The sequence below is a fragment of the Leptolyngbya sp. KIOST-1 genome, assembly GCF_000763385.1.
GTDB lineage: Bacteria > Cyanobacteriota > Cyanobacteriia > Phormidesmidales > Phormidesmidaceae > Nodosilinea.
The window spans coordinates 2,686,673-2,802,015 of the sequence record NZ_JQFA01000002.1 but is presented as its reverse complement, the minus strand read 5'-3'; the positions used below and the strand labels follow the sequence as shown (position 1 = coordinate 2,802,015).

Annotated in this window: 97 protein-coding genes, 1 tRNA gene and 2 pseudogenes (2 of these 100 running past the window's edge); 37 read left to right on the top strand and 63 right to left on the bottom strand. The window is 59.7% G+C overall.

Features of this window, described 5'->3' with window-relative positions; translation table 11 throughout:
* On the bottom strand, positions 1-650 hold the beginning of the coding sequence (locus NF78_RS12470) for an iron uptake porin (RefSeq protein ID WP_035986790.1). 820 nt of this gene lie to the left of the window's left edge; only the first 650 of its 1,470 coding nucleotides appear in the window; the start codon lies at positions 648-650; the stop codon falls past the left edge of the window.
* A gap of 280 nt (positions 651-930) precedes the next feature.
* Entirely contained in the window at positions 931-1,212 is a 282-nt protein-coding gene (locus NF78_RS12465; RefSeq protein WP_035986788.1) for a 4a-hydroxytetrahydrobiopterin dehydratase, read from the bottom strand.
* Between the two features lie 516 nt (positions 1,213-1,728).
* Between NF78_RS12465 and nadC the strand changes: the two genes are divergently transcribed.
* Both nadC and NF78_RS12455 read left to right on the top strand, forming a co-directional pair.
* Positions 1,729-2,613, top strand: a complete 885-nt coding sequence (nadC, locus tag NF78_RS12460; RefSeq protein WP_035986786.1) for a carboxylating nicotinate-nucleotide diphosphorylase — start codon at positions 1,729-1,731, stop codon at positions 2,611-2,613.
* Between the two features lie 10 nt (positions 2,614-2,623).
* The gene (locus tag NF78_RS12455; RefSeq protein ID WP_035986784.1) at positions 2,624-2,950 is read left to right on the top strand and encodes a heavy metal-binding domain-containing protein; all 327 of its coding nucleotides are present in this window, start codon (positions 2,624-2,626) and stop codon (positions 2,948-2,950) included.
* Between the two features lie 147 nt (positions 2,951-3,097).
* Here the strand turns inward: NF78_RS12455 and NF78_RS12450 are convergent, their stop codons facing one another.
* Together NF78_RS12450 and NF78_RS12445 are read right to left on the bottom strand one after the other, a co-directional pair.
* Positions 3,098-8,179 (bottom strand): translocation/assembly module TamB domain-containing protein, encoded by a 5,082-nt coding sequence (locus NF78_RS12450; RefSeq protein WP_035986780.1) that lies wholly within the window; start codon positions 8,177-8,179, stop codon positions 3,098-3,100.
* Between the two features lie 210 nt (positions 8,180-8,389).
* On the bottom strand, positions 8,390-8,761 hold the full coding sequence (locus tag NF78_RS12445; protein WP_035986777.1) for a DUF2237 family protein: 372 nt from the start codon (positions 8,759-8,761) through the stop codon (positions 8,390-8,392).
* 132 nt (positions 8,762-8,893) lie between these two features.
* Between NF78_RS12445 and dusA the strand changes: the two genes are divergently transcribed.
* Positions 8,894-9,952, top strand: coding sequence for a tRNA dihydrouridine(20/20a) synthase DusA (dusA, locus tag NF78_RS12440; protein WP_052050655.1), 1,059 nt, complete (start codon positions 8,894-8,896; stop codon positions 9,950-9,952).
* Here dusA and NF78_RS12435 read toward each other — a convergent pair.
* Positions 9,914-11,122 (bottom strand): PD40 domain-containing protein, encoded by a 1,209-nt coding sequence (locus NF78_RS12435; RefSeq protein WP_197064822.1) that lies wholly within the window; start codon positions 11,120-11,122, stop codon positions 9,914-9,916. The genes dusA and NF78_RS12435 overlap by 39 nt on opposite strands.
* Before the next feature lie 221 nt (positions 11,123-11,343).
* Here NF78_RS12435 and NF78_RS12430 point away from each other — a divergent pair, with 221 nt between their 5' ends.
* Positions 11,344-12,207 carry an SDH family Clp fold serine proteinase gene (locus NF78_RS12430; protein WP_035986773.1) on the top strand — a complete coding sequence of 288 codons (864 nt, stop codon included), beginning with the start codon at positions 11,344-11,346 and terminating at the stop codon, positions 12,205-12,207.
* Positions 12,208-12,541: 334 nt separating this feature from the next.
* Here the strand turns inward: NF78_RS12430 and NF78_RS12425 are convergent, their stop codons facing one another.
* The 3 genes from NF78_RS12425 to gltX form a co-directional block, all read right to left on the bottom strand.
* A complete protein-coding gene (locus NF78_RS12425; RefSeq protein ID WP_035986770.1) occupies positions 12,542-13,627 on the bottom strand; it encodes a glycosyl transferase in 1,086 nt (361 codons plus the stop codon).
* A gap of 72 nt (positions 13,628-13,699) precedes the next feature.
* Positions 13,700-15,586, bottom strand: a complete 1,887-nt coding sequence (ftsH2, locus tag NF78_RS12420) for an ATP-dependent zinc metalloprotease FtsH2 (protein WP_035986767.1) — start codon at positions 15,584-15,586, stop codon at positions 13,700-13,702.
* Positions 15,587-16,033: 447 nt separating this feature from the next.
* On the bottom strand, positions 16,034-17,473 hold the full coding sequence (gene gltX / locus NF78_RS12415; RefSeq protein ID WP_035986765.1) for a glutamate--tRNA ligase: 1,440 nt from the start codon (positions 17,471-17,473) through the stop codon (positions 16,034-16,036).
* 610 nt (positions 17,474-18,083) lie between these two features.
* Between gltX and NF78_RS12405 the strand changes: the two genes are divergently transcribed.
* Entirely contained in the window at positions 18,084-19,469 is a 1,386-nt protein-coding gene (locus NF78_RS12405; protein ID WP_035986760.1) for a hypothetical protein, read from the top strand.
* Here the strand turns inward: NF78_RS12405 and NF78_RS12400 are convergent.
* From NF78_RS12400 to NF78_RS12390, 3 genes are all read right to left on the bottom strand, one after another.
* Positions 19,466-19,738 (bottom strand): acylphosphatase, encoded by a 273-nt coding sequence (locus NF78_RS12400; RefSeq protein ID WP_035986757.1) that lies wholly within the window; start codon positions 19,736-19,738, stop codon positions 19,466-19,468. The two genes, NF78_RS12405 and NF78_RS12400, sit on opposite strands and share 4 nt — an antisense overlap.
* Before the next feature lie 84 nt (positions 19,739-19,822).
* Positions 19,823-20,737 carry a peptide chain release factor N(5)-glutamine methyltransferase gene (gene prmC / locus NF78_RS12395; protein WP_035986755.1) on the bottom strand — a complete coding sequence of 305 codons (915 nt, stop codon included), beginning with the start codon at positions 20,735-20,737 and terminating at the stop codon, positions 19,823-19,825.
* A 313-nt stretch (positions 20,738-21,050) separates the two neighbouring features.
* On the bottom strand, positions 21,051-22,712 hold the full coding sequence (locus NF78_RS12390) for a D-Ala-D-Ala carboxypeptidase family metallohydrolase (RefSeq protein ID WP_035986753.1): 1,662 nt from the start codon (positions 22,710-22,712) through the stop codon (positions 21,051-21,053).
* A gap of 154 nt (positions 22,713-22,866) precedes the next feature.
* Between NF78_RS12390 and NF78_RS12385 the strand changes: the two genes are divergently transcribed.
* The 5 genes from NF78_RS12385 to purU all read left to right on the top strand — a co-directional run bounded on the left by NF78_RS12385 (position 22,867) and on the right by purU (position 29,375).
* Positions 22,867-23,634 carry an HAD family hydrolase gene (locus NF78_RS12385; protein WP_035986751.1) on the top strand — a complete coding sequence of 256 codons (768 nt, stop codon included), beginning with the start codon at positions 22,867-22,869 and terminating at the stop codon, positions 23,632-23,634.
* A gap of 738 nt (positions 23,635-24,372) precedes the next feature.
* The gene (gene pntA / locus NF78_RS12380) at positions 24,373-25,986 is read left to right on the top strand and encodes a Re/Si-specific NAD(P)(+) transhydrogenase subunit alpha (RefSeq protein WP_035986749.1); all 1,614 of its coding nucleotides are present in this window, start codon (positions 24,373-24,375) and stop codon (positions 25,984-25,986) included.
* Between the two features lie 132 nt (positions 25,987-26,118).
* Positions 26,119-27,537, top strand: a complete 1,419-nt coding sequence (locus NF78_RS12375; RefSeq protein WP_035986746.1) for an NAD(P)(+) transhydrogenase (Re/Si-specific) subunit beta — start codon at positions 26,119-26,121, stop codon at positions 27,535-27,537.
* A gap of 129 nt (positions 27,538-27,666) precedes the next feature.
* Positions 27,667-28,377 carry a DUF4340 domain-containing protein gene (locus NF78_RS28225; protein WP_052050269.1) on the top strand — a complete coding sequence of 237 codons (711 nt, stop codon included), beginning with the start codon at positions 27,667-27,669 and terminating at the stop codon, positions 28,375-28,377.
* Between the two features lie 143 nt (positions 28,378-28,520).
* Positions 28,521-29,375, top strand: coding sequence for a formyltetrahydrofolate deformylase (gene purU / locus NF78_RS12365; protein ID WP_035986744.1), 855 nt, complete (start codon positions 28,521-28,523; stop codon positions 29,373-29,375).
* A gap of 62 nt (positions 29,376-29,437) precedes the next feature.
* Here purU and NF78_RS12360 read toward each other — a convergent pair whose 3' ends face one another.
* The 6 genes from NF78_RS12360 to NF78_RS12335 form a co-directional block, all read right to left on the bottom strand.
* Positions 29,438-29,749, bottom strand: coding sequence for a hypothetical protein (locus NF78_RS12360; protein WP_035986742.1), 312 nt, complete (start codon positions 29,747-29,749; stop codon positions 29,438-29,440).
* 300 nt (positions 29,750-30,049) lie between these two features.
* A complete protein-coding gene (locus NF78_RS12355; RefSeq protein ID WP_035986740.1) occupies positions 30,050-30,991 on the bottom strand; it encodes a glycosyltransferase family 2 protein in 942 nt (313 codons plus the stop codon).
* A 79-nt stretch (positions 30,992-31,070) separates the two neighbouring features.
* Positions 31,071-31,877 (bottom strand): hypothetical protein, encoded by an 807-nt coding sequence (locus NF78_RS28220; RefSeq protein WP_052050266.1) that lies wholly within the window; start codon positions 31,875-31,877, stop codon positions 31,071-31,073.
* 127 nt (positions 31,878-32,004) lie between these two features.
* Positions 32,005-34,209: a DUF3769 domain-containing protein gene (locus NF78_RS12345; RefSeq protein ID WP_052050263.1), complete on the bottom strand. Its 2,205-nt coding sequence runs from the start codon at positions 34,207-34,209 to the stop codon at positions 32,005-32,007.
* Positions 34,210-34,494: 285 nt separating this feature from the next.
* Positions 34,495-34,611, bottom strand: coding sequence for a photosystem II reaction center protein I (locus NF78_RS12340; protein WP_035986739.1), 117 nt, complete (start codon positions 34,609-34,611; stop codon positions 34,495-34,497).
* A gap of 147 nt (positions 34,612-34,758) precedes the next feature.
* Positions 34,759-36,042 carry a hypothetical protein gene (locus NF78_RS12335; RefSeq protein WP_035986737.1) on the bottom strand — a complete coding sequence of 428 codons (1,284 nt, stop codon included), beginning with the start codon at positions 36,040-36,042 and terminating at the stop codon, positions 34,759-34,761.
* A 57-nt stretch (positions 36,043-36,099) separates the two neighbouring features.
* Here NF78_RS12335 and NF78_RS12330 point away from each other — a divergent pair, with 57 nt between their 5' ends.
* The gene (locus tag NF78_RS12330; protein WP_035986735.1) at positions 36,100-39,465 is read left to right on the top strand and encodes an alpha-mannosidase; all 3,366 of its coding nucleotides are present in this window, start codon (positions 36,100-36,102) and stop codon (positions 39,463-39,465) included.
* Between the two features lie 3 nt (positions 39,466-39,468).
* Here the strand turns inward: NF78_RS12330 and NF78_RS12325 are convergent, their stop codons facing one another.
* Entirely contained in the window at positions 39,469-39,672 is a 204-nt protein-coding gene (locus tag NF78_RS12325) for a hypothetical protein (protein ID WP_035986733.1), read from the bottom strand.
* Between the two features lie 5 nt (positions 39,673-39,677).
* On the bottom strand, positions 39,678-40,871 hold the full coding sequence (gene dxr / locus NF78_RS12320) for a 1-deoxy-D-xylulose-5-phosphate reductoisomerase (protein ID WP_035986731.1): 1,194 nt from the start codon (positions 40,869-40,871) through the stop codon (positions 39,678-39,680).
* A gap of 246 nt (positions 40,872-41,117) precedes the next feature.
* Between dxr and NF78_RS32955 the strand changes: the two are divergent.
* Together NF78_RS32955 and NF78_RS33460 are read left to right on the top strand one after the other, a co-directional pair.
* Positions 41,118-41,372, top strand: a pseudogene (locus NF78_RS32955) (ArsR/SmtB family transcription factor); the annotation flags it as partial.
* Positions 41,333-41,446, top strand: a pseudogene (locus tag NF78_RS33460) (hypothetical protein); the annotation flags it as partial. The pseudogenes NF78_RS32955 and NF78_RS33460, both read left to right, overlap by 40 nt.
* 148 nt (positions 41,447-41,594) lie before the next feature.
* Here NF78_RS33460 and mrdA read toward each other — a convergent pair.
* The 4 genes from mrdA to NF78_RS12295 all read right to left on the bottom strand — a co-directional run bounded on the left by mrdA (position 41,595) and on the right by NF78_RS12295 (position 47,934).
* Positions 41,595-43,385, bottom strand: a complete 1,791-nt coding sequence (gene mrdA, locus NF78_RS12310; RefSeq protein ID WP_035986730.1) for a penicillin-binding protein 2 — start codon at positions 43,383-43,385, stop codon at positions 41,595-41,597.
* 311 nt (positions 43,386-43,696) lie between these two features.
* Complete coding sequence (locus NF78_RS12305) at positions 43,697-45,844, bottom strand: hypothetical protein (protein ID WP_035986728.1); 2,148 nt, start codon at positions 45,842-45,844, stop codon at positions 43,697-43,699.
* Between the two features lie 139 nt (positions 45,845-45,983).
* A complete protein-coding gene (locus tag NF78_RS12300; protein ID WP_035986725.1) occupies positions 45,984-46,199 on the bottom strand; it encodes a DUF2839 domain-containing protein in 216 nt (71 codons plus the stop codon).
* A 172-nt stretch (positions 46,200-46,371) separates the two neighbouring features.
* A complete protein-coding gene (locus NF78_RS12295) occupies positions 46,372-47,934 on the bottom strand; it encodes a helicase C-terminal domain-containing protein (protein WP_035986722.1) in 1,563 nt (520 codons plus the stop codon).
* A gap of 174 nt (positions 47,935-48,108) precedes the next feature.
* On the opposite strand from NF78_RS12295, the gene NF78_RS12290 reads away from it, so the two are divergent.
* Positions 48,109-48,957, top strand: coding sequence for a prephenate/arogenate dehydrogenase (locus NF78_RS12290; RefSeq protein ID WP_035986720.1), 849 nt, complete (start codon positions 48,109-48,111; stop codon positions 48,955-48,957).
* A gap of 263 nt (positions 48,958-49,220) precedes the next feature.
* On the opposite strand, the gene NF78_RS28215 is transcribed toward NF78_RS12290, so the two are convergent.
* The 4 genes from NF78_RS28215 to NF78_RS12270 all read right to left on the bottom strand — a co-directional run bounded on the left by NF78_RS28215 (position 49,221) and on the right by NF78_RS12270 (position 54,386).
* Positions 49,221-50,828, bottom strand: coding sequence for a tetratricopeptide repeat protein (locus NF78_RS28215; protein WP_052050258.1), 1,608 nt, complete (start codon positions 50,826-50,828; stop codon positions 49,221-49,223).
* Positions 50,797-52,137, bottom strand: a complete 1,341-nt coding sequence (locus NF78_RS12280; protein WP_052050253.1) for an AAA family ATPase — start codon at positions 52,135-52,137, stop codon at positions 50,797-50,799. The genes NF78_RS28215 and NF78_RS12280 overlap by 32 nt, the downstream gene beginning before the upstream one ends.
* A gap of 59 nt (positions 52,138-52,196) precedes the next feature.
* On the bottom strand, positions 52,197-53,972 hold the full coding sequence (locus NF78_RS12275; protein ID WP_263970587.1) for an ATP-binding protein: 1,776 nt from the start codon (positions 53,970-53,972) through the stop codon (positions 52,197-52,199).
* A 180-nt stretch (positions 53,973-54,152) separates the two neighbouring features.
* Complete coding sequence (locus NF78_RS12270) at positions 54,153-54,386, bottom strand: hypothetical protein (RefSeq protein ID WP_035986713.1); 234 nt, start codon at positions 54,384-54,386, stop codon at positions 54,153-54,155.
* A 320-nt stretch (positions 54,387-54,706) separates the two neighbouring features.
* Between NF78_RS12270 and lepA the strand changes: the two genes are divergently transcribed.
* A complete protein-coding gene (lepA, locus tag NF78_RS12265) occupies positions 54,707-56,512 on the top strand; it encodes a translation elongation factor 4 (protein ID WP_035986712.1) in 1,806 nt (601 codons plus the stop codon).
* Between the two features lie 180 nt (positions 56,513-56,692).
* The gene (locus NF78_RS12260; protein ID WP_318655465.1) at positions 56,693-57,175 is read left to right on the top strand and encodes a hypothetical protein; all 483 of its coding nucleotides are present in this window, start codon (positions 56,693-56,695) and stop codon (positions 57,173-57,175) included.
* 581 nt (positions 57,176-57,756) lie between these two features.
* Here NF78_RS12260 and NF78_RS12255 read toward each other — a convergent pair.
* Together NF78_RS12255 and NF78_RS12250 are read right to left on the bottom strand one after the other, a co-directional pair.
* Entirely contained in the window at positions 57,757-59,076 is a 1,320-nt protein-coding gene (locus NF78_RS12255) for a glutamate-5-semialdehyde dehydrogenase (protein ID WP_035986711.1), read from the bottom strand.
* Between the two features lie 50 nt (positions 59,077-59,126).
* A complete protein-coding gene (locus NF78_RS12250; protein ID WP_225885350.1) occupies positions 59,127-59,396 on the bottom strand; it encodes an ArsR/SmtB family transcription factor in 270 nt (89 codons plus the stop codon).
* Positions 59,397-59,680: 284 nt separating this feature from the next.
* On the opposite strand from NF78_RS12250, the gene NF78_RS29380 reads away from it, so the two are divergent.
* Positions 59,681-59,851, top strand: a complete 171-nt coding sequence (locus tag NF78_RS29380; RefSeq protein ID WP_072016059.1) for a metallothionein — start codon at positions 59,681-59,683, stop codon at positions 59,849-59,851.
* A gap of 205 nt (positions 59,852-60,056) precedes the next feature.
* Positions 60,057-60,731 (top strand): cofactor assembly of complex C subunit B, encoded by a 675-nt coding sequence (locus NF78_RS12245; RefSeq protein WP_035986707.1) that lies wholly within the window; start codon positions 60,057-60,059, stop codon positions 60,729-60,731.
* Here NF78_RS12245 and NF78_RS12240 read toward each other — a convergent pair.
* The gene (locus tag NF78_RS12240; RefSeq protein ID WP_035986706.1) at positions 60,712-61,836 is read right to left on the bottom strand and encodes a THUMP domain-containing class I SAM-dependent RNA methyltransferase; all 1,125 of its coding nucleotides are present in this window, start codon (positions 61,834-61,836) and stop codon (positions 60,712-60,714) included. The two genes, NF78_RS12245 and NF78_RS12240, sit on opposite strands and share 20 nt — an antisense overlap.
* 290 nt (positions 61,837-62,126) lie before the next feature.
* Between NF78_RS12240 and infC the strand changes: the two genes are divergently transcribed.
* Complete coding sequence (gene infC / locus NF78_RS12235) at positions 62,127-62,612, top strand: translation initiation factor IF-3 (protein WP_081972597.1); 486 nt, start codon at positions 62,127-62,129, stop codon at positions 62,610-62,612.
* Between the two features lie 69 nt (positions 62,613-62,681).
* Here the strand turns inward: infC and NF78_RS12230 are convergent, their stop codons facing one another.
* From NF78_RS12230 to NF78_RS12210, 5 genes are all read right to left on the bottom strand, one after another.
* A complete protein-coding gene (locus NF78_RS12230; RefSeq protein ID WP_035986702.1) occupies positions 62,682-63,059 on the bottom strand; it encodes a response regulator in 378 nt (125 codons plus the stop codon).
* Positions 63,056-64,672: an ATP-binding protein gene (locus NF78_RS12225; RefSeq protein ID WP_052050250.1), complete on the bottom strand. Its 1,617-nt coding sequence runs from the start codon at positions 64,670-64,672 to the stop codon at positions 63,056-63,058. Before NF78_RS12225 ends, NF78_RS12230 begins: the two co-directional genes overlap by 4 nt.
* Before the next feature lie 63 nt (positions 64,673-64,735).
* Positions 64,736-65,860 carry a cache domain-containing protein gene (locus tag NF78_RS12220; RefSeq protein ID WP_035986700.1) on the bottom strand — a complete coding sequence of 375 codons (1,125 nt, stop codon included), beginning with the start codon at positions 65,858-65,860 and terminating at the stop codon, positions 64,736-64,738.
* A gap of 14 nt (positions 65,861-65,874) precedes the next feature.
* The gene (locus NF78_RS12215; protein ID WP_035989541.1) at positions 65,875-68,361 is read right to left on the bottom strand and encodes a response regulator; all 2,487 of its coding nucleotides are present in this window, start codon (positions 68,359-68,361) and stop codon (positions 65,875-65,877) included.
* Between the two features lie 191 nt (positions 68,362-68,552).
* Positions 68,553-69,728 carry a site-specific integrase gene (locus tag NF78_RS12210; protein WP_035986697.1) on the bottom strand — a complete coding sequence of 392 codons (1,176 nt, stop codon included), beginning with the start codon at positions 69,726-69,728 and terminating at the stop codon, positions 68,553-68,555.
* A 76-nt stretch (positions 69,729-69,804) separates the two neighbouring features.
* Here NF78_RS12210 and hemH point away from each other — a divergent pair, with 76 nt between their 5' ends.
* On the top strand, positions 69,805-70,968 hold the full coding sequence (gene hemH, locus NF78_RS12205; RefSeq protein WP_035986695.1) for a ferrochelatase: 1,164 nt from the start codon (positions 69,805-69,807) through the stop codon (positions 70,966-70,968).
* Positions 70,969-70,985: 17 nt separating this feature from the next.
* Here hemH and NF78_RS12200 read toward each other — a convergent pair whose 3' ends face one another.
* The 4 genes from NF78_RS12200 to NF78_RS12185 all read right to left on the bottom strand — a co-directional run bounded on the left by NF78_RS12200 (position 70,986) and on the right by NF78_RS12185 (position 74,120).
* The gene (locus NF78_RS12200) at positions 70,986-71,549 is read right to left on the bottom strand and encodes a DUF4126 domain-containing protein (RefSeq protein ID WP_156119745.1); all 564 of its coding nucleotides are present in this window, start codon (positions 71,547-71,549) and stop codon (positions 70,986-70,988) included.
* 40 nt (positions 71,550-71,589) lie between these two features.
* Positions 71,590-72,684, bottom strand: a complete 1,095-nt coding sequence (gene hrcA, locus NF78_RS12195) for a heat-inducible transcriptional repressor HrcA (RefSeq protein WP_035986693.1) — start codon at positions 72,682-72,684, stop codon at positions 71,590-71,592.
* 80 nt (positions 72,685-72,764) lie between these two features.
* Complete coding sequence (locus NF78_RS12190; RefSeq protein WP_035986691.1) at positions 72,765-73,250, bottom strand: 2Fe-2S iron-sulfur cluster-binding protein; 486 nt, start codon at positions 73,248-73,250, stop codon at positions 72,765-72,767.
* Positions 73,251-73,331: 81 nt separating this feature from the next.
* Positions 73,332-74,120 (bottom strand): hypothetical protein, encoded by a 789-nt coding sequence (locus NF78_RS12185; protein ID WP_035986689.1) that lies wholly within the window; start codon positions 74,118-74,120, stop codon positions 73,332-73,334.
* 214 nt (positions 74,121-74,334) lie between these two features.
* Between NF78_RS12185 and NF78_RS12180 the strand changes: the two genes are divergently transcribed.
* On the top strand, positions 74,335-75,357 hold the full coding sequence (locus NF78_RS12180) for a LysR family transcriptional regulator (RefSeq protein WP_035989538.1): 1,023 nt from the start codon (positions 74,335-74,337) through the stop codon (positions 75,355-75,357).
* A gap of 9 nt (positions 75,358-75,366) precedes the next feature.
* Here the strand turns inward: NF78_RS12180 and NF78_RS12175 are convergent, their stop codons facing one another.
* From NF78_RS12175 to NF78_RS12165, 3 genes are all read right to left on the bottom strand, one after another.
* Complete coding sequence (locus NF78_RS12175) at positions 75,367-76,101, bottom strand: Crp/Fnr family transcriptional regulator (RefSeq protein ID WP_035986687.1); 735 nt, start codon at positions 76,099-76,101, stop codon at positions 75,367-75,369.
* Positions 76,102-76,796: 695 nt separating this feature from the next.
* Complete coding sequence (locus NF78_RS12170) at positions 76,797-77,720, bottom strand: alpha/beta fold hydrolase (RefSeq protein WP_052050654.1); 924 nt, start codon at positions 77,718-77,720, stop codon at positions 76,797-76,799.
* A 37-nt stretch (positions 77,721-77,757) separates the two neighbouring features.
* Positions 77,758-78,474 (bottom strand): hypothetical protein, encoded by a 717-nt coding sequence (locus NF78_RS12165; RefSeq protein WP_035986686.1) that lies wholly within the window; start codon positions 78,472-78,474, stop codon positions 77,758-77,760.
* A gap of 484 nt (positions 78,475-78,958) precedes the next feature.
* Between NF78_RS12165 and NF78_RS12160 the strand changes: the two genes are divergently transcribed.
* The gene (locus NF78_RS12160) at positions 78,959-79,408 is read left to right on the top strand and encodes a GNAT family N-acetyltransferase (protein WP_318655464.1); all 450 of its coding nucleotides are present in this window, start codon (positions 78,959-78,961) and stop codon (positions 79,406-79,408) included.
* Between the two features lie 96 nt (positions 79,409-79,504).
* Here NF78_RS12160 and NF78_RS12155 read toward each other — a convergent pair whose 3' ends face one another.
* Positions 79,505-79,918: a DUF4332 domain-containing protein gene (locus NF78_RS12155; protein ID WP_035986682.1), complete on the bottom strand. Its 414-nt coding sequence runs from the start codon at positions 79,916-79,918 to the stop codon at positions 79,505-79,507.
* Between the two features lie 97 nt (positions 79,919-80,015).
* Here NF78_RS12155 and NF78_RS12150 point away from each other — a divergent pair.
* Positions 80,016-80,089, top strand: a tRNA-Pro gene (locus NF78_RS12150).
* Between the two features lie 145 nt (positions 80,090-80,234).
* Positions 80,235-80,969, top strand: a complete 735-nt coding sequence (locus tag NF78_RS12145) for a Tic22 family protein (protein ID WP_035986680.1) — start codon at positions 80,235-80,237, stop codon at positions 80,967-80,969.
* Positions 80,970-81,207: 238 nt separating this feature from the next.
* Here NF78_RS12145 and NF78_RS12140 read toward each other — a convergent pair whose 3' ends face one another.
* From NF78_RS12140 to NF78_RS12130, 3 genes are all read right to left on the bottom strand, one after another.
* Complete coding sequence (locus tag NF78_RS12140; protein WP_035986678.1) at positions 81,208-83,412, bottom strand: transketolase; 2,205 nt, start codon at positions 83,410-83,412, stop codon at positions 81,208-81,210.
* A gap of 206 nt (positions 83,413-83,618) precedes the next feature.
* On the bottom strand, positions 83,619-84,077 hold the full coding sequence (locus tag NF78_RS12135; RefSeq protein ID WP_035986676.1) for a hypothetical protein: 459 nt from the start codon (positions 84,075-84,077) through the stop codon (positions 83,619-83,621).
* 22 nt (positions 84,078-84,099) lie between these two features.
* Positions 84,100-84,504, bottom strand: coding sequence for an NIL domain-containing protein (locus NF78_RS12130; protein ID WP_035986674.1), 405 nt, complete (start codon positions 84,502-84,504; stop codon positions 84,100-84,102).
* Positions 84,505-84,635: 131 nt separating this feature from the next.
* Between NF78_RS12130 and NF78_RS12125 the strand changes: the two genes are divergently transcribed.
* Positions 84,636-85,217, top strand: coding sequence for a thioredoxin family protein (locus NF78_RS12125; protein ID WP_035986672.1), 582 nt, complete (start codon positions 84,636-84,638; stop codon positions 85,215-85,217).
* A 229-nt stretch (positions 85,218-85,446) separates the two neighbouring features.
* On the opposite strand, the gene ald is transcribed toward NF78_RS12125, so the two are convergent.
* From ald to NF78_RS12105, 4 genes are all read right to left on the bottom strand, one after another.
* Positions 85,447-86,559: an alanine dehydrogenase gene (gene ald, locus NF78_RS12120; protein ID WP_035986670.1), complete on the bottom strand. Its 1,113-nt coding sequence runs from the start codon at positions 86,557-86,559 to the stop codon at positions 85,447-85,449.
* A 148-nt stretch (positions 86,560-86,707) separates the two neighbouring features.
* Positions 86,708-87,976, bottom strand: coding sequence for a hybrid sensor histidine kinase/response regulator (locus tag NF78_RS12115; protein ID WP_035986668.1), 1,269 nt, complete (start codon positions 87,974-87,976; stop codon positions 86,708-86,710).
* A gap of 219 nt (positions 87,977-88,195) precedes the next feature.
* Positions 88,196-89,446, bottom strand: coding sequence for an adenylate/guanylate cyclase domain-containing protein (locus NF78_RS12110; protein WP_035986666.1), 1,251 nt, complete (start codon positions 89,444-89,446; stop codon positions 88,196-88,198).
* Between the two features lie 224 nt (positions 89,447-89,670).
* On the bottom strand, positions 89,671-90,486 hold the full coding sequence (locus tag NF78_RS12105) for a TIGR01548 family HAD-type hydrolase (RefSeq protein WP_035986663.1): 816 nt from the start codon (positions 90,484-90,486) through the stop codon (positions 89,671-89,673).
* Positions 90,487-90,585: 99 nt separating this feature from the next.
* Here NF78_RS12105 and NF78_RS12100 point away from each other — a divergent pair, with 99 nt between their 5' ends.
* Positions 90,586-90,885: a 30S ribosomal protein PSRP-3 gene (locus NF78_RS12100; RefSeq protein ID WP_017300043.1), complete on the top strand. Its 300-nt coding sequence runs from the start codon at positions 90,586-90,588 to the stop codon at positions 90,883-90,885.
* Between the two features lie 188 nt (positions 90,886-91,073).
* On the opposite strand, the gene atpC is transcribed toward NF78_RS12100, so the two are convergent.
* Positions 91,074-91,481 (bottom strand): ATP synthase F1 subunit epsilon, encoded by a 408-nt coding sequence (atpC, locus tag NF78_RS12095; protein ID WP_035986659.1) that lies wholly within the window; start codon positions 91,479-91,481, stop codon positions 91,074-91,076.
* A 70-nt stretch (positions 91,482-91,551) separates the two neighbouring features.
* Positions 91,552-93,006, bottom strand: coding sequence for a F0F1 ATP synthase subunit beta (atpD, locus tag NF78_RS12090; protein ID WP_035986657.1), 1,455 nt, complete (start codon positions 93,004-93,006; stop codon positions 91,552-91,554).
* Between the two features lie 245 nt (positions 93,007-93,251).
* Between atpD and ppk1 the strand changes: the two genes are divergently transcribed.
* Complete coding sequence (ppk1, locus tag NF78_RS12085; RefSeq protein ID WP_035986655.1) at positions 93,252-95,411, top strand: polyphosphate kinase 1; 2,160 nt, start codon at positions 93,252-93,254, stop codon at positions 95,409-95,411.
* 51 nt (positions 95,412-95,462) lie between these two features.
* Here the strand turns inward: ppk1 and NF78_RS12080 are convergent, their stop codons facing one another.
* Entirely contained in the window at positions 95,463-96,725 is a 1,263-nt protein-coding gene (locus tag NF78_RS12080) for a DEAD/DEAH box helicase (RefSeq protein ID WP_035986653.1), read from the bottom strand.
* Between the two features lie 263 nt (positions 96,726-96,988).
* On the opposite strand from NF78_RS12080, the gene NF78_RS12075 reads away from it, so the two are divergent.
* Complete coding sequence (locus tag NF78_RS12075; protein ID WP_035986651.1) at positions 96,989-97,441, top strand: DUF29 domain-containing protein; 453 nt, start codon at positions 96,989-96,991, stop codon at positions 97,439-97,441.
* 119 nt (positions 97,442-97,560) lie between these two features.
* Here NF78_RS12075 and NF78_RS28210 read toward each other — a convergent pair whose 3' ends face one another.
* Positions 97,561-98,076 carry a GNAT family N-acetyltransferase gene (locus NF78_RS28210; protein WP_052050245.1) on the bottom strand — a complete coding sequence of 172 codons (516 nt, stop codon included), beginning with the start codon at positions 98,074-98,076 and terminating at the stop codon, positions 97,561-97,563.
* 67 nt (positions 98,077-98,143) lie between these two features.
* On the bottom strand, positions 98,144-98,593 hold the full coding sequence (locus NF78_RS12065) for an SRPBCC domain-containing protein (protein ID WP_035986649.1): 450 nt from the start codon (positions 98,591-98,593) through the stop codon (positions 98,144-98,146).
* Positions 98,594-98,790: 197 nt separating this feature from the next.
* Between NF78_RS12065 and NF78_RS12060 the strand changes: the two genes are divergently transcribed.
* The 3 genes from NF78_RS12060 (at position 98,791) to NF78_RS12050 (ending at position 102,810) form a co-directional block, all read left to right on the top strand.
* Positions 98,791-100,182, top strand: a complete 1,392-nt coding sequence (locus tag NF78_RS12060; RefSeq protein WP_035986647.1) for an NAD-dependent malic enzyme — start codon at positions 98,791-98,793, stop codon at positions 100,180-100,182.
* A gap of 199 nt (positions 100,183-100,381) precedes the next feature.
* Positions 100,382-101,275, top strand: coding sequence for a hypothetical protein (locus tag NF78_RS12055; RefSeq protein ID WP_156119744.1), 894 nt, complete (start codon positions 100,382-100,384; stop codon positions 101,273-101,275).
* A gap of 518 nt (positions 101,276-101,793) precedes the next feature.
* The gene (locus tag NF78_RS12050) at positions 101,794-102,810 is read left to right on the top strand and encodes a hypothetical protein (protein WP_035986642.1); all 1,017 of its coding nucleotides are present in this window, start codon (positions 101,794-101,796) and stop codon (positions 102,808-102,810) included.
* A 130-nt stretch (positions 102,811-102,940) separates the two neighbouring features.
* Here the strand turns inward: NF78_RS12050 and NF78_RS29375 are convergent, their stop codons facing one another.
* Positions 102,941-103,576, bottom strand: a complete 636-nt coding sequence (locus NF78_RS29375; protein WP_081972596.1) for a helix-turn-helix domain-containing protein — start codon at positions 103,574-103,576, stop codon at positions 102,941-102,943.
* Positions 103,551-103,799 carry a helix-turn-helix domain-containing protein gene (locus tag NF78_RS12040; RefSeq protein WP_052050242.1) on the bottom strand — a complete coding sequence of 83 codons (249 nt, stop codon included), beginning with the start codon at positions 103,797-103,799 and terminating at the stop codon, positions 103,551-103,553. The genes NF78_RS29375 and NF78_RS12040 overlap by 26 nt, the downstream gene beginning before the upstream one ends.
* Before the next feature lie 178 nt (positions 103,800-103,977).
* On the opposite strand from NF78_RS12040, the gene NF78_RS31120 reads away from it, so the two are divergent.
* Genes NF78_RS31120 through NF78_RS12015 form a run of 6 tightly spaced genes read left to right on the top strand, consistent with a single transcriptional unit; the run spans position 103,978 to position 109,355 of the window.
* The gene (locus NF78_RS31120) at positions 103,978-104,538 is read left to right on the top strand and encodes a hypothetical protein (RefSeq protein ID WP_156119743.1); all 561 of its coding nucleotides are present in this window, start codon (positions 103,978-103,980) and stop codon (positions 104,536-104,538) included.
* Positions 104,539-104,564: 26 nt separating this feature from the next.
* Entirely contained in the window at positions 104,565-105,047 is a 483-nt protein-coding gene (locus tag NF78_RS28205) for a hypothetical protein (protein WP_052050240.1), read from the top strand.
* Positions 105,048-105,083: 36 nt separating this feature from the next.
* Positions 105,084-105,536 (top strand): cell division protein SepF, encoded by a 453-nt coding sequence (locus tag NF78_RS29365; protein WP_072016056.1) that lies wholly within the window; start codon positions 105,084-105,086, stop codon positions 105,534-105,536.
* A gap of 33 nt (positions 105,537-105,569) precedes the next feature.
* Positions 105,570-107,711, top strand: coding sequence for an NACHT domain-containing protein (locus tag NF78_RS12025; protein WP_035986640.1), 2,142 nt, complete (start codon positions 105,570-105,572; stop codon positions 107,709-107,711).
* A gap of 11 nt (positions 107,712-107,722) precedes the next feature.
* Positions 107,723-108,457: a hypothetical protein gene (locus tag NF78_RS12020; RefSeq protein ID WP_035986638.1), complete on the top strand. Its 735-nt coding sequence runs from the start codon at positions 107,723-107,725 to the stop codon at positions 108,455-108,457.
* Positions 108,414-109,355 (top strand): RNA polymerase sigma factor RpoD/SigA, encoded by a 942-nt coding sequence (locus tag NF78_RS12015; RefSeq protein ID WP_156119742.1) that lies wholly within the window; start codon positions 108,414-108,416, stop codon positions 109,353-109,355. Before NF78_RS12020 ends, NF78_RS12015 begins: the two co-directional genes overlap by 44 nt.
* 351 nt (positions 109,356-109,706) lie before the next feature.
* Here the strand turns inward: NF78_RS12015 and hetR are convergent, their stop codons facing one another.
* The 6 genes from hetR to NF78_RS11985 all read right to left on the bottom strand — a co-directional run.
* Entirely contained in the window at positions 109,707-110,633 is a 927-nt protein-coding gene (gene hetR, locus NF78_RS12010; RefSeq protein WP_035986634.1) for a hypothetical protein, read from the bottom strand.
* A 917-nt stretch (positions 110,634-111,550) separates the two neighbouring features.
* A complete protein-coding gene (locus tag NF78_RS12005) occupies positions 111,551-112,018 on the bottom strand; it encodes a GNAT family N-acetyltransferase (RefSeq protein WP_035986632.1) in 468 nt (155 codons plus the stop codon).
* An 85-nt stretch (positions 112,019-112,103) separates the two neighbouring features.
* Positions 112,104-112,589, bottom strand: coding sequence for a hypothetical protein (locus NF78_RS12000; protein WP_035986630.1), 486 nt, complete (start codon positions 112,587-112,589; stop codon positions 112,104-112,106).
* 252 nt (positions 112,590-112,841) lie between these two features.
* Positions 112,842-114,065, bottom strand: a complete 1,224-nt coding sequence (locus NF78_RS11995) for an ABC transporter permease (protein WP_035986629.1) — start codon at positions 114,063-114,065, stop codon at positions 112,842-112,844.
* A gap of 6 nt (positions 114,066-114,071) precedes the next feature.
* Positions 114,072-114,575 (bottom strand): DUF29 domain-containing protein, encoded by a 504-nt coding sequence (locus NF78_RS11990; RefSeq protein ID WP_035989524.1) that lies wholly within the window; start codon positions 114,573-114,575, stop codon positions 114,072-114,074.
* Between the two features lie 32 nt (positions 114,576-114,607).
* On the bottom strand, positions 114,608-115,343 hold the 3' portion of the coding sequence (locus NF78_RS11985) for an efflux RND transporter periplasmic adaptor subunit (RefSeq protein WP_035986627.1). 608 nt of this gene lie beyond the right edge of the window; 736 of the gene's 1,344 nt are visible here — the last part of the coding sequence; its start codon lies off the right edge, out of view; its stop codon occupies positions 114,608-114,610.

Genomic DNA, 115,343 nt, shown 5'->3' with positions numbered 1-115,343 from the left:
ATGGCGTTGCCATCGGCAGACTGCAAACGAATGCGCAGGCGATCGCGGCCCGTGAAGCTGGAGTCGAAGTTCAGGCGGGCGCGGCTGGCCACGCTGGTGCTGGTTTGGCCAGGGATGGTGTCGAAGGGGGTCACCAGGTGGAAGTCAGCCTGACCCCGCAGTTTGGTGGTAGTGGAGAACTGTTGAGCCCGCAGGGTAGCAGTCTCAGCTTCCAGGGCGTCGACGCGACCGCGCAGGGTAGCCAATTCAGCCTGGAACTCTTGCTGCAGACGGCGGATGGCGGCCAGGTCGTCGGGGTTGATGCCGGACTGGGCAATCAGGGTAGCGATCACGTCCAGACAGGCATTTAGACCAGCAGCGAACTCGAAGCGGGTGAGGCTGCGCTGACCGCGGAAGGTGCGATCGGGGTAACCCTGAATACAGCCATAGTTCTCAACCAGACTTTGCAGCGCCTGGAAAGCCCAGTCGGAGGGCAGCACATCGGTCAGTTCCGAGACGCTGGTGATTTGAGCGAGTTGAACAGAATTTTGGTCGAAGTTGCTGACCTGGGAGGTAACAGCGGATTCAGCCGCGATCGCAGCGCCAGAGACGGCGGTAGCGCCCAGAGCAACGGGTACAGCTAGCAAAGATTGCCAGACTAGCTTAGTCATACGAAATGTCTCCTCACACCAATTGAGCAAGCCAGGGTTTCGCTGCTTCTGCTTCAAAACACCTGGCCTTTAAACGGTATGGGATCTTGCTGGCCCTAAAATGAGAGCCTATTTAAGCGTGAATAGTATTCTGACCAAACTTTGATTAACCAAGTTAATCCCCCATTAAGGCGGCTATGATCCTTTGATGATAGGGCTTGTAGGGGCTGCATCTACCCCAGGGTAGAGATAGATAAAATTCTATTGGTATAGATATTGGGCGCTGGGGCAAAAGGTTGGGCTAGCCTAAAGCGGAGATGGTCTTGGCCATGGCAAAATCTTTTTCGGTGAGCCCGCCAGCATCGTGGGTGGAGAGGTTGATCACCACACGGTTGTAGGAAATTTGTAGGTCAGGGTGATGCCCGGCGGTCTCTGCGGGTTCCACCAGCTGGTTAACAAAGTCAATGGCGGTCACGAAGTCTTTGAAGGTGCGCGTGCAGGTAATGGCTTTGCCGTCCAGGTTCCAGTCGGGGAGTTGGCTGAGCTGAGTCTGGATGTCGCGATCGCTGAGTAGAGTGGCCATGGATTTTACCGGTAGGCTACTGCTTCATGGTAAGAGCGACGACGAAAACACTCAACCGCATTTAAGCTCTGCGTAAGCCCCTTCTATGCGTATCCCCCCTTAAAAACTATTTAAAAGAACTATTTAAAAGCTATCCGCCCCTGCCAGGGGAAGACAAGCTTCCGAAGCAGGGGCGGTCTAGTGGGATCTTAGGCTGAACCTGACTGCCGGGAGGAACCCTACTCAGCCAGCTTCGAGAGCTTAGCTAGTTGCCAAGGGCAACCAACACTGAAGCTAGAGTACAGCCCCGGCGCACAGCCGGCTGATCTCAACCTGAAGACCCATACGTTTACTACTCTCTTGCATGGGCATCACCTCCTGAGTGCTAAACGGTAAAATCTTTGGAGCTAGCTGCCGTAACAGCGGCATTAATCGTAAGGTAACACAATAGCCAATGGCTGTGGCAGAACTTGCCAGCTTTATCGGGGTCTATGCCGGGTGCGCTAGCCCTCCAGTGCCCTTCTAGCGTCATTCCCTATGTCCTCAGATACTGCTTTTTCCCTACTCGACTTTGCTCTCGATGACCAGTTGCGGGCCTGGCTGCAAGAAGACGTAGGCCGTGGCGACTGGACCACCAATGGTTTAGGAGCCCTGGCCCAGCGCTCGGGTGAAGCCATCTGGGTTACCCGTGCCGGAGGGGTGGTGGCGGGGCTACCCCTGGCCCAACACCTGTTTCAGCAGCTGGATGCTGACCTCAGCTTTGAGCCCTTGGTCAGCGAGGGGGAAGCCTGTACCCCGAACACCACCCTGGCCAAAATCAGTGGCTCTCTGGCCGCCCTGCTGACTGGCGAACGGGTGGCGCTCAACCTGGTCATGCGACTGAGCGGCATTGCCACCGCCACTCGCCAGTACGTGGACCAACTGGCCAACAGCCCTACCCAGTTTGTCGATACCCGCAAGACCACCCCAGGCCTACGTCAGCTCGAAAAGTATGCCAGTCGGGTTGGCGGTGCCATCAACCACCGCATGGGTCTCGACGACGCGGTGATGATTAAGGACAACCACATTGCTGCCGCTGGGGGCATTCGGGCAGCGGTGGCTCAGATTCGACCCGCCGTTCCATACCCCATCACCATCGAGGTCGAAACCAGTTCTCTGGAGCAGGTGGATGAGGCGATCGCCTGCGCGGTGGACATCATTATGCTCGACAACATGCCGCCAGCGATCATGCAGGTCGCGGTGGAGCGGATCCGGGCCGCAAAACCAGCGGTTAAAATCGAGGCCTCTGGTAACGTTTCCCTGGAGACCCTGGGCCCCATTGCCGCAACGGGGGTAGATTTTATCTCCAGCAGCGCCCCCATTACCCGATCGCCGTGGCTAGATATCAGTATGCAGGTTTTGAACGCTCACGCTGTTTCCTGAGGCAATCCCTATGATCGTAACCACAGGCCCTAACGTTGACGGGCGCCAGGTGATTCAGTACTGCGGCATTGTGAATGGCGAGGCTATTTTGGGGGCCAATATTTTCAAGGACTTCTTTGCCGGGATTCGGGATGTGGTGGGCGGGCGATCGGGGGCCTACGAGCACTCGCTGCGCCAGGCCCGCAACACTGCGATCAAAGAAATGATGCAGGCCGCCAAGGAGCTGGGGGCCGATGCCATCATCGCCGTGGACATCGACTACGAGTCGATTGAAATCAACAACGGCGGCAACATGTTGATGGTGGCGGCCAGCGGTACGGCGGTGCGGCTGGCCTAGCTACAGCTATGACCACCGCTATTCCTACCAGCCTCCTAAATCAAGTTCCCGTAGGTTGGGTGAAACGAAGTGAAACCCAACGGCAGTCAGCCTGGTTGGGTTCTGCTAGCGCGCTATCCAACCTACAAACTTAGGTTTGACAAAGTACTAGAACCTGACCTCGTACTCAACGGTGACGGTTTCATTGCCCGAAAAATTGGTGGAGCCTCGGGCGCGCAGCTGATTGCTGAACCGGTAAGACACCCCCACCTCCGGTGGGTTGCCGCTGTTGAGGATCTCTAGGGCATCAACGCTGATGCGATCGCCAATATCAAAGGCGGCCTCGACCCCAATGCCGATACCCACGGCGCTGTCGGCGGCGGTGTCGGTGGTCGGAAAGACGCTGAAGGATCGCAGGCCGATGGTGTCGGCGATGCGATCGCCAAACCCCGCCAGGACACCGGAGCCAAAGAAACCAGCCACCTGCCCCAGCGAAGCCCCGGCGACATTTGTCAGCACGCTACGCCCCAGCAGGCCAACCAAATCTTCTTGGCTGCGGGCCGGGCGACTGGTGAGGGCAATTAGCTCGGTGGCCTGCCCCGGCGAGTCGGCATTCTGAAGTTCGCTGGCGAAGCCGAAGGCGGTGGCAAACACGCTAATAAACTCCACCTGGCCCTGGGTCAGGCCGGAGGTATCGGCTACCTCGGCGCTGAAAAAGGGCGTGGCAGCGGCCTGCCGGACCTGCTGATCTTGCAGCCGAGCCCGCATGCGCACATTCAAGAAGGGATCGAGCCCGTGGGCTGGGGTAAAGGTGGCGGTGTTGGTCTCGCCCGGAATCAGGCGAAACTGGGTGGAGAAAATATTGATCCACCCGGTTTCGAGGGTGATCACGCCCTCGGGCTGGAGGTCGGCCACGGTGCCGTTGACCGCAAGGTTGCCCGAAGCCGCCAGATTGTAAAACGGCTGTCCGGCAATCAGCAGCTGATCGGCCAGGACCAGATTCAAATTGCTGAGGCTGACCCGCTCCATCAGCTGGTTGGGCAGGGTTTGGGGTGGGGTTTGGGGCGGGGCAAACCCGCCCCGTTCGGCCCGGTAGGCCGCCACGTAGTCGGGCAGGGGCGAGGGAATGTTGGGGTCAGCATCAACACTGGCCAGGTCGTCAGCGGGCAGTGCCCCGATCTGCCCCAGCAGGTTGTTGGCTCTAATCAGCCCCCGGCTCACCTGCACCACCCCTGATACAACCGGATTGAGCACGGCCCCGCCGACCAGTACCTGGCCATCGACCTGGGCCGCCATCAGGTTAGCGTAGTCGACGTTGATCTCAGTGAGGGCGATCGCAATGCCCGCTGGGCTCTCTGGGTTTTCGGTAGCGCCGGTGGGCGCTGGAGCCTGCTTGGTCTGGGCCAGCGCGGCCACCGGCTCGGCTTGCAGGGGCAGCCGACCATTGGCCGCCAGGGTGCCGCCGCCGTAGACCGCCTGGAGCTGGTTGACCTGCACCTGCTCCAGGTCGAACAACACCGTGCCGTTCAGATTTGTCATCGGTGCAGCTAGGGCGCTGCTCGACAGCTGCGCCTCTCGGAACTGAGCCCGACCGGCCACGAGCGGCTCGGCCAGGGTGCCCCCCACCCGCACGGTAATGTCGCCCTGGCCCCCGTCCCAGCGCAGCTGTTCTTCGGTCAGCAGGTTGAGCAATTCTAAACTCTCGTTTTGCAGGCTGACCAGCACATCGATTTGGTCGCTGGGGGGCTGCACCGCCATAAATGGCAGGGCATAGGGCACCGTGCCCTGGAGGGTGATCTGGGCCGGGTCGGTCACTACTGCCGCTCCGTCAAACCGCAGCAGGGCGTTGTCGTAGGTGAAATCGATGGCTACCGAGTCCAGCGGCTGCTGGTTGAGGCGAGGATCGACCACCACCACCTGCCCCACCACCAGCGGATTGCTGAGGCTGCCCCCCAGCTGGGCGGTGGTGGCAATATCGCCCTCGACCTTTGCCGGGAGAGTGACAAACAGCTCGGCCAGCTCCGCCGGAATGCCGCTGGCGGTGAGCTGCCCGTCGAGATCGTTGAGGGTGCCGCTGCCCACAAAGCTGACCTGGGTATCGGGGGAGCGAAAGTCTAGGGGGCTGACCACAAACTCGCCCTGGTCGTAGCGGGCGGTCAGCTGAAACTGGTTGCAGGCACCGGGGGCGATCGCTGGGGGGGCGATCGCTGGGCGATTGAAGTCTAAAGACTCAGCCCTCTCCCTAGGGCCGCAGGGCAGCAGCCGACCCCAGCTCCAGTCTTGGCCTCGCACCTCGGCGGTGGCCTGCACGGTGTCGGCAGTCAGCCCTTCTCCCTGCACGGTGATGACGCCGCTAAACTCGCCCTGCAGGGCATTTAGGGGGGGCAGGGCCAATTGAGTACCGTTGCTCCGCGGCTCGTAGAGGGCCAGGAAATTGGCAAAGGCCTGTACCTGCTCCAAAAACGGAGCGGCGGGCAGGCTGGCCGGGACGGTAGCTACATCGGCGGCGGTGCCGGTGACCTCTGCCGGCGGGCTAAAGCCAATGTCGGCAAAGTCAGCCCAGCCCAGGGTGTCCAGCAGGTCTTCAAAATTGCCAGCGATGATGTCGATCTGGCCGCTGTAGGCGAGGGTGGCTAGCTCCGCCTGGCCGGTGAGGCGATACTGGCTGTTGGCAAAGCGCAGCTCGCCGTCGGCCAGGGCGACTACGCCATCGCCGTAGCTGTACCGGCCCACAAAGCTTTCAGCCACGATATTGCCCAGGGCCGGATTGGCGATCGCGGCGAAACCCTGGGCGGCGGGGTTGGCCAAATCCCTCAGGTCGGCGCTGAGGGTGGCGTCGAGGGTGCCCGCCAGGCGGCCCAGGTCGGGGGCGGGGGCTAGGTTGAGCGCCTCGACCGGAAAGTTTTGCAGGGTGGCGGTGAGCTGGCGATTGACCATCTGGCCCGCGGCGGTGGTGGCACCCCGACGCAGGGCAAACTGGCTGGGCAACAGATCGCGGTCGAGGGTGGCGGTGATGCGATCGCCCCCACCCCGCAGATCTACCTCGCCCCCCTCGGCCAGGGCCAGATTCACCGGCCCTGCCAGGCGCGGCTCAAAGGCCAGGGCGTTGACCGCCAGGTTGTCGAGTTGGGCATTGCCCTGCAGCCGCAGGTTGGCCAGCGGCCCGGTGATTTGCCCCTCGAAGCTGGTCAGCCCCGCCAGGGCGACTTCTGAACGAACTGGCTCGGGGATCAGCGGAGCCAGCCGTTCCAGGTTGTAGGCGCGGAGCTGTACGTCTAAATCCACGCTATCGATCGGCAGTCTGCCGACTACATGGTTGGCAAAATTGGTGGCGATAAAGCCCGCCGCGGTCACCCCCGGCGCGTTAAACCGTTCCACCTCGACCCCGCTGCCCGCCCAGCGAAGGGCGGTAGTCCAGTCGCCGCGCTCGAGCAGCGAGGGGGAGCCGGGGGTTAGGGCGACCTCGGCCTCGGCAATCAGGGCGGTGCCGCTGGCCTCAATCGCCGCCAGATTCAGGGTCTGCAAATTTCCTGAGGCATTGACCACGGCACTGAGCCGCCCCTGCGCCTGGTCGGTGAAGCGCTCTAGGGGCACATCGGCGGTGGTCACCTCCGCTGACCAGTCGCCTTGATCAAGGCGGGCCAGGGCGGTGGCGTCGACCTGGCCCCCTTCGACCTGAAACTGGGTTTGGTCGACTACCAGCACATTGTCGCGCAGAGTGGCCCGACCACCCCCCCGATAGGTCGACTCGGGCAGCTGAAACTGCACCACCCCCTCAGGATTGGTCAGGCTGCCCCCCATCTGGCCCACCGCCTGCACCGAACCAATCACCGCCTGGTTGGGCAGCGCCACCCCGTAGAGGGCGGCCAGGGCATCGCCGGGCAGGTCGGCCTCTAGGTCCAGGGTAAAGCTGAGGTTGGCCAGGTCGACCAAGGCAACCTGGCCCCGGCCATTGATGAACCCACCCGTGGCGGGAATCACCCGCAGCGCCTGGAGGGTGAGCTGCTCTAGGCTGGCGGCAACGTTGGCCGATAGAGACTCTACCGTCACCTGGTCGGCCTGCACCGGGCCTAGATTGGCAATGCTGCCCACCAGGGTAGGCTGCCCCAGGGGGCCAGACACCACCCCCTCAAACTGAAAGAGGCCAGCGGCCTGGACGGGCAGATCGACATCGAGCAGCGCCGTCACGTGGGCCAGGCTGACGGCGGGAACTGCGGTCGTCAGGTCGTAGCCGGTCTGAAAGTTAACGGTGCCCGCCGCCGTCAGGGGAATAGTCCCCAGGGAGAGGGCAGTTTCTTCGAGCAAAACGCGATCGCCCTGGAGCCGCAGGGTCGTATTCAGGTCGCGAATCGGCTCAGGTAGCTGGCTGAGCAGCACCTCCCCATCGCGGAAATGGGCCGTGCCCCGAGCCGAGACCGGCTGCACCTCGTCCTGCCGGCGCAGCTCGGCGGTGAAATTGCTGTCCAGGGTGCCGCCCCGGAGACCCAGCTCGGGCGGCAGAAACATGTTTACCCCCACCGTGGGCAAATTGTTGGTCTGTACGCTGACGTTGAGCTGCTCCTGCTCTAGCAGGCCGTTGCCCCGAGCCCGAAACTGGCCCTCGCCGAGGGTACCCGCCACATCAAAGACCACATGCTCAACGTCGGGTTCTTCTAGGGCCGTGAGGTAGACTTCGCCGTTGACCGCCTGAATCAAAATCGTCTCAGCCACCACGATCGCATCGGGGCGCGGCACCAGGCTAGTCACCGACACCTGGGCATTTTCGACCCGCAGCTCGCCCAGCTTGAAGGAAATAAAGCCCTCGTCCTCGTCGTCGGGCTCCGGCAGGGTGAGGTCGACCCAGCGGCCATCGGCGGCCTGCACCACGATCAGATTGGCATCGATCAGGGTGAGGGAGGGGCGCACAATGCGCTGAAATACCAGGTCGCGCCAGCTGATGGTGACATCAATGGCCTCCACGGTGGCCTCGGTTTGCACCGCCGCCGTAGGCGGCAGGTAAGACGGGCCAATGCGAAAACCGTTGAAGGTAAAGCGCTCTAACTGACCAATTTGAACCGGGCGCTCAAAGGTTTCTTCAAGTCCCGCCTCCAGGCGCGGAATCACCTGCTGATTGACCACAGCTCGGCCCCAGATCGCGGTGGCCGCGCCGCCGACCAAGACCAGGCCACCTAGACCGATCCCCACCTTTAGGGCTAGCGGCCAGTGGTACCCCTCGTCCTGAATGGGGGGCAGATCGCCAGGCTGAGTCATGAGCTTGCCAGGGTAGGAGGCAGGGGCGCGGCCTAGGAGAACGGGCCTGAACAGTCCAAAACTTAGGGCAACTCTACAAACAATCCGCTGTCTAGGCAAGGGGCCAGAGACTTTGTGCTGGGTTTCAGCCCGATGATGTCCAAGGCCAGGGCTAGCTTGGATGGTTCACGCCAGGTTAAGGCCTGGCTGAGCGGTGGTTTGACTGTTTGCTTAATTTTTGGCGATCGCATGGTGTTTGAGATCGGTCAGAGAGACATGCTCGACGGCGGCGGCGTGGGTGGCCTCCAGAATCACCGGGGGAGCAACGCCCGCTTCCAGGGCCTCCTGCCAGCGGGCGGCGCACAGACACCAGCGATCGCCCGGTTTGAGCCCCGGGAACTGAAAGGCCGGTACAGGGGTAGACAGGTCATTGCCCTGGGCTTTGGTGAAGGCTAGAAATTCTGCTGTCATCTCGGCGCACACCACGTGAACCCCCATGTCCCCGGCGCCGGTACTGCAGTAGCCGTCGCGGTAGAAGCCGGTCATGGGTGCGGTGCAGCAGGGAGCCAGGGCGGTGCCCAGGACATTGGTGGCGGTCGTCATCGGGGAAATCCTTTGGGAACGGGGCCAGACTGTCTTCAATCTACCGCAAGGGCCAAAATGCTAAACTGCGGGGGCAGAGATGACCGCAGCGAACCGCACCCCCGGTTCTTTCACCGCACCGATATCGCATCGATGAAACTTAACCCAGGCCAATCTGAAGCGGCAGCGGCGATCGAGGTGCCCATCAGTATTGCGCCGATGATGGATCGCACCGATCGCCACTACCGCTACGCGATGCGGCAGATCACCCGGCACACCCTGCTCTACACGGAGATGGTGACGGCCCAGGCCATTGTGCACGGCGATCGCGACCACCTGCTGGGCTTTACCTCCGCCGAAAAACCGCTGGTGCTGCAGGTGGGTGGCGACGACCCGCAGATGCTAGCCACCTGCGCCCGGGCGGCCGCCGACTTTGGCTACGACGCCATCAATTTGAATGTGGGCTGCCCCAGCGATCGCGTCCGCAGCGGCAACTTTGGGGCCTGCTTGATGGCTCAACCGGAGCGGGTGGCCGACGGGGTGGCGGCGATGATGGCGGCTAGCCCCCTGCCGGTCAGCGTCAAGCACCGAATTGGGATAGACGATCGCGATCGCTACGAGGACATGGTGCACTTCGTCGATGTCGTGGCTCAGACCGGCTGTCGGCACTTCACGGTTCACGCCCGTAAGGCATGGCTCCAAGGGCTCAGCCCCAAGGACAACCGCACCGTGCCCCCCCTGCGCTATGGCGATGTCCACCGCCTGAAGCAGGCGTTTCCTCACCTGTGGGTTGAAATTAACGGCGGTTTCACCACCCTTGACCAGGTGGCTGCCCAGTTGGGTTCGGTGGATGGCGTCATGGTTGGGCGAGCCGCCTACGACCATCCCTACCTGTTTGCAGCGGTTGATCAGCGCTTTTTTGCCGCTGGCGAGCCTCCCCTGAGCCGTCAGCAGGTGGTGGAAGCCCTACTGCCCTACATCGACCACTGGGTGGGCCGGGGCCTCAAGCTGAACAAAATTACTCGCCACCTGCTGATGTTGTTTGCCGGACAGCCCGGCAGCCGCCTGTGGAAGCAGATTTTAACCGAGCAGTCCTGTAAGCCGGGGGCCGGGGTGGAGGTGGTGCAGCGGGCCCTGGCGGCGGTACAGCGGCAGGGCGAGATTCAAACTCAGCTAGGGAGCCTCACTCAGCCCTTGGGTTCCTGGGGCTAGGGACACAGGAACCCAGGCAAAGGGGTAGACGTATTCATCGATGCGGGTGAGGGACCGGAGGTCGGTGCCGTCGGGGCGCACCTGGTGCAGCACCAGGGTACCGAGGGCATCGTCGGGCGGGGTAGCGGTAAACGCAATCCAGTCCCCAGTCGACGACCACTGGCTGTCCAGAATGTTCTGCAAGGGCTGGGTAGTGAGGGGGGTAAACTCCTGATCGACTAGATCGAGGCGAAACAAGATCTGCGCTCCGGTCTGCGCCCCGGAGGCCAGCACCAGCTGCTGACTGTTGGGGGCCCAGCTGAGGGCATCGTAAAAACCAGGCCGGGTCAGCACCTGGGTTTCGGCGGTGTTGACATTGACCAGGGCGACCACTTCCTGGTTGCTAAAGGGCGGATTAACCGGTTGGAAAAAGGCGATGTAGCGGCCATCGGGCGACCACAGCACCCGACTGCGATAGATTTGAAAGTTGGGCGCAGGGGTCAGCACCCGGCGATCGCTCCCGTCTATCCGTACCACATTGAGCCGCTGGAAGGGGTAGTTGCCCTCGTAAAAGGCTAGCCGAGTCCCATCCGGCGACCAGGCCAGGGGGCTGCCCGCCGCGCCGTAGGTGCCGGGGGTTTGGGTAATCCGGCGTGGTCGGCTGCCGTCCAGGGCCGCAACAAAGATATGTTGTCCGGCCACGTAGGCCACCTGACGCCCATCGGGGGCTAGGTACATATCGGACTCCAGGGTTGCAGGGGCGACATCCAAGGGGGTGAGCCCTCCGCTGGCCGGGCTGAGGAAAAGCTTGACCTGGCCCAGTTCTCCAGCGATCGGGGAAGGGCAACGCTGAAGAATGACTAGATCACCACCGCTTTGCCAGGCCAGATCGAGGGTGGGCGGCCGCTGGCAATCGCTGGTAAAGACCAGTTGCGGGGCATCGCCCCCCGGCTCCAGGCGATAGACGTCGCCATAGTTTTGCACCACCGCCAGCCGCTCCCCATCCCGCGACCAGGCCAGGGCATTGACCAGGCGATCGCCCTCGGGCAGCAGAGTTTGGCGATCGCCCCCTTCCGTTCCCAGGCGAAACAGCCCCTCGGGGGTGACAAACGACAGATCGGCCGCCTGGGCTGTCGTCAGGCTAAAGGCCATTAGCCCAGTGGTAAACACCGCCACGGAGGGTCGCATCACAGTTCCTATATCCTTGAGCATTCTATTGGGTGATCATAGCCAGGGTTAGCGCCGCTATGGCTAACGATTGAGCCATCGGGTTAATCAGCCCACTGTTCACAGCTATCCGGTTTCTGGGATGCTAGAAGCAGACCCTCGAGTAACCAAGTCTCTAGCCCTGAGGCGGCAGGCCAAGGCTACGCCGGGAGGTTGGCAACGATGTTGTATCTATTCTCCAGTCCATGAACATCATCAGCCTGTTTTTTATATTTCTAATTGTCTCCTCCCTGCAGCCTGCTATTCAGCGGCGGCTGGTGGAGTCACGACGCATCAACGCCATTCGCAGTTTGGAACAGCAGCGGGGCAGTCGGGTGATTTTGCTAATTCATCGCCAGGAGTCGATCAGTCTGCTGGGGATTCCCATCTCTCGATTTATCAATATCGAAGATTCTGAGCAAATCTTGCGGGCCATTCGCCTCACCCCAGCTAACGTGCCCATCGACCTGATCCTGCACACCCCTGGCGGTCTGGTGCTGGCCACCGAGCAGATTGCCCGAGCGCTGATTCGCCACAGCGCTAAAGTGACGGTATTTGTACCCCACTACGCCATGAGCGGTGGCACCATGCTGGCGATGGCCGCCGACGAGATTGTCATGGACGAAAATGCTGTGCTGGGGCCAGTGGATCCGCAGCTGGGCAATGTGGCCGCCGCCAGCATTCTCAGGGTGCTGGAAGACAAGCCGCCCGACAAAATCGACGACCAGACCCTGGTGACCGCCGACCTGGCCCGCAAAGCCATCAGCCAGGTGCAGCGGTTTGTGCGCACCCTGCTGGAGGATGCCGTTCCCCAGCAAAAGGTGGACCCGGCCAACATCGACAAAATTATCGATCGCCTCACCACCGGCCAGGTCACCCACGACTACCCGATCGCCGTGGAAGAAGCCACGGATATGGGTCTGCCGGTGACGGTGGGCCTACCGCTCGAGATCTACAGCTTGATGGATCTCTACCCCCAGCCGATGATGGGACGGCCCACCGTGCAGTACATTCCGCTGCCGTACCAAAATCCGCCGTCGCTGCCGGTGAGTAAGGGGCGAGCGGGCTGAGGTGATGGCGTTGCTGAATGCAGGTATGAAACGCCCCCCCAGCCCCCCAATTCTGATACCAATGGCGAAATCCACATTCGTTAACAAACTTGCGGGGAAGTTGCTTGCGAAGGCCCCCCAACCCCCAATTCTGGGGGAGTAAGAGCTTCAAAGTCCCCCCGGATGGGGGGATTTAGAGGGCCATCATCGGGAAATTGGATTGCGACATATTTCGCCAGCGGTATCAATTCTGGGGGGAGGCGAAATCTCAAAGTCCCCCAGCATTGGGAGATTTAGGGGGCGATGAAAGGATGTTTAGTTTACAGATTCATTACTCAATTCACCAACGCCGGTTCTACGTATCGCGGGCCAAATAATCCACGATCGCGTTCGCAATCTGTTCGTTGCCGTCTTTGGCGATCGCCTCGGTGGTGCGGGGCGGGTGCAGCGGCTGGGTCATAAACTCCCATTCGCCGTGGAAAAACTCCTCTGGGGTCAACACCCGATGCCAGCTGTGGTTCTGCAGGCCGTTGACCAGCACCGGGCCTTCGGCAAAGTCATCGCGGGTAATTGTAATGATCGGCACCTCCAGGCGGCAGGCCTCGGCAAAGGTGCTAAACCCCGGTTTTGACACCACCCGGCTACACAGGGGCATGACATCCACCGGGCGAAACCCCTGCCGGGGCACTTTAAACAGGTTGGGCAACTCAGGCGCACCGTGGTCAAAGGTGAGAAACTGCCAGTCTGGGAACCGAGCCAGGTGGTGGTAGGGAATGCTCTGCAAGCCCAGCCCGCCAAACGTTAGCAGCACCGTCTGCCCTTGAGGGACCTGGAGGTTCCACTGGCTGCTGAGCGCCTCTGGCCGGTAGCGGGGCGTACCGCCAGGGAGACCCACGTCTTCGACCACCGGGAAAGCGGCCATTGCCTCGTGGAAGGGCAGCCGAAACAGGCGATCGCACTGGCGGAAGCAGTCGCCAATCCAGTCGGCAACAGTGTCGAACTCAGGGCCCAGGCGGCGGTAAATGAAATCCCAGCCGAAGTTGCTCATCATCCAGCAGGGGATATCGGCGGCCTGGGCGATCGCCGTGGCCAGAGGCGGAATGTCGGCCAGTACCAGATCCACACCGCGCTGCCTCAGATAGGTGGCCTCGGCGGCCACAGTCGTCTGCTGCTGAGCCTGAATTTCCTCCAGCTTGGCCAGGGTGGCGGGCAAATCCATCCTCAAGCTGTCGGGTTGGACAATACCGATATCGAGGGCGACCGGGCGATACTCGTATTCGACCGCCAGGTACTCATCCAGCAGCCACTGGGGGGCGGTGGTGGCCATCACCAGATCCACCTCGGGCCACAGGGCCTTCACCGCAGCTGCTACGGCCGCCGATCGGGTCGCGTGGCCAAAACCGTGGTTGGTCACAGACAGGTACAGGGTGGGACGGGACATCACAGACCTCTCTCAACTTAAAAAGGCCCGCCTCGGGAGGAGACGAGCCTTCGCTGCGGTCAGGGCAAAACCCTACAGCTGGGGTACAAACTGCTGCTTATCGGGCACTGAGGTGTATTCCGACACGATCTGGCGGAACTCATCGCCGTCGATGGTTTCGCGCTCCACCAGCAGATCGACTAAGCGATCGATCAGGGCGCGGTTTTCCTCCATGATGCGCTTGGCGTTGGCGTAGCAGTGATCGACAATGCTGCGCACCTGACCATCAATGCGCGACGACACCTCTTCGGAATACTCCGAGCGCGAGAGCCAGTCGCGGCCCAGGAACACTTCGCCCTGGGAGCTTTCCAGGGACAATGGACCCAGGTCGGACATGCCAAACCGGGTCACCATCTGGCGGGCCATGTTGCTCACCTGCTGGAGGTCGTTGCCAGCCCCCGTGGTCACTTCCGCGTCGCCAAAAATGACATCTTCAGCGGCGCGTCCGCCCAGGGCACCGGTAATGCGGGCCAGGATTTGAGCGCGGGAGATCAGCATCTGCTCTTCGCTGGGGGTAAACCAGGTGAGGCCCTGGGCCTGCCCGCGAGGAATCAGCGTCACCTTTTGCACCGGGTCGTGGTCTTTGACCAGGGTGCCAATGATGGCGTGGCCGATTTCGTGGTAGGCAATCAGCCGCTTGCTCTTGCTGTCCACCAGGGGGGTGCCCTCCATCCCCGCGATCACGCGGTCTACGGCGTCGTCCACTTCGGCCATAGTCATGGCGTCCTTGCGGCGGCGGGCGGTGAGAATGGCGGCCTCATTCAGCAGGTTGGCCAGGTCAGCCCCAGTAAAGCCGGGGGTGCGGCGGGCGATCGCCTCGAGGGAAATATCCTCGGAGAGCTTTTTGTTGCGGGCGTGGACTTCGAGAATTTCGATCCGACCCTTGATGTCGGGGGGATCGACCATCACCTGGCGATCGAAGCGGCCGGGACGCAGCAGGGCCGAGTCGAGCACGTCCACCCGGTTGGTAGCAGCAATAATGATGATGCCGGTGTTGCCCTCAAAGCCATCCATCTCGGTGAGCAGCTGGTTGAGGGTCTGCTCCCGCTCGTCGTTACCACCACCAATGCCTGCACCCCGCTGACGACCCACCGCGTCAATCTCATCGATAAAGATGATACAGGGGGCGTTTTCCTTGGCCTTTTTGAACAGGTCGCGGACGCGGGAGGCCCCTACACCCACAAACATTTCCACAAACTCCGAGCCAGAGATGCTGAAGAAGGGCACACCTGCTTCACCGGCGATCGCCTTGGCCAGCAGAGTTTTACCCGTTCCGGGAGGACCGACCAGCAGCACACCCTTGGGAATGCGGGCACCAATGGCGGTAAAGCGCTCTGGCTTCTTCAAAAAGGTGACAACCTCTTGCAGCTCTTCCTTGGCTTCGTCAATGCCAGCCACATCGTCGAACATGACGCCGGTCTTGGCCTCCATCATGAAGCGGGCCTTGGACTTGCCAAAGTTCATTGCCTGGCCAGGGCCACCCATCCCACCATTGGAGCGGCGGAACAAAAAGAACAGTCCACCAATCAACAGCAGCGGAAACAGCAGGTTGCCCAAGGCTCCGACCAGCGCTCCGTCGTTACGCGGCGGGTGGGAGTCGAGGCTGATATTGGCGGTGCGAAGACGGCTAACCAGGTCAGGGGAGTTGCCCGGCAGGTCTACCCGCCAGCGCATCACCCGGTTGTCCAGGTCGGGGTCTACGGCTTCGACAATGGCGGTGCGGCCACCGTCGTACAGATCTACCGCCGTCACGCGGCCCGCGTCCAGGTAGTCTAGAAAGCGACCATAGGTAAGGCGGGTGTTGGCCGCATTGAGCCCCATGTCAGCGGGGGCCGAGGAAAACGCTCCTTGCCACAAGAAAAACCCTATCACCAGCAGCGGCAGGGTCCACAGTAAGGCTACTCGCCACGAAAATTTCATACCTATGGCCTCTATTGATTAACGTGCACAGTGTTAACAACTCTTCTGTTAACAGATCTTCAGCAAACAAACATTGACCAAGCCTGGCCCTACATCCATGATGCCTGGAACAAGATGTTTCCGGGTTTAAGGAGCAAAGCCATAAATTTGCAAGGAATTATGAGATAAATCTTTACTTAATGTAACGTAAGCGGCGGGCCTCGGGCAAACCTTCCGTATTAATTACTTTAGCGGGTTACCGAGGGCAAGCGTTCTAGCTCCCCAGGCTGTGATCCCAGGGAAGCCATCAACCTCGTACCTCAGCCCCAATTGACAGCCCCCTAGGGGCTGACATCAATTAGCTGCTAAACGCCCAGAAATTAAGCGTTACAGCCCCTAGCCTGTCGTTTGGGTCGGGTGTGGCAAAGCTTGATATACCGAGCTTTTGACCACACTTGATGCCCTGCCCTAAACCAAGGCCAGGGCTGTCTGCAAACGGGCGACATCAAACCCGCGCTGCCGCAGAATCAGCCACGATTCCATCAGGTCTGGCCCCTGCAAGGCACCCATCAGCGCCGCCCGCAGCGATTTCATTACCAGCCCTTTCTTAACTCCCTGGGCCTTGGTCACCTCGTTTACCAGAGCCTTCAGGTCGTCTAGGGTTTGGGGAGATGTCTCTGTCAGCCCGGCCACGATGCTTTCCAGTACCGCTGGCACACCGTCAAGCTGCACCTGGGCCCTGGCGTCGTCAGTAAAGGGCACCGTTTCGCTGACGAAAAAGCGGCTTTGCTCCACCACATCTGTCAGTCGGGTAAGGCTGGGGCCGAGCAGGCCCATCACCGGCAGTAACCAGAGCTGGTCGGCATCGCTGAGACGATGCCCTGCCGCCTCCAAAAAAGGCTGAGCTAGGGCCAGCAATTCCGCCGCTTCCAGGTTGTGGAGGTACTGGCTGTTGAGCCAGTCGAGCTTGTCCCAGTCGAACTTGGCCCCGGCTTTGTTGACGCGATCGAAGCTGAACTGTTTGGCGGCTTCCTCGAGGGTGAACTGCTCGGCAGCGTCGGGGGCGGACCAGCCCAGCAGGGTCATGTAGTTGGCCAGGGCGGGGGCGACAAAGCCCATTTTTTGGAAATCGCCGATGGAGGTGACGCCATCGCGCTTGGAGAGCTTTTGGCCGCTCTGGTTGAGAATCAGCGGCGTGTGGGCAAACTCGGGCACCGCCGCTCCCAGGGCTTCGTAAAGCAAAATTTGCTTGGCGGTGTTGGCGATGTGGTCTTCGCCGCGAATGACGTGGCTGATCGCCATATCGATGTCATCGACAACGACGGCCAGGTTGTAGAGGGGTTGACCGATGGTGGTTGCCGAGGAGGCGCGGGCCACGACCATGTCGCCGCCCAGGTCGCTGGCCTGCCAGGTGACGGGGCCGCGCACCATGTCGTTCCAGGTGATGGTGCGGCTGTCGTCAATTTTAAAGCGAATGACGGCGGGACGACCCTCGGCCTCAAAGGCGGCCTGCTGGTCGAGGGTGAGGTCGCGATGGCGGTTGTCGTAGCGGGGCGCCTGGTTTTTGGCCTTTTGGGCTTCGCGCATGGCCTCGAGTTCGTCGGGGGTGTCATAGGCGCGGTAGGCCAGGCCCTGATCCAGCAGGGTCTGGATGGCCTGGCGGTAGAGGTCGAGTCGCTGGGACTGAAACGATGGCCCCTCATCCCAATCGAGCCCCAACCACTTGAGGCCGGAGAGAATGCTTTCGGTGAATTCTGGCTTGGAGCGCTCTTCGTCGGTGTCTTCGATGCGAAGGATGAATTGGCCCCCCTCGTGGCGGGCGAACAGCCAGTTAAAGACCCCCGTGCGGGCGGTCCCAATGTGCAGATTCCCGGTGGGGCTGGGAGCAAGGCGAACGCGAACGGTCATGGGGATTCCTGCACTCTCGACAACTGTTTCTGGACAGTCTCTTATTTTAGGGGGTGGGGCGACGGCCTTGGGCATCGACGCACCAAAATCGGCGTTGCTGAATGCAGGTATGAATCAGGTTATGAATCAAAAAAACCGCGACTCTCGTGGGGACAAAAGTGGGGACAAAAGTGGGGACAAAAGGCCGTTGGGTGCATCTCACTTTTGCAAGGTTGCTGCCCTCATCCCCCAACCCCTTCTCCCCAGGGAGAAGGGGAGCCGAATTTCAAAGTCCCTCTCCCTGAGGGAGAGGGACTTAGGGTAAGGGTGACATAACTGGGATGCACCACGGCCGTTTTCCCCTGCCGAAACAACCGATATTCAGAAAGTTCACTAAGGCCATCAAGCTCCGGGGCAACAGCTCTGCGAACCCTCCGTAGCTGACCAAATTGGGGAAAGTGTCTCGCCGGTTAGCCAGGACTGTTTGCTGGTAGCAATCCTTGAAGGTCCGATAGCTCGACCGATGGAAAGCAATTTGGGGGTGAGAGAGTTTCAGTTTTCGTAACCATCCTGGCCACAGCCTATCTTGCCCGTAGGTTAGAGGCATAGATTTGGGAGGAGCCTGAGGACGATGTGCAGACTGAGATTTTGCTTGCCCCTGGGTGCGATCGCCCTGGGCAGCGCCATCCCACTGGCGCTTATCCCTACCAGCCTGCGGGCCGCAGAGCTAACTATCCCTGAGTTGTCGCCGGTGCCGCCTATTGTGCAGCGTCAGCAGTACAACCGCGATCGCCAGGTGATCGAACGCACCCAGGCAATGGTCTCCGACCCTATCGCTCGTCGGTTGGCCGAGTCCTTCAATCTCAACGTGCTGAATGTCACCTGGGAAGATACCGGGCGCTTTTACGGGTCGGCGGTGGGGCCAAACATCAGCGACATGACTATTCAGGTACAGCAGCAGGACCCAGGCACCGGGCGCTACCAGCTTCACCTGATGCCGGTGATTCGTCACCCCAACTTTGAGGACATCAGCGCCGATATTCCCCTCGACAAATTCTTTGTGCAGGTGGGCAATGAAAAGGCCGAAGGCCTGCGCCGGGTACCCCTGGCTGAGGTGCTGGGCGATTTGCGCCGCTACCTGCACAATCCAGACTCCTGGGCGGGGCGGCGACAGTCTTTGCTGGCCCCCCGGCGCGACAGTCACGTCCTGGTCAGTGCTCAGGCCTGCTTTTTGCCCATTCCCCAATCGGGACTGGCTACCTTCAATCCGGTGCTGTTTAACTATCAGTCGCGACCCGGCGACCCGGCGGTGCTGACTATTCTCGCCACCCGCGAGGGCACCAGCATAACGGTGATCGATAACCAGCGGGACGGGTTTGAAGCGGGGCATACCTGGGGACAGCGGTTATTCTTCAACAAAAACGGCGAACGGGCCAGCTTTACGGGCCAGCGCCTGAGCGATTTTCAGGTAGCCCAGCCCGGCGATCCCAACAGCCTGCGCCCGGGCAGTGACGTGATTGAGGATCATACCGAGGGCCTGAACATGGTGCTGCTGATTCAGGTGCCGCTCAAGCAGCGGACCCCGATGCAGCAGTCCTTTGACGGCATTGCGCCCCTGGCCCCTTCCCCGGCTATGGAGATGAGTCGTGCCCCCAGCGATGTGGAGGCGGCCGTGATTGGCCACGGCGCTGTGGAAGGTCCATTCACCGAAATTGACAACCTCGCCATTGAGCGCGACCCCGATTACCCGATCCGGGTCACGGTGCAGTTTTACAAAGCCACCAGCAATGGCGTGGTCTCGGAGGCCGACATAGCCGAGATTCGCCAGCAGATCGATCGCGTCTATGCCGATGCCGACTACGTGGGCAGCCTGGTGGTGGATGGCCCTAGCGATGGTCAAGGACCGGCCAGAGGCCAACGCCCCACGGAGCACGACGGCCCCAAGGATGAGCCGGCTGACTGGTGGCAGCGGTTCTGGCGGTTCCAGCGCGGCGGCGCCAGGGATAACACGCCCTAGCGCTCAATGGTGAACCCATTAAAATGAGCTGCTCCAGGGTAGGGTTCAGCCTCTACCTGGGTCACTTGAGCCCCTGCGGGTCCCCGGCTGGCCCAATCTAGCAGGGAGTTGAGCTGCTCGCTGGTACCCACGGCCACAATCTCAACGGTGCCATCGGGCCGGTTGCGCACAAACCCTTTCACGCCCAACCGTTGGGCTGTTTGGCAGGTGTGGTAGCGAAATCCAACGCCCTGCACGACTCCGGACACGATGGCTCGAACCTGTTCCATTGGCTTCTGCTGGGTAGGTTGATGGGAGAATGCCTTGGGTTGATGGGCACCACCTCCCCTGCCCAGTCTAATCGGGAAACCAGTCTAATCGGGGAACCAGGTAGCCTGCACAAAGCGATCGCGCCCAGCCAGATCGAGCCATACCTGAATGTCGCGGTAGTGGCCCTGGGCCTCCAGCATTGACTTCACCGCCTCGCCCTGGCCTGCCATGGTTTCGACCAGCCACAGCCCCCCTGCTACCAGGTAGTCGGGGGCCTGGGCAACCAGCAGGCGCAGGGCCGTCAGGCCGTCGTCCCCGCCGTCCAGGGCGGCGGCGGGTTCGTGGTTGACCACCTCTGGATCGAGGCTGGGCAGTAGCGCCGAGGGAATGTAGGGCGGGTTGGAGACCAGGGCGCTGAGCTGACCCCGGTAGGCCGCCAGCGGCTCAAACCAGGATCCGTGGCAGAAGGTGATGCGGTGGCTTAAGCCGGTGGCGGCGGCGTTTTGCTGGGCCAGCGCCAGGGCCTCGGCGCTGAAATCGACGGCCAGAATGGTGGCGGCAGAAAAGGTTTGGGCTAGCCCCAGGGCGATCGCCCCGCTGCCGGTACCCATGTCCACCCAAACCCCTGCGGCGAGCTGATCCCCCATCGGGCTATTGGCGATCGCTGCCGCCGCCAGGTCAATAATTAGTTCGGTCTCGGGCCGGGGGATCAGTACCGCTGGGGAGACGGCCAGGGTGAGGTCGCGCCAGGGGGTTTCACCAACTAGGTACTGCACCGGCACCCGCTGGGTCAGCCGCTGCTGCCAGCGCTGCTCTAGCTCGGCGAGGGGATAGCGTAGGGTGATCTGCGATCGCGTCTGTACGGTGCCGAGTTTTAGCGCCAGCCCGTCTACATCGGCTACTGCCATCAGCAGCCAGTCAACTTCCCGTGCCTCGACTCCCGCCGCCTTTGCGGCTTGGCGAGCCGTTTCTCGCCAAGTCCAGAGGTCATGGCCGGTGATTGAGCGATCGTCTGTCATAGCTCTGATCGATTGGTAGGGGCGTGGGCTGTGAGGTGCGGAGATTGAGGTTGCAAGCCAGGCCTGCCGCTGGGGGCTTTTCGATCGCCCCCAGACCCCCTCGACCAGGGACCGTCACTCCAAAGGAGTGCCAACAAAAGCTTTGCCGCCCTGGACCCAACGGAAAGGGGTAATCGATCATCGGTTTAAACCTCTGTTCTGCAAACGTGTCTACAGGCAACAAAGACCCCTCACCCCCTCACCTTCCTCACCCCCTCACCGTCGGAAAACCACTCCGCACCCACCCACCCATCCACCCGCCTACCCATCCACCCTAATGCCTCCACCTCGCCTTCACCCCCCGCGCATCAATATGCACCAGGGCTGGGAACTGGCTATAGCGGCCCAGACCGCCGGGCCACCAGGGGTCGAGGGCCCAGTAGACCTGGTTGCCGGTGAGGCCAACGCAGTAAAAGTCGATCGCGTCGCCGACGATGTGACGGCTCTGGGAGGCTCCGCCAACGCGGCGGTTGATCTCCGCTGGGCGGTACCAGCTGGTGACCAGAAAGGGCCGACCAATGCGATCGCGGGCCTGCTGGGCCAGGGTGGCAATTCGCACGATGGCATCGACGGTAGCCTGGTTAGGGGGCAGGCGGGAGCCGCCTCGGGTGGCCTCGGCCCAGGTAAAGTTGCCGTTGGGCACAATGCTGGCATCGAGCTGGAGGTTGGTGGGGGTCCAGCGGGCCGGTCGGGGTGGGGCCGGGGCCGGGATGGGGGCGGGCATGGCTTCGGGGACGGCGGGGGCGGCTCGTTCCAGCCGCCGCACATCCTCAAACAGCGACTGAATGGTGGGGATGCGGCCCTCCAGTCGCCGCCAGATCTGCACCAGGCGAATCAGGGCCTCCCGCTGCTGCTCCGTCGGGGTGTAGGCGGTGGGAATGCGGTTGGCAAAATCGATCAGGGCGCGGTCCAGGGTGCGGGCCACCGCCACCAGAGCGGCCTGGTTTTCGGGATTTTGAGCCAGGTCGTCGGGGTCGATCCCCAGCCGCTGAATGGCGGTGCTGCGCGAGTCGAGGCCAAACCAGCGGCGGTAGCCCTCGGTCAGGGCAAAGCGCCAGTCGCCCTGGCCGCTGTAGAGGTCCGGAATTTTTTGCACAAAGGCGATCAGGGCTGGATCGACAATCTCCAGGTTGGTTTCGTGGGCAAAGGGATCGTTGGTGAGCAGCCAGGCGATCGCCTCTTCGCGGGTATCCATCTGCCGCCAGATCTGCACCAGGCGAATCAGGGCCTCCCGCTGGTTGGGGTAGCCCGAGTAGTAGCGCACCGCCGACTGTACAAAGGCGACCAGGGCGTTGTCCAGGGCCGCTTCATCGGGCACCTGATCGATCGCGGGCACGCCCAGGGCGTCGTAGGCGGCCTCGGCGGTATCGAGCTGTCGCCACAGGCGCACGGCCTCCACCAGGGCCTGGCGCTGAAAGTCGAGCCGGCTGTAGCTGGGCGGCAGGCGCTCGGCGAAGGCCAGCAGGGCCGGGTCTAGCTTGGCCAGGTTTTGAGGCAGTTGAGCCCCGCTGTAGTCGGTGCTGATGTCTTCTAAATAGGCCTGGAGCAGGGCCGCCGGGTCGCTGGGCTCCAGCTGGGCGGCTCCGGTATCGCCAAGGGCGGGGGTAAATCCCTTGGCCACGGCCTGCAAAAAGCGATCGCTGTAGCGGTCCACGCTGGCATCCCAAATGTCGGCTCCGCTCCAGCCCTGCTCCACCAGGCTGTTGGTGAGGCTGCGAAGGGTGTTGGCCCCGTACTGGACCTGGGCCGCAAAGCTGTCGACCTCGGCCATCTCAATCTGGTGGATGGGCGCAATCCCCAGACCGGTTTCGCCATCGGCCAGCTGGGGCTGATTTTGCACCGCGTAGAGCGCCGCCAGCAGGGGCTTGTGCACCCCCGCCCGCGCGCCTTCCAAAAGATAGTAGTAGTTGCGCTGATCCGGTGCTAACGTGCTCATAACAGAAAGTCAGAATTGGCTGGTAGTAGGGGCTGGCGTTCGCGTTACCAGGGTGCGGATCGCAGCGATCGCACGGCCCTGGTCACAGCGGCATGCTCAGGACAACCACCCTGTTCACAGTCACCACTCACCGTAACCACAAAGTGTAGACCCGATGGGCGAAGTTCAACCATTACCCAGCCATGGGTTTTCCCAGGCCGTCAAGCTGCTGGCTACCGACGTGGATGGCACCCTGACGCACCAGGGCAAGTTTACCGCCGCTCTGCTCACCGGGCTAGAGCAGCTCCAGGGGGCAGGCATTCCCACCCTGCTGGTCACCGGCCGATCGGCGGGGTGGGTCAACGGTCTGGCCCACTACCTGCCCGTTACCGGAGCCATGGCCGAAAACGGTGGGGTGTACTTTCCCCCCCATGGGTCTCCAGAACTGCTGGTCGATATTCCTGACCTGGTGGTCCATCGCCAGCAGCTCAGTGAGGCTTTTCAGCAACTCCGCTGGCGCTGGCCCCAGCTGCAAGAATCCGATGACAACCGTTTCCGGCTCACCGACTGGACCTTTGATCTCCAGGGGTTTTCAACCGCCGATCTGGAGGCCATGGCCAAGCTGTGCCAGGCCCTGGGCTGGGGTTTTACCTACAGTACGGTGCAGTGCCACCTGTTCAAACTGGGCCAGTCCAAGGCCACCGGGCTGCTCAAGGTATTGCAGCGGTACTTTGCACCCATTGCCTCAAGCGAAGTCATCACCCTGGGCGACAGCCCCAACGACGTGAGCCTGTTTGATCCCAGCGTTTTTCCCCAGTCCGTGGGGGTCGCCAACGTAAAAGACTACTGGCAGCACCTCACCTATCACCCCGCTTACATCGCCCACGCCGAGGAAGTGGAGGGATTTTTGGAGTTGGTCAACGCTTTGACGACAAACGATTGAGCGCAAGATCGCGAGGCTGCGTCTTTACAAAAGAATATTTTGTTTTTTATCGTTGACACTCGCCTGGGAGGGGGAGCAAAACTTATAAAACATTCTTAAAATTTGCCCCCTCTGCTTTGGCATCACCCTTAACATGCCAGAAAGCGCTCGTTGGGTAGTCTGTCAGAGTTTGAGCCAGGACTTCGCAGTTTAGCGTCGAAACTGGCCCTTGCGGATCTGCTTCAACGCTGCGCCGTCGTCCCCACCGCTCCCCTTTGTCCATTCTGAAAAACTCTATTGCGATCCCCCGGTTGAGTTTCGTTGAAATCAAAAAACAATCTGGATATCTCAGCTGTTCAGCTCGCTAGCGAGGATGGTAATAATCAGTTAGCCAGGGCCAAGGTCGGCAAGTTGAGTCAAATTAAGCATTATGAGTAGGCTCCAGGGCGGCGTTCAGTCCCGTCGGGTTGAACTCAGAGTTTCAAATTTTGGGTTTCCAAAACTTTGGTTTTTAGAGCCCCTAACAGTTACCCGTACCGCTGCTAAGTGATTAATCACAAAGTGTTTAATCACAGGGTGTTTAAACACAGGGCTTAACCGCAGGTTGTAGGGTTGGGGGAACGGTCCGTTAGCCACGCGGTGCGTGATGCTTGCCCCTCAAACGTTTTGGTAAATGCTTCAGTAGTCAATTCGCCCGGTTCTCGCGCCTGATTCCGCTGGATTTCCGCTGTTTAAGACCACTTCTTTTAATCATCACCCATGACCATTGCTGCTCCCCAAGAAAACTCCGTGGCCCCTGTGGCAGATGCCATCCCGACGGCCCTCAAGATTGGTATTCCTAAGGAAATTTTTGCTGGTGAACAGCGGGTAGCCGCCACCCCGGAGACCGCCAAAAAACTTCAAAAGCTGGGCTTTGAGGTGCTGGTCGAAACCCAGGCCGGGGCCGGGGCCAGCTTTACTGATAGCGCCTACGAAGCCGCTGGCTGCACCATCGTCACGGATGCTGCCAGCCTGTGGGAGACGGCTGATGTGGTGCTCAAGGTGCGATCGCCCCAGCACCACCCCACCCTCGATCGCCACGAGGCCACCCTGCTGCGGCCTGAACAAACCCTGATTAGCTTCATCTGGCCGGCCCAAAACCCTGAACTGCTAGAGCAGTTGGCCGACCGGGGCGGCACGGTGCTGGCGATGGATTCGGTGCCCCGCATCTCCCGCGCCCAAAAGCTTGACGCCCTCAGCTCTATGGCCAACATCGGCGGTTACCGGGCGGTGATCGAGGCCGCCAGCCACTTTGGCCGCTGCTTCACCGGCCAGATTACCGCTGCGGGCAAAATGCCCCCCGCCAAGGTGATGGTGATTGGGGTAGGGGTGGCGGGGCTGGCGGCGATCGGCGCGGCCAAGAGCCTGGGGGCGATCGTCAAAGCCTTTGACACTCGCCTGGTGGTCAAAGAGCAGGTGCAGAGTCTCGGGGCCGAGTTTTTGGAGCTGCACTTCGATGAAGACGGCAGCGGCGAAGGCGGCTACGCCAAGGTGATGAGCCCCGCCTTCATTGCCGCTGAGATGGCCTTGTTCGCTCAGCAGGCCAGGGACGTGGATATCATCATCACCACGGCACTGATCCCCGGCAAACCTGCCCCCCTGCTGATCACCCAGGAGATGGTCGAGAGCATGAAACCCGGCTCGGTGGTGGTGGACCTGGCCGCTGAGCAGGGGGGCAACTGCGAAGTCACTCAGCCCGGCGAAATTAGCAGCCACAATGGCGTCACCATCATCGGCCTCACCGATCTGCCCAGCCGGATGGCCGCCCAGGCCAGCCAGCTCTATGGCAACAACCTGGTGCACTTGCTCAGTGACCTGGGCGGCGCCAAGGCGTTCGACGTTGATATGGACGACCAGGTGATTCGCGCCACCACCGTGATTCACAACGGGCAGGTGACCTGGCCGCCGCCCAAGGTCGAGGCCCCAGCCCCGGCCCCCAGCACCCCAACTGCCGCTCCGGCTGGCGAAGCCTCGGCCCCGACGTCCAAACCCTGGTACACCCAGCTGCTGTGGCCCGTGCTCATCGGTCTGGCCTGCGTCGCCATCGGCCTCTGGGCTCCAGCCTCGTTTATGACCCACCTGACCGTCTTTGTGTTGGCCAGCTTTTTGGGCTGGAAGGTGATCTGGGATGTATCCCCCAGCCTCCATACCCCCCTGATGAGCGTCACCAATGCCATTAGCGGCATCATCATCATCGGCGGCATGCTCCAGATCTCAGGCAACATTGCCTCACCGATCACAATCCTGGGGGCGATCGCCCTCTTCCTCGGCACCGTCAACATCGCAGGGGGCTTCATGGTCTCCCAGCGGATGCTGAACATGTTTCACAAGTAGAGATGGTGAGGAGTGAGGAAGGTAAGGAAGTAACGACAACCTCCCCATCCCCCCATCTTCCCCATCCCCTCATCTTCCCTATTCCCCATCCCCCCATCTTCCCCACCCCTCCGTCCCCTCATTTCCCCAGATATGGAAAATAACCTCGTAACCACCGCCTACATCGTCGCCAGCGCCCTGTTTATTCTCAGTCTGGCGGGGCTGTCGCAGCCTGAAACCGCCAAACGAGGAAACTTGCTGGGCATTCTTGGAATGGCGATCGCCTTTGCCGCCACTGCCGCCATCAGCCAGGGCTACCCAATTCAACTTGGCTCCATTGGCCTGGGGGTGCTGGTGGGGGTGCTGGCCGCCTCCCGCGTAGCCATGACCGACATGCCTGAGATGGTGGCTCTGCTCAATAGCTTTGTGGGCTTAGCCGCCGTGCTGGTGGGCTTTGCCGAGTATCTCCAGCCCAGCACCGCCCTGAGCGGCGGGGATGTGATCGTTCACCGAGTGGAAATCTACGTGGGGGTGTTTATCGGCATCGTCACCTTTACCGGGTCGATGATTGCGGTGGCCAAGCTGCGGGGCTGGGTGCCCAGCCGGGCGGTGCTGCTGCCCGCTCGTCACGTGATCACGCTGGGAATGCTGGGGGCGATCGCCGTTCTCGGAGCGCCCTTCCTCACTGCCACGGGCAGCAGTCCTTTGCTGGCGCTGGGGGCGATGACGGCGATCGCAGGCATCTTTGGCATTGTGATCGTGATGGCGATCGGCGGGGCCGATATGGCCGTAGTGATCTCCCTGCTGAATAGCTATTCCGGTCTAGCCTCGGCGGCGGCGGGCTTCATGCTCAACAACGACCTGCTGATCATTACCGGGGCACTGGTGGGCAGCAGCGGGGCCATTCTCAGCTACATCATGTGCAAAGGCATGAATCGTTCCTTTTTGAATGTGGTGCTGGGGGGCTTTGGTGAAACCGCCAGCGGCACCAGCAAAACCGCCCTTCAGGGCAGCGCCACCAGCACCAGCACCAGTGAGGTGAACGACCTGCTGGCCAACGCCCAGAGCGTAGTCATTGTGCCCGGCTACGGGATGGCCGTGGCCCAGGCCCAGCACGCCGTCGCTGAAATCACTCGCCTGCTGCGTAACCAGGGTAAGCAGGTGCGCTTTGGCATTCACCCCGTGGCGGGACGCATGCCCGGCCACATGAACGTGCTGCTGGCTGAGGCCAACGTGCCCTACGACATTGTGCTGGAGATGGACGAAATCAACGACGACTTTCCCCACACCGACCTGGTGCTGGTGATTGGGGCCAACGACACGGTGAACCCCAGCGCCAAATACGACCCCAGCAGCGCGATCGCCGGCATGCCGGTGATGGAAGTGTGGGAGGCGGGTACCGTAGTTGTGCTCAAGCGCAGCCTGTCGTCGGGCTACGCCGGGGTTGAAAACCCCCTCTTCTTCAACGACAACACGCTGATGCTGTTTGGTGACGCCAAAGCCAACGTCAACGGCATTTTGGCCCAGCTCTCGGCCACAAACGCACCCGCCCCGGCTCTATCCGCCGCTTAAGCCGTTGTCAGGCTGCGCTCGGCCTCGCTGAGCGCATTCGATGACTAACACTACAATCTGCCCCTCAGGTCGTAGGATGGATCAGCACATCACGATTTCGCTGATTCTGAGCGTCGCGGTTTGAGGGCTATGAAATTTCAGCGCAGTACATTGATTCTGGTTGGGGCTGCCTTTTTGCTGGGGGCGGGGGTGCTGATTGCCGAGTCGCAGCGATCGCAGTTTCCCACCGCCACCACCCAAACTGCCACCGGTCCCATCCTCACCTTTGAAGAAGCCGACGTCGCTACTCTCACCGTCGATCGCGGCGACGAAACCCTGGTGTTTGAGCAGGACGACGACGGCAACTGGCAGATGACAGCCCCTGAAAACGCGGTGGCCGAACCGGGGGCGGTGGCTTTCCTGCTCAGCCGCCTCAACACCGACTCGCCGCTGCAAACCGTGACCATGACAGCGGACCAGGCCACCGACTTTGGTTTTAACGCCCCAGTCGGCATCGTCACCGTCACCCTCAACGACGGTACCGAGCACGAACTGGTTTTGGGTGGTCCTGACTTCAGCGGCAACGCCAACTACGCTGTCATTGACCCCGATCCCTGGCCCCCACAGGAAGGAACAGAATATTCAGTACTCGTCGTCACCCGCGACGTGGCCAACGGCATCAACCGCCCTCTAGAAGAGTGGCTAATGCCCGTCGAGACGCCGGATGCTGAAGCTGGGGAAGAGGATGCGGCCATTCCCAACGGTAGCCAAACTCCAGAGGATGCAGCCGAACCGAACGATTCTCCCGCCACCCCCGCTGCTCCAGAGGCCACAGAAAACGACGCAGAAACCACCAATTGATCTCAATCAGGGGTGCTAATCTAGGCCAATTCGTCTGTTTGTGCTGTCCTCATTCAATGGTTGAGTAGCGCAGAGGAGTTGGTGGGCAGTGCCCACCCTACCTGCCTATCCACCCATCCACCCTCCCACCCATCCACTCCCCCATGGCCTCTCCCACCGCCATTCTGCTGTTCTCCTGCCCCGATCAGAAGGGGCTGGTGGCCAAAATTGCCAACTTTATCTACGCCAACGGCGGCAACATTCTCCACGCCGACCAGCACCGCGACCCAGAGGCGGGGCTGTTTTTGTCGCGGTTGGAGTGGGAGCTGGAGGGGTTTAACCTGCCCAGGGAGATCATTGGAGCAGCCTTTGGGGCGATCGCGCAACCCCTGGGGGCCACCTGGCAGCTTCACTTTTCCGACGCGGTGCCCCGGCTGTCGATCTGGGTTAGCCATCAAGACCACTGCCTGCTCGACCTGCTCTGGCGGCACAAGGCGGGGGAGTTCAAGGCCGAAATTCCGCTGATTGTCAGCAACCACCCCCACCTCAAGCCGATTGCCGATCAGTTTGGCATCGCCTTTGAGCACCTGCCCATCACCAAGGACACCAAGCCCGAGCAGGAGCAAAAGCAGCTTGAGTTATTAGAGAAGTACAACATCGACCTGGTGGTGCTGGCCAAGTACATGCAGGTGCTCAGCCCCAATTTTTTGGAGCAGTACGATCGCGTCATCAACATTCACCACTCGTTTTTGCCCGCCTTCATGGGCGCCAACCCCTACCACCGCGCCTTCCAGCGGGGGGTGAAGATCATTGGGGCCACCGCCCACTACGTCACCTCTGACCTGGACGAAGGCCCAATCATCGAGCAGGATGTGGTGCGCATCAGCCACCGCGACGATGTAAAGGAGCTAATTCGCAAAGGCAAAGATGTCGAGCGCATTGTGCTGGCCCGCGCCGTGCGCCTGCACCTGCAAAACCGCACCCTGGTCTACGGCAACCGCACCGTGGTCTTCGCCTGATGCAGGATTCCCACGGGTAAAATCACTAATCTAAAATCACCAATCCAAAGTCCAAAACCGTATCAGCTGTTCCCCGCCGCTACCCCGGTAACCAGAGCGCTGATGGCCGGGGTAATCGCCTGCAAAACCGGCGACAGAATCACCACCGAGGCGGCGGCAATCACAATGGTGGTGGCCAGCCGCATCACCTGATCCGAGGCATTCTGGTAAGTGTCAAACTTGAAATTGAGCTTTTCAACATCGACTTCTACCCGGCCAAGATCGGCCTTGACATTGCCGATGTCAGTTTCTACCCGGTCAAGCCGCTGGTTAATTTGCCGCAGCTCCGACAGGACCTGCTGCTGAAATCCCTCTGACGAGTCACTGGCCTGCATCACCTGATCCTACGCGCGGGTGCTTCTATCATATCTAACTCTCTAGAGCACCGGCTCAGTATGGCTGCGATCTCGAATTTGCCCCCGCAGGGTCTACAGAGTCCTACCGGTTTCTTGGCAGAACAGAGGTTTAAACCGATGATCGATCCTTCCTTTCCGTCGGGTCCAGGGCGGCGGAACGCCCCTGGTCGACGGGGGTCTGGGGCCAGCGACATGGCCCCAGTAGCAGCTTGGGCTTAGCACGGCAGTTGTGGCTCGCGTGCCCCGATCTCGCTGCAAAACAAATTCTGTACCGACGCTCTAGGGCACCAAGACCGTGCGCGGAACTAAGCTATCGACTGCCAGGGCAGAGCGCAGTTGGCGGGCCTGGGTCAGCAGCCGCCAGGCCTGGGGTGACAGCAGGCCTGGGGCGAGGAGAGATAGCCCGGTGCCGAACTGGCGCTGCCGCAGGGCTACCAGCCCCCAGTGCAGGTGCAGGTACCGATCGATGGCGGCCAGGGTTGGGATGCGATCGCGGTACCCCTCATCCACGCGCCCGTAGATGCGCTCTTTGATGGTCAAGTTGAGCGCCATCCGACGGCTGAGCGACATTTTTTGGTCGTAGCCGCCATCCCAGACCATGCGGTAGGCCAGACAGTCATTGATAAAGATGGCATCGCCAAAGTCAGCCAGCCTCACCCAAGCATTGATATCGTCGTAGTTCATTATCACCGTTGTATCCCAGCCGCCCGCCTGCAAAAAGGCGTCGCGGCGGCAGGCCACCTGGGCCGGGGTGCCAAAGGGCACCTGGTCCATCAGCATGCCGTAGTGGATGGCGCTCTGGGGAATGTAGAACACCTGGCCGGGGCCAGTGGCGGGGGTGCGGCGAATTTCGCTACCGTGCTCGTCCACCTGGATGGCCTGGCAGGAGCAGAGCACGGCCTGGGGATGCTGGGCGATCGCCGCCGTCATTTTCTCAATGCAGTCGGGGGCCAAATAGTCGTCGTCGTCGAGAAACTTGACCCAGTCGCCGCTGGCGGCGGCCACCCCGTGGTTCACCGTGGCGGCGTGGTTCAGGTTCTGGGCGTTGCGGTGGTAGACGACGCGATCGCCTAAACTTCGCACGTACGCCTCGGTGCCGTCCGTGGAGGCATCGTCAGCTACCACGACTTCGCAGGGAACGGTTTGGTTGAGTCCGCAGGCGATCGCCCGCTTCAGCAGCTCCAGCCGATTGTAGGTAGTAATGACCAGGCTAAATTTCATCGCCCTTTGCTCCTTAGCTAGCGCATTCTTTGGCTACGTCTAAGGTTTCCCAGGGCTCAGCAGGATGCTGCAAAAGGCGCTACTCCCGCATTCCCCCCTGCACTACGGCCCGCAAACGCTCGTGCAGCTCTGAAGCATCCCGGCGGGGGACAAAGGGCTGAATGACCTCAACCTGTGCTCCAGAGGAACCCTCGTCGAGGGCCACAGGCCGAAAATCGGCAACGACTTGGGGGTTAGCGGTGGGATGAGGGGCCGGTTCAGCGACAGTCTCGCTGGTCAAGGGGTGGGGTTCAAGCTCCGGGGGCGTGGCTGACGTCGCAGAGGCTGTCAGGTTACTGCGGTCAGGGTCGCTGGTGTCTGGGCTGTCAGCGTTCTGCTCGGCTGCGTCGGCACCAGCCGGGGAGATGGTCGTGGGGGGCTCCCCAGGATCGAGCCACTGTTCCGGTGCCGCCACCAGGTCAACGGGGGCAGGGACGGGCTCAGGTTGGTCAAGGGTGGGGGGTTGGAGTGGGGCTGCCTTCGGTGAGGTTGGTCGCCCAGCTCGGCGGGTGGTGGCCGAGGCGGCTCCGTCGCCATAGGTGGTGGAGAACAGCAGCGTCTGGCCCAGAATAATGGACTCGAACTCGCGGTTAAAGTGGCGAATGGGCTGACCTCGCCGCTGCCAGAGCCTAAGGATTTGGTCGATAGAAATCAGCTTGTAGCGCCCCTGGTAGAGGGCCTCGGTAATGGCGTGACTGACCCAAACAGGGCCAAACTCATTCAGCCAGTCGACGATCAGGGCTTTGGTGGAATAGGACTTGGCCCCAAGGCTGTCGGCATCAAAGCTGTAGCTGGTCAGCAGTTGGTGGACAGCCTCAATATCGGCAAGATTGCTGGGTTGAGTCATGGTGGATGCCTACGCGTTAACCCCCATCGGCCACAGTGCTGCAGTTTTGGGCAAAGTGTCATCTTTTAGCTTAACCATAAGCTATGGCAACGACTAGCATCGTAAGGTTTATTACCGTTGACAGCCGCTACTGTACGACAACATCGCTGGGGGTGTCGGGGTCGGCATCGAAGGGGGCCGTGCGGCCAACCCAGTTAAAACCGCTGAGGCGAAATCCGACAAAGCCTGTCTCCTGGGTGGGGCTATAGGTAAAGAGCAGGCCGTAGGCTCGGCGCCGATACTCAAAGATCAAGTTGGAATCGACAGTGCGGCCGGTATCGAGGTTGATGGCAGTTTGAAAGCCGGCCAGAAAGGGACCATAGATCTGTTGGAGAATGCCCCCACTCAAAACCCTTTGGTCGACGGAGCGATCGAAAAGGAAGGGAGACGTGTCGCCGCCCAGTACGCTGCGGCTAAAGCCAATGTTGAACTGGGTGTAGTCGAAGGTGTTGCGCTGCAGACGACCGAACTGACCGCCGATCCCAACTCTGCCCTCAATGGACTCCTGCAGGTCGTTGCTGGTGTAGTAGGTGGCGACGCCGCGCAGCCCAACGCTCAAGACCAGGTTGGGTATCAGGGGACGAGGTGAATAGCGCAGCCCCTCGGTTTGCGTGGCGGGCAGGGGCTGTCCCTGCCACAGTAGGAAGCTGCGGCTGAGGTCGGCGGAACCCTGAAACCGAAACAGGTTGGTGAGTCCGACAGGTACCCCAGGGTTGAGCAGATCGGGGCGATCGGTGTTGGCGGTGACGTACTGCCCAGACACCTGATAGGTGAGGTTGAGGCCGGTGTCGCCCAGGGCAATATTGGGGGATTCGAGCAGCAGGCCCAGGCTGTTTTGTACGTCCTGAAAACCCAGGGAGCCGTTGAAGAGGCGATCGCGGTAGCTGTACTCCAGGTTGAGCCGATGGGTGCCCACCAGCCGCTGAGTTCGAAAACTAGCCCGCAGGCGATCGCTTAGGTTGTCGAAATCGAAGCCCGCCAGATTGAAGCTGCCGGAAGCCACCGTGCGAGGCCCAAGCGAACCGTTGACACTGGCGACCAGGCCAAAGTTGGCCGGATCGGCGATGTTGTAATTGGAGCTGCCCAGCCAGCGGGAGACGAGAAACTGAGGGGCGATTGTGACGTTGAGGGGACCAAGGTTACCGATGGGCAACGGGGCTTCAAAAAAGAGACCGTCGCGATCGCGCCCATCGATACCGATGCTGGCAGGCAGAGGGTTCAAGGCATCGGCCGGCAGCTGTCCCTGGGTCAACAGAAGGCGATTTCTAAATAGAGGAATGCTCAGCCCCTGGTTGAACACCAGACGCGGATTTTCAAATACCAGCTCTTCCTGATTTTCGTCGAGGGGAGTCAGCCTGGCGGTGGTGGCCCTAAACTCCAGGTCGGGCGGTGAAAAGGGATCGTTGGTGAGGCGAACCCCCTCGGCGTACCAGCCGTCGGCATCAAAGGAAACCCGGTCAGCTTCAAACCGCAGGCGCTCAATGGAACCCTCCTCGCCGTTGAGCAGCCCATTGGCAGCGCTGGTGGCCAGGGCAACACCGCCAGGGCTGGTGACCTGGGAGATGGAGGGTTGGGTGCGAAGACGGTAGTCGAGGGGTACTCCGGCAACGGGTCTGGGGGGTAGCGTCGAAAAGTCATCCTCTAACGTCGATAGCTGTAGCTCTCCGCGACTTTCAGTAATTTCGCCTGCCCCCTGCAGCAGGTTGTAGGTAACCGTTTCGCCTTCAATGATCTGGTTGTTGCGGTTGAAAAAGACATTGCCCTCGGCCCGCAGGTGTCGGTTGGCCAGGTTGGCCCACAGGCGATCGGCGGCCAGCTGACCGGTGCCAAACTGTACCAGGACACCGCCGCTGGCGGTAACAATTTGCCGAATGGGTTCAAAGACCTGTCGGTCAGCCCGCAGCAGAATCTCACTGGCAGTCTCTTCCGGGAGCGCAGGTGGCGGTGGCTCGGCTGCGGGGCCAGGGGTGGGTGGAACGTCTGGATCGTCTGTGGGCGACTCCGGAGCAGGAGCCAGGGAGCCCGGAGGCGCTGGAGCGGCGGGTTCTGGATTGAGCGGTGCGGTTTCACCCGGCACAGCCTGGGCCTGGGGCCGCAGCAGTTCGGCCTGGGTGAAGTAGCTGGGAGCGGGGGGTAGGGCCTGCGTCGAGGCGATCGCCCCTGGGGACAGAGGTTCAATCGATGCTGATCCAGGTTCTGCAGGCTGAATCGTTTGGCTTGGAGCTGACACCAACACCACTTCAGCCAGCTGCGGGGGCGGAGGCACAGAGGGCAGAAGGATCGGCAGAGGCATGGGCTGGTGTTACCAAAGCAAAAACAAAGCCCGGCATGCGGGCTTAACTAGGCATTGGTTAACCATCGATGTCAGCATGAGCTGATACCAGCGTGAACCAGGTGCCTATGGAGGGCTGAAGGCAACATCTGGCTATTGCCAATCAACAGTTGCCAACTTACAGACCCAGAGAGCAAGTTAAAGTTCCGGGGGGTAGCCTCCACTGACCTGCCTCAGAGACCGAGGCCTGGACCTGGCTCGAGTAGGGCTAGCCGGGGCAGGCACCCCCCGCCTGCGAGGTAAACCCTAGTCCAAATCTTGCCGACCGGGGTTGCGGGAGGGGTCACCGCTCAAAAAGCCAAACACAAACAGGGCCACAAAAAAGGTGACCACGAGGTAAACCACAATCTTGAGGGTCAGCATGAGTTAGGTCTCCAAACCGCTAGCAGAGTAGGCCCCAGACCTGCCCCAAACAGCATCAGCGTTCCATATATTGGAAACGGCCCCGGTGCAGGACTAAGCTTGAACTATCATATCGTCAAACGTTCGCCTGTCTAAAGGCCCCGAAGATTACCACTGCTTTTGCAGCCAGGCCCACACGCCGCGCAGCCAAGTTTCAATCACGTAGAGCACCCAATCTAAACCGCGCAGCACAGCTACCAGCGGCGCGTCGATGTAATCGACCTGGGTGATATGGGCTTCTATAGCGTTGGCTGGAAAAAGCTGGTGCTGGACTGTAGCGGATATATCTAGGGCGGTGGAATGCTCTGCTACAGCGGTGATGCTCCCTGGGGCGATAGCTGTTCGCAGCGCCGTCTGCCGCCCCCCCTGCACCTCAGCCATGCCCAATGGGGATGACAGGTGCTGTGCCACTGCCCGAGCAGGAGCCACGGTCAGGGCGCTAGACTCAGCCTCCGGCAGGGTGGCGGCAAGGCGCTTAATTGCGAGTTTGCCGTTGAATTGAGGCGGCCTGTAGCCCCAGTTAGCCCTGAGCTCTATTCTCTTCGCCTCAGCTATGAGAGGGGACGTTGTAGCGCTCCCGAGGCGGTAAATTTGCCTAGCGTTCAAAACCTGACTGGGAACGAGTGTTCGTTCCGGAACCGCCTGAGTCTGTTGAACTTCGCCAAACAGGCTGGTGGCGGCAGCCAGGGGGCTAGTTTGCAGCCAGCGCAGGGCCGATGGCAGCCAGCGCAGGGGCGGCAGAGTCGCGGCGTTGGATTTGGGTAGGGGTAGCCAGGGCTGTTGCAGCGTGTGGTCCAGGGTATGGCGACGGCGGAGGCGACTGTACTCCGCCAGCATGAGGACCATAGCCCTCTGCAACCGCTGCTGTTGATCGTTGTTCAGGCCCGTAAAAATGTCGTTATCGACGGTGACCAGCACCACCTGTCGCGTTGTCAAATCGGTGGCAATTCCGCGAATGGGGGCTTGAAACGGGATCAGGTGCCACCGCTCTGGGGTCAGCACCGCCCCAGCCCGCGACTGCCGGAGCCACTGACCGTATCGGTTGACCAGACTCAGCCCCTTGGGAGTATCGCTTGGGGGCTGGGCGACTGGCGGCTGAAGGATGGAGAGCAGCGCCCGAATTGGGGTGTCTGCCTCTACCAGTTCTAGGGTTTGTGTGCCGCCGAGTTTGGCCCACAGCGGCTGCCAGGGCCGTGCCGCCCGCAGTCGGCGATGGCCCAATCGGATCCCCTGTATGCCCAGGTAGAGGGGGTACAGGGCCACCTGCAGCCCCCACACCGCCGCCGTGCGCCCCCACCGCAGCCACCGTTCAGCCCCGTGGGTGGCCTGCCGATAGCCTGCAACCAGGCGAGCGACAGTCTGGCTTTGGAATGGGCGGGACGAAGTGGCCATAACTCTGCCTGCACTTCTGCCTAAACTGGGGGGACTGCTTTTGATCATACCGGAGCCATGCCCCCCGCCACCGTTTGCCCCACCCCTCCCCAGGCGATCTTAACCATCCTCGATCGCCTGCGTACCCTGAGCCAAAAGGATGTGCGATCGACCTGGCACGGTTCCCTGGGGGCCTCAGCAGGACCGTCAAGCCCCTCGGCGGATCACTGGTCAACCTGGCCCCTGGCCGCCCTTGACGATCGCGGCTACGTCGTATGGCCAAAAGGTCAGGTGCCCCTGTGGCTGCACCAGCGCTTGACCTGGCCCACCGACCTCAATGGTTACCCCCTGGAGGGGCTGACGGCACGCCTGGCGCTGCGCTGGTGGGCTCACCAGGCCGATATTTTTATTAACGGTGAGCTGGTGCAGTCGGGGGATATTTTCAACTGCTGGACCCGCATTGTGCTAACTGACTGTGTTGTGCCAGGGGAGGGGGTGGATGTCTCCCTCCGGCTGCTCAGCCCTGGCCATGACCAGGGGGCACTGGTGCAGGCACAGCTGGTGTTTGAAACGGTGGAGGGCACCTGTCCGGAGCCGGGGTTTGTGGCCGACGAACTGGCGGTATTGGCCACTTACCTGGCTCAGTTTAAGCCCGAAAAGCTGGATTCCGTGGCGAGGGCGTTAAGCGGTATTGATTGGACCCCGATTGATAAATCTGCGACCCATGCGGATGCTGAGGCCGATTCGGTTCGCCAGGAAACGCGCGATTGTGCCCTGCACATGCTTTCTCTTGCAGAGACGCGCCGCGATCGCGATTGTGCACTGCACACGCTCCGCGATCGCTTTCACCAGTCCCTGCTCGCCCTGCGCACAGCCCTGGCCCAGTTCTCTCCCTGGCTGAAGCAGCGCAGGGTGCACTGCCTGGGCCACGCCCACCTCGATCTGGCCTGGCTGTGGCCAGTAGCTGACACCTGGGACGCCGCCGAGGCCACCTTTCGCTCGGTGCTGGCGCTGCAAAACGACTTTCCTGAGCTGACCTTTACCCACTCGTCCCCCGCCCTGTTTGCCTGGCTGGAGGAACATCGCCCCGACCTGTTTGCCGCTATTCAGCAGCAGGTGAAGGCGGGGCGCTGGGCGATCGACGCCGGACTATGGGTAGAGCCCGACCTGAATCTACCGGGGGGAGAGGCGATCGCCCGTCAGATTCTCTACGGCCAGCGCTACTGCGCCGAGAAATTTGGGGCTATTAGCGCGATCGCCTGGCTGCCCGATACCTTTGGCTTTTGCTGGCAGCTGCCCCAGCTCCTGACCCAGGGCGGCATTCGCTACTTCGCCACCCAAAAGCTGCGCTGGAACGACACCAATCCCTTCCCCCACGACCTGTTTACCTGGCAGGGACCCGACGGCAGCGAGATCACCGCCGTTACCCTACCCCCCATCGGCACCGACATTGACCCCGTCCCCATGGCCCAGTACGCCTGCCAGTGGGAGTCCAACACTGGCTGCACCGACGCCCTCTGGCTGCCCGGCGTCGGCGACCACGGCGGCGGCCCCACCCGCGACATGCTGCTCAAAGCCCGCCGCTGGGCCAGTTCCCCCTTCTTCCCCAGCCTCACCTTCGACCACGCCGCCCCCCTATTCGACGCCCTCACCCACCCTTCTGCGAACAGAGACGCAACGCCTCCCAAAGCCACAATCAGTCTCTCTCCATCGCCCCACCCCCCCATCCCCCCACCCTCCCACCTATCCCCCCATCCCCCCATCCACCCTCCCACCCTCCCACCCTCCCTCTCACCCACCCCTCTACCCCTCTGGCGCGACGAACTCTACCTCGAACTCCACCGGGGCTGCTACACCACCCACGGCGACCAGAAACAGTACAACCGCCGCTGCGAAGACATCCTGTTTCAGGCCGAGCTGTTTGCCGCGATCGCCGCAATCTATGGCCTGCAGCCCTACCCCCAGGCCGAACTAGAGGCGGCCTGGAAGCGGGTGCTGTTTAACCAGTTCCACGATATTTTGCCGGGCTCCTCGATTCCTGAAGTGTTTGAGCAGGCCAACGAGGAGTGGGCGGCGGCGCTGGCGACGGGCGATCGCGTTCTGCAAGCTTCCCTCGCCGTCCTGGCCCAGCGCTGCCCTGTCCCCTCGCCCCCCCACCCAGACGCCGTGCCCGTGGTGCTGTTCAACCCGCTGAGCTGGGAGCGGCGGGAGGTGGTGGCGATCGCCCTTTCCCCTGCCCTGGCCCAGTCCCCCTGGCAGGCCCAGGATGCCGATGGCCTGCCGCTGCTGATCCAACCAGGCTCGAATGGGTCGCCGTCCCTGCTGATTGACGTTCCCGCCATACCCTCGGTGGGTTACCGACTGATCTGGCTCGTGCCTGCGGAGGGTCCAGGGCCCACGGCCCGGCCCGACGATTGGGTGCTGGAGAACGAGTACCTGTGGGCCAGAATTGATCCTTCGACTGGGGCCATCGCCAGTTTGCTTCATAAGCCCACGGGTACCGAAACCTTCCACGGCTGTGGAAATCAGCTCCAGGTGTTTAAGGACCAGGGCCAGTACTGGGATGCCTGGAACATCGCCCCCGACTACCAGGACCATCCCCTGGAGAACTTTCGCCTCAAGCAGATCTACTGGGTGGAGCACGGTCCGGTGCGGCAAACCCTGCGTGTAGTTCAGACCTTCAATCAGTCCACCATCACCCAGGACTACAGCCTGGATGTTGGGTCGCCAGCACTGGCGGTCCACACCCAGGTCGATTGGCAGGAGACCCAGGTGGTGCTAAAAGCGGCCTTTCCGCTGACGGTGACTGCGGCCGAGGCCACCTACGAGATGCCCTTTGGCGCGATCGCCCGCGCCACCGCCCCCCTCACCCCCCAGGACGCCGCCAAGTGGGAGGTGCCCGCCCTGCGCTGGGCCGATCTGAGTGATGGTGAGCGGGGCGTGAGTCTTCTCACCGACTACAAGCACGGGTTTGATGCCACCCCCAGCCAGCTGCGGCTGACCCTGCTGAAAGCGCCCGTCTGGCCCGATCCGGGCTGCGATCGCGGCCTCCAGACCTTCAGCTACGCCATCTACCCCCACGCCCAGGGCTGGCCCCAGGCCAAAACCGTTCAGGCGGCCCGCAGTTTCAACATCCCGATTCAGGCTTGTTTAGCTGGCTCGACCGCTACACCATCGTCAGGTCCCACAGCCGCTAGCTGGCTCAATTTGGGCGACAGTTCCCTGGTGCTGGCCGCCCTGAAGCAGTCAGAAGACCGGGACGATCGCTATATTCTGCGCCTCTACGAGAGCAACGGCACCAGCGCCTCCCTCTCCCTGGGCGGCATTCTGCCCGTCCACATGCTTGGTCCGGTCGATCTGCTGGAGCAGCACCAGGACAACCCGCTACCCGCTATGGTCACCCCCTGGCAGGTCGTCAGCCTGGCCCTGGTGCCTCGGCCCTAGCCACTACCTACTCTCCCACCAGCCCCCAAGCCAGGCCCGGATCTGCTCCCACACAACACCGGGGCCAATGCCAAACAGAAAATACAGTGCCAGTAGCAAAAAGGCGACCAGCAGCACCGTTTGAATGGTGTTTCTGACCAGCTTAAACAGCCAGCCAAACACCACCACCACGACGACAATCGCCCCCAGGACAATCAGCAGTTCCACGATGCCTACCCCAGCGAAACAAAGTTGGCCAGGGCCAGGCTCTGGCTGACGCTGAGCACCTCAGCCCTGGCCCACTGGTCGGCGGCCAGAATATCGGCCAGCCCAGGCTGAACCACATTGTGAGAGCGGTGGCGATCGCACACCCCCTCAATCACCTTGGGAATCTCCAAAAAGTGAATCTTTTCGTCTAAAAACAGCGCCACGGCCTGCTCATTGGCGGCGTTGAGCACTGCGGTCATGGTGCCCCCGGCTCGTCCGGCGGCGTAGGCCAGGTCCATGCAGGGGTACTTGGCGTGGTCGGGCTCGCGGAAGGTGAGGTCACCCGCCTTGACCAGGTCCAGCGGCTCCCAGTCGGTGTAGATGCGATCGGGCCAGGAGAGGGCATAGAGCAGGGGCAAACGCATGTCGGGCCAGCCCAGTTGGGCCAGCACCGAGGTATCCTGCAGCTCGATCAGCGAGTGAATAATGCTCTGGGGATGGATAACGATGTCGATGTTGTCGTAGTCCATGCCGAATAGATAGTGGGCCTCGATAACCTCCAGTCCCTTGTTCATCAGCGTGGCGGAGTCAACGGTGATCTTGCGGCCCATGGACCAGTTGGGGTGCTTGAGGGCATCGGCCACCGTCACCTGGGCTAGCCGTTCGGTGGGCCAGTCGCGGAAGGCACCCCCCGAGGCGGTCAGCAAAATGCGCCGCAGCCCACCCGCAGGTACCCCCTGCAAACACTGAAAAATGGCCGAGTGCTCGGAATCGGCAGGCAGTAGCTTGACGCCGTGCTTCTCGACCAGGGGCAGCACGGCAGGACCACCCGCAATCAGGGTCTCTTTGTTGGCCAGGGCAATGTCCTTGCCCGCCTCGATCGCGGCCAGGGTGGGCAGCAGCCCGGCGCAGCCAACGATCCCGGTCACCACGGCCTCGGCATCGCCGTAGCGAGCCACTTCTACCACCCCATCGTCCCCAGCCAAAATTTGGGGCATGGGGTCAAGCCCAGCCAGGGCTGCCCGCAGGTCACCTAGCTTGTCGGGGTTGCAGATGGCCACCACCTCTGGCTTGAACTGGCGCACCTGCTGGGCCAACAGGTCGACATTGTTGCCCGCAGCAATGCCCACCAGGCGGAACTGGTCGGGATGGTGCTCCAGAATATCCAGGGTTTGGGTGCCAATAGACCCGGTTGAACCTAGCAGGGTGATGGCTTTCACGGCAGTCCTCAGGGGTGAGTGAACGTTGTCTTTAAAGAATCTCACGGTACGGCCCCTGGCCCAAGATCTAAACCTAAGCGCCTACCCTCCATCCCGGCCCCTGGTTCCAATCGGAACCCCACGGGGATCATTCCTAAACAATTGACAAGATTTGATGACTGTATCGCTATTGATAGCTGCCAAAATAAAATAGTTGTTAAGATTACTGAGCATCGTTCGCACACACGAGCCTACCTACTAACCCTGATGGATCCTGTAGAACCGGTTTCAGTTGAAGTCGTGCAGCAAGTGGCTGAGTACTTTAGCGTGCTGAGCGAGCCCATGCGACTGCGGATTCTCAATCTGTTGCGGGGGGGAGAAAAGTGCGTCCAGGAGCTGGTAGACGCCACTCAAACCAGCCAGGCTAACGTTTCCAAGCACTTGAAGGTCATGCTGCAGGCGGGCATTTTGAGCCGCCGCACCGAGGGCACCTCCGCCTACTACAGCGTAGCCGACGAGCTTATTTTCGACCTCTGCGGCATGGTCTGCGATCGCCTGGCTTGCCGCATCGAGGCCCAGGCCCAGCACTTTCGTAACTTTAGCCTCGCTAGCCGCACCTAGGGCGTGTCATCAATTGAGGCGAAAAGTCCCGAGTATTAAGCCTTGCCACGCCCTACCCAACAGATAAGCTAGGGGCTGCAACCCTTGATTTTGCGAATGCAGCAGCACAGCCCCTAGGCCGCCCTATTCAGCGGCTTCTTGCTCATAGCCAAAGTAGGCTTCTAACACCCGGAGCGCCATCGGGGCAGCTATGCCGCCGCCGCCGCCACCGCTGTTTTCAGCAAAGGCCACGACCACGATTTCGGGGTTATCTAGCGGGGCGTAGCCGCCAAACCAGGCGTGAGACGGCCCGGGCGGTGCCTCGGCGGTGCCGGTTTTACCCGCCACAGGAGGAATGTGAGAGACATTTAGGGCTCGAGCAGTGCCGCTGGCAACCGCCTGTCGCAGCCCCCGCTGCAACACATCGATGGTGGCGTTACTCAGTTCGAGCGATTCTTTCCAGTTGCGGTGCTCCTCACCGTCTTTGAGCAGGTGTGGGGTGACCCGGTAGCCGTTGTTGGCCACGACTGCGAACATATTAGCCACCTGTAGCGGCGTCGCCCGCATAAATCCCTGGCCGATGGACATATTGATGGTATCTCCGGGCACCCACGGGGTATCTAGGGTTTCGCGCTTCCAGGCATCGTTGGGTACCAGGCCAGCGCTTTCTTCAGCCCCAATCTCAATGCCGGTTTTGCGGCCAAAGCCAAAGCGACGGGTCGTTTCAATCAGGGTAGGACCACCGATGCGCATCCCCACCTGGTAGAAAAAGGTATTGGCACTCTGAGCCAGGGCCCCGGTAAAGCCCAGGGGCCCAAAGCCGGCTCGGTTCCACTCGCCAAACCGAATGCCCCCTACCTGAATGTAGCCAGAGGTCGATAGCACTGTATTCGGCGAGTAATGGCCCGACTCAATCGCGGCCACCGTGGTGACAACCTTAAATGTGCTGGCGGGCGGAAAGGCCTGCAGCGATCGGTTTAAGAACGGCTTATCAACTCCCTGGAGCTGCTGCCACTGGGCCTCGCTGATGCGGGCGGTAAAAATATTGGGGTCGTAGGTGGGCCAGCTAGCCATCGCTAAGATAGCGCCATTGCGCGGGTCCATGGCGACGATCGCGCCCTTGCGATCGCCCAAGGCGGCCTCTGCGGCCCGCTGGAGCTCCAGGTCAATGGTGAGTTGAAGATCTCGACCGGCGGTGGCGGGCTTATCGCCCAAAATACTGATGATGCGCCCGGAACTGTCAACCTCGACCTGTTGCCCACCCCAGGCGCCGCGGAGAGTCCGCTCAAAGGCGGCCTCAGCCCCCATCTGGCCCACTACATCACCCAGCCGGTACCCTTGATCGAGGCGGGCTTTGAGCTGCTCGTCGGTGAGTTCGCCGGTGTAGCCAAGGACGTGGGCGGCGAGGTCGCCGTTGGGATAGTTGCGCACCGCTTCGGCTTCTAGGCGCACCCCGGGCAGCTCGTTGGTGTACTCGGCCAGGGCGGTGGCCTGGGCAGGGCTAATACCCTGGGCAATGGTGATCGACTCAATCGACTCGTAGCCCGCCTGCTCTAAGCGCGACTGAATTTCGGCGGGAGGCACGTTCAGCACCTGCGCCAGGCGGTCGATCACCGCAGGCCACTGGTGGCGGGGTAGGGCAATGGGCCAGACCGATACGGTATGGGATAGGCGGCTACCGGCAAGAATTTTGCCGTTGCGATCAAAGATCGTGCCTCGGGCCGGACGTTTGGGCACCAGGCGAATGCGGTTGGTATCGGCCAGCTGGCGGTTGCGATCGCCGTTCACCACCTGAAGCTGAAACAACCGCAGCCCAAAGGCTCCGACCAGCAGCGCCGAGATCAGCGCCAGCAAAAACACGGCCTGAAAACTGCGGCCTACGGTGCGGCCCCGCAGCGTGTCGGGCACCTGGGGCAATTTTTGGAGGAGAGCCATAGATTAACCTAGTCCAGGTCAGAGGGTGGAGGGCTGCCGCTAAAAAGGCCCTGACCGCTGAGCTTGACCCCGGTGCGGCCCGCCCGGCAAATTTGGCCAGTCACCATTTTATATCGACCCAGGGGATCTATGGGGCAAGGTTGTCATGTCAGCGGCGGTGCTGACCCGCTAGGGTATCACCCTGGGCCTTTATGGGACTGTGGGAGCACAGCCCACTCACCAGTCGGGGCTGGCTGCGGTCACCCGGAAGCGGCTATGCCTCTAGTCAGGCCGTTATCACGGGGTGGTAGCCGCGTCAGGAGCCGCTAGCCTTATGCGGCTGTCCAGCCCAGCGGCAGGGGAAGTTGCGCTTCGGGTTGGGGCTGGGTCGACACCCTAGGCCCGGTGGTGGCCTGAGGCTCTGCTGCGGGGGGCGCTGGCTCGGGGGCTAAATTGGCAGGCAGTGGAGCCGGGGCCACAGGTGCCTCCAGGGGAGCTGGCACGGGGTTGGGTGCAGGGGCCCGCAGGGGAGGCGGAGCCACCACCGCTGGCGGCGGAGTAGCTGGCTCCAGGACCGCAGGGGTCGGGGCGATCGCCTCGGCGGGGCCAGGGGCGGGGCCAGGCACGGTTTCGATCCGGCTGGGCAGGGCGGGACGCGGCAGACGCGGCTCCGCAGGCGCGGGGGCCACGGGCAGGGCCTCCGCTGCCGGCACCAACGCCTCGGCGGCAGCATCACTGGCCTCAACGCTCGCGGGGATGTTCTCGGCGGGGGCCGCGATCGCGGCCCTGCGGGCGGCTGCTTCCTGCAGCGCGCGCAGCCGGGCCCGCTCGGCGGCGGCAATCTCTGCCTGCCACTGGGCGATCGCGGCGCTGGCCTCGTCGTAGAGCGATCGCCCGGATCGAATGCCGCTGGCTTCGGCAATCGCCTGGGAGAGGTTGCCCTGGGCGGCCAGCGATCGGGCCCGGTTGAGCAGGGGACGATCCTCCATGGCCTGGAGTTCGCTGGTCCAAATGTAGATCCAGCTCTGGGCTTCGCTGCGCAGGGCGCGGGGCAGGGCGATGGCGTTGGCGGTTTGAATCGCCGCCTGCAGTCCTTCGTAGGTCTTGCCGCTGGCCAGTTCGTGGGCCTTGACTAGCTGGGGCCGGTCCTCTAAGCGCTCAACTTCCTGCCGCCAGTGGGCGAGCAGGGTTTGGGCCTGGACCCGGCGGGGATGGCCCAGGGGCACTTTGGCCGCCTGATCGATCGCGACTTTGAGCGCGTTAACATCGCGCACCTGCCCGATCGCCTGGGCCGTCTGGAGGCGGGTCAGCTCGCTCAGGTGGGTGCGCCAGGTGGCCACGCTGGATTGGGCCTGGGGATAGTAGGGGCTGTCGGGGGGCAGCCGGTTGGCCAGCAGCATGGCCCGATAGAGGGTGACCAGCTGGTCGGGGGCGGTGCGCCAGGTGGTCAGGCTCTGCTGGGCCATTTGGCGGGCCTGACTGATCCAGATCAGCTCCTGGGCGGGCTTGGCCCGGTTGGGGTTGAGGGCGGCACTGCGCCCCAGGGCGATCGCGGCGTCCAGCTCAGAGGCATACCACTTGTCCTGCCCCAACGTGAGCAGTAGGTCGCTCCAGCGATCGAGGTAGGGCTGGGCCTGCTGGCGGGTGTAGGTGTTCTCCCCAATTTTGCTGGCGGTGCGCAGGGCAGCCCCCAGGCGATCGCTGCCCCCAGGCTCTGCGGTGGTGATCGCCTCCGCTAGCAGCTGCCGGGCCTGGCGCTCCTGCCGGATCTGGCGCGCGAGAGCCGATACCTGCTCCACCCGCCAGTGGGAATTCTTGAGTTCGGCCAGGGCCTGGACCTGCTGGGTGGCTGTTCCCCAGTCCTGTTTCTGGAGGGCCGTCTGGGCCTTAGCCAGAATGGCCTCGCCCTGATCCCACTCCGTCTGCCAGCCGCCGAGGGTAGCTTCTGCGGTGGCAAACACCGGGCTGTGGGCTGGAATATGGCCCACCAGAGCCTTGGCCTCGGCCATGCTGCCGTTACCGCGCAGCTCCTGTTCAGCCGCCTGCAGCGCCACCCGTGACCACTGGTCCACCAGGGGCTGCACCTCGTAGTGGAGCGAGTGTTCTGCCGTCCAGCCGCCCACCAAGTCGAGGGCGGCCAGAATATCGGTCAATTCGCCTGATTGGGCCGCGGTTTGAGCACAGAAGAGCTGGGCGCGATCGGTAGTTACCGTGGCGGTATTTTCACAGTTGGCGGTGGGCGGCAGGTTGATCAGCCATAAAAATGCGCCAAAGGCTGCCGTGCTAGCGGCTCCACAGCTCAGGAGCGAGATCAGTAGCAATCGCCACGACTGACCGCCCTTGGGTGCCGATGGAGTCAAAATTTCGGGCAGGGAGAGGGCTGCCTCGTCCCCATCCATCACCAAATTAAAGTCCTTGGCGACCCCATCGATCAAAGACTCTCCCCGCTGGGGGCCAGACTGCCGTTGTTGGCTCAGCATAGTTCCGTAAACTCCCGCGCAACCACCTCCCCTAACTCTACCTAGAATTTATGGAAGACAAAAACCACTCATTATGTTTCTTTAGCGGGAACGGGGCATTTGGCTCCCTGTATGTGTGTAAACCTTGAGATTTGGCGCCTCAGTCGGCTAGGCTCCACCAGCCCAGCCCAGGGCCGATAAACCGCAGGGTGATCCAAAATGCGATTACCAAAATGATGCCCCCCCAGGCGCCGCGGGTGGTCCATTTGACAAACTGCTGCGACTGCTCCTTGGTAATGGGTAGCCAGGGCAGAATAGGTTCTGCCTGGCCATATTTTTCGCCCAGCTGCTCTTTGCGTCGTTTTGATTCGCCCACGGGTCTACGTCGCTCCGTTCGGTACTACTACTCCATACTGAACTAAATCCTACGCGACCTGGGCGAGGGATCTGGGGTAGACGATTCAGGATTCAAAGAATGTAATCTAACCCCGCCTGCGAGTTCCTTGGCAGGCTCCTGGCCCCGAACTGTATTGCTCGGATGGGCACTCCTAGCCCCAGTCCAGCGGCAGCGATCGCGTGCAGGCTGCCGGACTGAGCGCCTCCAAAATTTGCCCGCCGTAGCTGCGGTAGTGGACGCGGGTATCCAGCAGGGCCACGGTGCCCTGGTGCTGGCGGGAGGGGGCGATCGCCCGCTGCAACTCGGTCACCGCCGTAGGAAACAGGTACAGCCGAAACCAGTCCTGCCGTCGGCGTTTGTGAAAGGCGACCCGCGCCGCCACCATCGGGTTTTCTAGGGAGGGCAGGGGCAGGGTGGCGACAATCAGCAGGGTGGGGGGCGGCAGCAGCGCCCGGTGCCGCTGCCAAAAGCCCCAGCCGCTGACCAAAATACCGTGGTGGGCGATCGCAGTCTGCTCCACCTGCACCCGCGAACCAAACTCCCCCGCCAGGGTCGCCCCCAGCTGACCCCGGAGGGGCAAGTCGTCCAGCAAAATGACGGTAAAACTGGGCTGAACCGAGCCGTCGTCGGGCTCCGCCTCAAGGTGAGGGTCAGGCCCGACCCTACGGCTGAGCAGGCGGCGGACCTCCTGGTGCAGCACGCCCTGGAACTGCGGCGTGTTGGGCAGGGGCAGGTGGGTGGGCAGGTAGAGCTGAATGGCGTCGTGCTGGCGATTGGGGGTGAACTGGAGGCAGGTCAGATCGCCCAGCCCCAGCCGCTGGCGAAAGTTGTCGGCCCCCGGCTCGGGGTCCAGGGCCGCGCCAATCAGCACCACCGGCTGCCGCGACCACAGGGATTCCAGCGGCAAAGCCAGATTGACCGGGGCGCAGTGCAGCCCCATACGGCCGCGATCGCGATCGACGGTAAACCACAGCAGGTGGTCCGGCGGGTTGAACTGCTGCCAAAACCGTTCCCACGGCGCTGGCATGGGGCCTTCGGTGGAGGCCATCCGGCTGGCGGTCAGCACCTGGTGCAAGCGCTGGAGCTGTTGGCAGTCCTGCTCGTCTAGCAGGTAGCGCTGGTAGGGGTTGGCCGGACGCTGAAAGGCCGTGTGGGTGAGGGCCACGTGGGTATCTTGAATCAGCCGCTGGTGGTTGGGGTAGGCCAGGGCCAGCTGGTTCCAGTCGAGGGGGCCAAGGTCGACAGTGAGCTGCTGCTGCACCCACTGCTCCAGGTGGTCGGCATCGTCAATCAGGGTGGGAATGCCGTCGGGAAACTGGCCCTCGCGGTTGAGGCGATCGCCCAGCCAGGCTTCGGGGGTGGTGATCAGCAAACCATTAAAGCCATCGCCGGGCCAGCGATCGCCCCGGTGTACGGGCTTGTGCAGCCGCAGCTTTTCCTGCAGGCGCGGCAGGTCAGCCACCAGCAGGCGCTGGGCGGTCGCCTCTGGAGCCACCACAATGGCGGGCCCAGGCCACATCATCAGCGCAATCAGGTAGCTGAGGCGGTATTCGCCCTGGTAGGCCGACAGCCCGCCCACCTGCAGCAGGGCACTGCGACCCAGCCGCAGCGCCCGCGCCACAAGCCGCGCCAGGGTCAGGTGGTGGGGCCAGCTTGGCTCTCCCCATTCCCGCAGCAGGGCGCGCAGTTGTTGGTGTACTTGGGCCTCAATCACAGGGGAAACGCCGCTGCCTTTAGAAAGAATGAGCTGAACCGTTGACGACTGGAGCAGGCGGGAGGTTGCCGCTCAAACCACAGGCGTCTATTGTCGCATAGATAACTCGCCGGGGTCTCCGGGTATCCCTCCGCCGATATGCTGATAGGGTGCGCTGTGGGAGGGGGTACGGCTATGGAACGGATTGCCATTGTTGGTTTGGGCCTGATTGGCGGATCGCTGGGGCTCGACCTGAGCCGGTACGGTCATCCTGTCGTCGGTATTGCCCGCCGCGCGAAAACGGCTGAGCAGGCGCTGACCATGGGTGCCGTCACCGCAGCCGGTACCGATCTGGCCCTGGTGGCCGAGGCCGATGTGGTGTTCATCTGCACCCCCATCGATGCGGTGGCGGCCACGGCGAAGGCGATCGCCCCTCACCTGAGCCCGGAGGCGGTAATCACCGATGTAGCGTCGGTAAAAGGGGACATTGTCCCGGCGATGGAGGCGCTGTGGCCCAACTTTGTCGGCGGGCACCCGATGGCGGGCAAGGCGGAGGCGGGGCTGGCGGTGGCCGAGGCGGGATTGTTTGCCGGTCGCCCCTACGTGCTGACCCCCACCGAGGCCACGAACCCGGCGGCACTGGAGCGGGTGCGGGCGATCGCCGCTTCCCTACAGGCGAACCTCTGCCAGTGCCACCCCGACCAGCACGATCGCGCCGTCGCCTGGATCTCGCACCTGCCGGTGATGGTCAGCAGCAGCCTCATCCTCGCCTGCCAGGGGGAAGCTGACCCCGCTATTCTGGCCCTGGCTCAAACCCTTGCCAGCTCCGGCTTTCAAGACACCAGCCGGGTCGGCGGCGGCGTACCGGAGCTGGGAATGCTGATGGCCCGCCATAACCGGGTGGCGCTGCTGGAATCCCTAACCCAGTATCAGCAGCAGCTAGAGCAGATCAAAATTCTGATTACCGCTGAAGATTGGGACGCATTACACAATGCCCTGACTCAAGCCCAAACTACTCGCCCTGCTTATATCAAACCTGCTTAACTTACATTCCGCAGGTTGACGATCATTTTTTACTGTCATTGCCCACGTCGATCGCCGAAAGCCTCTTAGCTAGAGGATCCTGGCAAAAGAGCAGTTTGCTGACGCAAGCGGCAGCTTAATATTTCTCAATCGTTTGGGCGAAAGGCTCCGAAAACTGAGATCGCCATTTGCCAAGGCTTTCAGTTGCCTCAAAATCAAGCCATATCAAAAATTATTTGTCAACCTGCGGAATGTCGGGCTTAAAGGTACCTCTGAATCTGACCTTATGCTTCGCCCTTAAGAAGAGGTTGAATATCAGATTCATCGACAAAATCGGTTTCTTCACCCTCAGCGATGGCGTTAGCTAAACCCATCTCCTCTACCTGGGTTTGAGCTTGCTCAAGGTGGGCTTGCACCGTGGCGGCATCGGGGGAACCGATACACTCCAAGATTTCTAAAGACTGCTGAAGGAGCGCAATCGCCTCCTCCATCTGGCCCTGTTGCGCTTTGATACTGGCAAGTGTATGCAGGGTGTTGGCTTTGCCCTGAGCGTTACCAATGCGCTCTTCGAGGTCTGAGGCCAGATGAAGGAGCGCAACCGCCTCCTCCATCTGGCCCTGTTGCGCTTTGATGCTGGCAAGTTTGTGCAGAGTGTTGGCTTTGTCTTGGACATTGCCGATACAATCATAGATTTCTAAAGATTGCTGAAAGAGCGCGATCGCCTCCTCTTTTTGCCCCTGCATAGCTTGAAGTTCAGCCATAGAATGCAAAGTTGCGGCTTTTCGTCCTGCATTACTGATCTGCTCTGCTATAGCTAAGGATTGCTTATACAGAGTAGTTGCTTTATCTAGATTGCCCTTTTTCGCCTCTACCCTTCCTAATAACTCAAGTATATGCCCTTTTTCGAACTCATTGATCTCATTATTTATTATGAGGGAAGCTTTAAAGCTGGCTTCTGCATCAACGATATCATCTAAAAGTAGACTTAGAAATCCGCGCCATCTAAAGTATTGTAGCCGGAGAACGGCATCTTGTAATCTCTCAGGTTGCCAGTCAGGAGAGTCAAGAATTTTTATTGTTTGATCTAGAACCATCTCACTTTTTGAGTATTCATCAAAATTTGTATGGATGGCTGCTAGTTGAATCAGTGCTTTTACACAAACTCGCAAATCGTCTTTGTGGCGATGTCCTTCAAGCGGTGAAAACTCTTGGACTAAGCGTTCTAAAAGCTGTACGCGTTCCTGCCGTTCAAGCTGGCTAAGGCTACCTAAAAGTTTGGTCGCATATAAGGCTCGAATCGAAGCATTGTCTTCGCTGTTTTGAACACTTTTTACTTTAAACAAGCCAGATTTCCAGCTCCAGAAGTCAGGGGCAAATTTAATCACCCGGTTGATGGCATAACTGGGCAAGCAAAACAGTATCGGGTAGGGCACGGAATCGGCCAGGGCATCGCGCACAAAGTTAAGGTCTTGCAGTACCGGTGGATAGTCGCCAAATAAGCCAATGGAATTTTCTAGACCCTTTATCAAAATTACCCTCTGAGGAGTCATCAAGAGAGACGTCGATGGGGCAATCTGATTGATGCGCTGGATCAGTTCATCTTGTAGGTAGGTGAGGTTCGGGTCTGATAAGTCCAAGACGTAAAACTCTGTTAGACGGCACTCTGGACGCCGACGCAACACCTTGAGCAGGTCATCAACATCGTCAGGAAAGCTAATTTCTACAAAGCCAATTGTAAAGCCTTCGGCAAAGTCGATAAATCGGGCCAGTTCTGCAATTGTGTCTTCGTTTTGGGCTTCCCACGGGGAAACGACCTGCTCAGGGGGAGAGGGCTTTGAAGTTGGCGATGGTTGAGAGGGCTTATTGCGCCCGAAGAGCTTCCCGAAAGGCATTAGTTCGCCTCACCAGTGGGTTGATATATTTCCAGGCTTGCAGGTCGTCGTCCAACTTTTCGTACTCCAGCACGGTGATGTTGAACAGCATTGATTGCATCATAGCTTGAGCCGCCGGATCGAGCTGCACTCCCTTATTGCGGTAGATATCTACCAGCACCGGGTAGTGGTCGCTGGGAATAAAGCGCTCGAAGTGGTTTTGCTCCTTAGCGGCGGCGCGTTCCACATCCGTGGCCGAAATTTGGCCGCCCTGGGCATTCAAGCAGGCGGTGCGAATTAGCTGCATGAGCTGGCGCACGTGCCCGCCGCTGAGCCGCACCAGTTTCAGCAGCACGTCTGGGGTTTCAAATAGGCGTTCAGTGTCGATCCGCTTGTCAATCAGAGTGACCATGGCGGTTAGACCATCGGGGTTGTGGGCTAATTCGGCCTGGTTCCGGTCGAACTGGTAGATATTGACCATGGGCATCACATTGAGGTCGCCGAAGACGTTGGCGTAGTTATTGCCCGAGTAGATGACCGAAATCGGGACGGTGTAGATGACCGTGCAGTGCAGCTCCGCCAGTTGATTGGCATATTTGAGAAATAGGTGCTCCCCCACCTGGGGCGGTACCCGGTCGAGGTTGTCGAAGATGAACAGAAAGCCTTTGGTGTTGGGCTGTTTTTGCTTCAGTTTTTCAAACGCATCGGCCAGCAGGGCATTGGTGTGCTCTTGCAGGCGTGAAAAGCCCTGCTGCAAGCTTTCACGGATCAGTCGTTTGCGTTTCTCCGATCCCTTGATCTGAGCCAGCAGGTTGACAGACATGGTCAGCAAATTGGGGATGCCGCCGCCCACACCTGCCTTACTTTCCACAGACACAGCGGCTTCTCTGGTCCGCTCGGTTTCCTGGGTGATGTCTTTGAACCAGTCTTCAAAGGCGCTAACCAGGGCCGGATCGCTGGCCAATCCCCAGCTTTGCAGGGCCTGGGTCAGATACTTGACGATCACCAGGTAAATGTCTTTGTAGTCAGCGTCGTTGATGTCTAGCTCGTCGGTGGCTTTGATGTAGATGACGTTGTACGCCAGCTCCCAGCGGCGCTTGATGCGCTGCAGCTCGGTGCTCTTGCCACAGCCCCGGTGCCCGGTAAAGAGAATCGCGGCGGGCTGGCCTGGGTCAAGATAATCGATCCGCTTGCTGACGCTGGCGATCGATTGGGCGCTGCGCACAGCGGAGAGATCGACGTAGTAGCGATCGATGGCCGTCCCTGTGAGCGCCCCCAGTTCACAGACCTGAAAGGCTTGTTTGAGCGTGGTAGCGCGTTCACTGACCATAGCGGCAATGTTGCAAAGACAGCCTTATCGTAACCGCAAACGCTGAAGCGACACCCCGTCTACTTCGGCGGGTACACCGGCTCTTTGTCGATCACCACGGGTTCCTGGTAGAGCAGGGCCGTAAAGGTAACCGTGGAGCCCAGCCCTTCCCCCATGCTGATGAACTGCACCACGCCGCCCATCGCCTCTACCAGGCGCTGGGAAATGGCCAGGCCCAGGCCAGTGCCGCCATACTGGCGGGTGCGATCGCCATCTACCTGGCTAAAGCTCTGAAACAGACGGTCCTGCTTCTCCAGCGATACGCCGATGCCCGTGTCGGCGACGCTAATTTTCACCAGCCCCGGCCAGGTTTTGCCCTGGCGCTCCACCTTTTGCGGCTTCACCTCGGCGCTGATGGTAATTCCGCCCTCGTGGGTGAACTTGATCGCATTGCCTACCAGATTCATCAGTACCTGGAGCAGCCGCTGATAATTGCCGTTGACGGTGATGTCGTCGCGAGTGGCGGGGAGCAAAATCTCAAAATTCAGGCCCTTTTGGTCGGCCTGGTGGCGCATAAAGTTTTCCAGGTCGGCCAGCAGTTCCTTGAGGCTAATCGGCCCCATTTCGATCTGCATTTTGCCCGCTTCGATCTTGGCGATGTCGAGCACGTCGTTGATCAGCTGCAGCAGGTGAATGGCCGACTTGTGGGCCTCTTCAATAAAATCTTCCTGCTCGGCGGGGTCGTCGGCCATACCGTCGAGCACCAGCTTGAGGAAGCCGATCATGCCGTTGAGGGGGGTGCGCAGCTCGTGGGAGGTGTTGGCCAGAAACTCGCTTTTGAGGCGGGAGGCTTCTTCGGCCTGGCGGCGGGCCTCTTCGGCCTGGCGGCGGGCCTCCTGAAACTCGCGCTGCTTTTCCATCAGGCTGGCGTTGGCCTGCTGCAGCTTGATGGCCAGGGCGTGGCTGTCGCTGAACAGAGTGGCGTGGGCGATCGCGGTGCCCACCTGATCGGCCAGATCGGTGAGCAGGTTGAGCTCGACCTCCGACCAGAGGCGATCGGGGCGATCGTGAAGCACAATGAAGCCGTTGATGGTGCTCTGGTAGCGGGTGGCAACCGCAACGGTGGCGGGGTCGGCAGGCTGTCGGGGAGGGACTACAGCCCCCGAGGACTGGGCCGCCCCGCTGAGGCAGGGCGTCTCGGCCACCAGCCAGACCTGCCCCTGCAGCAGGGGCAACTCGCTCGATCGCAGGTATTCGGCCGCGACGGTGGCGGCTTCGGGGGGCAGGCTGGGGGCGGCATCGCAGCTAAAGACCAGGCAGCGATCGACGCCAAAGAGGTCTCCCAGACCCTCCACGGTCTGCTGCCGAATAATTTCCAGATCGAGGGTCCAGCGCACGTTGCGGGTAATCTGGTTCAGCCGGGGGGAGTAAACTTGAAGTTGGGTACAAATTTCGGCGGTCGGTCCCAGGGTACTATTGCCGCTCTGGAGCCAGGGGCTGTCGGTTAAACCCTGCGGATTGCCCAGATAGCCGGTTGCGGCTACTCGAAACAGCGCGCCATCGGGGCCGAGCAGGGGTTGAAGGATCCACTGCATGTCGAGGCTGTGGGACCCCAGGGGACAGCGACCGGGGATCTGTACCGTTTTATGGCGGTTGGCCAGGGTGTTGAGGGCCTGGGTCAGGGCCTGGGCATTGGCAAAGGAGACAATTTCGCCCAGCGATCGCCCTACCCAGCTGGCGGTCAGCGTTGCCGGCAGGGCCCTGTCACCCACCGTTTGCACCGATTCCACAGTGCCGCTGGGGTTCAGCACCATAATCCAGGCGGAGGAATCATTCGTCTGGCTATCTGTAGCCAAAGCAGACGTGGAACGTGGCGATCGCATAGGGGTATGGAGCCAGAACGTTCCCATGTTAACCAACCGACTGCCCGGATGGCTCTAGTTGGGAGGGAATTGGAAAGGTTTAGGGTGTCAGAGGGGTGCAGGCTTTCAGGTTTCAGATCTCATGGGCGGCCCGATACCCTGCACCCCATTCCCCTAGTCGTTCCACTCGCCCTTAGGGGGCACCGTCGGGTTGCGGGGCAGATGGCGCACCAGATCGTCTTCGTAGCGGCGATCGCCGCGCAGCCACTGCCTCAGGGCGACATCGATAACTTTGCTGGGGTCAGAGCTGAGATGGCTCACCTGGTCTAGCAGATCTTTGTCAATTTGGACGGAGAGATCAACTTTTTCCGCCGACCGTTCGCCGGCAGGGGAGGCAGAGTTTTGCATAGTGATTAACCTGACTGCCAGGTCGGTGATGGTGTAACTATCTTCAGTCTAAGCCCTAGGGTGAGCAGGTTTAGGGCGGTCATTCCTATCCCCCACGGCAATTAGGTCTGAGGATCTTGACATAACAAGTTTAGCGGCTGGGCCGATCCATATTACGCCTTTCCACCCCTGCTTCAAACAACCTTCATCGTGCCGTGACTCCCCCCGCCCGGCGATTTGACTGGCCTGCCGCTGGCGGCTCCCTCCCCGCACGAGCATTCGTCCGGGCCAGGGCTTACAATATTAAAGTCTGTAAACCCTTTGCCACTGGTAAGTCTTGTATGACAGAGGTTCCCGTCTCTCAAATTCGCAACTTTTCGATCATTGCCCACATTGACCACGGCAAATCGACCCTGGCCGACCGGCTGCTGCAGCGCACCGGCACGGTCAGCGATCGCGAAATGAAGGCGCAGTTCCTCGACAGCATGGACCTGGAGCGGGAGCGGGGCATCACCATCAAGCTTCAGGCCGCCCGCATGAACTACAGGGCCCAGGACGGCAAAGACTACGTGCTGAACCTGATCGACACCCCTGGGCACGTGGACTTTTCCTACGAAGTGTCTCGCTCTCTCATCGCCTGCGAAGGGGCACTGCTGGTGGTGGATGCCTCCCAGGGGGTCGAGGCCCAAACCCTGGCCAATGTCTACCTGGCCCTGGAGAACGACCTCGAAATCATCCCCGTTCTCAACAAGATTGACCTGCCGGGGGCCGAACCCGATCGCATCAAGCAGGAAATCGAAGACATCATTGGCCTCGACTGCAGCGGTGCCATTCACGCCTCCGCCAAGCAGGGGGTGGGCATCGACGAAATTCTAGAATCCATCGTCTACCTGGTGCCGCCCCCCGCCGACACCGTGGCCGAGCCCCTGCGGGCGCTGATCTTCGACAGCTACTACGACAGCTACCGGGGCGTAATTGTCTATTTCCGGGTGATGGATGGCACCATTCGCCGCAAGGACAAAGTGCGGCTGATGGCCTCGGGTAAAGAGTACGAAATTGACGAACTGGGGGTGCTGGCCCCCACCCAGGTGCAGGTCGAAGAACTCCACGCTGGGGAAGTGGGCTACTTTGCCGCCTCCATCAAAGCCGTGGAAGATGCCCGCGTGGGCGACACCATCACCCTGGTGCAAAACCCAGCCGCAGAGGCCCTGCCGGGCTACGCTGAAGCCAAACCGATGGTGTTCTGCGGCCTGTTTCCCACGGTGTCTGACCAGTTTGAAGAACTGCGCGAAGCTCTGGAAAAACTGCGCCTCAGCGACGCCGCCCTCCAGTACGAGCCCGAAACCTCCAGCGCTATGGGCTTCGGCTTCCGCTGCGGCTTTTTGGGCCTGCTGCACATGGAAATTGTGCAGGAACGCCTGGAGCGGGAGTACAACCTCGACCTGATTACCACTGCCCCTTCGGTAATCTACCAGGTCACCACCATCCAGGGCGAGGTGCTCGAAATTGACAACCCCAGCACCCTGCCCGACCCCCAGGCCCGCGAAAAAATCGAGGAGCCCTACGTGCAGCTCGACATGATCACCCCCGAAGAATACGTGGGGGCGCTGATGGAGCTGTGCCAGAACCGCCGGGGCGAGTTCAAAGACATGAAATACCTGGCCCAGGGCCGCACTACCCTGATCTACGAGGTGCCCCTGGCCGAGGTCGTTACCGACTTCTTTGACCAGATGAAGTCGCGCAGTAAGGGCTACGCCAGTATGGAGTACCACCTGATTGGCTACCGCGAAAACCACCTGGCGCGCCTCGACGTGCTGATCAACGGCGACCCGGTCGATTCGCTGGCCTCCATTGTGCACCGTGACAAGGCCTACTACGTGGGCAAGGCCCTGGTTGAAAAACTGAAGGAACTGATTCCTCGCCACCAGTTCAAGATTCCCATCCAGGCGGCGATCGGTAGCCGCATTATCGCCAGCGAGAGTATTCCGGCCCTGCGCAAAGACGTGCTGGCCAAGTGCTACGGCGGCGATATCTCGCGGAAGAAAAAGCTGCTGCAAAAGCAGGCCAAGGGTAAAAAGCGCATGAAGGCCGTTGGTACCGTTGATGTGCCTCAGGAAGCCTTTATGGCGGTGCTCAAGCTGACCTAAGGCCAGGTAGAAAGATTGGCCTATGTTTGGCTCTATCCCTCTGGCCTACACTGGGAATATCGTCCTGTTAGGGAACCTGCGATTGAGCATATTTACGGCTGATTGCAATGCCCACAACCCAAGCTGTTTCCTGCGCTGTGGCAGACCAGGTCGTGTATACTGTCATAGTACACACGACCTATGTCAATGGTTCAATACACCCTGGCTCAAAGTCCGGATGTCGTACTTACGGTATCGGGCAAAGACTCTCATAAAGCTCGTGAAAAGGCGCTCGATCAGCTCATGGCCATGCTGGACGAGGGCACTCTGCCCACCGCCCTAGCCGATGGCTTTAGCGCCGAACAGCTGGTCGAAGTCCAGCCTCCCACCAGTTCTGCCGCCGTGCAGCAGCAGGAGGATGCCGTTGTAGAGGCCATTCAGGTGCTCAACCAGTTGGCTACCCTCAAGGTAAAGGTACAGGCCAGCCGGGACGAAGCGCTCCAGGTGCGGCAGTTGGTTGACCTGCTGTTTACCGACGACCCCATGACCGAGGACCAGCTGAGCGAGCTGAAGGACGGCTTTAAGGTCCTCAAGTCTTTTGCCCAGAGCAATCTGCGCTTCAAAGAAGCCCGCGCCCAGGCCGAGGAAGCCCGGCAAACTCTGGACGAAGCCCTGGGGAGCTAGTGCTCTGTCAAGCCTAAATTCGTAGGTTGGGTGGCGCGCTAGCATAACCCAACCGGGCTGACTGCCGTTGGGTTACGCTCCGCTGATGCTGTTGGCGAAATCAACAATCTGCAAAATACTCCTGGAAAAGTTGCCCCCAAAGGCCCCCCAGCCCTCAATTTTGGGGGTGCCGGAAAGTCAAAGTCCCCCAACTTTGATACCAATGGCGAAATCCACATTTCGTAACAAACTTGAGGGAAAGTTGCCCTCGAAGGCCCCCCACCCCCCCCTAAAAAATAGGGGGAGCAAGAGCTTTCCACGTCCCCCTGAATAGGGGGATTTAGGGGGCCGAGCACCGAGAAATTTGGTTGCAAAATATTTCGCCAGCAGTATCAACTTTGGGGGATTTAGGGGGCTAACGCCGAGCAATTCTTTGAAGAAATAATTCGCCAATAGCATCTGCTCCGCTTCACCCAACTTAAAGAAACCCTATTTAGCTTTGACGCTGCACTAGCCTGTCCTTTGGGGCGGGCGTGGCAAGGGGTGGCATGCCGGGCTTTTGGCGGCAATGGATTAATACGCCCTGGGCTGAGAGCGGTGTCCTAAAGCAAATCTCGATGGGTAAAGGGTTTGGCCTCGCTGCCGCTGTAGGTGGTTGAAACGTGACCGTTGCCCACCAGCTGGTACTTGTAGGTGACCAATCCCTCCAGGCCCACGGGCCCACGGGGCGGCATTTTTTGGGTGCTGATGCCGACCTCGGCCCCAAAGCCGTAGCGGAATCCGTCGGCAAAGCGGGTTGAGCAGTTGTGGTAAACCCCAGCGGCGTCTACACGGTCCATAAAGTAGGCGGCGGTGGCGGGGTTGCGGGTAACGATCGCCTCCGTGTGCCGCGACCCATAGGTGTTGATATGGGCGATCGCCCCCTCCACCGACTCCACCACCTTGACGGAGAGAATCAGGTCGCTGTACTCCGTACTCCAGTCTTCCTCGGTGGTGGGAACCAGATAGGGCACGATTGCGCGGGCCTGCTCATCCCCCCGCAGCTCCACCTGGGCCTCCCGCAGGGTAGTGATCAGGGCTGGCAGGGCCTCGGCGGCCAGATCCTGATGAATCAGCAGGGTTTCGATCGCATTACAGGCCGAGGGATACGCGGTTTTGGCGTCGATCGCGATCGCGATCGCCTGCTCCAGATCCGCCTCGCTGTCCACGTAGAGGTGGCAGATGCCGTCGGCGTGCCCCAGCACCGGAATGCGGGTATTTTCCTGCACAAACCGCACAAAGGCATTGGATCCGCGCGGGATGATCAGGTCCACGTAGCCCTCCAGATCGAGCAGAGCGCGGGTTTCTTCGCGGGTGGTCAGCAGCTGCACCGCCGCCGGGTCTACCCCCGCCTGCTCCAGCCCCTGCTGAATCGCCTGCACCAGGGCAATGCAGGAGCCAATCGCCTCTTTGCCGCCCTTGAGAATTACCCCGTTGCCCGATTTAATCGCCAGGGCCGAAATCTGCATGACCGCGTCGGGGCGCGACTCAAAAATTACTCCCAAGACACCCAGGGGCACCGACACCCGCTTCAGCACCAGGCCCTCGTCGAGCTCGCGGTGCAGCTGCACTGTGCCGACCGGATCGCTCAGGCGGGCAACGTCGCGCACCCCGGCGATCGCCCCGGCCAGCTTCACCCGGTCCAGCTTCAGTCGCTCGTAGAGGGGTTTGGCCAGGTTGTCGGCTACCGCCGCCTCACAGTCGGCCCGGTTGGCCAGCACGATCTCGCTGGCGCGGGCCTCCAGGGCCGCCGCGATCGCCTCAATGGCGCGATTTTTGTCGTCGGTGGAGAGGCTGGCCAGGGTTTGAGCCGCCTGACGGCTGGCCTGGGCGATCGCCAGCAGCGGCTGGGCGGTGTCTTGGGTCAGGGAAAAAACAGTCATGGCTTCGAACAGTCCCGCAATACTTCAGTCTACCGCTTCGGCTGCTGCCCCTAATCGTCCGCTGGTTCATCGAGGTGGGCCGACGCCTCCCGGTAGAGGCTAAACACGTGGTCATCCTTGAGGCAGTAGAAAACATTGCGGCCCCGCTTGCGATAGCTGACCAGCCGCGTCGCCCGCAAAATGCGCAGCTGATGGGACACCGCCGACTCGCTCATCCCCACTGCCGCGGCCAGCTCCCCCACCCGCCGTTCTCCCAGGGCCAGGGCCGACAGAATGCGCCAGCGATTGGGGTCGCCCAGCACGCCAAAAAACTCGGCCATCCGCTGGGCCTTCTCCACACTCAAAATTGCTTCCCCCGACGGCGAGGCCGGGGGATTGCAGGCAGGGGCTTCAACGGGGGGGCGATCGCCAGCCATGACGCTTCTCTACAGGACGCTGTTTACACCACATGGTAGCTGCAGACCCAGACTGGATCCCAAACGCGCAACAAACAGCCGAGACTTGATAACCCATGAATACCTGTTCATATGTTATAGTGACCTATGAACAGGTGTTCAGGTGTTTGAGCATCAGTTTAGTTCACTTAGTCCCAAGGAAACCTGCCATGACTACCGTTACCCAAATGAAATGTGCCTGTGACTCCTGCCTGTGCATTGTCGATACCAGCCAGGCCATCGAAAAAGACGGGCATTACTTCTGCAGCGACGCCTGTGCCAACGGCCACCCCGAGGGTTCCTCGGGCTGCGGCCACACTGGCTGTGGCTGCAACAGCTAGCTAATGCCAGCAACAGATTTCAACGGCCTATCCGAATACAGGATGCTGGTCTGGTGGGGCACTGCCCACCCCACCCCCTGGCCTGATTCGGATAGGTTCAGGGGGTTTCATGGTTTGAATCTCCCATGCCCTGGCGCTGTTCTAGCTCGCAGTCCCTGGCTCCCGTAAACTGAAGAGGGCCGCAAGCGAGGGGGATGGTTTAAACATGGCGCAAACAGACCCAAACCGAGTGCTGCGGCGGCTGCCCCTGGTCGCCGGAGGCCTGGGCGGCACCCTGCTGCTGCTCAACCGGGTGCTGACCCCCGCCCTCAGCGAGTCCCAGGCGCGATCGGATGTGATGGGGGTGATTTTAAGCGCGCTGCTGGTTTTGACTGGTCTGCTGTGGCAGCGGGTGCAGCCCATTGCCCCCGAGGCTGTCACCCTGGTGGGCGACGAGGGCTTTGACCTGGATGGCGATCTCCCGGAGGCGATTCAAACTGAGCTGGCCTGGGCTTCTCACCTGCTGCTGACCAACACCGTCACCCGTTCTGTGGTGGTCTACTACCAGGGAAAAACTCTGCTGCGGCGCGGCATTTTGGCCCCCAAGGCCGAGGCCACCCCCGGCCCCATTTTGAAGCGGGTGCTGGAGACTGGCAAAGCTGTGTACCTGGTCAAACTCAGTATTTATCCGGGTCGCATCGAGTTTGACTACCTGCCGGAGAACACCCAGGGCGTGATCTGTCAGCCTATGGGCCAGGCCGGAGCGCTGATTCTGGCCGCCAATGCCCCCCGCAGCTACACCCGCCAGGACGAAGCCTGGGTGGCCGGCATTGCTGACAAACTTGGCCACAGCCTGGATGAGGCGCTTAATACTGAGGCGCTCAATACAGCTCATACTTGAGCCACTGGCAGGGCAGCGACCCGTTGTAGACAGCCACCCGCTGAGCCGACTTGAGCCCAATGTGTCGGGCCAGGTCTTTGTTGCCGCTGAGCACAAAGGCCGTCCAGCCCTTGAAGCGCTGCTTCAGCACGTCGCCCAGGAGCTTGTAGAAAGCGCCGAGGTCGTCGTTGGCCCCCAGCCGCTCGCCGTAGGGGGGATTGCACAACAGGTAGCCGCTGTCGGCGGGGGCCTCCAGGTCAGCCAGGTCCTCGGCCCAGAAGTGGAGTTGCTCGGCCAGGTCGCAGCGCTGGGCATTGACGCGGGCCTGGTGAACAACGGCGGGGTCGCGATCGCATCCCCCCACCCAGGTGCCTAGCTCTGGCTTGCGGCGTTCTTCTGCCTCCTGGTACAGCTCGTCCCACAGGTCGCCGTCAAAGTCGGGCCAGGTGTGAAAGCCAAATTCTTCTCGAAACAGGCCGGGGGCCATATCCAGGGCCATCAGGCTGGCCTCCAGAGGCAGCGTCCCCGATCCGCATAGCGGATCGAGCAGGGGCACATCGCCTGTCCAGTCCGTCAGCGAGACCAGGGCCGCCGCCAGGGATTCCTTCAGCGGTGCAGCCCCCACGGCAGGGCGATAGCCGCGCCGATGCAGGCTGCTGCCCGAGCTGTCGAGGCTGACGGTGCAGGTGTCACCGTGCAGATGCACATTCAGCCGTACCTCGGGGTGCTGGGTGTCGATGGTGGAGCGATCGCCCCAGTGCTGGCGCTGCTGGTCCACCACGGCGTTTTTGACCTGGAGCGCAGTGAAGTGGGTGTGGTTGAGGCGGCGGGTTTTGCCGGTGGCGTCCACAGCAAAGGTCAGCTCCGGAGGCAGGTAAGGCCGCCAGTCGATGGCCTGAATGCCGCAGTAGAGGTCCTCGGCATCGACGCAGGGAAACTCGGCCAGCTGGAGCAGCACCCGAAAGGCCAGCCGCGACCAGAGATTGACTCGGTACAGCAGGGCGCGATCGCCCGTAAAGGCCACTCCACAAAACCCTGGCTCGACCTGCTCAGCCCCCAGATGTTCAAGTTCGGTGGCCGCCAGGGTCTCAAGCCCGCGGGCCACGGTGGCAAAAAAGGTAGCCATAGGGGTCTCCTCTAACCTTGTGCTGGTGCCAGTGATACCCCGGCCTCTCGGCCCTGAGGCAATGAGAGCAAACCCAGGTTGGGTAAGGCGTCTACCATTTTGTTAAGACCGAATATTTGGACACAGCTCTGACTCAAAAGCTAAGCTATTCTATGGATATCTTGATGGATAATAACCCTTGATGGGTTTTACCCCGGTGGGTCTATGGTTGCTTGGCCAAAGCAACCCTGGGATTTTTCCAGCCTCAGCCATCGCCCCGGCCATCTGTCGAATTTTGAGAGGAAAGACTTATTTCTAAGACGCAACTGGTAAACCGGCAAATTCGCTCACCTCAGGTGTTCCTCATCGACCATGAGAACCAGAACCGTGGTCTTATGGATACTCGCGATGCCCTTACGCTGGCCGAGGATGCAGGACTTGACCTGGTGGTTGTCTCTAACGGCAAAGATGCCCCCGTGGCCAAAATTCTGGACTACGGCAAGCTTCAGTACCAGCAGAGTAAGCGGCAGAAGCAAAGCTCTAAGCCGTCTTTGAAAGAAGTCAAGCTGCGCCCCAACGTGGGCGAGTCTGACTATCAACTCCGGATTCGGCGCTCGGTCGAGTGGCTCTCAAAGGGAGACTCGGTTAAGTTTTTGGTCCGTTTGCGGGGTCGGGAGCACCAGCACCGCGATCGCGCTGGCGAGCTGCTCGACAGAATTGTCAAGGACATTGGCGATGCCGGCAAAGTCCAGGCGCTCGACAAAAAGGCTCTGGTCCTCATGATCACCCCCGCCTAGGGACTGGAATCAATCAGCCTCCCGTGCCCCAGAATCGACCTGCCTCTGGGGTTTGTTCTCCTGATTTGTTCAGGTGGCCCAGTTGACAATCTGGGCTACCTGTTGCCATACCGTAACGGGGTTAAAGGGTTTTGGGATGACGCCAGCGACCCCCAGAGTTGCCAGGCGCTCAAAATCGCTGGTGAGTACTTTCGCCGTCAACAAAATCACCGGGATCGTGCGGGCCTTGGGGTTAGCCTGGAGCTGACTGTACACGGCAAACCCGTCCAGGTCAGGCATGGACACATCCAGCAAAATCGCATCCCAGGGCTCTGCGATCGCCTTCTCGATCCCCTCTAGGCCCGAGCCAGCGCTATCGGTTTGCCAGCCGCCAAACTCCTCAAGCGACAGGCAAACCACCTCCCGAATGTCCAACTCGTCATCAATGACTAAAATCCGCTTGCTCATACACCCCGAAGCGGCAGCGTAAAGTAAAACGTACTGCCCTGGCCCAGCGTACTTTCGGCCCAAATGTCGCCCCCATGCTGCTTCACAATCTGTTTGCAGATCGCTAAGCCCAGCCCTGTGCCGCCCCGCTGGCGTGAGTCGGACACATCGACCTGTTGAAATCGTTCAAAAATCAGCTGCAGGCGATCCGCTGGAATGCCTCGTCCCTGATCTTGAACCGCCACCCGCAGCACCGGAGCAAGGCGGTTTGAATTATCCTCTAGGCCTGAGCCAGTGGTGATTTCTGCAGACAGGTAAATTTTACTACCCGTGCCGGAAAATTTGATCGCATTGCTGAGCAAATTGGTCAGCGTTTGCACAATGGCATCTGGGGCTGCCATCACAATCGCCTCGGTAGGCCCAACCTGGAGGGTCACGCCCGCCTCCAGGGCGATCGATTCTACCCCGTTCACCGCCAGCGCCATCAGATCGGCCATGGAGCAGGGCTCCAGCCTGGGAGCCACGCTGCCTGAGGTGAGCCGCTCCAGGTCCAGAATATCGTTGACCAACCGAATCAGCCGCTCGCTGTTGTTGAGGGCCATCTGCAGCATTTGCTGGGTCTTGTGGGGCCGGTCTTGCAGCACCCCCGCCTCCAAGATGCCGAGCGCTCCGCGAATGGCCGTCAGGGGCGTGCGCAGCTCGTGGCTGACAATGGAAATAAATTCATCTTTGAGCCGGTCGACCTTGTGGCGATCGCTGATATCGCGGATCACCACCAGCACCTCATCCTGAGTAACCGGGATAATCCTGGCCTCTTCATAGAAGGTGTGGCCCGCCTGGGAAAGTTCGTACTCATGCTGCTGAATGATGCCAGTGGACAGGGCCTCCTCCACGCAGCGCTGGCGCTCCTGGGCAATGGCGGCGGGCAAGTTGACATACATGGGAATGGTATGGATCTGGGCCTTGTCCCCTATCCAGTTGAGCGCCTCCAGGTTGTAGATCTCCCTGGGGCGGCCGTCGCAGCCCAGCCGCATCAGCAGATCGGGAATGGCGTTAATCAGCGCCTGCTTGGTGGTCTCACTGGCGGCCAGGGAAGCGGTTTGCTCGGCCACCTGGCGTTCCAGCTCCTGCTGGTAGTTGGCCCGCAACCGCTCGGCCTGCCGCCGCTCAGAAATATCCTGAAACGTGTTGATGGCGTAGAGCACCTGCCCCTGGCCATTGAAGACCGGAATCGTGTGTACCTCCAGGGGGACACGGCGATCGCCCCGGTCAATTTCAAGGTCGTCGGTGTAGGCCGTCTCCCCGCGCAGCCCCCGCACCACCGGCAGTTCTGCGGTGGGGTAGAGGGTATCGCTGCCGGCCCGGAACAGTTGGTAGGTTTCAGCCAGCTGGTCTGTGTTGGCCAGGGCAATGCCCCTGACCAGGAGTTCCTTACCCTTGGCGTTGAGAAACAGGATTTGCCCCGTCTGGTCGTGGACGCTAAGGGCCAGGGGGACGCTGTTGAGAAAGGTGGCCAGCGTGTTCTCCCTATCCTTGAGGTTTTGAAACGAGGCGGTCAGCTGTCCCACCATCAGATCAAAGCCCTGGCGCAGCGCTTCCACCTCCCGAATGGAAGTGGGCTGGGTGGCGGGCACCTCGGTCGTTCCCTCGGTCAGAGCTTGGGTGGCCCGCTGGAGCGAGAGAATGGGCCGGGTAATCTAGCCCGCCGTCCACAGGCCCAGGCCGATCGTTCCCATCAGCGTTAGAGCGCAGAACAGCACCGTGCGGCCCACGTTGAGATAGATTTCCGTCATAAACTCAGCGGCGGGCACCACGGTAATCAGTCCCCAGTCCAGGTCCCCCTCCATGGGAATGAAGTTGACATAGTAGTGGTGCGACTCGTAGCGCAGCTGTAGAAAAACCGGCTGCTGGAGGTGGCGAAAGTCGGGGGAGTTGCCCTGCAGGGCGGCGGCCACAGCCTGGGTGAGACCGTGGTGACTCTGGGCCATGGCCAGCCGCCGGGGCTGTACCGTCACGTTCTGGGCGTAGTCAGGCCGGGCCTGGGCGTCAAAGGGCTGTTCACCTGTGGAGGTGGCCACCAGATTGCCATTGGGTTCAATCAACAGCAGCTGGCCGCCATCCCCGGCCAACTCCTCCAGCAGGGAGCCCAGCGCCACCAGCCCAATCCCAGCACCCACTACGCCGCTCATCTCCCCATCGGGGCCATAAAAGGGCTTGAAGCGGACCATGACTAGCTGGGGTTTGTCATACCCCTGATCGAGGCTGACCACCAGCCGCCAGAGTCCGTCGGGATGGGCCTGGGCAGTGGCATACCAGGGGTCTTCTGGTGGGGCGCGGTGGGGGTCGTACTGGCGGCGGGGCAGGTCGCTGGGCACAGGACTTAGCCCTTCGGCATCGAGGCGGTAGTGGTATAGCCACCCATCCTGCTGCCGGACGTAGCGCTGGCGCATGGCAAAACTCTGATCGGCCTGGCGGGTGACATGCAGAAAAGCGCCCGCCTCGTTGGCGATCGTCAGGTCGGTCAGCTCGGGAAATTGCTGCAGATGGTTAACAAAGTACTGCTCCATGGGAACCAGCTCAGCGCTGGGCAGGTGGCCCGCTTCCAGCAGATAGACGGTGCTGTCCGTCACAAACCGGGGCCTCTGGAGATACCCATCTAGCCGGGCGTCCGCCTGTTGACCGGTTTTGGCCATCAGCCGCTGGGTCATCTCTGTGACCGCTCGCTCGCCGCTGCGGTAGGACAGATAGCCCACAATCCCTGTCAGCCCGATGACCTGGGCCAGGAACGGCACGATCAACAGATTGCGCAGCGAAAACTTCATCCCTGGTGCCCTGGTTAGCTACACATGGGATACAGACAAAATGTATCGCCACCGCGCCCCCTAGCGTCCTTCAGGGCCTGGTCGGCGGTCTTGAGCAGGTGGTCGCTGGAGATGGTCTGAGTAGGCGTAGTGCCGCCAATGCCCAGGCTGAGCGTAACACAGCCGCCCGACTCCGATGAGGGGTAAGGAATTTTAAGATCGGTAACCGCCTGTTGCATGCGCGCCACCACCCGCAAGGCCCCGTCGAGGTTGGTATTGGGCAACACCACCGCAAATTCCTTGTCGCCGCAGCGGGCCACCAGATCGATGTTGGGGTTGATCGTGTAGTGCAGAGTACGGGCAATGCGCCGTAGAGCGGCATCTCCAGCCTTTTGACCGTAGACCTGGTAGTAGATTTCTAGATGGTCTGGGCTGCACAAAACCAGCGCAATGGGAGCCTGATCCTGGCAGTGGCGTTCCCACTGCTGTTGTAGAAAGGCATCGAAGTGTTGGCTGTTGGCCACCTGGGTGAGGGGGTCGGTGCTGTCCTGCTGATCCCAGTAGAGGGCCTGGCGGTGGCGCATTTGCTCGATCTGCTGACGCAGCCGCGATCGCTCGATCCGGCTCAGCACCCGCGTGACCAGTTCGGGCCCCACAATGGGCTTACCAATCAGGTCGTCGCCCCCCACTTCAAAGACCTGTCGCACCGTGACCGTGTCAGGGTGGGAGGCTACCATCAAAATTGGCAGGTTGCCAAAGCGGGAGTCCTGGCGTACCACCTGGCAGAGTTCAATACCGCTAAAGGTGGGCATTTCCAGGGCCAGCAACAGCAGGTCGGGCTGGCTTTGCCGCAGCACCTCCCAGAACTGACCCGGATCGCCCAGTTCGGTGACCTGCAGCCCCCAGGGTGTAAGCAACTCGGCAATCGCAGCGCGGGTGATTGGGTCGTTATCCACCACCAGGATCTGCGCTTCTGGGGCCTGGGCATCGGGCAGGAGCTGTTCAAGGCCATCAAAGATTTGGCGGGCGGTGGCGGGGGCCACCAGGTAGCGATCGCCCTGCAGCCGGGCTACCTGCACCCGTTCCTCCAGGCTGTCCTGGCAGGTGAGCACCAGCACTGGCAGCTGGGGGTAGCTGTGTTTTACCTCGCGCAGGGGAGCTAGCTTTTCGGCCAGGGTTGCCCCCTGGTCGAGGGTTATGACCACGGCTTCGGCTTCCCCCTGGGCCAGCACCTGCATCAGCTCGCTCAGGGTTGTAGTCCGATGGAGGTGCCAGCCGCGCTCGGCGGCATCAGCCTGTAGGCGATCGAGTAGACCGGGCTCTACCGCCAGAGCCACGCCCCAGTGGCGCACCGTGGGAGCCCTGGGGGCGGGCGGACGCGATCGCTCCGGTGGTCTGAGGCCCAGGGCCAGGGTTTGCTTGAGGGCCAGCAGCGATCGTGACAGCTGGTCTACCTGGGCGGTTTTGGGGGCGGCCTCCGCCAGCAGCTGCTCAATCTGACGGGCGTGGATCGACCCCTCCTCGTAGCCAAAGGTCCCCAGCCCCCCGGCCAGACGGTGGGCCTCATCCTGGGCAATGATCCGCTGCTGGGGGGGCAGCTCTCCCGCCTGAAGCGATCGCACTGCCTCCTCCACCAGCGCCAGCCGCGCCTGGAGCGAGGTTTGAAACCGAGCCGCGATCGCCTCCAGGGTTTTGGATCCCGCCCCGTTACCTGCCACTGAGGGCGAGCCCACGGGTTCTAGCATCGGTGTGCCAGTTCTAGAGCCAGAACTACTGGAACCGCCTGGGTTTCCAGTTCCCTGGCTGTTCCGTTTACCCCCTGAGCCGTGGGCGTCCGGGCCGGACGGCAGGTCGCGCAGACGATAGCCCAGGCCGTACACCGTCTGAATTACATTTTCAACCACGCCGCTGCGCTTTAGCCGGTTGCGCAGATCCTTCACCAGGTTGGTAACCGCCCCTTCCGTGGGCGAATCATCAATTGTCCACAGGTGGTCGAGAATGGTGCTGCGGCTAAACACCCGCTGGGGATGGCGCAAAAAGAGCTCCAGCAGGTTGTACTCCTTGGGGGTCAGGGGCACAACCTGGCCATCGTAGGTCACCTGGGCCAAGGTGGGGTCGAGGCACAGCTGCCCCCATACCAGCGATGGAATGGTCGCTGCCCTGGCCCCCCGCCGCAGCAGGGCGCGAATACGGGCCAGCACCTGGGAGACTTCGAAGGGCTTGGTCACGTAGTCATCGGCCCCCGCATCCAGCCCGGTGATCACATCTTCGTCCTGGGCCTGGGCCGTGAGCATCAAAATTGGGGTTGAGACCCCCTGCCCCCGCAGTCGGCGGCACAGGCTGATGCCGTCCAGCCGGGGAATATTGATGTCGAGCAAAATCAGATCGTAGTTCCACATCGCCGCCAGCTCCTGGGCGGTAATGCCATCGGCGGCCTGTTCCACGGTGTAGCGGGCCGCCGTCAGGTGAAACACCAGCAGGTCGCGGGTGGTTGGGTCATCCTCAACAAGCAGAATTTTCATGGTGAGGCACATCCCTACGGCACAAACGGCACCATGAGTTGGGGCGAAGCAGAATGCCTTAACAGAAACAGAGCCAGCCCGTCAGCGGGTCTGGGCTGAGTCGGCGGGCGCACACAAACTTTTGATGTTTCTTAGCATATCGTTAAGGTTTGATCTTTTCTACCCAAAGGTACTGGCATCAGATATAGCCCTCAAAGGGGAGCCTGCCAAGGGCGCTGCTGGAGGGCGGTCTGCACCGCCTGCCGCTGGTCGCGGTGCGTGATCCAGCGGTGGTAGGTGCGGTTGTGAATTGCTACCGAGTGGCCCATCATGCGGGCGGCCACCGTGTCGGGCAGGCCAAAGTGAATGGTTCGCACCGCCCAGGCGTGGCGCAGGTCGTAGGGGGAAAAGGGCACCCCGTAGCGCTTAAACTGAATCGCCACCTGCTGGCCCACCCGCTGGAGCGTGGTAGTGGTGAGGTCGGTATTGATGGCGGGTAGATGGCCCTGGCGCAGGTCAAAGCGATCGACCCATTCCGGGTAGAAGGGCCAGACATCGTGCAGGCCCGTCTTGGTGGTCTCCAGCACGGTAATGCGCCCCTCGGGGTCGCCCTGGCGCAGCCCCTGGTAGTCACAGAAGAATACTTCGTGGTTGCGCAGACCGTAGGTGGCCATCACGCCGTACACAAAGCGCCAGGTGGGGTTGGGAATGCGATCGCACCACTCGACGATCACCTCGTCGGAGGGCAGTAGCCGTCGCTGGGCCTTGCTGCTGCCGTACTGGCCGCCCAGCTTATCCACCATCTCCGGCAGCACCACCCCCTGAAAGTCAGCAAAGGCCTTCAGGGCGGTGCAGGCCACCTGGCGGCTGCGCGAGTGGGGCGGCAGGGCTTCGAGGGTGGCGACGATGGCCGCCTCCAGCGGCTGTCGGGGCTGCTGCTCGGCCTGGGCCAGTAGCTTTTTGAGATAGGGGGCGTAGGCTTTCTCCCAGGTAGTTTTGCGCGAGGCCAGGGCAGCCGCCCCAGGACCTGCCTGGGCCAGCACCTCGGCCTCAAACTGGGCCACCCGTTCCGCCAGGGGGATGCCCTCGGGCTGGGGGGCGTCCCCCTGGGGCAGGTAGTCGGCCCAGCTAAACCGCCGCTCGATCAGCTGGGCGGCAATGACTTTGGCTTCGCGCTCAATCTGCTTCAGCCCGGCGGTGGTGGCGGGCAGTTTGAGGGGAATGCGCTGCTGGTGGGGGCGGGTTTTAGGGCTGTCGGGGCGGGGTGGCAGAGTGCCGCGGAGGCTGAGGCGATCGCCCCGGCACTCCACCTGTAGCCCCAGGCGGGCCGCCTTCAAACGGGCATTGAGCGCTGCGATCGCGCGATCGAGGGAAGCAGAGGCAGCCATCGGGGTCGGAAACCGTTCGTCCAGCTTGTAGAATATGGTCAGATATGAGTACTTACTTTAGAGCCACAGCAGTGCCATGGGTCGTGTCGGGGTCTTATTGCTAAATTTGGGGGGTCCAGAGCAGCTCGACGATGTTCGTCCCTTTCTGTTCAATTTGTTTGCCGATCCAGAAATTATTCGCCTGCCCTTTCCCTGGCTCCAGCGTCCCCTGGCCTGGTTGATCTCCAGTTCCCGTGCCCAGCAGTCCCAGGAAAACTACCAGCAGATTGGCGGTGGATCGCCCCTGCGCCGCATCACCGAAGAACAGGCCGAGGCGCTCAAGCAGGTGCTGTCCGACCAGGGCACTGAGGCCAACATCTACATTGGCATGCGCTACTGGTACCCCTTCACCGAGGAGGCCGTCGCCCAGATCAAGCGCGACGGCATCGAAAAGTTGGTGGTGCTGCCCCTCTATCCCCAGTTTTCGATCAGCACCAGTGGCTCCAGCTTTCGCCTGCTAGAGCGACTCTGGCTCGAAGACCCCGCCCTCCAGCGCATTGTTTACACCGCCATCCCCTCCTGGTACGATCGCCCCGGTTACACCGCCGCCATGGCCGACCTGATTGCCCAGGAGCTGGACAAGCTCGACCACCCCGACCAGGCGCATATTTTCTTTAGCGCCCACGGCGTCCCGGTGAGCTACGTCGAAGAGGCGGGCGACCCCTACCAGCGCGAAATTGAGCACTGCACCGAGCTGATCATGCAGGCGCTGAACCGCCCCAACCCCCACACCCTGGCCTACCAGAGCCGGGTCGGCCCCGTGGAGTGGCTCCAGCCCTACACCGAAGACGCGATCGAACAGCTGGCCCAGCAGGGGGTTAAGGACCTGGTCGTGGTGCCGATTAGCTTTGTCTCCGAGCACATTGAGACGCTCCAGGAAATCGACATCGAGTACCGCGAAATCGCCGAAGAAGCCGGTATTCATGGCTTTCACCGTGTCCCGGCCCTCAACACCCACCCCCGCTTCATTGCCGATATGGCCGATATGGTCAATGAGGCCCTGGTTGCCCCCCGTCAGCTGTTCTCAGACGTGGTGCAGCCCGATAAAAAGGTCAAAATCTACCCGCAGGAGCGCTCGGCCTGGGGCCTCACCCCCGTTGCCGAGGTGTGGAACGGTCGGCTGGCTATGGTAGGGTTTCTGGCGCTGCTGCTGGAGTTGGTCAGCGGTCGCGGTCCCCTGCACTTTGTCGGTATTCTCTAGCCATTACCCTCCAGCCGTTACCCTTTGGGTCTGCGGCGCCGGGGCCAGTGCCGCCACAGGTACGAGGTGCGAATCACCAGCCACAGCAGCAACAGGGCAATAATGCCCCCCTGGTTGGGGGCATCAAAGGCCAGCACCGCCAGCACAATACACAGGCCATCGATCACGAAGAAAATCCACAGGGGCGGACGGCGAGGACGGTAAAACCAGCCCACCTGCAGCAGCTGAATCACCAGAGCCAGCAGGGCACTAATCAGGGCAATTAGCGGGTTGATCCAGCCGTCCAGGTCCAGGGTTCTGGCCACAGCCAGACCGGCCAGGGCGCCCACTCCGGGGCTGAGCAGCAGCTCCAGGATTTGAAAGAATCGCTGGCTGTAGCGATCCTTGGACAACATTAGCTCGGCGGTCGACCAGGCGGCCAGCACCCCCAGCACCAGGGCAGGGGGCAGACGCGACAGCAGCGGCACGTTAGACCACAGCTGGGGACCAGACATCAACCCAATCAACAGCAGGGGCAATGCCAACCGCAGTCCCGTCGCCGCCGCGATCGATAGAATGGCTAGTAGTTCAGTGATTATCACGGCATTCCCTTTCCCGCTGGCGCCGCGCCTGGAGACCTCGCTATCCGCTGAGGGCGGTGGATAGGTAATCTGACGCGGCCTTGACGACCGCTACGGCATTCTCGTAAACCATCCGAGTTGGTCCCAGCACCCCCACACTGCCCACCGAAGCATCGCAGCGGGTGTAGGTCGACACCACCAGTGCACAGCCCTGCATGGGTTCCAGCGGATTTTCAGCGCCAATCCAAACTTTAACATCTACACCTTTGGGCGGTTGGCTCGCCGCGGGGGGAGTATCGCACAACAGAGGCCATAGCTGCGACTGGTCTTCCTCCAGCAGACGCACGATCGCCTGAATGCGCTGGGCATCGGAAAATTCAGGCTGGCGCAGCACCTCCGACAGACCGCTGATGACCAGATGGGGCGTTTCTGGAGCCCGCGATCGCTGTCCCAGGTGGCTCAGGGCCTGGCAGAGCAGCGTTCCGTAGTGCTGAAACTCCGCATCGAGATCGCCCCACTGGAGAGCCGTAACCTCCGACAGTGGACGTCCGCGCAGATGGTGGCTGAGAAAATTCGACAAAATTTCCAGATGGCGACGCTCAAGCTCCTCGACGGGTAGGGTAGAACCGCCCAGCCCCGGCGGTAGCTGCAACACCACCGACTGGGTGGCCAGCGAGTCTAGCAGCACCACCATCAGCACCTGTTCCCCGTCCACAGCCACCAGCTGGATGTGGCGAATCAGCGCGCTGCTCGCCTGGGGCACCGTAATCAGGGCCAGGTAACCACTGATCTGGGCCAGAATCTGGGTGGCCGATCGCAGCAGCGATTCCAGGCTGTGACCCATCCAGTCCAGCTCCTCCGAGAAGGCCGCATCCACCCGTCGCCCCACCCGGGTCGAGGGGGACATCAAGCGATCGACGTAGAGCCGATAGCCCGAGTCGGAGGGCACCCGTCCTGCCGAGGTGTGAGGCTGGTACAGCAGGCCGTATTTCTCGAGTAGTCCCATCGTGTTGCGCACGGTGGCGGGGCTGACCTTCAGGTCGTATTCCTGGGCCAGGGCCCGAGACCCTACTGGCTCTGCTGTGGCAATGTAGTGACGAATGGTTGCCTGTAGCACTTGCTGATGGCGAGCACTCAGGGGAAAGGCAGAGTCCATAGGGGGTTGGTATAAAACTCAACTACGGCATTGCCTTACCATAACAGATGTTTTCTGGGGTTCGCGATCATTCCCCAGACCTACAGGTCCTTGCTCTGGGTGAAAAATTCACCAACTTTAAAGCTAGCGGTATTTTCCAGCTGAGTGATCACCGATCGCGTAATCAGCTTGCCCTGTTCCACCAGCACCTCGCCGGTAATCGGGTGCAGCAGGTCTTGTTCCGCCCGGCGGCCAATCAGCGCCTCAATATCCTGCAGCGAGTTGACGTACATCCCCGGCGGCAGCTCAACTACAACCCCATTGGCCATCACCCGAGCCTGACAGGCCAGCCGTGAGTTGGGCTTGCAGGAGGTGATCACCTCCAGCGTGCGCTGCTCGCGGCGGTTGATGGGGGTGAGTGCCTCCATTCCCGACTGCACGTAGATGTGGCAGGTCGCGCACATGCCCCGACCGCCGCACTCCTTGAGAACGTCTAGATCCTTGTTGAGCAGTACGGAGAGCAGGTTGCCGTTGGTCTCAACGGAGGTCTCTTGGGCAATGGGCTCTAGGCGAACGGTTTTAGCCATGGGGTGCAGGGGGGTAGAGGAATAGAAACAACGAAAAGGCGATCGCCGTCAGAGGCTCACAGAGCGGAGCGCTAAGCGGCCCTAGGCGGCGGGGGAATCGAGCAAACAGGCCTGCTCCTGAGCCGTCAACGAACCACTGACCAGGGCTTGGAAGTTGCGGATGGTTCTGCCACCACGACCCAAGAAGGCCGCGACCCAGTCTTTCACCCACTGGTGCTGTTCCGCCGTCAGCGTCATCGGCCCATCGAGGGAAGCTGCAAAGTGGCCATCTTTTTGAACTTCAAACTGCCCGAGCCAGGGGTGATCGGGGCGCGACTGCTTCCAGGTATTGACAACGATAGTTTTGCCCAGGTACTGGGTGGCGCTATCGCTGAGGTGATTGAGGGCGGCAATTACCTCCTGAAGGCCTGGGGTTAGAGTACCCTGTTCGCCAGCCGTTGCCTCAGGCCGAGGCTTCTCATGCTCAGGCAGATCGCTGGCCGTGGCGCTGCCCAGGGTGACACAGCCCGCCAGCAGCCGGAAGGTGGGCACGGCATTGTGTGGCGCTTCGACCAGGGTGGCCTTGAGTTCGTCAATAGCGCTGCGGTAGTCGGTGAGGGGCATCTGGTCGGTGACGAGGACCAGCAAAATTAGCCCCTGATCGAGTTTGTAGATATGGGTGAGCTGATTGGCAAACCGAAAGGAAAAGGTTTCGAAATGGGTCGGTGTGGTATCGACCACCTGCTGAATTCCCTGGGCCAGGGCGTCCTGCTGATGGGAGTTGAGGCTGATATCCGGCCCAAAAAAGAAGGGGCGGTTACGCCCGTCAATGAGCGCCATCCCAGAGATGCCGGGGAGATTGAGGACATTCTGGATTACCTGACGTTTCATAAATCCTTTGGGGTCTCGCTCTAAATTGTGTTGTCGAGTGTCCTGAACCAAGTAATCTAGGGATGGCAGACTTAATTCGACACTCGGCTTGTGGCTATGACTGCATTTGGGGTTGTTGGGGCGACAGGGGTTGCGACGACAGCCACGGGCAGGCCGGCACTACTATCATGGTTTGTTGGCATCCCAGGATTATCGTACGTTAGGGTTAATGCCCATGTCTGACCTTCCTTTTACCCTCGATCAACTGCGTATTCTCAAGGCCATTGCAGCGGAGGGCAGTTTCAAACGAGCCGCGGATAGCTTGTACGTCTCCCAGCCAGCGGTCAGTCTACAGGTACAAAACCTGGAGCGCCAGCTAGACGTGCCGCTGTTTGATCGGGGCGGGCGACGGGCACAGCTCACCGAAGCGGGACACCTGCTGCTGAGCTATGGCGATCGCATTCTCAGTCTGTGCCAGGAGACCTGCCGCGCTATTGAGGACCTCCAGAACCTGCAGGGGGGCACCCTGATCATCGGCGCCAGCCAAACCACAGGCACCTATCTCCTGCCCCGCATGATTGGCCTGTTTCGGCAAAAGTACGCCGATGTGGCCGTACAGCTCCACGTCCACTCCACCCGGCGCACCGCCTGGAGCGTGGCCAATGGTCAGGTTGACCTGGCGATTATTGGGGGTGAACTTCCTCCCGAACTACAGGACTCTTTAGAAAGAGTGCCCTACGCCGAGGATGAACTCGCACTGATCATGCCGATGTTCCATCCCCTGGCTAGTCAGGCGGTGATTCAGCGGGAAGACCTCTACAAGCTGCACTTCATTGCCCTCGACTCCCAGTCCACCATCCGCAAAGTAATCGACCAGGTGCTGACCCGCTGCGGCATTGAGACGCGTCGGCTCAAGATTGAGATGGAGCTAAACTCGATCGAAGCGATTAAAACCGCCGTCCAGTCGGGGCTGGGGGTGGCCTTTGTGTCCAACTCGGCGATCGAAAAAGAGCTGCAGATGGGCGTGCTGCACCGGGCCAAAATTGATTCGGTGGTGGTCAACCGCACCCTCTCGGTAATTTTTAACCCCAACCGCTACCGCTCCAAAGCCGCTGCCGCCTTCACCACCGAAGTTCTACCGCAGTTTACCAACCTACCCCTCAACTTCAAGCCCATCGGTGGCGACAAGTCTGGAGCCGAAAAAAACGGAGCTAAGCCGACCTCTCCCCCCCCAGAGCCCCTGTACCCGACGCCCTAGCTCTACGCCCTAACCCAGTGCTTCAGGGGCCGTAACCTGCTCGGCGGGAATGGCAATCAGTCCGTCTTTATGGATGTAAATCAGCTTGCGCTGGCGCAGTTTGCCCATCAGGCGCGTCACCGTTACCCGGGTGGAGCCAATGGCGCTACCAATCTGGGCGTGGGTCAAAGACCAGGGCAGGTAGTAGCCCGACTCGCAAGGTTCGCCAAATTCTTCGATCAGCAGGGTGAGAAACCCCAGCAGGCGGTCTATGGTGCGGCGTTGGCCCAGGGTGCTCAGCCACAGAAGCTTGCGCTGGTGCTGATAGCGAAAGGCGTCCAGCACTTCTCGGCGAAAGTGGGGCCAGTTGTCCAGGTCGCTCCAGTAGAGCCAGAGGACCGTGGTTTGATCGACATGGGCAAAGCTCTGCAGCAGGAAAGGCGATTGGGCCACAATTTCAAAGGGCTGCCCCGCGCCGACAAAGCCCAGAAACGCCTCTTCACTCAACCCCAGAGCGAGGGCGTTAGACCCCTCATCGTCGCCGCCATCGTCGAGGTCGGGACTGCTCAGTTCTGGGCTGGCTCCCTGGGCAGTTCCCACCAGCCGCACGGCCCCCCGCTCGACCAGGTACAGCAGCCCCGACCGGGTGGGAATACGCTCGTCCTTGTTGAAGGTCCTGGCCCGGTAGTGGGCATGGGCCCAGTCAGTGATGCGCTGCCAGGTCAGAAAGGGTCGGGCCTGATCGGAGGGCTGGGATGATTGCATAGCAATAGCTGGGTGAAACGGTACAGACCATGACCACGGATTGAACGATGGGGAAAGCGCGATCGCGTAGAATCGCAGCATAATAAACCAAATTAGCCGCACGAGCCAGGGAGATGTACCCCTCCACCGGGCTAAAGTCGGCGCTAAATCGGGGGTACTGGGTACTTAAGAACTTAAGCTCAGCCTTGCCCGGAGTTCTCCTGTGAGGCGCAAACGATGGCATAGTCCATTCTTGAAACTTTGTCATCGTAAAAGTTACGCAAACGATCCAATACTAATACAGAGTCCCGTATTTTTTCGTAGCCTTTGCCGGTATCCAAAGACATACTTGGATCCTTTTGGGCGTTTGATATATACTCATATGCCCCTGCTTTGGCGCAGATTTCTCTACTTAGGGACTTGACCTTCCAGACCTGGCCCAATCTCTAACTCAGCGCCCCTCCTATAAGAAATTCTGTTCATTCAAACTGAATTATAGGGATGACATTCCTCCGGCCTGACCCTATAATTCAATTGTGTGAGGAGCGAACCAGAAGAGATGCCGAGACGAAACACGGCCAGTCGTCGGCATCTCTTTTGTTTTGTAGAGTATTTTTTGCGGTTGCTATAGCCTTAGCCAGTCCGGCGACAGTCGAGGGCCAGTCTGAAGCGTTAAAGCTGAGAGGTTAAGGGCGAGGGTGCACAGACCTGGGTGCTCAGGTCACCGCAGCCGAGGACGTTGGATCGGAGGCGCTGAAACGCGGCCCTGTAAGAATGTTCCGCAAGACGTTGGCCACCACCTGAGGCTGTTCTAGCATCGCCAGATGGCCGCAGTTCTCCAGCTCAATCACCGGAGTTTGCCCCTCCCCTGCCATGGGCAGATAGCCTGCCAGGTGGTGCACGTAGCGCGTGTTCATCACCCTGTCCTGGCGGCCGGCCAAAAAGTATGTCGGCACCCGCAGGGCCGCCACCAGCCTGGGCAGCAGATGCACCTCAGCCTCGGTGGTGGATTCTAGTAAGGTCCCCAGGGCAGCGGCGGTGTCAGCCTGCAGCAGGTCGATACAGCGATCGCGCCCCCAGTCGTAGTCCAGGGGCCGCTGCACCATCATTCGAGTTAGTAGTAGGGGCAGCAGTGTATGGCGCAACCAGGAGCGCCGCCAGCTCACGATGTACTGTCCCGCCTGCCGAAACTGCTGGAACTCGCGCTCCAGGTAAATGCCCCCACCCGCGTTGAGGCACACCACCCCCTGCACCTGCTGTGGATAGCAGTGGGCCATCCACAGGGCAATGCTGCCGCCCAGGGAATGGCCCACCAACCACACGGGCCCCAGATCCAACTGTTCCAGAAGCATGGCCAGGTCGTGGGCATAGGCTCCTAACCCGTAGGGCGAGGCCGTTGCTCCCAGGGCGGCGGCGGCGGCGGGCACCCCGCCGCTAAAGTTCTCCAGGCCGTAGCGCGACTCGCCGAAGCCCCGCAGGTCGTAGCTTAGACAGGTGTAGTGCGATGCCAGAGAGTCAATGACGGGCCGCCAGTACCGATGGCTGAGCAGCCAGCCGTGGATGAAGACCAGGACGGGGCTGCGGCCGGCCCCCGTAAGTTCGTAGTAGTGGGATACACCAAAGACAGTCGCCGTCGCCATGGAGGGGGCCTCTGAGGCCATCTTCGATCATCGTACCCTAGCTCATGAGGCGGTAGCGCATGCCCTCGGCAATTTTTTGACCCAGATAGTCGGGGATTAAGCTTTCGTTGGGGCCCAGGAGGTACAGAATAAGCCGGGTCCGCCCTCGCCAGACGAGCAGGTTGGCGTTGACTACCAGCAAATCCTCCTGCCAGATGGCATACATCACCTTGTAAAAGAGACCCGGCTGGTTGTCCGCTTCGATTAGCAGGGCTGGTAAATGGAATACCGGATCCACATAGAACTCAGTCTCAACTCGTTCCAGCCCCGCGTCCAAGTTAAACTCCACAGTCAGCATTTCTTCAACTTCAAAACGCCCCGCTAGGGTCTCTTGAATCGCCCGGCAGACGTTGTCCGTGGTCTTAGGACTCAGGGCTTTGCCGCCCCGGGATACCACCAGCTTGATGAACACCAGCATGGGTGGGTAGATCTGACCGTAGAGGCTGAGGTTGTGAATGGTGAGGCCGTAGGCCGCCAGCACCCCAAAGATATCGCTCAACAAAAACGACTGGTTGCGGTAGACAAAGTGCAGCGCACTCTTGCTCCCCTCGGGCTTAATGTCGAGCACTGCCTTTCGCTGCTTGTAGAGCTGGTAAGCCAGGCGGAGGTTCTGCAGCTGAATCTCGCTGCTGACAAACTGCTCATAGAACTGGGGAAAAGCACGGTTGAAGCGCTTCAGCAACTCAACCGTTGAGGGGTTTAAGCCAGCGGCCATGGTTGGAAGGACGGAACTCCATGGAGGTAACGTTAGCATCTGCCGCATCGGGAAACCCTAGCCCAGCAATACATACCTCCGTCCTAGCGCTTTTTTCAGGCGCTGTCGACGGAAAAAACCCCAGGGTTGGCGACGGTTTACTGTTCCCAGTCACCGATGGGCCCAGGGCCGCCGCATTCTGCTGAACTCGCTAGGGCGATCGCAGCCAGGCACCAGCAGGGTTCACCTTTGCTCACGCAATCCACATAAATCTCGGCATCGCCAGAGGCATCGGGATTTTATGGGGATATACTATGAGAAACGGTGTTCAAGCCCTAAGTTTAGCCTTAGCTGTAGCGATCGTGCGAGCTGTGTAAAGGCTTAGGCTTATCCCCTTGGACGCTGTGCCATTTCATCAACAGAAAGGGCCTGCATGGGTTTTTGGAAAAGTCTTTTTGTCGGGTCTGACGATGCTTCGGCTGGGGAGACAAGGTCGGCGAATACCGTGCTAGAAGCCCTGCCTGAGCAGGGGGAGGGGTCGACAATTGTCTTTAGCACCGATCGCGACCTCGACCTCTACGAGCTAGAGGAGTTGTGCAATGCGGTAGGGTGGGCCCGTCGGCCTATCCGTAAGGTCAAAAAAGCCATCCAGCACAGCTATCTGGTTGTCACCATGTGGGAGCAGCGGGGAGCCCGTCGCCGCCTGGTGGGCTTTTCCCGCGCCACCTCCGACCACGCCTTCAACGCCACCATTTGGGATGTGGTCGTTCACCCTGACTTCCAGGGTCGTGGCTTGGGCAAAGAACTCATGCGCCAGCTGATCAAAAAGTTGCGCAGCGAAGACATCAGCAACGTGACCCTGTTTGCCGATCCTCAGGTCGTCGACTTCTACAAGAGGCTGGGTTTTATGCCCGATCCGGAGGGGATTAAGGGCATGTTTTGGTACCCGGACTAGTCTCCAGATTCCCCTGTGGCTGCCTCCAGGCCTTAGTCAGCGGGTGGTCTAGCCTCACAGTATTAGCCTTACGGGAGACAGAGGTATCTGCGAGTTTCACGATGGTTTGGCAAGGGTTCGCGCCTGCTGAATCCACAGGTTGACCTGGTCGGCGCTGGGGCAGAGGTCATTGCGCTGGAGGGTGGCGACATGCAGCCGCCTTAGGCGGGTAAACAGCCCTTGGGCCGTACATTCTGCCAGCTGTGGCACTGACATGATGCCCGCGTGCAGCAGCAGGCCGCTAAACTCACAGCCCACCGCAGGCACCCGAGCCAGGTCGGCCAAAATCACCCACTTGGTCACGTAGCGCAGCGGCACCTGCATCTTTTTGGCCAGGGTTTGACGCTGCGCCGCAGATGCACCGTAGCGGCGGAGTTGTTCGGTGCTGGTCAGGCCCAGCTGAGCCAGACCCTGGGCATGGGTAGGGCTCAGCCCAGGAAGTTGATCCAGAGGGTAGGTAGAAATAGGCATAGGAGCAGCGTAGCGCAGAACGGGGTGGCCCCGACTGCATCCTTGGCTATGACAGTTGCGCAAAAAAGCAGGCTATACTGATGACGGTAGCAGACTACGGGATGTAGCGCAGCTTGGTAGCGCGCCTGCTTTGGGAGCAGGATGTCGCAGGTTCAAATCCTGTCATCCCGATTTTGAATTTAAAATTTTCCCCTGAGCGACTAAAACGACTGGCACAGGGCTCTGTGTTACTCCCCTGAGTGTGTAGTATCTATAGTCAGTAACGTTGGTGGCCCTTGCCCTATCCCCCTTATCGTTAACTACGCCAGAGTTTCCTATGCGAAAGTTATTTTCCTCCTTTTTGCGGCCTCTCCCCCTGATCACTGCCCTCGTTAGCGGCAGCCTTCTGGGGGGTGGTTTGATCATGCCTCTACCTGCCGAAGCCCTCAGTGAAGAGGCCATTGTCGATAAGCTAGAACAGGTGCCTGTTTTCATTATCCTGAACTCCGATGGTCAGCCGCTGACGGCTGCCGCTGAGGTCAATAATCAGGAAGTGAAAGTACCCGTAGTGTTTATTGACGGGGCTGCTGCCGAGGAATTTTTGGCCCGTGCTCGCCAGGAAGACCCCAGTGCGGCAGTCGCTCTGGTGGACCTGGGCACGCTCTACCAAGAAACCGTGCTCAACGATAGCCAGCAGGTGCCGCTGCTCTATTTGCCGATTAGCGGTGAGCTGGAGCGAGCGACTCAGCTTCAGGCCAATTTCCAGGGCGTTCCTCTGTTTATTGCCCGCCAAGGGGCCGATGGTCCTTACCTCACCATCAACCACGATGGGGAGACTTCGCTCCCGATGTTCTTCTCCCGTAACGATTTGCAGACGCTGCTCAACCGGTACCGAGAGTCGAACGCTGAGGCGGCGAACAATGTCGTGATTCAGGTGCTTTCCCTGGAGTGGCTGCTGACGACCATGACCAATAGCACCGACCCTGCCCTCGATGCCCAGCTCCAGCAGGTGCGGCTGTTTCCATCCACCGAGGTGCTGAACTACATCCGTTCCCAGGAAGAGGGCCGGTAGGGACACCGTGAATTATTTTTCCTAAAGATCAAAAAGGGGCCGGTGTAAACCGGCCCCTTTTTGTTGGTTTGAGAATCCAGGCCTTTCGGGGTTCGGCTGGCTGACCTGAGTTACCCTAAATCCTGCTTACCTACCTCCTATTAGTGCAGGGCAAGCAACCGCTTGCCCCTGCGGGCTACCTGTTTTGAACCGAGGTTTTTGAACTCGGGCTTGGTATGGCCCGTTCTGCACAGTGGCACTAGGCTAGCAGGGCTTTGGCTCTGGTGACAAAGTTGGCGGCGGTCAAGCCGTTGATGGCCATGATTTGGCCAGCACTGGCCGTAGTTTCGCCCCGCTTCCAGGCGAAGGTGTCGCGGGGAGCGGGGCTGCGCAGCATGATGGGTTCCAGCATGGCGCTGGAGCCGCCCGTGATACCCAGTAGAACGTCGCCTGCAAACAACCGGGCAAAGCCTGCATCCGACAGGAAGCCGTCATTGGGCTCAGAGCACATATCCCAGGCGACGTCGGTGGGTCGGTACAGCTGGCGCGGGTTGACCACCGACAGGATGCGGCTGCCAATGCCGCTGGCGGCCAGCTGTTCGGCAGCCTCAAACACTGGCAATAGGGTCATGTCGCCAATCACAGCAAACACGACTGTTTTGTCGCCGGACCAGCTGGCTAACTCAATGGCCCCCTCAGCTAGGGCTTGGCGAGTTTGCTCAAAGGTGGTGCGGATGGGTAGGGGGGACTTGCTGGCGGTAATGGTGATCCCCTTGTTTCGGGTGCTTAATGCCCAGTCGTAGCACACCTGAATACCGTTGGCATCGGTTGGAAACAAAGGATAGACGTTGCCGTTGCGCATCATCCCGGCAAAGTAGTTTTCGATTTCGGGGCGCTGGTGGGTCCAGCCGTTGCGGCCCTGCTCCAGGGCACCGGCGGTAAACAGGGCAATGGTGGATGGGGTGGGGCGGCGCAGCTCGGCCATGGCCTGGGTAACGGTTTGCCAGATGGGCAATCCGTTGACGGCAAACGATTCGTAGGAACACCAGAGGGACCGAGCCCCAAACAGGGCTTGAGCCGCCGCTAAACCGGCGCAGGCGTCTTCGCTGAGGGGCTCGTAGACCTGGCCGTGGGGCTGCTGAAAGTAGGTGTCATCTGTGGTGGGGTGAATGATCTTGAGCGCCTGGTTGATGTTGTTAATGCCCGAGGCGGCGTTGCCGTCGGCGTTGGTGACCACAAACTGAGCGTCGGTTTGACCCACGTAGCCCACCAGGGCGCCCATGGCCGTGGTGGCCACCTGTTTGTCGCCCCCGACGGGAAATTCGTTGAGGGGCAGGCTGCCCAGGTCGGCCAGGGGCAGAACGGATTCTGTCACCGCTGTTTTTGAGCCGGGGCCACCTCCAGCCCGCTCGTAGTTGGTACGGACGAGATGCCAGGCATCGGCGTGCAGGGCGCGGCTGCTCAGGGCGCTGACAATGTAGTCACGCTGGAGGGAGTCGCCGGGGTAGAGGTTATGGGACTGCGCCCCCCGCTTGTGGACGCCTGCGCCCTTGAGCTGCTTGACGATCAGCACCGTCAGGGTGCCGCTTAGGGCCAGCTTGGCGGCTTTGTCGGTGGCTTCTAGCACCGCCTGGGTGAAGGCAAACCGCTGGGGAAAGGAGAATAGAGTGCTGTCGACGTAGTCGCCGGGCTGGTCGGTGTCGTCGTAGTCTTTGGCATCGACCAGCACAATTTCCTGGAAGCCGTTGCCGCGCCAGTAGTCGATCATGGCCTGGTTGGTTTTGGTGGAGACCATGCTGTGGTGTTCCTGGGAGAAACCATTCCAGACCAGGATGGGCAACACGTTGGTGATGTCGGGGTAGGCGGTGTTGAAGTGACCAAAGCTGCTCATGATGTACGGCTCGCCCAGGCCCCCATCGCCGATGGTGACGGGGAACAGGACGCCGGGGTTCAGCTTGGCCCCGGCCATAGCAAAGTGCTGACCCTGGCCGAGGGGACCAGCGGGGGCCAGCAGGCCAGGAATCTGGCCGGACAGGTGGCCCAGTAGACCGTGGGTTTCGCGGAAGCGATCGCACAGTTGCTGCACGGTCTCGATGCCCATGGCTTCAAGGGAGCGGTCGAGGAACACGTTGCTGTAGAAGCCGGGGGCGTGGTGGCCCACCTCGGTGACGATGTTTTTGTGACCCAGCATGACCAGGGCGGCGATCGCATCGGCAATGCTGGCAAACCCGCCGGGGTGGCCCGACTCTTTGGTAGCGGTCATCTGCAGGGTGAGGTAGCGCAGGGCATCGGCAGCCAGCAGGGTTTGGTAGACGGCGGCGGGATCACTGGGGGATGCGATCGCGCTCTGCTCGGGGGCGATCGCCGCTGTCTGACCGTAGGTGGCGAACTCGGGAGGGAGCCCGCCAAAATGTTGAATACCTTCACAAAAGGCGGGAATCGATTGCGTGCTGGCAGCCGTCATGCGTAAACCCCTAACTAGCGTCAATAAAGTATTGCCCTTGCCCAAGCTGCACCGAGAGCACGGCGCCCACCAGGCCCGACATTGTATACAGCGACAAGACCTGTTAACCATCCTACACAGGGACGGGGCAGGACTACGACCCACACCATTGCGATTCTAGAGGAGGGCAATAGTGCGGAGCCAATCGCAGCCGCGCAGTCGATGCATCACCCTGCGATAGAGCCTCTCAACAGCGTTGGTATCCAGCTGAAGGCGAGCCCCAGCAGCGCCAGGGACGCTAGCCAGAAAAAGGCCCTGGTGTCGCTGATGCCGAGGATGAGATTGTCGACGCGGGCCAGCAGAGACACGGCCACCAGCATTGTGAAGTAGGCGAACAGGTGGAACTGCGTCACGGCCACCACCGCTAGAGAAGCCACGCTCAGGGCCATGATGAAATAGCCCATATCGGACTGAAAGCCCAGCAAAATGACCCGACGCAGCAGGGGCCAACAGAGGGTGATGGCGGCCGCCCCCGCGATCGCGAGCACCACGCTAACCGCCCAGGCCGCTGGCCCCGCCGCGCGGTCGTGCAAGAACCCGCCGTAGGTGGCGTGGGCTACCACCATGAGGGTCCAGGAGAGCCAGTGAACCTTAATCAGGGTGCGCAGTGAGCGGTCTTGTTCCATGGCGATCGCGCCTCAGCCGCAGCTACAGGTTGGTGGAAATGGCCTGTACGGGACAGGTGGGTACGCACTGCTCGCAGACAATACAGCGCGATCGCGCAAACGTCAGCCGGTAGGTTTCCCCATCGAGGGAGAGGGCGCGGGTGGGGCAGACCCCTGTACACAGCCCGCAGTGGACGCAGAGGTCCTCGTCTACAACAATTTCGCCACTGGCCCCAGAGACCTCAATGCCCTGGATTTCGAGCCAGTCGACAGCGTCGTTGAGCCGATCGATATCGCCGGACAGCTCAACCACCAGCGTACCCACCTGGTTGGGGGCCACCTGGGCGCGAATGATATTGGCGGCAATGTCAAAGTCTTTGGCCAGCCTGTAGGTAATCGGCATGTGCACCGACCGCTTGGGGAAAATCAGCTTGACCCGTTTTTTCATCGCCGACTCCACACCCCAATTCTTTTACACTAAAACCAGTGGGCTGCTTTTATCCTAACTGGCCCAACCGAGACATTGAGCGACCCAAGCGGTTCCACTGCCCTAGTCTAGCCAAGCAAACCCCTCCTCCCATGCCAGAAAACCTGCCCCTAACCCAAGATACTCCCCCCAGTCGTGCCCGCAACCTGGTGGTGGCGGTGGCCGCTGTTGTGCTGGCGGTGGCCCTGTTTTTGGGCATTCGCACCCAGTCGGCGATGCCTTCTCTCGGTGATCTGGCGGCCAGTGCCGTGCCTTACGAAGAGGCCCAAACCAACGGTAAGCCAACCCTGCTGGAGTTTTACGCCAACTGGTGCACCACCTGCCAGGCGATGGCCGCCGATATGGCTGACCTGCGGGAGACCTACGGCGATCGCGTCAACTTTGTCATGCTCAACATTGACAACAACAAGTGGCTGCCCGAAATGCTGGCCTACCGGGTGGAGGGCATTCCCCACTTTGTCTACTCAGGCGCCGACGGCAGCCCGATCGCGGTGGCCATTGGCGAGCAGCCGCGCCAGATTCTCAGCGAAAACCTCGATGCGCTGATTGCCCAGGCCCCCCTGCCCCATCAGCAAAACTTTGGCCGCCTGTCGGCGATCGAAGGGGATGTGCTATCGCGCCAGCGGGCCGTCAACGACGACCCCCGCGCCCACGGCAGCGCCGTGGTGAACTGAGTCGGCAGTTTGTGGTTTGTCAGGCTAAAGATGATGGGGCAGTAGGGTTTCAGGTGTTGGGTTTCAGGTACAGGCCTGGCCTTATACCGTGAACCGTGAACCGTATACCCTGACCCGTAGATCCCGTCATTTTTTGGCTTACCACCAGCTGTAACCTGACCCCCTAGACCTGACACCTGACACCTAACACCTACCCCCCCCGAGAGACCTTAACCGCAACCAACCAGCGCTAGATCGCCGCCATCGCTGCCGACTGGCTGGCCAGATCGGGAAAAACATCGCGCACCGCCGGGTGGACGAGTTTACCGGCAGACACGTTGAGCCCGCCCTGCAAACCGCAATCGCTCGCCAGGGCCTCCATCCCCTGGTTGGCCAGCTTGAGCACGTAGGGCAGGGTGGCGTTGTTGAGCGCCTGGGTGGCGGTCCAGGGTACCGCGCCGGGCATGTTGGGCACGCCAAAATGCACGACCCCCTGCTCCACATAGGTGGGCTGGCTGTGGGAGGTGGGGCGCAGGGTTTCGATACAGCCGCCCTGGTCCACCGCGACATCAATAATTACCGAACCAGGGCGCATTTGGGCGACCAGATCCTTAGCTACCAGGGTGGGAGCCTTACGGCCGGGCACCAGCACCGCCCCAATCAGCAGATCGGCCTGGGGGACACTGGTGGCAATCTGGGCTGAGCTGCTGTAGAGCAGCTCCACCCGAGAACCAAATAGGGTTTCCAGGTAGGCCAGCCGCTCGACATTGAGGTCGATAATCTGCACCCTGGCCCCCAGGCCAACGGCCATCTTGGCGGCTTCGGTGCCGACCACGCCGCCGCCCAAAATCACCACGGTGCCTGGAGAAACGCCGGGCATACCCCCCAGCAGCACCCCGCGTCCCCCCTGCTGGCGCTCCAGGTAGCGGGCCCCAAACTGCACCGACAGCCGCCCGGCGATGATGCTCATGGGGGTGAGCAGGGGCAGGCGACCGTCGGGGGCGACCACCGTTTCGTAGGCGATCGCCTCGATGCCGCTCTGGATCAGCGCCTCGGTCAGCGATCGCTCCGCCGCCAGGTGCAGGTAGGTAAACAAAATCAGATCGGAGCGAAAGTACCCATACTCCGAGGGCTGGGGTTCCTTAACCTTGACTACCATCTCCTGGGCCCAGGCCTTGGCGGCCTCGGTGACCAGGCTGGCCCCCGCTTTTTGGTAGTCGTCATCGCCAAAGCCGGACCCCGCTCCGGCCCCCGTCTGCACGAACACCTGGTGTCCCTGCTGGCAAAGGCTCTGCACTGCCGCCGGGGTAAGGCCAACGCGAAACTCCTGGTCCTTGATTTCCTTGGGTAGCCCGATGCGCATAGGGGTGCCTGAATAGAGAATGGAGTAGTTCCATCCTACTAAACCCGAAGCAGTCAGACGGTATCAGTGCTGAGGGTTGCGGCTCAAAACTGGCTCAGCCCAACCCTCGATTCCCATAGCCAACTAAGGCTAAATTAACCCAGCCTGCTCAACCGACGGGCTGAGGCAGATAGAGCGTGAAACAACTGCCCTCGCCCACCTGGGAGGTCAGGGTAATGGTGCCGCCGTGCATTCTGGCGATGCGCTGCGACAGGTGCAGCCCCAGGCCGTGGCCAGAGCGGGCCTGGTTGCCCTGGCGGAACCACTCAAACACCGCCTGCTGCTCGGCCTCGGGAACGCCAATGCCGGTATCGGCGACGCTGACCCATACCCAGGCAGAGCCACTGACACCGGGTATATCGACGCCAGCGGGCAGATGGGAGGTGGTGCCCAGAGTGGTGGTCACGCTGCCGGAGTCGGTAAATTTGATGGCGTTGCCAATCAGGTTGGTAATCACCCGCCGCAGTTCCAGGTGGTCTCCCAGCACGGTGAATACTTCGCTCTCCACCGTCATAGGTTCCCTGTCAATGGTTTCTGCGACAGTCTCTGCCACAGTCGTGGGGGAAGAGTAGTTGGCCTGAGGGCCGGAAGGCAGGTCGCGATCGCCAGGGGCAGGCCCCAGGCGATCAACTCGGTCGGAGCGGCACAGTAGACAGGCGAGGTCTTTCTCCGCCGCCATCGGGGCCAGCTCCATGACCACGGTTTCGGTCAGCTTAAACAGGTCGACCGGCGACAGAGTCAGGGCCTTATGCCCCGCCTCGTGGCGGTACACCTCAAGCAGGGTATTCACCATACTGAGCAGGTGGCGGTTGCTGTCCACGATGGTGGCGAGGGCATGCTTGCCGTCGTCGGGCATGGGGCCAAAGGCATCGTTCTGGCACAGCTTGAGCATGCGGTTGGCCGCCACCAGGGGGGTGCGCAGGTCGTGGGTGAGGCGGGCGACAAAGTCGTCGCGCTGGCGAAGCATGGCGGACTGGGCGTCAATGCTGCGCTTGAGCCGAAGCAGCGATCGCACCCTTGCCCGCAGTTCGTTGACATCCACGGGTTTGCGAATAAAGTCGTCAGCCCCCGCATCCAGCCCCTGCACCAGACTCGATTGGTCGTGGGCCGTAATCAGCAGGATGGGAATATAGGGCAGGTTGGGATTGTCGCGAATGCGCTGGGTAACCGCATAGCCATCAAGCCCTGGCATCATCACATCGAGCAAAATCAGATCGGGCGGGATGTCTGCCACCACCTCCAGGGCTGCATGGCCACTCTCCACGCAGGTAATGTGGTACTCAGGGTCATCCAAAATAGACTCGATCAAAAACAAATTGTCCGGAGAATCGTCTACGGCCAGAATTGCATAGAGTTCATTGGAAGGATCCGGAGACATTATTCAGTTCAAAACCATGCGGTGCGGTGCTCTCTATACCTATGGTATCGATAACTTACGATACCGAAACTCCACAGCTACCGGAGACTTGATGATCCCAGCGGTATTCCGTAGCCAAAAGGCGAGAACCTAACCTTAGAAATGCCATAGTCCCTGGGCCTCAACCTCTATCGAAGGATACATTCCTCTCTATGGTCAGAGGTGCCCGGTTCTATGAACCTAGCTGAGGGTAAACAGCTCCAGGGTTTGGGCTCTACCGCGCAGGCTGTGACGACCCACCGATCGCAGCGGAAACGCCCCGGCCTGCCGCTGGGTGGTTTCGCTGACCAGCAGCCCGTGGCCCAGGGTTTTGGTCAGGGCTTCCAGCCGGGCGGCCACATTCACCGTGTCGCCAATCACCGTAAACTCCAGCCGGCCAACCGTGCCCAGGCAGCCGGCCACCACCGGCCCCGAATGGACCCCTATTCCCATCGCCAGGGGTGAGATCTGCTGGACCTCCCGCACCATTGCCGTGGCCGCTGTCAGGGCGCTGCAGGCGTGGTTCTCAAGCGGGTCGGGGGCTCCAAACACCGCCAGCATGCCGTCGCCCATAAATTTATCAACCCAGCCCCCTTGGCGTTCCACAATCGTGGCCAGCACCCCCTGGTAGCGATCGAGAAAATCGAGCGCAGCCTGGGGCTCCAGGGACTCGGCAAAGTGCGTGAACTGCCGCAGGTCGGTCACCACAATGGTCACCTGGCACTTCTGCGGCTGTTGCAGCAGGTCCAGGGGCGACTCAAAGGCAGCTTCAACCACAGTTTTGGGCAAAAACTGGGCCATCAGAACCCGGCCCGATTCATTCTTGACGTGGCGGCGCACGATCACCGCCATCCGCATACCCAAAAAGCCGGTGCCCAAAACGGTAATCCCGGCAAACAGCGCCAGGGCTGGGTTGAGCTGAAACAGCACGGCTCCATAGGCAAAGTTGACCAGGGCCAGCAGCGACGTGAGTAGGGCGGCCCGACGGCTCAGGCGCAGCCCCCCGGAGATGGCCACCAAACTGCAAAAGGCGACCACATTGGTCAAGATCAGCGGCTGGGTTTCCCCCAGCACGCGCCAGATGTTGGTGATAAACGCCCACAGCAACAGATTGTCAAAGATGGGAATAATCACCTGCCAGCGCTGCAGCGCTTCCATGGAGAGGCCTTGCCGCAGAATAACCACCAGCCCCAGGGCAAACAGATTGGCGCAGGTGCTGATAATGACAACCGTAGGGGGCACATGGTCTTTGCCCAGCAGCGCCTGCGGAAACAAAAACACCGCTATATCCAGCAGCAGGGAGATAAATAACACTCCCGCCCGCACATAGGATAGCTGGAGCTCGTTGCGGTGGGCCTCCTGGGATACCACCTGATTGAGGGCAGCTTGAAGGGTGACGCGGCGGGACGATCGATTGAGAGCGGTTGTGCCGGGCGGGCTTTGAAACGTCATCTCCGGGGACAGGTGATGGGCAGTTCAGCGGCGATGTCCCTGACAGTGAGCGGTGAGGGGTAGCGGTGAAGGGTAGCGGTGCTGCAAGCAAGCGCCTGACCATTTCTTGTATTAAACCATGGCCGCTTGTGCTCTCCCCTGAGACCCAGGAGCTGTCAGCCCCGTAGAGCCAGGCGGCAAACGACCGTTGGGCCTTTCCGGCCTGGAATAGCCTGGGTTTGGCATCAGGCCTGGGTTAGCGCCTGGATAAAGTCGGCGGTCAAGTCCGTCACTCGGCTGACCACGGCGTCGGCCCCAGCCCTTTGCAGCCCATCGCGATAGGCCTGTCGGTAGGGCTCCTCTGCGGCGACAACGTGGGGAGGTAGCACCCCAATCCCCAGCCACCGGCCTGGGGCATCCAGGGTTTTAGCCTGCACCACCGTCTGCATATCGGCAACGGTGTCACCCGCGTAGACAATGGGCAGGTCGGTGGGCAGCGAAGCTTGCTGAACCAAGCGGTTGACCACGGCGACCAGGCCAGTGGGGTCGGGTTTGCCGGGGGCATCTTCCATCGCCACCAGCACCGGGTCGTGTAGCCCCAGGCGGCGCTCCAGCACAAAGTTGGCCGAGCCTCGGGTCGCGCCGCTAAAGAACCCCCAGGCCACGCGATCGCGCGTCAGGGATTCAAAGTAGGCTTTTTCAACCAGCAGTGGTTCCTGGGTAATGTAGCCCGTCCACTGGTCGGGGTCCTCAGGGTTTGGGCCGCGATAGCGACGTTGGAAAAAATCCACGATCGCCTCGTAGCTGAGGGCTACCGCCTCCCGCCGCTGCCCCTGGGCTTCGAAGTAGCGGTAGACCAGCTCCTGGGACCCTTCCCAGTCGTTATTCCAAATCCCCTCCCCCTTCAGACGGTCAATGTCCTCACTGGAGGGGCGGTACTGGCCCTGGGTAAACGCCTCCACTGTATCGGCCAGGGCCCGGCGATAGGAGTTGCCCACATCCCGCAGTACGCCGTCGATATCAAACACCGCGATCGCGAGGGGGGCCGCCAAAAAAGTCATAGACTGCACACTTGGGGTAGAGCTGGGGGTAGAGCTGAAGGAAATGAGGTGATAGGATTATAGACTGTAGTATTTTTTTGAATTGCAGCGGAGGTCTACTTGTCCAGATTTGTCCTAAAAGTACTCTGGCTAGAAAATGACGTTGCGCTGGCGGTTGATCAGGTGGTAGGTAAGGGCACCAGCCCGCTCACCTCTTATTTCTTCTGGCCCCGCAACGATGCCTGGGAACAAATGAAAACCGAGCTAGAGGGAAAGCCCTGGATTGAAGAGGAGGAGCGGGTTGAAATTCTCAACCAGGCTACCGAAATCATCAACTATTGGCAGGAAGAAGGTAAGGGTAAGCCCCTCACCGAAGCTCAAGATCGCTTCCCCGAGATTACCTTTACCGGTAGTTCGTGATAGCTGGCCCAGGCCGCAGGGGATACCCCCGCAGTCGAGGTTCCATCCATGCTCCCTACGCAATGCCCCAAGGGGGGCACTGGCCCCAGTAAAAAGCCCGCAGCCCTGGTTCTGACTAGAGCTGTGGGCTTTTTAGATAGGCAGAATCAACCCCAAGCAGATTCCGTCTGAACCTGGTCAGGGACGAGCTACTTCAGCCCGCCGGCCGCCTGGAGGCGAGCCCGCGCCCGCTTCAAACCCTGGCGGGCCTGAATGGTGGCCTGCTTGTCCTCAGGGTCAACCTGGCTCAGACGAGTTTCGGCTTCCTGGTAGGCCGTCTGGGCCTTGGCCGCATCGATGGCGTCGCCGCGCTCAGCGCCGTTGACCAGAATGATCACTTCGTTGCTGTCCACTTCGGCAAAGCCGCCCATCAGGGCAATGGGCACCCACTCTTTGTCGGATCTAACCCGCATCACGCCCACATCGAGGGCGGTCAGAAGCGGAGCGTGGCCAGCCAAAATGCCCAACTGACCAGTGGTGCTGGGCAGAATCACCTCTTCTGCCTCGGAGTCCCAGACGGTTTTGTCTGGGGCAATTACACGAACGGTTAATGCCATAGCAAGGATGAAATAGGAACGATTACACGGGGTTGGGGGGAGACAGCTCGCCTCCCCCCAACGGGCCAAACTACTTCTCAGCCTTGAGCTTTTCAGCGGCTTCCAGGACTTCTTCAATGCCGCCCTTGAGGTAGAAGCACTGCTCAGGGATGTCATCTAGCTCGCCAGAGAGAATCTGGTTGAAGGCGCGGATGTTGTCTTCTAGAGATACGTACTTGCCGGGGGCACCGGTGAAGACCTCAGCCACAAAGAAGGGCTGGGAGAGGAAACGCTCGATTTTGCGGGCGCGGGCAACCACCAGTCGGTCGTCCTCAGACAGTTCGTCCAGACCCAGAATGGCGATGATGTCCTGCAGCTCTTTGTAGCGCTGGAGGGTAGACTGCACCGCGCGGGCCGTCTTGTAGTGCTCTTCGCCCACTACGCTGGGCTGGAGCATGGTGGAAGCCGAGTCCAGGGGGTCTACAGCCGGGTAGATGCCCTTGGAGGCCAGGGCCCGAGACAGAACGGTGGTGGCGTCGAGGTGGGCAAAGGTGGTGGCCGGAGCGGGGTCGGTGAGGTCGTCCGCCGGCACGTACACCGCCTGAATGGAGGTGATTGAGCCCTCGAGGGTGGAGGTGATGCGCTCCTGCAGGTCACCCATGTCGGTACCCAGGGTGGGCTGGTAGCCCACAGCGGAGGGCATGCGGCCCAGCAGCGCCGACACCTCGGAACCCGCCTGCACAAACCGGAAGATGTTGTCGATGAATAGCAGCACGTCCTGCTTGTTGACATCGCGGAAGTATTCGGCCATGGTCAGCGCCGAAAGGGCGACCCGCATACGGGCCCCGGGGGGTTCGTTCATCTGACCGTAGACCAGGGCTACCTTCGACTTGCTGAGGTCGTCGGCGTTGATCACGCCCGATTCGATAAATTCGTTGTAGAGGTCGTTGCCCTCGCGGGTGCGCTCACCCACGCCGCCAAACACGGATACACCGCCGTGCTCTTTGGCGATGTTGTTGATCAGTTCCTGAATCAGTACGGTTTTGCCGACGCCAGCCCCGCCAAACAGGCCGACTTTGCCGCCGCGACGGTAGGGGGCCAGCAGGTCGATCACTTTGATGCCGGTTTCAAACACCGTGGGCTGGGTTTCCAGCTCGGTGAACTTGGGCGCTGACCGGTGGATGGGGGAGGTGGTGTCAACGTTGACAGGGCCTTTTTCGTCGACCGGTTCACCCAGCACGTTGAAGATGCGTCCCAGGGTGGGCGCACCGACGGGCACGCTGATGGGGGAGCCGGTGTCTTCGGCTTTCATTCCTCGCACCAGACCGTCGGTGGAGCTCATGGATACGGCCCGCACCTGGGAGTCGCCGAGAAGCTGCTGTACTTCGCAGGTGACGGAAACGTCTTCGCCAGCGGGGTTGGTGCCCTGAATTTTGAGGGCGTTGTAGATTTTGGGCATCTCGCCCGCCGGAAACTTGATGTCTACGACCGGACCAATGACTTGCGTGACGTAACCAACGTTTGTTTTTTCTGCTGTGGTGACCATGCCTTGCGCCTATCTCGTATGATCAGCTGTTTCAGGCGCTTTATTGATTACTGTTACGTTTTAAAGCGCCATCATTCAGAGTATCACTAGAGCGTGACAGCCTACGACGATTGCGCTGATTTATCTACTCCCCTGAGAATTTACCGGCCTGGCCTGTTTCCTGGGCAACTCAGGCGGCTCTGCCCCTTAACCAAACCATCAGGTTGGAGCCGTAGAATGCCCTGAATCACAACATCAACACCGCCATGACTAAAGCTAAGCTGACCACCCAGGATATAGATCTCAGCGATGCTCGCTACTACATCAACCGCGAGGTGAGCTGGCTGGGGTTTAACGAGCGGGTGCTGCAGGAGGCGCTGGATCTGCGTACCCCGCTGCTGGAGCGGCTAAAGTTTTTGGCGATTTACAGCTCTAACCTGGATGAGTTCTTTATGGTGCGGATCTCCGGGGTGATGGAGCAGGCCGACGCCGGGGTGCACCCGGAGACGCCGGACAAGACCTCGCCCACCAAGCAGCTGGAGATCATGCGATCGCACCTGGTGGACAAAGTGCAACTGCAGCACCAGACCTTTGAGCAGCATCTGCGGCCGGCGCTGACCGAGCACGGCGTGTACCTGGAAAACTACCGCGACCTGACCAAAGAGCAGACTTTCTACCTGCGCGACTACTTTGAGAAGCGCATTTTTCCGGTGCTGACCCCGCTCAGCGTTGACCCGTCGCACCCGTTTCCCCGGATGTCGAACCTGAGCCTGAACCTGGCGGTGAACGTGGTTGACCCCGAAACCGGGATTGAGCGGTTTGCGCGGGTTAAGGTACCCAGCAGCCTGCCCCGGTTTGTGGGCATGCCCGAGCCCCTGTGCACCTATAAGGGTGACCCCTGCGTCTGGATTGGGGTGCCCCTGGAGCAGGTGATTGCCGAAAACCTGAGCTACCTGTTTCCAGGCATGACGATTGTGGGCCACCACCTGTTTCGCATCACCCGCGATGCTGACTTTCCGGTGTTAGAAGACGAGGCCGACGATCTCTTAATCGCAATAGAAAAGGAGATCAACAAGCGACGGCTGGAGGGCTTTATCTGTCGGTTGGAGCTAGAGAGCACCATGCCCGACGAGGTTAAGGAAGGGCTGATGCGCGAGCTCAGGGTCAGTGGCGATCGCGTCTACGAAATAGACGGACTGCTGAACCTGAAGGACCTGTTCTTTTTTCTGTCGCTGCCCCTGCCGGAACTAAAGGACAAACCCTGGGTGGCGCTGGTGCCGCCCAAGCTAAAGCCGATCGTAGACCTCGACGAGGACGGCAACAGCAGCTACTCCGAGCATCCTCCCAACATCTTCGCCACCCTGCGGGAGGGCGACATTCTAGTGCACCATCCCTACGAGTCCTTTGCGGCCTCGGTGCAGGAGTTTGTCACCCAGGCGGCCAACGACCCCAAGGTGCTGGCGATCAAAATTACGCTTTACCGCACCTCCGGCGACTCCCCCATCGTCAAGGCGTTGATTGCGGCGGCGGCCAACCGCAAGCAGGTGGTGGCCCTGGTGGAACTCAAGGCCCGCTTTGACGAGGCCAACAACATCGAGTGGGCCAAAAAGCTGGAAGATGCTGGGGTGCACGTGGTCTACGGCATTGTCGGGCTCAAAACCCACACCAAAACCATCCTGGTGGTGCGCGAGGAGGGCAACGAGATTCGCCGCTACGTGCACATTGGCACCGGCAACTACAACCCCAAAACCTCCAAGCTTTACACCGATCTGGGGCTGTTTAGCTGTCGGGAGGAGTTGGGGGCTGACCTGAGCGACCTGTTCAACTTCTTGACCGGCTACTCGCGGCAAAAAGCCTACCGCAAACTGCTGGTGGCTCCGCTGACCCTGCGCGATCGCATGGAGGCCCTGATCCACCGCGAGATTGACCACGCCCAGGGCGGTGGTCAGGGCAAAATTGTTGCCAAGATGAACTCTCTGGTCGACTACGCCATGATCAAACTGCTCTACCAGGCCTCCCAGGCGGGTGTGGAGGTGGATCTAATTGTGCGCGGCATCTGCTGCCTGCGGCCTGGGCTGCCCGGCGTCAGCGACAACATTCGGGTGATTAGCGTCATCGGTGCGTTCTTAGAGCACTCGCGCATCTTTTGCTTCCACAACAATGGCCAGCCCGAGTACTACATCGGCAGCGCCGACTGGATGACCCGCAACCTCGATCGCCGGGTTGAGGCGGTGGTGCCGATCGAAGATCCGGCCCTGGTGAGCGAGCTGCAAACCATTCTCGACACCCTGCTGGACGACAATCGCCAGGCCTGGGAGATGGCGGCTGACGGCACCTTTACCCAGCGTCGCCCCCGCGATGGGGAGGCGGAGCGGGGCACCCACGGGGTGTTGAAAACCTACTTTCTCAGGCGCGATCGCGGGTGACGGTAGGGACGTAGCCTCTGGAGAGGTCCAGAGGCTACCATCCAGTCCCGCCTAGCCTCTGGACCCAGCGGCCCGACGCGGAGCGCTGGGCTTGCCGCCGCCACTGCGGCGTCGCCGAGAGGGCTGACGGCGGGGCTTGCCGGGGGCCGCTGCGGCGTTGACCTGGGCGGTATCGGCGGAGAAGGAGGGCTCGTAGCCCGCCACCACATCCTGGGGGATGGGCTGCTTCAGCAGGCGCTCAATGTTCACCAGCAGGGGCAGTTCGTCGTCGCAGATCAGCGACACGGCGCGGCCTTCGTTGCCCGCCCGGCCGGTGCGGCCGATGCGGTGGACGTAGTCCTCGGCCACATTGGGCAGCTCGAAGTTGACCACGTAGGGCAGCTGGTCGATGTCGATGCCGCGCGACGCCACATCGGTGGCCACCAGCACCCGCACTTTGCCCTGCTTGAAGTCGCTCAGGGCGCGAGCCCGGGCGGCCTGGGTTTTGTTGCCGTGGATGGCGGCGGTCTTGAGGCCGTCCTTGGCCAGCTGTTCGGCCAGGCGGTTGGCCCCGTGTTTGGTGCGGGTAAACACCAGCACCTGCTGCCAGCCGTGGAAGCCAATCATGTGGGAGAGCAGCTCCCGCTTGCGGTGGCGATCGACGGGGTGCACCACCTGCTCCACCCGCTCGGCGGCGGTGTTGCGGGGGGCGACCTCGATCTGCACCGGATCGTTCAGCAGGCTGTGGGCCAGCTGCTGAATGGGTTTGGAGAAGGTGGCAGAGAACATCAGGGTCTGGCGCTCGTCGGGCAGACGACCCATGATTTTGCGAATGTCGTGGATGAAGCCCATGTCCAGCATGCGATCGCACTCATCCAGCACCAGAATTTCCACGGCGCTGAGATCGACGGTGCCCTGGCTGAGGTGGTCGAGCAGGCGACCGGGGGTGGCAATTAAAATATCGATGCCCTGTCGCAGCTGGCGAACCTGGCCCCCAAAGCTGACGCCACCGTAGACCATCGCCGCCCGAAACGGCATGTGCTTGCCGTAGGTGATGACGCTCTCGCCCACCTGCACCGCTAGTTCGCGGGTGGGGGTGAGCACCAGGGCGCGGGGCATGCGCTTGCCGTTGCTGCGGGTTTCGGCCAGCCGCTGCAACAGCGGTAGGGTAAACCCGGCGGTTTTGCCGGTGCCCGTTTGGGCGCTGGCCAGAATGTCTCGCCCCTGCAGAATGGCGGGGATCGCCTGCTGCTGAATCGGCGTGGGCGTGCTGTAGCCCTGGTCGGCAACAGCGCGAAGTAAACCGGTCGTCAGACCGAGTTGATCGAATGTCATGAAGTTGTAGCTCCTAGTGGTGCCCCTAATCCCAAATCAGCTTGGGCCCAGTCTAAGAGCAGTGAATGGGATTGAAAGAATGGCTGCTAAGCAAATTCCGTTGGCCAGCGCAGACCGGATGGCTGGCGAAGCTACATCCTAGCAGATAAACCAGAGAAGTTTAGCGCTGGGTCGCCAGGTCCGGAGTCCTGGGGTTTCCCGGCTCAGCATCTGAGGGGCAAATGTTAGACTGCTGTCAATCAAGTTTCTCCCGGCGATCGCCCATGACCCCAGCTCGCCCTGCCCCAGCCCTGTCCCTCTACGCCGCCGACTACCTCCGCTGGCTGGAAGCCACAGCCGACGCGCTCAAGCGTGGGGACTACGGAGCGATCGACTGGGCCAACGTGATTGAAGAACTAGAGGATATGGGGCGACGGGAGCGGCAAAGCCTGAAAAGTAACCTGGTGATCTTGCTTCTGCACTTGCTGAAATGGCAGTTTCAGCCCGATAGACAAAGCAATAGTTGGAAGGCCAGTATTGTTGAACATCGCCAGCGCTTGGAGGATAGCGTAGAGACATCTCCTAGCCTCAAGCCTTACCTGGGGACTGTGCTCCCTAAAGCCTACGCTGATGCTGTAGAACGGGCAGCGGCAGAAACGGGTCTACCTGAGGTTGCCTTCCCTCCAGACTGCCCCTACGCCGTTAGCCAAATTATGGCCAAAGGGTTTTTGCCGTGAGCGTGTTATGGAACGCCAGGTATAGCCATAGTTAATTAGCTTAAGACCTTTAGGAATCTGAGCAACGTTTGAACGTTCAAACGTTTTTAGGGAACCTGTCCTAACCAGACTGGCTACGGCTATAGAACAAAGCAGCGATCGCCCGGGTCGTAGGACTGTAACTGGGGGCGATCGCCCTCCTCCACGGGCCTGTACCCCAGCCGCTCCAGCAGACGGATGCTCCGCCAGTTCATGGGGTGCACCGCGGCCCACCATTCGGTGCCGGGGGCAGCGGTGGCGAGGTAATTGTGCCACCAGAGCATCGCCTCAAAGGCCAGGCCTTTGCCCCACCAGGCCTCGCCTAGCAGGTAGGCGACCTCGCCCCAGCCGTCGTAGGCGGTGGCTTCAAGGCGGCCAATGGCCGGGGATGGGGGCTGTTTTAATCGGATCGCCACGTTGAACCACCTTTCCTGGGATAGGGAGGATGGCACCGGGCCGTTGGCCCGGGCGGCGTACTCTGCCCTCAGATCTGCCAGGGTGGGTAGATTGCCCTGGGGCTCGATCCAGGCGAGCACGGCGGGGGTGGCCAAAATGGGCCAGAGTTCTTCGGCATGGGCCGCCGTGAGCGGCTCAAACAGGAGATGCTGACTCTGCATAGGGTTCCTTCTACTAGCCGACTGCCCCGCTGATCGGGTTCCTTGGCCCTGTCAACGCACCTGGGGGTTACCACTGCCTGCGGTAGTGGTGCTCGACGTAGCGCTTGATCTGGCGGGCCATCCGGCGAATGCCCTCCTTTTCGTCGCGGCGAATGAAGGGCAAAAAGGCGCGGGAGAGGAAGCCCGAGATGCGCTCCTGGTGAATATATTTGGTGCGGTTGGGGCCGACGTCTTCGAGTTCAAAGACGTGCTCACTCTTGAAGCCGGGGCCGATGGAAATCCACCGCAGGCAGTGGTTGGGCTGCACCACCAGCACCCGGGGCTGAAACTCGGTTTCGTCTTCGCCCTCCAGGCGACGCAGGGCGAGGAAAATTTCGCCGCCGGGACGGATGGGCAGGTTGGGATCGCAGTCGTACAGAAAGGTGTTCCAGCGGTGCCATTCTTCTTTGCGGACGAGGGCATCCCAAACGGCAAAGCGGGGCGCGTTGATGGTAACTTCGCTGTAAAAGCTGGGCATGGCAGTTGAGGGGGTTAGCCAGAAACCGTGCATAGGTAACAGACGCTACTGCTATCTTCACACACACTGAGGGTACCCAGTGAAAGGCGAGTCCCGTTGATTCAGAGACCAGGTCGCTTACACTGGTTGATTAGTCTTTAACTATGCCCTCCGCAGGGCATGTCTGTTTCCCTGGCGCGATCGCCCAAAGGTTTTCCATGGCAACTCTCACCCCCAACCCCAGTTACAGTCTCAGTCTACGGCTCAAGCTGCCCAACAAAACCGGCATGCTGGCACGGGTGACCCAGGCCATTGCCGAGGCGGGCGGCAACCTGGGCGACTTTGAGCTGATCAGCCGCAGCCGCTACGACATGGTGCGGGTGCTGCACGTCGATGCCTCTGGGGAAGACCACGTCGAAGACATCATTGCGGCGGTCAAAACCGTGGCGGAGGTTGAGATTCTGGAGATCTGCGATCGCACCTTCGCCATCCACGAGGGCGGCAAGATCAGCGTTGAGAGCAAGCTCCAGCTGCACAGCCAGGACGACCTGGCCATGGCCTACACCCCCGGCGTGGGGCGGGTGTGTGTGGAAATTGCCGAGCACCCCGATCGCGTCTTTGATCTCACCATCAAGGGCAACACCGTGGCGATCGTCACCGATGGCAGTGCGGTACTGGGGTTGGGGAACCTGGGGCCAGCGGCTGCTTTGCCGGTGATGGAGGGCAAGGCGCTCCTGTTTAAGAAGTTCGCCGGGCTGGATGCGTTTCCCATCTGCCTCGACACCCAGGATACCGATGCGATCGTTACGGCGGTGAAGCAGCTCGCTCCGGTGTTTGGCGGCGTCAACCTGGAGGACATCAGTGCCCCCCGCTGCTTTGAGATCGAGGCACGGCTGCGCAAAGAGCTGGATATTCCGGTGTTTCACGACGACCAGCACGGCACCGCCATTGTCACCCTGGCGGCGCTGATCAACGCCCTCAAGCTAGTGAACAAATCCCTCACCCAGGTCAAGGTGGTGATCAACGGGGCCGGGGCGGCGGGGGTGGCGATCGCCAAGCTGCTGCAAAAAGCCGGGGCTACCGCGATCGTGCTGTGCGATTCGAGGGGTATTCTCAGCCACAGCCGCGACGACTTGAACCCCCAAAAGCTCGAATTTGCCGTTGAGGAGTCGGGCACCCTGGCCGACGCCATGGTGGGGGCCGACATCTTTTTGGGGGTCAGCGCGCCGGGGGTAGTGAGCGTCGAGATGGTGGTCTCGATGGCCGCCGACCCGATTGTGTTTGCCATGGCCAACCCGATCCCCGAAATCCAGCCGGAACTGGTGACGGGCAAGGTGGCGGTGATGGCCACCGGCCGCAGCGACTACCCCAACCAGATCAACAATGTGCTGGCCTTCCCTGGGGTGCTGCGCGGGGCGCTCGACTGCCGGGCCCAGGAGATTACGCCGTCGATGTACCTGGAGGCCGCCTATGCGATCGCGGCCCTGGTCAGCCCCCAGGAACTCGATAGCGAACACATTATTCCGTCGGTCTTTGATGACCGCGTGGCGGCGGCCGTTGCCTCGGCGGTCAAGCATGCCGCCCGTGTGGACGGGGTGGCCAGAAAGTGAGCGGTTGCGGGTTGACCCGCCCCAGGCGTAAGGGCGATCGCGACAAAAAGCCAAACATCGTAGCGCAAAATCTCTAAAAAGCACGTTTTTGCCGCTATTGCCTCCCCTGATTAGGGGGGGCAAATTTGAGGTCGTTATAGTGCCCGCTGTTCAGTCCTGGTTTGCCAAGGCTGAATGTTTCTGTATCGCGAGGAAAACTATGACGCTATCTGCATGTGCAACCTGCAAGAATGCTGCCGATGGCATTTGCCTACTGGGACAGAGCTATATCGATGTCTATCAAGCCGTTCAAACCATTGCCGATGAGTCCGATCGAGAAAAGATCGCGCTCCTGCTGGCCTGTTGTTCGTTTTGGGAGGAGTCGGAACTGTCGAAGCTGATCAGCTGCGAGGTGACGCTGAGTCAGCACGCCTGGAGCCGGATTGCCTACATCAAGCTGCAGGAGGCTGACCAGGAAATGTTTGCCGGGTTAGTGAATGTGGCCCGTGATGTGGTGCATAACTACGGCATGTATCCGGGACAGTCCATTGCTGGCGAACCCCCCGCTGCGGCCGTTGAGCCATCCCCAGCGGAGCCCCCCGCCCTGGAGCATAGCCCTGCGGCGGTGGAGTCCGTTGTGACCGCGGAGCCCCCCACGGCGGCCCCGGAGCCGGTGGTTACTGCTGCCGAGGATAGCCCTGCCGATCTGGCTGCACCGCCCGTGGAGGAGCAGCCGGAGGCTGAGGTCATTCCTGAGCCCGTCTCGGCTGACGATGGGAGTGATAGCGAGGCTGAGCCCCCTGCGGCGGCCGAGAATGTTGACGATGGGAGTGATAGCGAGGCTGAGCTCCCTGCGGCGGCGGAGAGTGCTGACGATCTGGCGGAGGCTGCGCCAGTAGTTCATCAGCCGGCACAAGATCCCGTTGAGCAGGCTATGCAAGAACTCTGGACGCTGGCGATCGCCTCGTCCAAGCCGTCACCCTCCGCAGAGGCCCCTAGCCTGCAATGGGGCCGGGGTTCCGGCCGGATTACCGCAGAGGCTGAAGGGGCCGCGCACCTTGCTCCGGCCCCTCATCAAGGGTTTCAGCGGGAGTCTCTGCCGGGCATTGCCTAGTTTTGCCCCCAGGCAGTGGGCCAGTCCTAACCCAGGATTAGGCGATCGCCGCGGCCACTGAACGATCACATGGACTAACTACTAATCGAGTCGTCAAAATTTGGCGACTCGATTTACGTAAATATTATTGTCAACTTATTACCGCGCATCAAGAAGACTTTCAAGAAAATCAACTTGCCTGACTTTTATTTTGCAAAATGTTGCTGAAAAAGACTTGTATGGCCGCACTTATTCCTTTTTTGGGCCCAGCTACCCTGCCAATGAGGACAATAATCTATTTTTCCTGCCTGGGGGAGGTGAGATGACTTTTTGATCAGGGGTTTCACCCCTTACAGCTAGGGACTGTTGATCTCCTTGCCACTGCCTATCAATCCAGGAATCATGGTGGAAGCCACTGGGCAGGGCAGCATCCTTTTCTTCAAACCTTTTACCCTCGCGTCAAATGGCTGAGACGGAAGCAGCGTTTGCCTGGTTATTGCGGCTAACCCTTAATCCTAATTTTTTCTGCGGAGACGGCTATGACTTTTAAGCAAGAGATTCAAAAAGTCGACATCGACACCTATTTCAGTGACGTTGATGACCATGTCAAGGTAATTGATCAACCCGTTCCTATCCCTCCGGGCAGTTCAGCTTTACCATCCCTGAAGCAACTGCTAATTACCCCCGCCAGGGCCGGAGAATCGGTGCTCAAACCTTACCGCAACGAGCGATCGATGCTAACCAGAGACCGAAATTTTAGCTCCTTTGAACTCGAAACAGCCTATGGAGCGGTCTGCAAACTGCGAGATCGGCTGCAAACCCCCGCTCCGTCCAAAGCTGAACCGTCACCTCCCTTGGAGGTGAAAATCCCAAACCCGTCAGCGGCCAACTGGATTGCGCCCGCCTTGGGGGTCTCGGTTTTCCTGGGGGCCGCCGCCGTGGCCGTCGACACCGCGTGGCCATCGGTCACCGCCTGCTGGGCTGAACAATGTTATGGGACCTGGCAGGGGCAACTCGGTGAGATGGTGCAATCCCTGCCCGAGCGAGTGAACGCCAGCCCTTTGACCCCCAAGCGTCTGCCTACCCCTTCGGCGGATCAGCAGCACTTCAGCGAGGGCCTAAAGTACGCCAAGGCAGCCGCAGAGCTAACCCAGCAGGCCCAAACCAGCCAGGAATGGCAACAGGTGGTGCATCTCTGGCAACTGGCGATCAAAACCATCGCCTATGTTCCCTCTACCAGCCCCCTTCAGGCTAAGGTTCAAACCAAAAAAGCCCTGTACCTTAACAACCTCGACTATGCGCGGCGGGAGTTGGCCATGGCCCCATTTCGAGCCGGGGTGAGAGCCGCAGAAGCCGCGTCAAAACTGGCTATTGAGGCCGACACGGCGGCAGACTGGCAAGCCGCGGCGACGATGTGGCAGACAGCCCTCGCAGAGATGCAGGCGGTTTCTAGCAGCAATCAGCACTATGCGATCGCTCAGGCCAAACTAGTCGAGTATTCCACCAAATTTGCCTACGCCCAAAAACGCTACCTGGAAAGCGTTGCCCATCCCTAATCGTCCTGGGGCGGGCGATTTTGAGGCGGCAGCTATGGACCCGTTCCCAGCTGCACCAATGCCCAAACACCCATCTACACGGGCGCTGCCGCTGGACCCTAGCTTCAAAAGCCCGATGTTTGGATGCGGTCTAAGGTCGGTAGCTCAGGGCGAAACACTCGGGGGGCGACTTAGGGCCGGTCAGCGTCAGGAGATCGTAGTCAGAGCTCGTGTAATCCAGGGTTTCATAGTACAGAACCACTGCTGAAAGCTTGGGATCGAGTTGATCGATAGCGTCCAGGCAATTGCGATCGGTGAGATTCTGCCGTTCAATAAAGGCCAATTTGGGTCCGTCATCCAGATCAGTAAACACTACAGCTCCCGGCCCATACTCCATATAGCCCCGCCAGGCTAAGGCCAGAATGGTTTGATAGTGCTGGGTCAGACGCTGTAGGGCCAGCTTAGAAATGTTTCTCTGATCCAGTTGGGATTGCTGCACAATCACTGAACTGTAGGGCACAGACTCGCCCACAGGGGGAGCAACATCCTGACTCAGCACAGACCCCGGCAGCGGCACTTCCTCAGGCACCCATACTAGCAACTCACCGGGTTGGCACTGCAAGGCCGCGCAGATGCCTTCTAAACGCTGAGGCGTCAGGCGAGGCATATCATCTGCCTTCCGCAGGCGGTAAACCGAGTTTTCCGTAATGTCCAGGTATTCAGCGAGATCCTTGTTGCGCATGCGCTTTCTCGCCATCACCTCATGTAGCTTCCAGCGAATTGGCATAGGGGTGCAGCAGTACAGGTAAGCCCAAAACCATAAAAGCACCGGGTTGGCACTGCAAGGCCGCGCAGATGCCTTCTAAACGCTGAGGCGTCAGGCGAGGCATATCATCTGCCTTCCGCAGGCGGTAAACCGAGTTTTCCGTAATGTCCAGGTATTCAGCGAGATCCTTGTTGCGCATGCGCTTTCTCGCCATCACCTCATGTAGCTTCCAGCGAATTGGCATAGGGGTGCAGCAGTACAGGTAAGCCCAAAACCATAAAAGCACAAAACCATTAATCTACACTTCACGTAGAATTTTAGACGCAAAGCATTGACAACGCCCTACGCCTCAGGTAGATTAATCGTATTGAGACGTAGGGAGCTGCAAGCCCCCAGTCTTCAGGCCCTAGTGAGGTATCGAAATGAGCAGCAAAAACACCGCCTTAAGCCACCACCCCGACAGCCTGCCGCTGTCTGCACCCCCGGAGCCATTGCCTGGCTCTGGCAAATGGTTGCCGGGGATGCGGTTTTTCAGGAATGGGCACTGGTGGGAAATAGATGGGTACATCAAAGGCCGAGCCAGCAGCTACTACAGATGCAAACCGGCATGTTTTGTAGAAAGTCGTTTCTACACAGAATCTGAAATACAGCAAGCTCTAGATGAGGAGTCAAAAACCATGAGTCAAAAACCACAGGAATACGGCAGCAGAGGCACTGGCAGAATCCTGGTCGAACCCCAACAGAGTACGGTTCTAGTAGCTAACAGTTTTGCTAGAAAGCACAGTGCTAGCAAACCAAAAGCCCGACCTTCCTCCGGCCGCAAAGAACCACTAAAAGTTTTGCTGGTGGGCTCACGCCAAGCCGTTAAACAAACAATCCAATCCCTTCACTTGGCTGGTTTTGCCAGCCTGAGTGAGTGGAGCGATTTTCAAAATCGCTCCAATGGCAAAGAAGTTCTCAGCATTCTAATTCAAAAAGTCTAAGTCTCAGGTCAATATTAGGGGGCAAAATGAAAAAAAATCCTGCTGAATCAACTTTTCTGCTACTTGCCAACTACAGTTTTGAGCCAACGGAGACAAACGTTACCGATATGGTCTTTTGCTGGCTGAGTCTCTACCCAGGTAAATGGGTGGTTGCCGCTATTGTCGAAGCAATTTATCAAGGGCGCTACAAGGTTGAATCAGTCAGCCGTATCCTCAACGCCTGGAACATGAGGGGCTATCCGGTTCACCACTTTGACTATGACTTCGCCGATGTAGTTTGCAAGCAACTTGCCAACTTGGGCACCTATAGCGTAACTAAGTCCAATCAGGAGAAAATCAAGCCAATGCAGCAAATAGAACAGGCCGTTTCAGAACAAAAAATGACCATTCAGGACAGAGAAAAATCAGCCGCTTCCAGTGCTAAGAAAGCATCAGAACTCATGCACAAAAACACGCCAAACCAAAAAATAAGTCAATGTGAACGGCTGGTCATTCACCTCAGTGCTTAACTAACCACGAACTACAGGATTTAGGATCTAGCGACCATGAGCTCATATTACTCAGAGAACCACAGCTACTACCCCAGCGAAGTGACGAATACCACTACGCCAACCTATAATCGCCAGGTGTTTAAACAAAATTCCCCGACTGAAATAGTGATTTTAGAACCTAGCGCATTCACAGAAATTTCAGAGGCTATTCAAGCGTTGAGAAATCAACAAATGGTTGTTCTTAACTTGATGCAGATGGATTTTGAGGAGGCCCAGCGCTGCATCGATTTTTTGGCAGGGGGAATACTCATGTTTGATGGAACTGTCGAAAAGATTGACCAGAAAATTTTCATTTTTGCCCCTCCCAGTGCCGAGATTATTTCGGAAACTCACCAAACTCAGTCCGAAGATTCCTCCTGGGCATCCGCTGAATATCCCAACCAACCTTACTATCGGCAGACCGATACCACTACTCGCCAGGATTACCCCATCTACCAAGTTTCTTAACTCACTTTCAGTTAGGTCAGCAGGCGGCGCGGCATGATTTCTCCAGATTTGATTTCAGGTATCACATTTTGGATCTTTAAGTCTCTTTGGGAAAGTCGTGACGAGACTTACAAGTTACTGAGCCAGCGTCTAAGCCAAAGCATATTTTATGCATCTAAAGAATATCAGGCCAACTATATTGCGAGGCACGGATTTATCAGGCAGGAAGAATTTAGACCGTCCGTATCACTCCCTAAACTCTATGTGTCGCCATCGCTAGTAGATCAGGAAATACCGGCCTCTCCCCGAGCAAAGGCCTCAGTCTGCTATCGAGAAATTGACTACCTGAAAAAACTAAACCTAACCTACGAGAGCGGAGAACTGACTGAGCAGTATAAGCATATAGTCATTAAAGGCGAATCAGGAATTGGCAAGACAACTTTCCTGAAAAAATTAGGATTGGAAGCCTTTAGAACGAAAGAAAACCAGGCGAGTAATGGCTGTATTCCTGTATTTGTCCAGGTAGCTCAATGTCTAAAAGATGAATTTAACCTTCAAACCATGATTGAAGAAGAATTCAAGATATGTGGTTTTCCTGAGTACAAAGATTTTGTCGACTCGGCGTTAAGGCGTGGAAAGTTGCTGATTTTAATCGACGAAATTGACGCTATACCAAATCAATTCAAGGACGGCATTGTTGGCAAAATTAAAAGTTTCTCGGATCTCTATAAAAATAATCGAGTGGTAGTGGCTTGTCGCAAGTCACTCAAGACTCAGGCTTTGACACAGTTCCATACCATTAATATATTAGGGTTCAGCAGTGCCCAAGCTCAAAAATTTATTTTCAAAGCCACCCAAGTTCAAAGTGGAGAAGTGTTACCCGCCTCGGCATGTCAAAAAATTTGGCACCGAATTGGGGAAAATGATAAAGCCACAAAACTTGTTGTTCACAACCCATTTTGTTTAAGTATTGTTCTGTCGCTTTACCAAGATTCAGTCTGTAAACTCTCCGGCCGAACCATACTGTACGAAAAGATTTTGTCAAACCTGCTGGGAACCAGTATTTCGCCAGGTACTTTAAACCTGTTTTGCAAAGGATCAGAGAATTCCATTGAGGCCCGTCTGGGAATTTTATCTGAAATGGCCTATGTTTGCCTCAAGAGTGGTAGGCATTACTTTCACAAAATGGAGATTCAGCGTCTCTACTCAGCCATTGTACAGAAGAGGTCAATTCAGTACGATGCTTCCGACTTTGCGTCTATCAGAGAAGAAAACCTGAATGATTTTATTATCAATGGAGATGAAAGCTTATGCCACTTTGGAAATCCACTAATTCAAAAAATTTTAGTCTCGCATTATTTGATGAACAGTTTGAAAAATCTGGATGAAGCAATTAATCAATTTTTAGATGCTTCTGAGTGGAAAGATGTTTTTATCTTTCTGGCCGGTATGCAAGGCGCTGACTACTTGCTTTCAATTATTCAAAAGCGTGTTTTTTCAAATATCAATACTTCCAGTCTCGCCAGCTTTATGGGTTGGGTTGAGGCTGCCGCAGAAGAGGTGTGCATATCCTCCAATCAAGCCGCCAATCGCTGCTATGTAGCATTTATGGTGCTCGAAATTATTCTGCTATTTGGCGATCGCAGTCATGATCAGGTAGTTATTTCCAGCATCCTTAAGAAAATTAAGGAGTTAATCTCTCTATTGGATCCCGGCTGTCAAATTATTCATTCGCTCAATGCCAAAAATGTGGACATTATGAAACTAGGCTCCAGTCAATATATTGATCCAAAGATAATGAAGGGTTTGTCGTTAGAGCGACTCCTTGATCTGGCTGTCATTCTTTCTGAGAAAGCTCAGGCTTATAAGCTCATAAACCAAAGAAACGCGTTGAAGCTACTGTCCACAATTTCTCGAATCCGCCATCAGTTAGAGGGGAAGACAGTATCAGCCTACCATCGCAAAGTTTGCGAAAGGAATCTGTACAAATTATGGATGACAGCTTTTGGTATGCCTGATACCTTCCCAAGGTTTACGACCGGCGACTTGCAATCCCTCCATTTGTATTGTCGAGGATCATGCTTAATCGTTCACTGCCTCAGGGAAGCTTTTTATGTATCAGGTAAGCTTCAAGATGATGTAGTTCAAACCTTGTTTACAGATCCTGTCGTCAACCTTTCCACTGCAAACCAGTAAGGAGATCAGCCATGAATATTGAAGATTTAACCCAACTTTCCTTTGAGCAACTAGATGAAATCCAACGGCGTGTTAGCACCGCCATCAATGAGAAAAAGATGATGAGGGTTGGGGATTCTGCTAGCGAAATATTAGATTTATTGGCTTCTAACTATGCCGATATCGATCTGTGGGATGTGCTTAATGAACTGGCTTTTAGAAGTGAGATCAAGCTCAACTTGAAACGTAATTTGGTTGACTATGGGGTTCCTTTGGAGATGTCGGGCGAGGTGCAGCTTTCAGGAACTTCTGAACCTCCAGCTTGCAATATCGAATTGCTTCTAGAGAGGCTGAAAACCATTAGAAATGCTGTGTTGCAGCACGACGACTCTCGGTTGCTCTGGCTAACTAATGGAGCAACTCAGAAAACATCAAAACTGTTTGGCAAGGATTTAGCTGAAGTTTTGCAGGAAGCAATAAAAAGGCTGGAAAGACTTCAGGACGTAGAGGGTGAAGACAAAAAAAATGAAAACTTGAATGCTGAGATTATTAAGGTTGACGAGTGGGCAGAGTTTAAGCTGGGCATTTCCCTCCTATACGGCACCCTAACGGTAATTAATCCATTTTCCTGTCGGGAAAATCAGGCAAAGGAGAACCCTCGCATATCCCAACGGGCTCCTGTATCCGAAATCAGCAAGGCTAAGGCCAACCTGGAGTTGAGTTTTGTCTCGAATCAGCGGAGAAGCACCAACGGTTACGCTCGCTAACAGTTTTTGCATCGATGGATTGTTTACTTTAGGAGGCGGAGAAATGGGTGGAGAAGGTTCAGATCATCTAGGATATCTCAAGCGATACCCAATGCTGAAGCATGAAGAAGAGGTTGAGCTGGGACAAAGAGTCCGAAGAATGGTAGATTACCATGGACCCATTCCTCAGAAAATTGCTAAAGAAGGAATTGCAGCTAAACAGCGCATGATTGAAGGCAATTTGAGACTGGTTGTCTACATCGCCAAAAAATATCTTGGCAGAGGTCTAGATCTGGATGATTTAGTCTCGGAGGGAATTATTGGCCTCAATCGGGCTGTAGAAAAGTTTGAACCGGCGAGGGGCTATCGCTTTAGCACCTACAGCTGCTGGTGGATACGACAGTCCATTACGCGAGCGTTGGCTAACCAGGGTCAGAGTATTCGCATTCCTATGCACGTGGTTGAGAAGTTGAATAGGGTGAAAAAATGGCAACATCAATTTCAATTGGAATTTAATCAACCGCCTACTCAGACCGAAATGGAGCTATTTCTGGCGGAGGAGCTGGGTATGGACTTTGCTGATTTTCAAAAGCTGGTCCTGATGACGCAGCGCAATCCCAGTCTAGATGCCTCTCTCAATAATGATGATTCAGATTTCAACTTAGGCAACTCTCTCCGCGATGAGTGCCATGAGCGCGCGGTTGAGTCGCTTGAAAGCACGTACGAGCTAGAAGATATTCTAGGCCAGGCCAACCTGACTGAGCGCGAGCTGAAGGTTTTGACCCTGCACTTTAATCACAACCAGAGCTTGAATGACATCGGACGCCAGTATTTAGGCGGTGTGACCCGAGAACGGGTGCGACAGATCAAGGTCGCCGCCCTCAAGAAGTGTCGCCATGCGATCGCCCTGAGGGACTAACCAATAGACTGGTGACCAGGGCACAACGAACTAGGAGTCCCCGCCGGACCAATGGTTTGGACTCTGTCCCAGGGTTAGAAATAGTCAGGCTCAGCCGCGACAGTGCACCCTTCGTCCCATGCTAACCGTACGATTACTGGGCTGGTGCTTCCCTGGCATCAGTAGTGGTTTCCCCTAACGGTTTGAGCCAATTCCGGTTGCGATCGCAGCGCTGCAACCCCTAGCCAAAGGCTACAAGGAGGTGTAGGTGAAATTTGCAGGAAGTTTGGCTTTCACCCTGGGAAAAGGCTATTGCGCAAGTGACTTCGCTCAGCTAGCCGAGCCCCATGGACGGCTACCCCAACCCAACCCCTAGATCGTCATTTCTTGATGGGGACCGAGCAAGAATTGTAAGGCAACGATCTTGGAGCCATCTGATTCCGTGTGATATTTATCGGCCCAGGCACGCATCATTTGATCCAGTTCCTGTAGGGCTTCCTCTTTTTGCTCTTCCGCAATTTCTAACGTTTCAATGCCTCGCATGATACCGTCTTCGCCATCAACCCAGGAATACATCCAGCGAAAAGAGCGGGTCAGGTCTTGGATCATGGTCTGCATGCGAGCCTGTCTACCCTTAGGAGAATAGTCCTTCTTGAGCAGTAAATAGGCTGAGGTGTCTTTAGTGATTTTGATTTCTTGCATAGTTTCTGCGGCAAGTAAGCGATATTTAGCATGTTCTGCCAGTGCCTCGCTAAACGCAGTCCTCTTTGACTCATGCAGTAAAGATTGCGCTTTGTCGTGCAAATCCTTTATTAAAGCCTCAACGTCACACTCTCTCAGAAGCAGGCATTTTGGTGTATTTTCGGGAAAGCCTGCCTCTATGATTATGCGTTCACTCTCGGTCAGGTTAAACAGTCGGGTAACAGATTCACCCTCTTTAAGGGAGTATTTTTCAATCCAAATATAGGAAAACCCAATTAGGTAGGACGGCTCTACGCTGCCCAACAGGCAGAGGGAACCCCCATTCTCTAACAGCGTATCAAACTCACTGACTATTTCTTTCACCCGTCGAGGTTCGACATGGTGGAGAAAGCCCGTTCGCCTTAAATTGTTGCCCTCCTCCAGATACGTCAGGTAGACGGCAAATTTTGCCGCAACTGAAACTGCATCAATGACCTTGCCGTAGCGATGACCAAAGGTTTTGATCAGATTGATGACCAGCAGAAGTATAAAAAAATCGATATCGCTAACGTTTAAGGCTTTTGCAAGCTTGTCGTGATTGACCCTGATCTGCACCATCCGATGTTCCCAAGAATTGAGTTAACTGCATGATCATCATTGACCAAGAATAGCCGTGGATCTGTTTCCCACTTTCAATTTCCACTTTCAACGATCGTTAGCGCCTGCCGTAGGGCTATGGCGCTGGCTCAAGGACGGTTAGCTTGAGGCATCAACCATTGAAGATTTTTGGAGATTGAACCGCACCACCTGCCTTCCTATGCCACAGTAGCTTTGCTTGGGATCAGCTTAAGGTAATCACGTTTCTACCTAAGCAATCATCGTCGGGCTCACACAATTTGACTTTACGTCATTTTCAAATTCGTGTTACCAGCTTTATGGAAAATTAACAATCTATCAAGGGGAATACGTGTAAGCACTGAGGGATTTGGCAAAGTCTTGAAAAAATGCGTGTAAATACTGAGGTAAATCAAAATTGAGTTTTGGGTAGCAGGAGAAAATGCTCTGACTACTTTGAAACTTGATGGGTTGCCGTTGCATTGCGGCAGCAAAGCCCTTGCCTGGCAAGGGCTTTGGCTGATCGGATTCGATTCGACTTACTTTGCGGAATTGGCAGCGATGGCCTGAAATATGATTGGCTGTGACTGGATTTTTATTAACTAATGAGAGTAAATTAAACGATTTGTATCGCGGGAGCCTGGAATACCTTCTATGGGCAGACTTTTTGCTGCCTAGGAAAAAGGATGGGAAAATAATTGGGCCGCTGCCCAAGGGGTTTTAAAAAGTTTGGGCAGCGGCAAGTTATGGCTGGTTTTCAACTTGTAAAAGCTAATTCCCTACTATAGGGCTTCAGTTGTGACAAACTTGTGACGGTGAGAAGGAATGTGCAGACCCAGGGTTGAGGGTCGGCCAAGAATCTCGGCTATTAACGGATGCGGAGGAAGGCTGCTCCGTTGGGAGGTAGGGCTCAGAGGGTTTCAGGACGCCCGGATGAGTTCTACCAGGTGGCGGGTGAACTGAACCCCATTGTGCTCTGTCACTTCGGTGTCGTACTGGCGAAAACCAAACTTGATGAATAGACCCAGGCTGAACTGGCTGGCTTCTGCGTAGAGTCGAGGCATGCGATCGCGCCGGGCCTGCTCCAGCACAGTCTGCATCAGCTTGGTCCCAATCCCCTGGTGCAGGCGATCGTGGCGTACGTAGGCTGAGGCCACGTGGCCATCGCGGCCCAGTCCCGCAAAGCCCAGCAGCCCCGTATCGTCCTCAACCAGGTAGGTCGTGACATCGAGAATGAACTGGCGAAAGCTGGAACTGTCGGCGTCTACGGTGGCCCAGGCGGCGGTTTGGGCTGGGGTGTAGTACTCGGGGCCGTGGGTGAGGACGGTTTCTCGGTACAGCGTGGCGATCGCAGGTATGTCGGTGGCGGTGGCTAGGCGTAGGTGCATGGTCTGAAGCAGGATTGAATAAGATAAAGAGGTGGTCAATCTCAAAGGACATGGCTCTGGGCTGTTTGGACTGAGAATGCGATCGCTACAGTGGTTCACAGACAACCGGAACCGCAGGACTGCCGCAGAAACTGGCGACAAAGCGATCGTTGACGGGTTGGCGGGGGGCCGCTACGAGGGTAATTACCACTGGCGAGACCCCAAAAACAACGGGCACCGTCCAGTAGCTATCTTCCCCAGGGGTGCTAAACCAGGCTTTTTGCACCCCTGGCTCAAGACTGTCTAACTCAAGGCCATTGGGATCGGCATCAGTGGTCAGAGGGGCCAGCTGCACCTGGAGATACTCTGCGGTGCGCAGCTGCGGGTAGACAAACTCTAGCTCCGTCATTACCGCCGACTCTCCCGCTCCGGCGGTAATGACGGCCCGACAGCGCAGCTGCCCGGTGGGTGACTCTACCGCCGTGGGCACGTGAATGGCCTTAGACGGAAGATCGTTGTTTTGGGCCAGGCCTGCACCAGCGGTCAGGGTAGCTAGGGCGGCCAGCAATAGGGGGCGAAGGGGTCTATTCATTGGGGTCACTTGGTCAATAGAGGAGGTTAGGGGAAGGGCAGCCAGGGGGGCTGCCCGGGAGGAGTAACTTCACTGACCAAACGACCGATTCCGCTTCGATTTAATGAGATCTAGATAGTTAGCTGTCGCCCCCACAGAGGGGTGTATTGTTTCAGGGATTTTTGGCTGTACGAGTTTTGGCCCCCAAACCCCCAATTCTGGGGGCTTCAGATTCTTCCAGGGTTGGGGGCAGAGGGCTATAGGTGTAGGGCCTCAGGCTGTACGCAGGGCCACGATGGGGTCGAGCTTGGCGGCCTGGCGGGCCGGAACCACGCCAAAAAACAGCCCGATGCCGCCGGAAATGCTGACCGCGATGACGATCGCCCCAATGGAGATACCAGCCTCAAACGGGCTGAGCACCCCAATCAGCAGAATGCCGCTGACCCCCAGGGCAGTGCCAATGATGCCCCCGGCCACCGAGAGAATAATCGCCTCGATCAAAAACTGGCCCAGAATGTCCCCCTGGGACGCGCCGATCGCTTTTCTGAGGCCAATTTCCTGGGTCCGCTCCCGCACCGACACCAGCATAATGTTCATAATGCCGATGCCGCCGACAAAGAGAGAAATCCCCGCGATCGCGGCCAGCATAATCGTCAGCGCCCCGGTAATGGTGTTGGCGATGGTGAGCAGGGTGTCCTGGCTGCTGATGTAGAAATCGTCCTCGTCGCGGATGTTGTGGCGCAGGCGCAGCAGGTTGGTGATCTGAAATTCGGCGGTGGCCATGCTGGCGCGATCGCGGGCCGACACCGTAATGAACGAAACCTCAACGCCGTAGGGCGATCGCTCGCCCCCGGCCAGGCGGGTGTCCTTGGTGGTCAGCGGCACCAGGACCGCATCGTCGTAGTCGAGGCCAAGGTTAGAGCCCTTGCGCTCCAGCACGCCCACCACATCGAAGGTGACCCCTCCCACCCGAATCTGCTGGCCCAGGGCCGACTCACGGTCGAACAACCGCTCTTGCAGGGTGCCGCCAATCACCGCCACCTGGGCGCTGCGGGTCATGTCCAGGTCGTTGACGAAGCGCCCCCGCGCCACCTCAAAGCTGCGCACCGTCAGAAATTCGGGGGTAATGCCCACCACGTTGACGTTGGCGTTGCGGTTGCGAAAGGTGACCAACTGGCGACCGCTGGACTCCGCCGCCACGGCGCTTACCGAGGGCACCTGGGCGGCGATCGCCTCCGCATCGGCCAGCACCAGGGTGCGGGGCACCTCCAGGGAGCCCAGCTGCCGCGTTTCCCGGCTGCCCGGCACCACAAACAGCACGTTTGGCCCCAGGGTTTCCAGCTGGGCGTTGACGAAGCGCTGCGCCCCCTCGCCCAACCCCACCATCGTGATTACCGAGGCGTTGCCAATGATGATGCCCAGCATGGTCAGGGTGCTGCGCAGGCGGTTGGCCGCCAGGGTTTTCGTCGCCATCGACAGGCTTTCTTGCAGATTCATAGACAATTAGGGTATTGATTTTGGAGGCCCAGCCAGGGGTAGCCAGTCTTTCTCTAGAGCCTGCTCCAGAGAAAAAACAGGCTCTTTTGGAATCAGGTTTGAGGCCATGTCGCTGGCAATTAAGACATTGTCTCGGGCATCTTGATACTCAAACTGAAAGTTCTCTAATAGATGCTGCCTCAGGCTAGGGCTGTCTTTTAAAAGTCGGTAAATTTCTTTGCGGAAGTTGTTAACCTCTATAGTCCAGCCTCGAAGACATGTCTGACGCTCTGCATCCCAGTACTTGATTTTGAGAAGATGTTCGCAGAGGCGAGTCAGATAGCTTAAGACAGCTCGTTTATCACGCCTGCCCAAACTCTCAATCTCCTCAATTAGATTGTCTAGATCAAGATTCTCAAACCTGCGATTTTTCAGCAGGTTGGCGGTAGTCTCTATCCACAGTAGAAAGTCTGTGTCGTATAGAGATGGAGCATTTAATGGGGTTGTCGTATCACTGGTCTTAAGCGACATAGTGAGGCCACAGTACAAGGCTTTTAACAATTTTAGCGGTCCTGGCGGAGGGTGATGTTCTCCAGGGTGCGGCCCGGGGGCAGGTCGATAAAGACGCGATCGCCCGCCTCCAGCCCGTTGACAATTTGAATCTGGTTGCCCACCTGGGGCCCCAGGGTAACCGGCTGAAACTGGATGTCACGGGGGGTGGCACCGGGCACCAGCACCCCGGTTTCGCCCGCCTGGGTGACAACCGCTACCGTGGGTACCACCAGAGCATCGGCCAGCTGATCGCCAATGAAGGCCACGTTGACATTCATGTTCGATCGCAGCTGCTCCTTGCCGTCGAGCAGCTCAATGCGCACCTGAAACAGGGTGACATTCTGCCGGGAGATGGCCTCTGGGGCCACCAGGGTGACTCGCCCGCGAAAGGTCTGTTCTGGGAAGGCGTCGGCCACCACCTCCACCGCCTGGCCCGGCTCGATCAGGCTGATATCGGCTTCGGGCACCTCGGCCAGCACCTCCAGGTCTTCGGCCAGGGCCACGATCGCCGTCGAGGTCGCCGATGACAGATCGGAGGCCGAGGTGGTGGGGGTGACAAACGCCCCCTCGGTGGCAAATTTCTGCGTCACCACGCCGCCAAAGGGGGCTCGAATCAGAGTTTCGTCCTGCCGCACCTGGGCGCCGGAAAGCTGAGCGCGGGCCTGGGCCAGGCGGGCCTCGGCCTGGGCGATCGCCTCGGTTCTCGGCCCCTGGCGCAGGTCTGCCACCCGCCGCTGGGACTCAAGG

Coding starts and splice junctions, on each gene's coding strand:
- NF78_RS28205 (WP_052050240.1), top strand. CDS start 104,565: ATGAAAAAAAATCCTGCTGAATCAACTTTTCTGCTACTTGCCAACTAC.
- NF78_RS29365 (WP_072016056.1), top strand. CDS start 105,084: ATGAGCTCATATTACTCAGAGAACCACAGCTACTACCCCAGCGAAGTG.
- NF78_RS12170 (WP_052050654.1), bottom strand. CDS start 77,720: ATGGCGACGGCGACTGTCTTTGGTGTATCCCACTACTACGAACTTACG.
- NF78_RS12050 (WP_035986642.1), top strand. CDS start 101,794: ATGACTTTTAAGCAAGAGATTCAAAAAGTCGACATCGACACCTATTTC.
- NF78_RS12130 (WP_035986674.1), bottom strand. CDS start 84,504: ATGAAAAAACGGGTCAAGCTGATTTTCCCCAAGCGGTCGGTGCACATG.
- NF78_RS12280 (WP_052050253.1), bottom strand. CDS start 52,137: ATGGTCAGTGAACGCGCTACCACGCTCAAACAAGCCTTTCAGGTCTGT.
- NF78_RS12115 (WP_035986668.1), bottom strand. CDS start 87,976: ATGTCTCCGGATCCTTCCAATGAACTCTATGCAATTCTGGCCGTAGAC.
- NF78_RS12230 (WP_035986702.1), bottom strand. CDS start 63,059: ATGAGCAAGCGGATTTTAGTCATTGATGACGAGTTGGACATTCGGGAG.
- NF78_RS12345 (WP_052050263.1), bottom strand. CDS start 34,209: ATGCCTCTGCCGATCCTTCTGCCCTCTGTGCCTCCGCCCCCGCAGCTG.
- NF78_RS28220 (WP_052050266.1), bottom strand. CDS start 31,877: ATGACTCAACCCAGCAATCTTGCCGATATTGAGGCTGTCCACCAACTG.
- NF78_RS12110 (WP_035986666.1), bottom strand. CDS start 89,446: ATGACGTTTCAAAGCCCGCCCGGCACAACCGCTCTCAATCGATCGTCC.
- NF78_RS12250 (WP_225885350.1), bottom strand. CDS start 59,396: ATGGCCGAGTTTTTTGGCGTGCTGGGCGACCCCAATCGCTGGCGCATT.
- NF78_RS12105 (WP_035986663.1), bottom strand. CDS start 90,486: ATGACTTTTTTGGCGGCCCCCCTCGCGATCGCGGTGTTTGATATCGAC.
- NF78_RS12290 (WP_035986720.1), top strand. CDS start 48,109: ATGGAACGGATTGCCATTGTTGGTTTGGGCCTGATTGGCGGATCGCTG.
- NF78_RS12445 (WP_035986777.1), bottom strand. CDS start 8,761: ATGACGACCGCCACCAATGTCCTGGGCACCGCCCTGGCTCCCTGCTGC.
- NF78_RS12405 (WP_035986760.1), top strand. CDS start 18,084: ATGTGCAGACTGAGATTTTGCTTGCCCCTGGGTGCGATCGCCCTGGGC.
- NF78_RS12385 (WP_035986751.1), top strand. CDS start 22,867: ATGGGCGAAGTTCAACCATTACCCAGCCATGGGTTTTCCCAGGCCGTC.
- NF78_RS12190 (WP_035986691.1), bottom strand. CDS start 73,250: ATGGCTAAAACCGTTCGCCTAGAGCCCATTGCCCAAGAGACCTCCGTT.
- nadC (WP_035986786.1), top strand. CDS start 1,729: ATGTCCTCAGATACTGCTTTTTCCCTACTCGACTTTGCTCTCGATGAC.
- NF78_RS12135 (WP_035986676.1), bottom strand. CDS start 84,077: ATGGAACAAGACCGCTCACTGCGCACCCTGATTAAGGTTCACTGGCTC.
- NF78_RS12270 (WP_035986713.1), bottom strand. CDS start 54,386: ATGCAAAACTCTGCCTCCCCTGCCGGCGAACGGTCGGCGGAAAAAGTT.
- NF78_RS12430 (WP_035986773.1), top strand. CDS start 11,344: ATGAACATCATCAGCCTGTTTTTTATATTTCTAATTGTCTCCTCCCTG.
- NF78_RS12125 (WP_035986672.1), top strand. CDS start 84,636: ATGCCAGAAAACCTGCCCCTAACCCAAGATACTCCCCCCAGTCGTGCC.
- NF78_RS12390 (WP_035986753.1), bottom strand. CDS start 22,712: ATGAGCACGTTAGCACCGGATCAGCGCAACTACTACTATCTTTTGGAA.
- NF78_RS28225 (WP_052050269.1), top strand. CDS start 27,667: ATGAAATTTCAGCGCAGTACATTGATTCTGGTTGGGGCTGCCTTTTTG.
- NF78_RS12215 (WP_035989541.1), bottom strand. CDS start 68,361: ATGAAAATTCTGCTTGTTGAGGATGACCCAACCACCCGCGACCTGCTG.
- NF78_RS28210 (WP_052050245.1), bottom strand. CDS start 98,076: ATGCAGAGTCAGCATCTCCTGTTTGAGCCGCTCACGGCGGCCCATGCC.
- NF78_RS12055 (WP_156119744.1), top strand. CDS start 100,382: ATGACGCTATCTGCATGTGCAACCTGCAAGAATGCTGCCGATGGCATT.
- NF78_RS12260 (WP_318655465.1), top strand. CDS start 56,693: ATGTCAATGGTTCAATACACCCTGGCTCAAAGTCCGGATGTCGTACTT.
- hemH (WP_035986695.1), top strand. CDS start 69,805: ATGGGTCGTGTCGGGGTCTTATTGCTAAATTTGGGGGGTCCAGAGCAG.
- NF78_RS11990 (WP_035989524.1), bottom strand. CDS start 114,575: ATGTCGCTTAAGACCAGTGATACGACAACCCCATTAAATGCTCCATCT.
- dusA (WP_052050655.1), top strand. CDS start 8,894: ATGAAACTTAACCCAGGCCAATCTGAAGCGGCAGCGGCGATCGAGGTG.
- NF78_RS31120 (WP_156119743.1), top strand. CDS start 103,978: ATGAGCAGCAAAAACACCGCCTTAAGCCACCACCCCGACAGCCTGCCG.
- NF78_RS29375 (WP_081972596.1), bottom strand. CDS start 103,576: ATGCCAATTCGCTGGAAGCTACATGAGGTGATGGCGAGAAAGCGCATG.
- NF78_RS12005 (WP_035986632.1), bottom strand. CDS start 112,018: ATGCACCTACGCCTAGCCACCGCCACCGACATACCTGCGATCGCCACG.
- purU (WP_035986744.1), top strand. CDS start 28,521: ATGGCCTCTCCCACCGCCATTCTGCTGTTCTCCTGCCCCGATCAGAAG.
- NF78_RS12220 (WP_035986700.1), bottom strand. CDS start 65,860: ATGAAGTTTTCGCTGCGCAATCTGTTGATCGTGCCGTTCCTGGCCCAG.
- NF78_RS12305 (WP_035986728.1), bottom strand. CDS start 45,844: ATGCTGAGCCAACAACGGCAGTCTGGCCCCCAGCGGGGAGAGTCTTTG.
- NF78_RS12425 (WP_035986770.1), bottom strand. CDS start 13,627: ATGTCCCGTCCCACCCTGTACCTGTCTGTGACCAACCACGGTTTTGGC.
- ppk1 (WP_035986655.1), top strand. CDS start 93,252: ATGACTAAAGCTAAGCTGACCACCCAGGATATAGATCTCAGCGATGCT.
- NF78_RS12025 (WP_035986640.1), top strand. CDS start 105,570: ATGATTTCTCCAGATTTGATTTCAGGTATCACATTTTGGATCTTTAAG.
- pntA (WP_035986749.1), top strand. CDS start 24,373: ATGACCATTGCTGCTCCCCAAGAAAACTCCGTGGCCCCTGTGGCAGAT.
- NF78_RS12185 (WP_035986689.1), bottom strand. CDS start 74,120: ATGAAACGTCAGGTAATCCAGAATGTCCTCAATCTCCCCGGCATCTCT.
- NF78_RS29380 (WP_072016059.1), top strand. CDS start 59,681: ATGACTACCGTTACCCAAATGAAATGTGCCTGTGACTCCTGCCTGTGC.
- NF78_RS12330 (WP_035986735.1), top strand. CDS start 36,100: ATGCCCCCCGCCACCGTTTGCCCCACCCCTCCCCAGGCGATCTTAACC.
- NF78_RS12210 (WP_035986697.1), bottom strand. CDS start 69,728: ATGGCTGCCTCTGCTTCCCTCGATCGCGCGATCGCAGCGCTCAATGCC.
- NF78_RS12165 (WP_035986686.1), bottom strand. CDS start 78,474: ATGGCCGCTGGCTTAAACCCCTCAACGGTTGAGTTGCTGAAGCGCTTC.
- NF78_RS12080 (WP_035986653.1), bottom strand. CDS start 96,725: ATGACATTCGATCAACTCGGTCTGACGACCGGTTTACTTCGCGCTGTT.
- lepA (WP_035986712.1), top strand. CDS start 54,707: ATGACAGAGGTTCCCGTCTCTCAAATTCGCAACTTTTCGATCATTGCC.
- gltX (WP_035986765.1), bottom strand. CDS start 17,473: ATGACCGTTCGCGTTCGCCTTGCTCCCAGCCCCACCGGGAATCTGCAC.
- atpD (WP_035986657.1), bottom strand. CDS start 93,006: ATGGTCACCACAGCAGAAAAAACAAACGTTGGTTACGTCACGCAAGTC.
- atpC (WP_035986659.1), bottom strand. CDS start 91,481: ATGGCATTAACCGTTCGTGTAATTGCCCCAGACAAAACCGTCTGGGAC.
- ald (WP_035986670.1), bottom strand. CDS start 86,559: ATGCGCATCGGGCTACCCAAGGAAATCAAGGACCAGGAGTTTCGCGTT.
- NF78_RS11995 (WP_035986629.1), bottom strand. CDS start 114,065: ATGAATCTGCAAGAAAGCCTGTCGATGGCGACGAAAACCCTGGCGGCC.
- NF78_RS12240 (WP_035986706.1), bottom strand. CDS start 61,836: ATGGCTACCTTTTTTGCCACCGTGGCCCGCGGGCTTGAGACCCTGGCG.
- NF78_RS12145 (WP_035986680.1), top strand. CDS start 80,235: ATGCGAAAGTTATTTTCCTCCTTTTTGCGGCCTCTCCCCCTGATCACT.
- NF78_RS12355 (WP_035986740.1), bottom strand. CDS start 30,991: ATGAAATTTAGCCTGGTCATTACTACCTACAATCGGCTGGAGCTGCTG.
- NF78_RS12400 (WP_035986757.1), bottom strand. CDS start 19,738: ATGGAACAGGTTCGAGCCATCGTGTCCGGAGTCGTGCAGGGCGTTGGA.
- NF78_RS12075 (WP_035986651.1), top strand. CDS start 96,989: ATGACCCCAGCTCGCCCTGCCCCAGCCCTGTCCCTCTACGCCGCCGAC.
- NF78_RS12335 (WP_035986737.1), bottom strand. CDS start 36,042: ATGGCCACTTCGTCCCGCCCATTCCAAAGCCAGACTGTCGCTCGCCTG.
- NF78_RS12065 (WP_035986649.1), bottom strand. CDS start 98,593: ATGCCCAGCTTTTACAGCGAAGTTACCATCAACGCGCCCCGCTTTGCC.
- mrdA (WP_035986730.1), bottom strand. CDS start 43,385: ATGGCTCTCCTCCAAAAATTGCCCCAGGTGCCCGACACGCTGCGGGGC.
- NF78_RS12375 (WP_035986746.1), top strand. CDS start 26,119: ATGGAAAATAACCTCGTAACCACCGCCTACATCGTCGCCAGCGCCCTG.
- NF78_RS12140 (WP_035986678.1), bottom strand. CDS start 83,412: ATGACGGCTGCCAGCACGCAATCGATTCCCGCCTTTTGTGAAGGTATT.
- prmC (WP_035986755.1), bottom strand. CDS start 20,737: ATGACAGACGATCGCTCAATCACCGGCCATGACCTCTGGACTTGGCGA.
- NF78_RS12000 (WP_035986630.1), bottom strand. CDS start 112,589: ATGAATAGACCCCTTCGCCCCCTATTGCTGGCCGCCCTAGCTACCCTG.
- NF78_RS12175 (WP_035986687.1), bottom strand. CDS start 76,101: ATGCAATCATCCCAGCCCTCCGATCAGGCCCGACCCTTTCTGACCTGG.
- ftsH2 (WP_035986767.1), bottom strand. CDS start 15,586: ATGAAATTTTCGTGGCGAGTAGCCTTACTGTGGACCCTGCCGCTGCTG.
- hrcA (WP_035986693.1), bottom strand. CDS start 72,684: ATGGACTCTGCCTTTCCCCTGAGTGCTCGCCATCAGCAAGTGCTACAG.
- NF78_RS12040 (WP_052050242.1), bottom strand. CDS start 103,799: ATGCCAATTCGCTGGAAGCTACATGAGGTGATGGCGAGAAAGCGCATG.
- NF78_RS12060 (WP_035986647.1), top strand. CDS start 98,791: ATGGCAACTCTCACCCCCAACCCCAGTTACAGTCTCAGTCTACGGCTC.
- NF78_RS12450 (WP_035986780.1), bottom strand. CDS start 8,179: ATGACTCAGCCTGGCGATCTGCCCCCCATTCAGGACGAGGGGTACCAC.
- NF78_RS12340 (WP_035986739.1), bottom strand. CDS start 34,611: ATGCTGACCCTCAAGATTGTGGTTTACCTCGTGGTCACCTTTTTTGTG.
- hetR (WP_035986634.1), bottom strand. CDS start 110,633: ATGGTGCAGATCAGGGTCAATCACGACAAGCTTGCAAAAGCCTTAAAC.
- NF78_RS12180 (WP_035989538.1), top strand. CDS start 74,335: ATGTCTGACCTTCCTTTTACCCTCGATCAACTGCGTATTCTCAAGGCC.
- NF78_RS12360 (WP_035986742.1), bottom strand. CDS start 29,749: ATGCAGGCCAGTGACTCGTCAGAGGGATTTCAGCAGCAGGTCCTGTCG.
- NF78_RS12465 (WP_035986788.1), bottom strand. CDS start 1,212: ATGGCCACTCTACTCAGCGATCGCGACATCCAGACTCAGCTCAGCCAA.
- NF78_RS12245 (WP_035986707.1), top strand. CDS start 60,057: ATGGCGCAAACAGACCCAAACCGAGTGCTGCGGCGGCTGCCCCTGGTC.
- NF78_RS12255 (WP_035986711.1), bottom strand. CDS start 59,076: ATGACTGTTTTTTCCCTGACCCAAGACACCGCCCAGCCGCTGCTGGCG.
- NF78_RS12455 (WP_035986784.1), top strand. CDS start 2,624: ATGATCGTAACCACAGGCCCTAACGTTGACGGGCGCCAGGTGATTCAG.
- NF78_RS28215 (WP_052050258.1), bottom strand. CDS start 50,828: ATGCCTTTCGGGAAGCTCTTCGGGCGCAATAAGCCCTCTCAACCATCG.
- NF78_RS12155 (WP_035986682.1), bottom strand. CDS start 79,918: ATGCCTATTTCTACCTACCCTCTGGATCAACTTCCTGGGCTGAGCCCT.
- NF78_RS12020 (WP_035986638.1), top strand. CDS start 107,723: ATGAATATTGAAGATTTAACCCAACTTTCCTTTGAGCAACTAGATGAA.